Origin of the sequence: Pseudomonas lactucae (assembly GCF_036688725.1) — a bacterium.
GTDB lineage: Bacteria > Pseudomonadota > Gammaproteobacteria > Pseudomonadales > Pseudomonadaceae > Aquipseudomonas > Aquipseudomonas lactucae.
Window position 1 is genome coordinate 1 of sequence record NZ_JAQQPT010000014.1, and the last position, 115,343, is coordinate 115,343.

101 protein-coding genes, 1 tRNA gene and 3 pseudogenes (1 of these 105 running past the window's edge) are annotated in these 115,343 nt (G+C 57.9%); 62 read left to right on the forward strand and 43 right to left on the reverse strand.

From position 1 onward, the window contains the following. From V6M90_RS17005 to V6M90_RS17015, 3 genes are all read left to right on the forward strand, one after another. A partial coding sequence (locus V6M90_RS17005; protein ID WP_332846816.1) for an ATP-binding cassette domain-containing protein occupies positions 1 to 657 on the forward strand: 657 nt, incomplete at its 5' end. 19 nt (positions 658 to 676) lie between these two features. After that, the gene (gene araH / locus V6M90_RS17010; RefSeq protein WP_003175584.1) at positions 677 to 1,642 is read left to right on the forward strand and encodes an L-arabinose ABC transporter permease AraH; all 966 of its coding nucleotides are present in this window, start codon (positions 677 to 679) and stop codon (positions 1,640 to 1,642) included. A 139-nt stretch (positions 1,643 to 1,781) separates the two neighbouring features. Then, the gene (locus V6M90_RS17015; protein WP_042945151.1) at positions 1,782 to 2,585 is read left to right on the forward strand and encodes an IclR family transcriptional regulator; all 804 of its coding nucleotides are present in this window, start codon (positions 1,782 to 1,784) and stop codon (positions 2,583 to 2,585) included. On the opposite strand, the gene V6M90_RS17020 is transcribed toward V6M90_RS17015, so the two are convergent. Further along, positions 2,586 to 3,638 carry an NAD(P)-dependent alcohol dehydrogenase gene (locus V6M90_RS17020; RefSeq protein WP_305427669.1) on the reverse strand — a complete coding sequence of 351 codons (1,053 nt, stop codon included), beginning with the start codon at positions 3,636 to 3,638 and terminating at the stop codon, positions 2,586 to 2,588. Positions 3,639 to 3,862: 224 nt separating this feature from the next. Between V6M90_RS17020 and V6M90_RS17025 the strand changes: the two genes are divergently transcribed. Beyond that, positions 3,863 to 4,756 carry an AraC family transcriptional regulator gene (locus tag V6M90_RS17025; protein WP_003175581.1) on the forward strand — a complete coding sequence of 298 codons (894 nt, stop codon included), beginning with the start codon at positions 3,863 to 3,865 and terminating at the stop codon, positions 4,754 to 4,756. Here V6M90_RS17025 and V6M90_RS17030 read toward each other — a convergent pair. After that, positions 4,753 to 6,141 carry an aminotransferase-like domain-containing protein gene (locus tag V6M90_RS17030; protein WP_332846817.1) on the reverse strand — a complete coding sequence of 463 codons (1,389 nt, stop codon included), beginning with the start codon at positions 6,139 to 6,141 and terminating at the stop codon, positions 4,753 to 4,755. The genes V6M90_RS17025 and V6M90_RS17030 overlap by 4 nt on opposite strands. A 345-nt stretch (positions 6,142 to 6,486) precedes the next feature. On the opposite strand from V6M90_RS17030, the gene V6M90_RS17035 reads away from it, so the two are divergent. After that, on the forward strand, positions 6,487 to 7,692 hold the full coding sequence (locus tag V6M90_RS17035) for a benzoate/H(+) symporter BenE family transporter (protein WP_003175579.1): 1,206 nt from the start codon (positions 6,487 to 6,489) through the stop codon (positions 7,690 to 7,692). Between the two features lie 92 nt (positions 7,693 to 7,784). Here the strand turns inward: V6M90_RS17035 and V6M90_RS17040 are convergent, their stop codons facing one another. Beyond that, a complete protein-coding gene (locus tag V6M90_RS17040) occupies positions 7,785 to 9,449 on the reverse strand; it encodes an electron transfer flavoprotein-ubiquinone oxidoreductase (RefSeq protein ID WP_332846818.1) in 1,665 nt (554 codons plus the stop codon). Positions 9,450 to 9,955: 506 nt separating this feature from the next. Between V6M90_RS17040 and V6M90_RS17045 the strand changes: the two genes are divergently transcribed. The 14 genes from V6M90_RS17045 (at position 9,956) to V6M90_RS17110 (ending at position 21,449) form a co-directional block, all read left to right on the forward strand. Then, positions 9,956 to 10,705: an electron transfer flavoprotein subunit beta/FixA family protein gene (locus V6M90_RS17045; protein ID WP_003175577.1), complete on the forward strand. Its 750-nt coding sequence runs from the start codon at positions 9,956 to 9,958 to the stop codon at positions 10,703 to 10,705. A gap of 16 nt (positions 10,706 to 10,721) precedes the next feature. Beyond that, complete coding sequence (locus tag V6M90_RS17050; RefSeq protein WP_141063507.1) at positions 10,722 to 11,651, forward strand: electron transfer flavoprotein subunit alpha/FixB family protein; 930 nt, start codon at positions 10,722 to 10,724, stop codon at positions 11,649 to 11,651. Positions 11,652 to 11,735: 84 nt separating this feature from the next. Further along, a complete protein-coding gene (locus V6M90_RS17055) occupies positions 11,736 to 12,551 on the forward strand; it encodes a substrate-binding periplasmic protein (protein WP_003175575.1) in 816 nt (271 codons plus the stop codon). 9 nt (positions 12,552 to 12,560) lie between these two features. Beyond that, complete coding sequence (locus tag V6M90_RS17060; RefSeq protein WP_003175574.1) at positions 12,561 to 12,923, forward strand: DUF4398 domain-containing protein; 363 nt, start codon at positions 12,561 to 12,563, stop codon at positions 12,921 to 12,923. Then, positions 12,920 to 13,735: an OmpA family protein gene (locus V6M90_RS17065; protein ID WP_003175573.1), complete on the forward strand. Its 816-nt coding sequence runs from the start codon at positions 12,920 to 12,922 to the stop codon at positions 13,733 to 13,735. Before V6M90_RS17060 ends, V6M90_RS17065 begins: the two co-directional genes overlap by 4 nt. Before the next feature lie 202 nt (positions 13,736 to 13,937). Further along, positions 13,938 to 15,377 carry an aminotransferase-like domain-containing protein gene (locus V6M90_RS17070; RefSeq protein ID WP_003175571.1) on the forward strand — a complete coding sequence of 480 codons (1,440 nt, stop codon included), beginning with the start codon at positions 13,938 to 13,940 and terminating at the stop codon, positions 15,375 to 15,377. Between the two features lie 103 nt (positions 15,378 to 15,480). After that, entirely contained in the window at positions 15,481 to 15,966 is a 486-nt protein-coding gene (locus tag V6M90_RS17075; RefSeq protein ID WP_003175570.1) for a hypothetical protein, read from the forward strand. 161 nt (positions 15,967 to 16,127) lie between these two features. After that, positions 16,128 to 16,382 (forward strand): YkgJ family cysteine cluster protein, encoded by a 255-nt coding sequence (locus V6M90_RS17080; protein ID WP_003175569.1) that lies wholly within the window; start codon positions 16,128 to 16,130, stop codon positions 16,380 to 16,382. Between the two features lie 41 nt (positions 16,383 to 16,423). Continuing rightward, positions 16,424 to 17,029, forward strand: a complete 606-nt coding sequence (locus V6M90_RS17085) for an START domain-containing protein (RefSeq protein ID WP_003175568.1) — start codon at positions 16,424 to 16,426, stop codon at positions 17,027 to 17,029. Positions 17,030 to 17,133: 104 nt separating this feature from the next. Continuing rightward, positions 17,134 to 17,370, forward strand: a complete 237-nt coding sequence (locus V6M90_RS17090; protein WP_042945146.1) for a hypothetical protein — start codon at positions 17,134 to 17,136, stop codon at positions 17,368 to 17,370. A 210-nt stretch (positions 17,371 to 17,580) separates the two neighbouring features. Continuing rightward, a complete protein-coding gene (locus tag V6M90_RS17095) occupies positions 17,581 to 17,922 on the forward strand; it encodes a ribonuclease E inhibitor RraB (RefSeq protein WP_003175566.1) in 342 nt (113 codons plus the stop codon). Positions 17,923 to 18,284: 362 nt separating this feature from the next. Beyond that, the gene (locus V6M90_RS17100; protein WP_003175565.1) at positions 18,285 to 19,694 is read left to right on the forward strand and encodes a circularly permuted type 2 ATP-grasp protein; all 1,410 of its coding nucleotides are present in this window, start codon (positions 18,285 to 18,287) and stop codon (positions 19,692 to 19,694) included. A 4-nt stretch (positions 19,695 to 19,698) separates the two neighbouring features. Then, positions 19,699 to 20,649, forward strand: coding sequence for an alpha-E domain-containing protein (locus tag V6M90_RS17105; protein WP_332846819.1), 951 nt, complete (start codon positions 19,699 to 19,701; stop codon positions 20,647 to 20,649). Beyond that, a complete protein-coding gene (locus V6M90_RS17110; protein ID WP_003175563.1) occupies positions 20,646 to 21,449 on the forward strand; it encodes a transglutaminase family protein in 804 nt (267 codons plus the stop codon). Before V6M90_RS17105 ends, V6M90_RS17110 begins: the two co-directional genes overlap by 4 nt. Before the next feature lie 45 nt (positions 21,450 to 21,494). On the opposite strand, the gene V6M90_RS17115 is transcribed toward V6M90_RS17110, so the two are convergent. Next, the gene (locus V6M90_RS17115) at positions 21,495 to 22,301 is read right to left on the reverse strand and encodes a c-type cytochrome (RefSeq protein ID WP_332846820.1); all 807 of its coding nucleotides are present in this window, start codon (positions 22,299 to 22,301) and stop codon (positions 21,495 to 21,497) included. 641 nt (positions 22,302 to 22,942) lie between these two features. Here V6M90_RS17115 and V6M90_RS17120 point away from each other — a divergent pair. The 3 genes from V6M90_RS17120 (at position 22,943) to V6M90_RS17130 (ending at position 27,172) form a co-directional block, all read left to right on the forward strand. Beyond that, positions 22,943 to 24,148, forward strand: a complete 1,206-nt coding sequence (locus V6M90_RS17120; RefSeq protein WP_332846821.1) for an acetyl-CoA C-acetyltransferase — start codon at positions 22,943 to 22,945, stop codon at positions 24,146 to 24,148. 16 nt (positions 24,149 to 24,164) lie between these two features. After that, positions 24,165 to 26,312: a 3-hydroxyacyl-CoA dehydrogenase NAD-binding domain-containing protein gene (locus V6M90_RS17125; protein WP_332846822.1), complete on the forward strand. Its 2,148-nt coding sequence runs from the start codon at positions 24,165 to 24,167 to the stop codon at positions 26,310 to 26,312. A gap of 116 nt (positions 26,313 to 26,428) precedes the next feature. After that, the gene (locus V6M90_RS17130) at positions 26,429 to 27,172 is read left to right on the forward strand and encodes an amidotransferase (protein ID WP_042945144.1); all 744 of its coding nucleotides are present in this window, start codon (positions 26,429 to 26,431) and stop codon (positions 27,170 to 27,172) included. Here the strand turns inward: V6M90_RS17130 and V6M90_RS17135 are convergent. The 3 genes from V6M90_RS17135 to V6M90_RS17145 form a co-directional block, all read right to left on the reverse strand. Continuing rightward, positions 27,150 to 28,121 carry a magnesium and cobalt transport protein CorA gene (locus V6M90_RS17135; RefSeq protein ID WP_003175558.1) on the reverse strand — a complete coding sequence of 324 codons (972 nt, stop codon included), beginning with the start codon at positions 28,119 to 28,121 and terminating at the stop codon, positions 27,150 to 27,152. The two genes, V6M90_RS17130 and V6M90_RS17135, sit on opposite strands and share 23 nt — an antisense overlap. 42 nt (positions 28,122 to 28,163) lie before the next feature. Beyond that, positions 28,164 to 28,910, reverse strand: coding sequence for a lysophospholipid acyltransferase family protein (locus tag V6M90_RS17140; RefSeq protein WP_332846823.1), 747 nt, complete (start codon positions 28,908 to 28,910; stop codon positions 28,164 to 28,166). A 211-nt stretch (positions 28,911 to 29,121) separates the two neighbouring features. Next, positions 29,122 to 29,814 carry a crotonase/enoyl-CoA hydratase family protein gene (locus V6M90_RS17145; protein ID WP_332846824.1) on the reverse strand — a complete coding sequence of 231 codons (693 nt, stop codon included), beginning with the start codon at positions 29,812 to 29,814 and terminating at the stop codon, positions 29,122 to 29,124. A 319-nt stretch (positions 29,815 to 30,133) separates the two neighbouring features. On the opposite strand from V6M90_RS17145, the gene V6M90_RS17150 reads away from it, so the two are divergent. Beyond that, positions 30,134 to 30,223: transfer RNA gene (locus V6M90_RS17150), tRNA-Ser, on the forward strand. Between the two features lie 127 nt (positions 30,224 to 30,350). Here V6M90_RS17150 and V6M90_RS17155 read toward each other — a convergent pair. Continuing rightward, positions 30,351 to 31,205 carry a hypothetical protein gene (locus tag V6M90_RS17155; protein WP_332846825.1) on the reverse strand — a complete coding sequence of 285 codons (855 nt, stop codon included), beginning with the start codon at positions 31,203 to 31,205 and terminating at the stop codon, positions 30,351 to 30,353. A 404-nt stretch (positions 31,206 to 31,609) separates the two neighbouring features. Here V6M90_RS17155 and V6M90_RS17160 point away from each other — a divergent pair, with 404 nt between their 5' ends. From V6M90_RS17160 to V6M90_RS17205, 10 genes and pseudogenes are all read left to right on the forward strand, one after another. Next, complete coding sequence (locus V6M90_RS17160; protein WP_332846826.1) at positions 31,610 to 31,798, forward strand: AlpA family transcriptional regulator; 189 nt, start codon at positions 31,610 to 31,612, stop codon at positions 31,796 to 31,798. Positions 31,799 to 32,233: 435 nt separating this feature from the next. Continuing rightward, complete coding sequence (locus tag V6M90_RS17165) at positions 32,234 to 32,908, forward strand: inovirus Gp2 family protein (RefSeq protein WP_060691149.1); 675 nt, start codon at positions 32,234 to 32,236, stop codon at positions 32,906 to 32,908. Positions 32,909 to 33,286: 378 nt separating this feature from the next. Next, positions 33,287 to 39,535, forward strand: a complete 6,249-nt coding sequence (locus tag V6M90_RS17170) for an NACHT domain-containing protein (protein WP_332846827.1) — start codon at positions 33,287 to 33,289, stop codon at positions 39,533 to 39,535. After that, the gene (locus V6M90_RS17175; protein WP_060691153.1) at positions 39,513 to 40,217 is read left to right on the forward strand and encodes a hypothetical protein; all 705 of its coding nucleotides are present in this window, start codon (positions 39,513 to 39,515) and stop codon (positions 40,215 to 40,217) included. Before V6M90_RS17170 ends, V6M90_RS17175 begins: the two co-directional genes overlap by 23 nt. 94 nt (positions 40,218 to 40,311) lie before the next feature. Beyond that, a pseudogene (locus tag V6M90_RS17180) lies at positions 40,312 to 40,443 on the forward strand (transposase domain-containing protein); the annotation flags it as partial. Positions 40,444 to 40,596: 153 nt separating this feature from the next. Further along, positions 40,597 to 42,369 carry an SIR2 family protein gene (locus V6M90_RS17185; protein WP_332846828.1) on the forward strand — a complete coding sequence of 591 codons (1,773 nt, stop codon included), beginning with the start codon at positions 40,597 to 40,599 and terminating at the stop codon, positions 42,367 to 42,369. Positions 42,370 to 42,869: 500 nt separating this feature from the next. Next, entirely contained in the window at positions 42,870 to 43,184 is a 315-nt protein-coding gene (locus tag V6M90_RS17190; protein ID WP_005740720.1) for a hypothetical protein, read from the forward strand. Positions 43,185 to 43,254: 70 nt separating this feature from the next. Beyond that, positions 43,255 to 44,340 carry an HNH endonuclease gene (locus tag V6M90_RS17195; protein WP_332846829.1) on the forward strand — a complete coding sequence of 362 codons (1,086 nt, stop codon included), beginning with the start codon at positions 43,255 to 43,257 and terminating at the stop codon, positions 44,338 to 44,340. A 580-nt stretch (positions 44,341 to 44,920) separates the two neighbouring features. After that, positions 44,921 to 46,357 (forward strand): RNA-directed DNA polymerase, encoded by a 1,437-nt coding sequence (locus V6M90_RS17200; protein WP_332846830.1) that lies wholly within the window; start codon positions 44,921 to 44,923, stop codon positions 46,355 to 46,357. A gap of 215 nt (positions 46,358 to 46,572) precedes the next feature. Beyond that, entirely contained in the window at positions 46,573 to 47,241 is a 669-nt protein-coding gene (locus tag V6M90_RS17205; protein ID WP_332846831.1) for an SLATT domain-containing protein, read from the forward strand. 240 nt (positions 47,242 to 47,481) lie between these two features. Here the strand turns inward: V6M90_RS17205 and V6M90_RS17210 are convergent, their stop codons facing one another. The 6 genes from V6M90_RS17210 to V6M90_RS17235 all read right to left on the reverse strand — a co-directional run bounded on the left by V6M90_RS17210 (position 47,482) and on the right by V6M90_RS17235 (position 52,127). Continuing rightward, positions 47,482 to 48,051, reverse strand: a complete 570-nt coding sequence (locus V6M90_RS17210) for a hypothetical protein (RefSeq protein ID WP_332846832.1) — start codon at positions 48,049 to 48,051, stop codon at positions 47,482 to 47,484. A 139-nt stretch (positions 48,052 to 48,190) separates the two neighbouring features. After that, positions 48,191 to 48,568: a hypothetical protein gene (locus V6M90_RS17215; RefSeq protein ID WP_332846833.1), complete on the reverse strand. Its 378-nt coding sequence runs from the start codon at positions 48,566 to 48,568 to the stop codon at positions 48,191 to 48,193. 13 nt (positions 48,569 to 48,581) lie between these two features. Further along, positions 48,582 to 49,037: a hypothetical protein gene (locus V6M90_RS17220; protein WP_332846834.1), complete on the reverse strand. Its 456-nt coding sequence runs from the start codon at positions 49,035 to 49,037 to the stop codon at positions 48,582 to 48,584. Between the two features lie 541 nt (positions 49,038 to 49,578). Then, positions 49,579 to 50,382: a hypothetical protein gene (locus V6M90_RS17225; RefSeq protein WP_332846835.1), complete on the reverse strand. Its 804-nt coding sequence runs from the start codon at positions 50,380 to 50,382 to the stop codon at positions 49,579 to 49,581. 720 nt (positions 50,383 to 51,102) lie between these two features. Beyond that, positions 51,103 to 51,435 carry a hypothetical protein gene (locus V6M90_RS17230; RefSeq protein ID WP_332846836.1) on the reverse strand — a complete coding sequence of 111 codons (333 nt, stop codon included), beginning with the start codon at positions 51,433 to 51,435 and terminating at the stop codon, positions 51,103 to 51,105. A 32-nt stretch (positions 51,436 to 51,467) separates the two neighbouring features. Then, a complete protein-coding gene (locus tag V6M90_RS17235; protein ID WP_332846837.1) occupies positions 51,468 to 52,127 on the reverse strand; it encodes a hypothetical protein in 660 nt (219 codons plus the stop codon). A 285-nt stretch (positions 52,128 to 52,412) separates the two neighbouring features. On the opposite strand from V6M90_RS17235, the gene V6M90_RS17240 reads away from it, so the two are divergent. Further along, a complete protein-coding gene (locus V6M90_RS17240; RefSeq protein WP_034120722.1) occupies positions 52,413 to 52,760 on the forward strand; it encodes a helix-turn-helix domain-containing protein in 348 nt (115 codons plus the stop codon). 11 nt (positions 52,761 to 52,771) lie between these two features. Here V6M90_RS17240 and V6M90_RS17245 read toward each other — a convergent pair whose 3' ends face one another. The 3 genes from V6M90_RS17245 to V6M90_RS17255 all read right to left on the reverse strand — a co-directional run bounded on the left by V6M90_RS17245 (position 52,772) and on the right by V6M90_RS17255 (position 54,423). Next, complete coding sequence (locus V6M90_RS17245; protein WP_060691165.1) at positions 52,772 to 52,966, reverse strand: hypothetical protein; 195 nt, start codon at positions 52,964 to 52,966, stop codon at positions 52,772 to 52,774. A gap of 67 nt (positions 52,967 to 53,033) precedes the next feature. After that, entirely contained in the window at positions 53,034 to 54,002 is a 969-nt protein-coding gene (locus V6M90_RS17250; RefSeq protein WP_332846838.1) for a DUF932 domain-containing protein, read from the reverse strand. A gap of 91 nt (positions 54,003 to 54,093) precedes the next feature. Next, positions 54,094 to 54,423 (reverse strand): hypothetical protein, encoded by a 330-nt coding sequence (locus V6M90_RS17255; protein ID WP_332846839.1) that lies wholly within the window; start codon positions 54,421 to 54,423, stop codon positions 54,094 to 54,096. A 352-nt stretch (positions 54,424 to 54,775) separates the two neighbouring features. Between V6M90_RS17255 and V6M90_RS17260 the strand changes: the two genes are divergently transcribed. From V6M90_RS17260 to V6M90_RS17285, 6 genes are all read left to right on the forward strand, one after another. Further along, complete coding sequence (locus V6M90_RS17260; protein ID WP_332846840.1) at positions 54,776 to 55,684, forward strand: helix-turn-helix transcriptional regulator; 909 nt, start codon at positions 54,776 to 54,778, stop codon at positions 55,682 to 55,684. Next, a complete protein-coding gene (locus tag V6M90_RS17265; RefSeq protein WP_332846841.1) occupies positions 55,681 to 57,261 on the forward strand; it encodes a hypothetical protein in 1,581 nt (526 codons plus the stop codon). Before V6M90_RS17260 ends, V6M90_RS17265 begins: the two co-directional genes overlap by 4 nt. Then, on the forward strand, positions 57,258 to 60,005 hold the full coding sequence (locus V6M90_RS17270; protein ID WP_332846842.1) for an AAA family ATPase: 2,748 nt from the start codon (positions 57,258 to 57,260) through the stop codon (positions 60,003 to 60,005). Before V6M90_RS17265 ends, V6M90_RS17270 begins: the two co-directional genes overlap by 4 nt. Positions 60,006 to 60,544: 539 nt before the next feature. Then, positions 60,545 to 60,943, forward strand: a complete 399-nt coding sequence (locus V6M90_RS17275; RefSeq protein WP_332846843.1) for a hypothetical protein — start codon at positions 60,545 to 60,547, stop codon at positions 60,941 to 60,943. A 591-nt stretch (positions 60,944 to 61,534) separates the two neighbouring features. After that, the gene (locus V6M90_RS17280) at positions 61,535 to 61,837 is read left to right on the forward strand and encodes a hypothetical protein (RefSeq protein WP_332846844.1); all 303 of its coding nucleotides are present in this window, start codon (positions 61,535 to 61,537) and stop codon (positions 61,835 to 61,837) included. Between the two features lie 445 nt (positions 61,838 to 62,282). Continuing rightward, positions 62,283 to 62,630, forward strand: coding sequence for a hypothetical protein (locus tag V6M90_RS17285; RefSeq protein ID WP_332846845.1), 348 nt, complete (start codon positions 62,283 to 62,285; stop codon positions 62,628 to 62,630). 398 nt (positions 62,631 to 63,028) lie between these two features. Here V6M90_RS17285 and V6M90_RS17290 read toward each other — a convergent pair whose 3' ends face one another. Together V6M90_RS17290 and V6M90_RS17295 are read right to left on the reverse strand one after the other, a co-directional pair. Continuing rightward, positions 63,029 to 64,282 (reverse strand): tyrosine-type recombinase/integrase, encoded by a 1,254-nt coding sequence (locus V6M90_RS17290; RefSeq protein ID WP_332846846.1) that lies wholly within the window; start codon positions 64,280 to 64,282, stop codon positions 63,029 to 63,031. 367 nt (positions 64,283 to 64,649) lie between these two features. Next, positions 64,650 to 66,146 carry a trypsin-like serine peptidase gene (locus V6M90_RS17295; RefSeq protein ID WP_332846847.1) on the reverse strand — a complete coding sequence of 499 codons (1,497 nt, stop codon included), beginning with the start codon at positions 66,144 to 66,146 and terminating at the stop codon, positions 64,650 to 64,652. 175 nt (positions 66,147 to 66,321) lie between these two features. Here V6M90_RS17295 and V6M90_RS17300 point away from each other — a divergent pair, with 175 nt between their 5' ends. After that, on the forward strand, positions 66,322 to 67,881 hold the full coding sequence (locus V6M90_RS17300; RefSeq protein WP_332846848.1) for a diguanylate cyclase: 1,560 nt from the start codon (positions 66,322 to 66,324) through the stop codon (positions 67,879 to 67,881). Positions 67,882 to 67,915: 34 nt separating this feature from the next. Here the strand turns inward: V6M90_RS17300 and V6M90_RS17305 are convergent, their stop codons facing one another. The 3 genes from V6M90_RS17305 to V6M90_RS17315 form a co-directional block, all read right to left on the reverse strand. Beyond that, positions 67,916 to 68,956 (reverse strand): DMT family transporter, encoded by a 1,041-nt coding sequence (locus V6M90_RS17305; protein ID WP_305427661.1) that lies wholly within the window; start codon positions 68,954 to 68,956, stop codon positions 67,916 to 67,918. Positions 68,957 to 69,068: 112 nt separating this feature from the next. After that, on the reverse strand, positions 69,069 to 69,647 hold the full coding sequence (locus V6M90_RS17310; protein ID WP_003175552.1) for a DUF4337 domain-containing protein: 579 nt from the start codon (positions 69,645 to 69,647) through the stop codon (positions 69,069 to 69,071). A gap of 54 nt (positions 69,648 to 69,701) precedes the next feature. Next, positions 69,702 to 70,067: a DUF2784 domain-containing protein gene (locus tag V6M90_RS17315; protein ID WP_042945142.1), complete on the reverse strand. Its 366-nt coding sequence runs from the start codon at positions 70,065 to 70,067 to the stop codon at positions 69,702 to 69,704. A 107-nt stretch (positions 70,068 to 70,174) separates the two neighbouring features. Here V6M90_RS17315 and V6M90_RS17320 point away from each other — a divergent pair, with 107 nt between their 5' ends. Further along, positions 70,175 to 70,861: an HAD-IA family hydrolase gene (locus tag V6M90_RS17320; RefSeq protein ID WP_003175550.1), complete on the forward strand. Its 687-nt coding sequence runs from the start codon at positions 70,175 to 70,177 to the stop codon at positions 70,859 to 70,861. Positions 70,862 to 70,933: 72 nt separating this feature from the next. Here V6M90_RS17320 and V6M90_RS17325 read toward each other — a convergent pair whose 3' ends face one another. Then, positions 70,934 to 71,680, reverse strand: coding sequence for a 3-oxoacyl-ACP reductase family protein (locus V6M90_RS17325; RefSeq protein ID WP_003175549.1), 747 nt, complete (start codon positions 71,678 to 71,680; stop codon positions 70,934 to 70,936). A gap of 125 nt (positions 71,681 to 71,805) precedes the next feature. Between V6M90_RS17325 and V6M90_RS17330 the strand changes: the two genes are divergently transcribed. Then, positions 71,806 to 72,729: a LysR family transcriptional regulator gene (locus V6M90_RS17330; RefSeq protein WP_003175548.1), complete on the forward strand. Its 924-nt coding sequence runs from the start codon at positions 71,806 to 71,808 to the stop codon at positions 72,727 to 72,729. 19 nt (positions 72,730 to 72,748) lie between these two features. On the opposite strand, the gene V6M90_RS17335 is transcribed toward V6M90_RS17330, so the two are convergent. The 3 genes from V6M90_RS17335 to V6M90_RS17345 all read right to left on the reverse strand — a co-directional run bounded on the left by V6M90_RS17335 (position 72,749) and on the right by V6M90_RS17345 (position 76,175). Beyond that, entirely contained in the window at positions 72,749 to 73,477 is a 729-nt protein-coding gene (locus V6M90_RS17335) for an aspartate/glutamate racemase family protein (RefSeq protein ID WP_003175547.1), read from the reverse strand. Between the two features lie 13 nt (positions 73,478 to 73,490). Further along, a complete protein-coding gene (locus V6M90_RS17340) occupies positions 73,491 to 75,020 on the reverse strand; it encodes an NCS1 family nucleobase:cation symporter-1 (protein WP_003175546.1) in 1,530 nt (509 codons plus the stop codon). Positions 75,021 to 75,440: 420 nt separating this feature from the next. Beyond that, positions 75,441 to 76,175, reverse strand: a complete 735-nt coding sequence (locus tag V6M90_RS17345; protein ID WP_078825724.1) for a phosphoadenylyl-sulfate reductase — start codon at positions 76,173 to 76,175, stop codon at positions 75,441 to 75,443. A 152-nt stretch (positions 76,176 to 76,327) separates the two neighbouring features. Here V6M90_RS17345 and thrH point away from each other — a divergent pair, with 152 nt between their 5' ends. Next, positions 76,328 to 76,945: a bifunctional phosphoserine phosphatase/homoserine phosphotransferase ThrH gene (gene thrH, locus V6M90_RS17350; RefSeq protein ID WP_003175544.1), complete on the forward strand. Its 618-nt coding sequence runs from the start codon at positions 76,328 to 76,330 to the stop codon at positions 76,943 to 76,945. Positions 76,946 to 77,047: 102 nt separating this feature from the next. Here thrH and V6M90_RS17355 read toward each other — a convergent pair whose 3' ends face one another. From V6M90_RS17355 to rloA, 6 genes and pseudogenes are all read right to left on the reverse strand, one after another. Then, complete coding sequence (locus tag V6M90_RS17355) at positions 77,048 to 77,404, reverse strand: helix-turn-helix domain-containing protein (RefSeq protein WP_003175543.1); 357 nt, start codon at positions 77,402 to 77,404, stop codon at positions 77,048 to 77,050. Beyond that, positions 77,404 to 77,705 (reverse strand): annotated as a pseudogene (locus V6M90_RS17360) (type II toxin-antitoxin system HigB family toxin). Before V6M90_RS17360 ends, V6M90_RS17355 begins: the two are co-directional and overlap by 1 nt. A 221-nt stretch (positions 77,706 to 77,926) precedes the next feature. Continuing rightward, entirely contained in the window at positions 77,927 to 79,270 is a 1,344-nt protein-coding gene (gene pabB, locus V6M90_RS17365) for an aminodeoxychorismate synthase component I (RefSeq protein ID WP_003175542.1), read from the reverse strand. A gap of 97 nt (positions 79,271 to 79,367) precedes the next feature. Beyond that, positions 79,368 to 80,354 carry an alpha-L-glutamate ligase-like protein gene (locus V6M90_RS17370; RefSeq protein WP_003175541.1) on the reverse strand — a complete coding sequence of 329 codons (987 nt, stop codon included), beginning with the start codon at positions 80,352 to 80,354 and terminating at the stop codon, positions 79,368 to 79,370. After that, entirely contained in the window at positions 80,354 to 81,886 is a 1,533-nt protein-coding gene (gene rloB, locus V6M90_RS17375; protein WP_003175540.1) for an osmotic stress tolerance membrane protein RloB, read from the reverse strand. The genes V6M90_RS17370 and rloB overlap by 1 nt, the downstream gene beginning before the upstream one ends. Before the next feature lie 5 nt (positions 81,887 to 81,891). Next, a complete protein-coding gene (gene rloA / locus V6M90_RS17380; RefSeq protein ID WP_003175539.1) occupies positions 81,892 to 82,425 on the reverse strand; it encodes a retropepsin-like aspartic peptidase RloA in 534 nt (177 codons plus the stop codon). 273 nt (positions 82,426 to 82,698) lie between these two features. On the opposite strand from rloA, the gene V6M90_RS17385 reads away from it, so the two are divergent. The 6 genes from V6M90_RS17385 to prpD all read left to right on the forward strand — a co-directional run bounded on the left by V6M90_RS17385 (position 82,699) and on the right by prpD (position 91,015). Further along, entirely contained in the window at positions 82,699 to 83,397 is a 699-nt protein-coding gene (locus V6M90_RS17385; RefSeq protein ID WP_332846849.1) for a GntR family transcriptional regulator, read from the forward strand. A 13-nt stretch (positions 83,398 to 83,410) separates the two neighbouring features. Next, positions 83,411 to 84,304, forward strand: coding sequence for a methylisocitrate lyase (prpB, locus tag V6M90_RS17390; protein WP_003175537.1), 894 nt, complete (start codon positions 83,411 to 83,413; stop codon positions 84,302 to 84,304). Positions 84,305 to 84,343: 39 nt separating this feature from the next. Further along, the gene (gene prpC, locus V6M90_RS17395; RefSeq protein ID WP_003175536.1) at positions 84,344 to 85,471 is read left to right on the forward strand and encodes a bifunctional 2-methylcitrate synthase/citrate synthase; all 1,128 of its coding nucleotides are present in this window, start codon (positions 84,344 to 84,346) and stop codon (positions 85,469 to 85,471) included. Positions 85,472 to 85,598: 127 nt separating this feature from the next. Further along, the gene (gene acnD / locus V6M90_RS17400; RefSeq protein WP_332846850.1) at positions 85,599 to 88,193 is read left to right on the forward strand and encodes a Fe/S-dependent 2-methylisocitrate dehydratase AcnD; all 2,595 of its coding nucleotides are present in this window, start codon (positions 85,599 to 85,601) and stop codon (positions 88,191 to 88,193) included. Positions 88,194 to 88,204: 11 nt separating this feature from the next. Next, positions 88,205 to 89,395 (forward strand): 2-methylaconitate cis-trans isomerase PrpF, encoded by a 1,191-nt coding sequence (gene prpF, locus V6M90_RS17405; protein WP_141063519.1) that lies wholly within the window; start codon positions 88,205 to 88,207, stop codon positions 89,393 to 89,395. A gap of 135 nt (positions 89,396 to 89,530) precedes the next feature. Next, entirely contained in the window at positions 89,531 to 91,015 is a 1,485-nt protein-coding gene (prpD, locus tag V6M90_RS17410) for a 2-methylcitrate dehydratase (RefSeq protein ID WP_141063520.1), read from the forward strand. Between the two features lie 57 nt (positions 91,016 to 91,072). Here the strand turns inward: prpD and V6M90_RS17415 are convergent, their stop codons facing one another. The 5 genes from V6M90_RS17415 to V6M90_RS17435 are packed head-to-tail and all read right to left on the reverse strand — an operon-like array spanning position 91,073 to position 96,561. Then, a complete protein-coding gene (locus V6M90_RS17415; protein WP_332846851.1) occupies positions 91,073 to 91,801 on the reverse strand; it encodes an alanyl-tRNA editing protein in 729 nt (242 codons plus the stop codon). A 2-nt stretch (positions 91,802 to 91,803) separates the two neighbouring features. Continuing rightward, positions 91,804 to 92,796: a serine O-acetyltransferase gene (locus V6M90_RS17420; protein ID WP_078734246.1), complete on the reverse strand. Its 993-nt coding sequence runs from the start codon at positions 92,794 to 92,796 to the stop codon at positions 91,804 to 91,806. Positions 92,797 to 92,833: 37 nt separating this feature from the next. Continuing rightward, positions 92,834 to 93,748: a PLP-dependent cysteine synthase family protein gene (locus V6M90_RS17425; RefSeq protein WP_003175529.1), complete on the reverse strand. Its 915-nt coding sequence runs from the start codon at positions 93,746 to 93,748 to the stop codon at positions 92,834 to 92,836. A 15-nt stretch (positions 93,749 to 93,763) separates the two neighbouring features. Next, a complete protein-coding gene (moeB, locus tag V6M90_RS17430) occupies positions 93,764 to 95,644 on the reverse strand; it encodes a molybdopterin-synthase adenylyltransferase MoeB (protein ID WP_141063521.1) in 1,881 nt (626 codons plus the stop codon). A gap of 23 nt (positions 95,645 to 95,667) precedes the next feature. After that, complete coding sequence (locus V6M90_RS17435) at positions 95,668 to 96,561, reverse strand: DMT family transporter (RefSeq protein ID WP_176156662.1); 894 nt, start codon at positions 96,559 to 96,561, stop codon at positions 95,668 to 95,670. 160 nt (positions 96,562 to 96,721) lie between these two features. On the opposite strand from V6M90_RS17435, the gene V6M90_RS17440 reads away from it, so the two are divergent. Beyond that, positions 96,722 to 98,146 carry an aminotransferase-like domain-containing protein gene (locus tag V6M90_RS17440; protein ID WP_003175526.1) on the forward strand — a complete coding sequence of 475 codons (1,425 nt, stop codon included), beginning with the start codon at positions 96,722 to 96,724 and terminating at the stop codon, positions 98,144 to 98,146. A 66-nt stretch (positions 98,147 to 98,212) separates the two neighbouring features. On the opposite strand, the gene ppsR is transcribed toward V6M90_RS17440, so the two are convergent. Next, positions 98,213 to 99,031 (reverse strand): posphoenolpyruvate synthetase regulatory kinase/phosphorylase PpsR, encoded by an 819-nt coding sequence (ppsR, locus tag V6M90_RS17445; RefSeq protein ID WP_003175525.1) that lies wholly within the window; start codon positions 99,029 to 99,031, stop codon positions 98,213 to 98,215. 178 nt (positions 99,032 to 99,209) lie between these two features. Here ppsR and ppsA point away from each other — a divergent pair, with 178 nt between their 5' ends. The 8 genes from ppsA (at position 99,210) to V6M90_RS17485 (ending at position 107,307) form a co-directional block, all read left to right on the forward strand. Continuing rightward, the gene (ppsA, locus tag V6M90_RS17450; RefSeq protein WP_003175524.1) at positions 99,210 to 101,585 is read left to right on the forward strand and encodes a phosphoenolpyruvate synthase; all 2,376 of its coding nucleotides are present in this window, start codon (positions 99,210 to 99,212) and stop codon (positions 101,583 to 101,585) included. A 107-nt stretch (positions 101,586 to 101,692) separates the two neighbouring features. Then, complete coding sequence (locus V6M90_RS17455; protein ID WP_332846852.1) at positions 101,693 to 102,682, forward strand: alpha/beta fold hydrolase; 990 nt, start codon at positions 101,693 to 101,695, stop codon at positions 102,680 to 102,682. Between the two features lie 187 nt (positions 102,683 to 102,869). Continuing rightward, positions 102,870 to 103,361, forward strand: coding sequence for a ribonuclease E activity regulator RraA (gene rraA / locus V6M90_RS17460; RefSeq protein WP_003175522.1), 492 nt, complete (start codon positions 102,870 to 102,872; stop codon positions 103,359 to 103,361). A 25-nt stretch (positions 103,362 to 103,386) separates the two neighbouring features. Next, a complete protein-coding gene (locus V6M90_RS17465) occupies positions 103,387 to 104,382 on the forward strand; it encodes a zinc transporter ZntB (RefSeq protein WP_003175521.1) in 996 nt (331 codons plus the stop codon). Between the two features lie 86 nt (positions 104,383 to 104,468). Next, entirely contained in the window at positions 104,469 to 104,714 is a 246-nt protein-coding gene (locus V6M90_RS17470; protein ID WP_003175520.1) for a hypothetical protein, read from the forward strand. 2 nt (positions 104,715 to 104,716) lie between these two features. Further along, positions 104,717 to 105,541: a mechanosensitive ion channel family protein gene (locus V6M90_RS17475; RefSeq protein ID WP_003175519.1), complete on the forward strand. Its 825-nt coding sequence runs from the start codon at positions 104,717 to 104,719 to the stop codon at positions 105,539 to 105,541. An 87-nt stretch (positions 105,542 to 105,628) separates the two neighbouring features. Next, positions 105,629 to 106,219, forward strand: coding sequence for an RNA polymerase sigma factor SigX (sigX, locus tag V6M90_RS17480; RefSeq protein ID WP_003175518.1), 591 nt, complete (start codon positions 105,629 to 105,631; stop codon positions 106,217 to 106,219). 107 nt (positions 106,220 to 106,326) lie between these two features. Further along, a complete protein-coding gene (locus V6M90_RS17485) occupies positions 106,327 to 107,307 on the forward strand; it encodes an OmpA family protein (protein WP_003175517.1) in 981 nt (326 codons plus the stop codon). A 60-nt stretch (positions 107,308 to 107,367) separates the two neighbouring features. Here the strand turns inward: V6M90_RS17485 and cobA are convergent, their stop codons facing one another. The 5 genes from cobA to V6M90_RS17510 form a co-directional block, all read right to left on the reverse strand. Beyond that, entirely contained in the window at positions 107,368 to 108,108 is a 741-nt protein-coding gene (cobA, locus tag V6M90_RS17490; protein ID WP_003175515.1) for a uroporphyrinogen-III C-methyltransferase, read from the reverse strand. A 26-nt stretch (positions 108,109 to 108,134) separates the two neighbouring features. Next, on the reverse strand, positions 108,135 to 109,805 hold the full coding sequence (locus V6M90_RS17495; RefSeq protein ID WP_332846853.1) for a bifunctional protein-serine/threonine kinase/phosphatase: 1,671 nt from the start codon (positions 109,803 to 109,805) through the stop codon (positions 108,135 to 108,137). After that, the gene (locus V6M90_RS17500; protein ID WP_003175512.1) at positions 109,805 to 111,016 is read right to left on the reverse strand and encodes a nitrate/nitrite transporter; all 1,212 of its coding nucleotides are present in this window, start codon (positions 111,014 to 111,016) and stop codon (positions 109,805 to 109,807) included. The genes V6M90_RS17495 and V6M90_RS17500 overlap by 1 nt, the downstream gene beginning before the upstream one ends. A gap of 210 nt (positions 111,017 to 111,226) precedes the next feature. Further along, positions 111,227 to 111,802: an ANTAR domain-containing response regulator gene (locus V6M90_RS17505; RefSeq protein WP_003175511.1), complete on the reverse strand. Its 576-nt coding sequence runs from the start codon at positions 111,800 to 111,802 to the stop codon at positions 111,227 to 111,229. A gap of 13 nt (positions 111,803 to 111,815) precedes the next feature. Further along, positions 111,816 to 113,042 carry a CmpA/NrtA family ABC transporter substrate-binding protein gene (locus V6M90_RS17510; protein WP_003175510.1) on the reverse strand — a complete coding sequence of 409 codons (1,227 nt, stop codon included), beginning with the start codon at positions 113,040 to 113,042 and terminating at the stop codon, positions 111,816 to 111,818. Between the two features lie 272 nt (positions 113,043 to 113,314). Between V6M90_RS17510 and sctC the strand changes: the two are divergent. The 3 genes and pseudogenes from sctC to V6M90_RS17525 form a co-directional block, all read left to right on the forward strand. After that, positions 113,315 to 114,751 (forward strand): annotated as a pseudogene (gene sctC, locus V6M90_RS17515) (type III secretion system outer membrane ring subunit SctC); the annotation flags it as partial. 18 nt (positions 114,752 to 114,769) lie between these two features. After that, entirely contained in the window at positions 114,770 to 114,988 is a 219-nt protein-coding gene (locus V6M90_RS17520; protein WP_042945925.1) for a FliM/FliN family flagellar motor switch protein, read from the forward strand. A 153-nt stretch (positions 114,989 to 115,141) separates the two neighbouring features. Continuing rightward, positions 115,142 to 115,343 carry the 5' portion of a winged helix-turn-helix domain-containing protein gene (locus V6M90_RS17525; protein ID WP_003175507.1) on the forward strand. 194 nt of this gene lie beyond the right edge of the window, so only the first 202 of its 396 coding nucleotides appear in the window; its start codon is at positions 115,142 to 115,144; its stop codon lies beyond the right edge, outside the window.

Here is a 115,343-nt window from a genome sequence, read left to right on the forward strand (position 1 = left end):
ATTCTTGGCCTGTTCGGGTTGGTCGGGGCAGGGCGCACGGAGTTGTTCCGCCTGCTCAGCGGCCTGGAACGCGCCAGCGCCGGCAGCCTGGAACTCTGTGGCGAGCCGTTGCAGTTGCGCTCGCCTCGCGACGCCATTGCCGCCGGTGTCTTGCTGTGCCCGGAGGACCGCAAGAAGGAAGGCATCATTCCGCTCTCCAGTGTGGCCGAGAACATCAACATCAGTGCGCGGGGAGCCCATTCGACCTTCGGCTGGCTGCTGCGCGACGGTTGGGAAAAGGGCAACGCCGAGCATCAAATCAAGGCGATGAAAGTCAAGACGCCGAACGCCGACCAGAAAATCATGTACCTCTCCGGCGGCAACCAGCAGAAGGCCATTCTCGGCCGCTGGCTGTCGATGCCGATGAAGGTGCTGCTGCTGGACGAACCAACCCGAGGCATCGATATCGGCGCCAAGTCGGAGATTTACCAGATCATCCACAACCTGGCGGCCAACGGCATCGCAGTGATCGTGGTGTCCAGCGACCTGATGGAAGTCATGGGTATTTCCGACCGCATCCTGGTGATGAGCGAAGGCGCCCTGACCGGTGAAGTGACCCGCGACCAGGCGGACGAAGCACGGCTGCTGCAATTGGCACTTCCGCGTACGCGGGCTTGAAGAATAAGAGGGTGTAGGCATGTCTCAGGTAAAAACCGCAAAAAGCTTCTGGCCAGGGTTCAACCAGCGCAAGTTTCTCGATGACTGGGTGATGTTGTTGGCTGCCCTGAGTATCTTTTTGCTCAGCGCGTTGTTCATCGACAACTTCCTTTCGCCCCTGAACATGCGCGGGTTGGGCCTGGCGATTTCCACTGTGGGTATCGCCGCGTGCACCATGCTGTTCTGCCTGGCGTCGGGGCACTTCGACTTGTCGGTGGGTTCGGTGATCGCCTGTGCCGGCGTGGTGGCGGGGATTGTGATTCGCGATACCGACAGCGTGGTGCTTGGCGTATCGGCAGCGTTGGCCATGGGCCTGGTGGTGGGGCTGATCAACGGCATCGTCATCGCCAAGTTACGCATCAACGCATTGATCGCGACATTGGCGACCATGCAGATCGTACGCGGCCTGGCCTATATCTTCTCCAACGGCAAAGCGGTTGGCGTCATGGATGAACGCTTCTTTGTGTTCGGCAACGGCCAACTGATGGGCGTGCCGGTGCCGATTATTATCACCGTGTTGTGCTTTGTGTTCTTTGGCTGGCTGTTGAACTACACCACCTACGGACGCAACACCATGGCGATTGGCGGTAACCAGGAAGCCGCGTTGCTCGCTGGGGTCAACGTTGATCGCACCAAGATCATCATCTTTGCCGTGCACGGCTTGATCGGTGCGTTGGCCGGGGTGATCCTCGCGTCGCGCATGACCTCGGGCCAGCCGATGATCGGCCAGGGTTTCGAGCTCACGGTGATCTCGGCGTGCGTGCTGGGCGGCGTGTCGCTGAGCGGCGGTATCGGCATGATTCGGCATGTGATTGCCGGGGTGCTGATCCTGGCGATCATTGAGAACGCGATGAACCTGAAGAACATCGACACGTTTTATCAGTATGTGATCCGTGGTTCGATCCTGCTGTTGGCGGTAATCATCGACCGCATGAAACAACGCTGATCAAAAGCCCTATGAGGGACAAATGTGGGAGGGAGCAAGTCGAATCGTCGCACCGCCCCTCCCACAATGGATCTCCTCTGTTCAGAAGGGCAGCATTTGCCATAATGGCGCCGTTTTCGTACTTCCCAATAGGCCCGATATGCAGGAAACCCCTCACACCCCCGTCAAAGACGCCGCCCCCACCGGCACCCAGACCCTGTTGCGTGGCCTGGGCGTGGTGCAAGCGGTAGCGGCCGGTGCGCGGGATCTGAAAGAGATCGCCAAGCGCATCGGCACCACCCGCAGCACCACCCACCGCCTGGCCAGTTGCCTGGTGGAAGAGCGTTACCTGCGCGTGGTGCCGCAAGTCGGTTATCTGCTGGGGCCGAAGTTGATCGAGCTGGGGTTCCAGGCCCGCGAAGAATTGCCCTTGGTGACGCTGGCGGTGCCGTACCTGGATGAATTGTCGGCACTGACCGGCGATACCATCCACTTGGCCATTCGCGAATACGACGACGTGCTGTACCTGCACAAGAACCCTGGCCGCAACGGCCCGGAAATGCGTTCGCGGGTCGGCCATCGCATGCCGTTGGCGCGCACGGGCGTGGGCAAGGCGATGCTGTTGGATGACTCGGTTCAGGAGTGGCAACGCCTGTACGAAACCAGCTTGCCGGCGGGTGGGAAAAACCTGCAATGGCCGCAGCACCCGGAACAGTCCTGGGCGCAGTTCGAGCAGCGCATGCACGAGTATGTGCTGGGTGGTTATGCGTTCGATCTGGAAGACAACGAACCGTCGATCCGTTGCGTCGCCGCACCGGTGCGCGATGCCAGCCGGCGAATCGTCGCCGGCATCAGCATCGCCAGTACCGTGCCCTACATGCCGCTGGAGAAAATGGCCGAGCTGATACCCGTGATCAAGCAGGTCGCAGCGCGGCTGTCGGCGGAGTTGGGCGCGAAGGCCTGATCAGGCCTTCAAGGTCGCCATGTCGATGACAAAACGATACTTCACATCACCGGCGATCATGCGCGCATAGGCCTCGTTGATCTGACGGATGTCGAGCATCTCGATGTCGCAGGTGATGCCATGCTCGGCGCAGAAATCCAGGACTTCCTGGGTTTCGGCAATGCCGCCGATCAGCGAGCCGGCCAGCACTTTACGGCCCAATACCAGTTTGGCGGCGTTGACCGGCGGGTCCACCGGCTCGATCAAACCGACCAGAATATGCACGCCATCAAAGCGCAGCACGTCGAGGTAGGGGTTCAGGTCGTGCTGCACCGGGATGGTGTCCAAGAGGAAGTCGAAGTGCCCGGCAGCGGCTTTCATCTGCTCGGCGTCGGTGGACACGATCACATGATCGGCGCCCTGGCGGCGGCCTTCTTCAGCCTTGCTCGCGGAGCGGGTGAACAAGGTGACTTCGGCGCCCATGGCCTTGGCGAACTTGATGCCCATGTGGCCCAGGCCACCCATACCGAGAATCCCCACCTTGTCGCCGGCCTTCACACCGTAGTGCTTGAGCGGCGAATAGGTCGTGATGCCGGCGCACAGGATCGGCGCGGCGCTGGCCAGGTCAAGCTTGGCCGGGATCTTCACCACGAAGTGTTCGCTGACCACGATGCTGTCGGAATAGCCGCCCATGGTGTTGCTGCCATCCACACGGTCCGGGGTGGCGTAGGTCATGGTCGGGCCTTCGAGGCAATATTGCTCAAGGTCCGCTTTGCAGGCGTCGCAGTGGCGGCATGAATCGACCATGCAGCCGACGCCGACCAGGTCGCCGACTTTATGGGCGGTGACGCTGGCGCCGACGGCGGTGACTTTGCCGACGATCTCGTGGCCCGGCATCAGTGGATACACGGCGATGCCCCACTCGTTGCGCGCCTGGTGAATGTCGGAGTGGCAGACGCCGCAGTATAGAATCTCGATGGCCACGTCATCGGCGCGTGGGCTGCGGCGTTCAAAGGACATCGGGGCGAGGGGAGTGGTGGCCGACTGGGCGGCGTAACCGATGGCGGTGTACATGGGGAAACCTCGCAAAAGCATTGAAAAGTGAGGCGGGCCATTCTCCCCACCGCGCCTGCGGGCGGCCATGGCGATTGCTCCGAGTCTCATGCCTAAAGCTCCGGGGGAGCAGTTGAAAGCGGCAAGCGCCAAGCTACACGCGATAAACTGCGAACTTTCTTGCAGCTTGTGGCTGAAAGCTTGCCGCCCTGCACCGAGTCGTGAATTTTCCGAGAACTGCTTTTATGCTGCTGACCCGCCATCTCGACGCCAACGCCACGCTGGTTTCCTTGATCGAAGGGCTTACGTCCCGCGACGGTTTTTCCCCCACCCACCTGCCTGGCGTCAAGGTATTGCGCGCCAGTTGCGACGTGGCGCGCGGGCCGCAGATCTATGAGCCGAGCCTGATGTTCGTGGCCCAGGGCAGCAAAGTCGCGTACCTGGGCCCGCGCACGCTGGAGTACGGCGCCGGGCATTACCTGATCCAGGCCATGCCGGTGCCGTTCGAATGCGAGACCTTCGCCATGGCGCCGGGTGCGCCGTTGTTGGGGGTGACGGTGGGTATCGACCGGGTGGTGCTGGGTGAATTGGTGATGGCCATGGGCATGCAGGCCGGGCCGCCGCCGACGGCGCAGACCCTGGCGTCGATGAGCTCGGTGGTGCTCGATGATGCGATGCGCGGCTGCGTCGAGCGGCTGTTGCAGTGCCTGCACGATCCGCTGGAAAGCCGGATCATCGGGCCGGCGCGGGTGCGCGAATTATTGTTCACCGCGTTGCGCGGGCCCCAGGCCGATGTATTGCGCGCGCTGGTGGAGCAACAGGGGCAATTTTCACGCATCGCCACTTCATTGAACCACCTGCATGCGCATTTCGCCGAGCCGCTGAATATCGAGACATTGGCCGGGTATGCGCACATGAGCGCGTCGACTTTTCACGAGCACTTCAAGCGCTGCACCTTGTTGTCGCCGGTGCAGTATCTGAAGCGCCTGCGCTTGCTCAAGGCCCAGCAGTTGCTACTGGTGGAGGGCGTAAGTGTGGCGCAGGCGGCGCACAGCGTGGGGTACCAGAGCACGTCGCAATTCAGCCGCGAATACAAGCGCTACTTCGAGCGTAACCCGGGCGAGGAACGTGCGGCCTAGTAGTAACGACGGGGGTCGGATTCAATCAGGCTGGCCAGTTTGGTCAGGGCGAAGCGCAGTTCGTCCTGGCTGGTGGGCGACATCAGCACCAGTCGCACACTGCGTGTCGTCCCGGAGCGTTCGGCCTGGAATTGCGTGCCACTGAGTACCAGCACGCCATTGGCCCGCGCCAGCATGCTGAACTCGTCGCTGGTCCATGGCTCCGGCAAGGTCAGCCAGGCATGGTAGGAGTAGGGCTGGGCCTTGAGTTCGAACCTGGCGAAAATCTCGCGGGCAATCGCTTGCCGCGCGGCCGCTTCGTTGCGGTGGATGCTGATCAGTTTTCTGTCCATGCCTTCGCTGATCACATTGCTGGCCAGTTGCGCGGTCAGCGGTGATGGCATCCAGACGCTGCTGCGCACCATCGAGCTTAGGCGCGACAGCCATTTTGGCGGGCTATGCAGATAGCCGATACGCAGCGCGGGCATCACCGACTTCGACAGGCTGGTGAGATACACCGAACGCTCCGGCGCAAACGCCGAAAGGGGTTTGATGGACGGGTCGGTGGCGAGAAAACCGTAGATGTCATCGTCAAGAATGATGAAGTCGAACTCTTCAGCCAGCGCTGCGATTTGCGCCCTGCGCTTTTGCGACATGATCGCCGCCGTCGGGTTCTGGCAAGTCGCCACGCACACCAGCATCGCCGGTTTTTCCCGCAGGCACAGTTCGCGCAGCGCCTCGGGAATGATGCCTTCGTCATCCATCGGTACGCCACGTAGGCGACGTTCAAGGCCGTGAGCCAGGGAAATGATGCCGGGATAGCACAGCGCTTCGCAGAGCACCAGGTCGCCGGCGTTGGTCAGGGCGCTCATCGCCACCATCAAGCCATGCTGGGCGCCAGCGGTGATGATCACTTGCTGCCATTGTGCATCGGGCAATGCATGCCGCAGCCACTGTGCCCCCGCCTCGCGATGCGCCGGGTGACCGCCGTCCGGGGCGTAATCCAGGGCGCCGGCGAAATCGGTGCTCCTGGCCAGGTTCACCAGCGCGTCGCGCAGCCAGTGCTCCAGGGTTTCGCTGCCAGGCTTGATGATCGACAGGTCGAGCAGTTCCGGCTGCCCCAGATTCAGCGACGCCGGGCTGTTGCTCGTCGCCGGTTCCGGTTGTTTCTGACTGAGCACGTACGTACCGCGGCCCACTTCCCCCTGCACCAGGCGACGGCGCTGCGCTTCGCTGTAAGCGCGGCTGATGGTGCCCGGCGTTACATCCAGGGCCGTGGCCAGCTCCCGCAGGGTCGGCAGGCGATCGCCTTTGTTCAACACGCCATTGCTGATGTCGCGCGCCAATGCGTCGGCAATCGCCAAATACATCGGCTGGTTGAACTCGCTTAGCTGGGGAACCCACATGAATGATCAATGCCCATCGTAGAAATGATGAAGGGGCGAGCATATCACAGGCGGTTTTCTGCTAATGACGCGACTTAATCCATTGATTGAGTCGATTGAGTCAATTTTTTGGAGTGATGCCTGTTTTTTGGTAAATATTTTCTATGAAATTATTGATACGAAAATCAATAGGTTAATTGGATATTGCGGAAAGATTTCAGCTGTGACCATAAGGAATTTTGGGTGATGGTTTTGTTATGTGTTGAATCCATTCAATTTGATCAAATACACTCGCATTGAATCGAGTCAATCGACTCAATCATCCCCTGGCCACTGCGCGACGCTATCGCGCCAAGTCGAGACATCATGAACACACTCAGAAAGGATCTATCCCTGTCAGCTGTGATTGCCGGTTTTATCGCCGTGATCATTTCGTATGCCGGTCCCTTGATCATCGTGTTTCAGGCGGCCAAGGAAGCGCACCTGCCCAATGACGAAGTGTCGTCGTGGATCTGGGCGATTTCCATCGGCAGCGGCATTACCGGCCTGTTCCTGAGCTGGCGCCTGCGGGTGCCGGTGATCACCGCGTGGTCGACACCGGGAGCGGCGTTGCTGGTCTCGATGCTGCCTACGGTGACCCTGGCGCAGGCCATCGGCGCTTACGTGGTTGCGTCAGTGATTATTGCGGTGGTGGGCTTGTCCGGCGCATTCGACAAACTGATGAGTCGCCTGCCCAAGGCCATTGCCGCCGCCATGCTCGCCGGCATCCTGTTCCGCTTCGGCGCCGAGCTGTTCACCTCGATCAAGCTGCAACCGGCGCTGGTGTTGGCGATGCTCGCGACTTACCTGGTGTTCAAGCGCTTTTCGCCGCGTTACGCGATTCTCTCGGTGCTGATCATCGGCTGTGCGGTCGCTGCCTCGTTTGGTGAATTGAACAGCGGTGCAATCACCATCGCCGTGGCCCAGCCGGTGTTTATCGCGCCGCAGTGGAGCTGGCACGCCATCATCAACATCGGCCTGCCGCTGGCGTTGGTGACCCTGACCGGTCAGTACGTGCCGGGCATGGCGGTGTTGCGCACCGCAGGCTACAACACGCCAGCGCGCTCGATCATTTCAGTGACGGCGATCGGCTCGATCCTGATGGCGCCGTTCGGCTCCCATGGTTTTAACCTGGCGGCGATTACCGCCGCCATCTGCACTGGCCGCGAAGCCCATGAAGACCGCGACAAGCGTTACATCGCCGGGATCGCCTGTGGGGTGTTCTACATTCTGATGGGCATCTTTGGCGCGACCCTGGCTTCGGTGTTCTCTGCCTTGCCCAAGGAACTGATTGCTTCCTTGGCGGGCCTGGCGCTGTTCGGTGCAATCAGCGCCGGGCTGACGGGCGCCATGGCCGACGAAAAACAACGCGAAGCGGCACTGATTACCTTCCTGGTCACCGCTTCGGGCATGAGCTTCCTGGGCCTGGCCGCTGCGTTCTGGGGCCTGATCTTTGGCCTCGTCGCGCACTTCGTGCTGAGCTACACCCGGCAAAGTAAAGCCACCGCCGTTGCCGAGGTCAGCCGGTCATGATCGCGTCGGTTTAGCCGCCGTGCGGATACAAAAAAGCCAACGCATGAAGCGTTGGCTTTGGTGTGTGGCGAAGGGCTTTGTGAGGAGCCGTCTTACATATTCGGGTAAGTCGGCCCACCTGCGCCTTCCGGCGTGACCCAGGTGATGTTCTGCGAAGGGTCCTTGATGTCACAGGTCTTGCAGTGCACGCAGTTCTGGGCGTTGATCTGGAAGCGCTTCTCGCCGTCTTCTTTTGTGATTACCTCATACACGCCGGCCGGGCAGTAGCGCTGTGCCGGTTCATCGTAGAGCGGCAGGTTGGTGCCGATCGGGATGCTCGGGTCTTTCAACTTCAAGTGGCACGGCTGTTCTTCTTCATGGTTGGTACCGGAGATGAACACCGAACTCAGCTTGTCGAAGCTCAGCTTGCCGTCAGGTTTGGGGTAGTCGATCTTCGTGCTGTCCTTGGCCAGCTTCAGGCAGGCATAGTCCGGCTTGGTGTCGTGCAAGGTAAACGGCATTTTGCCGCCGAGGATGTTCTGGTCGAACCAGTTGAAGCCGGCACCGATGATCGGGCCGAACTTGTGCATCGCCGGGCCGAAGTTGCGGGTGGCGAACAGTTCTTCGTAGAGCCAGCTGGCTTTGAAGCTGTCGACGTAGTTGGTCAGTTCATCACCGCCTTCGGATTCGGCGAACAGGCGCTCGGCGACGGCGTCGGCGGCGAGCATGCCGGACTTCATCGCGGTGTGGCTGCCTTTGATCTTGGCCACGTTCATGGTGCCCAGGTCGCAGCCGATCAGGGCGCCGCCCTTGAAAACCATCTTCGGCAACGAGTTGATGCCGCCCTTGGCCAGGGCGCGGGCGCCGTAGCTGATGCGCTTGCCGCCTTCGAGGTACTGGGCCAGCACCGGGTGATGCTTGAGGCGCTGGAACTCGTCGAATGGCGACAGGAAGGCGTTGCTGTAGGACAGGTCGACGATCAGGCCGACCACCACCTGGTTGTTTTCCAGGTGATAGAGGAACGAGCCACCGGTGTTCTCGTTGCTCATGATGTCCAGCGGCCAACCGGCGGTGTGCACCACCAGGCCAGGTTGGTGCTTGGCGGGGTCGACTTCCCAGATTTCCTTGAGACCGATGCCGTAGTGCTGGGCGTCGGCGTCGCTGTCCAGGTTGAAGCGCTTGATCAGTTGCTTGCCGATGTGGCCACGGCAACCTTCGGCGAACAGCGTATATTTGCCGCGCAGCTCCATGCCTGGGGTGTAGACGCCTTCTTTGGGGTGGCCTTCGCGGTCGACACCGAGGTCGCCGGTGATGATCCCGCGGACCACGCCGTTTTCGTCGAACAACGCTTCCTGGGCGGCGAAGCCTGGGTAGACTTCCACGCCCAGGTTCTCGGCCTGCTGGGCCAGCCAGCGGCACAGGTTGCCCAGGGAGATGATGTAGTTGCCTTCGTTGTGCATGGTCTTGGGCACAAAGAAGTCAGGTACCTTGGTGGAGGCATCGCTGCTGCGCAGTACATAGATGTCATCGCGCACCACAGGGGTGTTGAGCGGGGCGCCGAGGGCTTTCCAGTCCGGGAACAGTTCGTTCAGGGCGCGTGGTTCAAACACGGCGCCGGAGAGGATGTGCGCACCGACTTCGGAGCCTTTCTCGACCACGCAAACGCTGATTTCCTTACCGGCTTCGGCGGCCTTCTGCTTCAGTCGGCAGGCGGCGGACAGGCCCGCCGGGCCAGCGCCGACGATGACCACGTCGAATTCCATGTATTCGCGTTCCACAGGCTATCTCCTACTCAAGGCTCAACAGGCTTTTTTTCTAATGGGTGGAGGTTCGGTGTCGTCCTGCGGCAACGGCAAGACCCACCTTTCTCTCTAGGTGGCGCATTATATATAGACCACTGTCAGCGTCCAATACAAACGTTTGTTTGAATTGCCCGCAGGCTAGGTAAATCAAAGCAACGCGGCTTATGACTGGCCATTTTGCCGTATTGACCAGAATAGGCGTTCCGGTCAATATACGGTCGGTTTTGCGCTTACCGTAGGCAGACAGCAGGTTTCAAGAGCACGTCCAAAAGCGAGACAGGTGACGCACGCTGAAACGATGGCGCGCAGTTTACACGCCGCGATAAAGAATGACCTCTCAGTCACCACTGACGAACGGTCATCATTTCCCGTGAGCAAGGTCACTTGCCCAGGTTTTTGGAGGTGCCCTTGTGTGCCGATGAGCATCAACCGCCAGGTTCGCCTAGGCGACTTTCTTTTCACCGGAGAGTAACGAGGAATCCATGAAGGTTCTTGTAGCTGTCAAACGCGTTGTCGATTACAACGTGAAAGTTCGCGTCAAGGCGGACAATTCCGGCGTCGACCTTGCTAACGTCAAGATGTCGATGAACCCATTCTGTGAAATCGCCGTGGAAGAAGCCGTACGCCTGAAAGAAAAAGGCGTCGCGACTGAAATCGTGGTGGTGTCCATCGGCCCGACCACTGCTCAAGAGCAGCTGCGTACCGCCCTGGCGCTGGGTGCCGACCGTGCCATCCTCGTCGAATCCGCTGAAGAACTGACCTCCCTGGCGGTTGCCAAGCTGCTCAAGGCGGTTGTCGACAAGGAACAGCCTTCGCTGGTGATCCTCGGCAAACAGGCCATCGACAGCGATAACAACCAGACCGGCCAGATGCTGGCGGCGCTGACCGGTTACGGCCAGGGCACCTTCGCTTCCAAAGTGGAAGTGAGCGGCGACAGCGTTGCCGTGACCCGCGAAATCGACGGCGGCGCACAGACGGTTTCGCTGAAACTGCCGGCCATCGTCACCACCGACCTGCGTTTGAACGAGCCGCGCTATGCGTCGCTGCCAAACATCATGAAAGCCAAGAAGAAGCCTCTCGAAGTGCTGACTCCGGACGCTTTGGGCGTTTCCACCGCCTCCACCAACAAGACCGTCAAAGTCGAAGCGCCGGCTGCACGCAGCGCGGGCATCAAGGTCAAGTCGGTGGCTGAACTGGTCGAGAAACTGAAAAACGAAGCGAAGGTGCTTTGAATTGGAGAGCCGGATCATGACTATCCTCGTAATCGCCGAACACGACAACAAAGTGCTGGCCCCGGCCACGCTGAACACCGTGGCTGCTGCTGCCAAAATCGGCGGCGACATCCACGTTCTGGTTGCAGGCCAAGGCGCTGGCGCCGTGGCTGAAGCCGCTGCGAAGATTGCTGGTGTGAGCAAAGTCCTGAACGCTGACAACGCCGCTTACGCGCATCAGCTGCCGGAGAATGTTGCGCCATTGGTTGCAGAGCTCGGCGCCGGCTACAGCCACATCCTGGCCGCCGCCACCTCCAACGGCAAAAACATCCTGCCACGCGTTGCCGCGCAGCTGGACGTTGACCAGATCTCCGAGATCATCTCGGTCGAAAGCGCCGACACCTTCAAGCGCCCGATCTACGCCGGTAACGCCATTGCCACCGTGCAATCGACCGCTGCCATCAAAGTCATCACCGTGCGCGCTACCGGTTTCGACCCGGTTGCCGCCGAAGGTGGTTCGGCTGCCGTTGAAGCGGTTGCTGCTGCCCACGACGCCGGTACTTCGAGCTTCGTTGGCGAAGAGCTGGCCAAGTCGGATCGTCCTGAGCTGACCGCTGCCAAGATCGTCGTTTCCGGCGGGCGTGGCATGCAGAACGGTGACAACTTCAAGCACCTGTACGCCCTGGCCGACAAGCTGGGCGCGGCCGTCGGCGCTTCCCGCGCGGCTGTCGACGCAGGCTTCGTGCCCAACGACATGCAGGTCGGCCAGACCGGCAAGATCGTCGCGCCACAGCTGTACATCGCGGTCGGTATCTCCGGCGCGATCCAGCACCTGGCCGGTATGAAAGACTCCAAAGTGATCGTTGCGATCAACAAGGACGAAGAAGCGCCGATCTTCCAGGTAGCCGATTACGGCCTGGTGGCTGACTTGTTCGAAGCCGTACCCGAGTTGGAGAAGCTGGTCTAATCCAGCCGCTTCACTTATAAAGAGCCCGGTCTTGTGACCGGGTTTTTTTTATCCGGCCTTTTGTGAATATCGGAGAAAACCGCCATGGAACTGCGCCCCTGGGTCGTCTTGCTGGGCCTTTCGCTGCTGCCAAGCCTGGCGCTGGCCGCCGGCAGATGTGAGCGCCTGGTGATCACCGGCAGCCCGGACGCACCGCCCTTGCTCTGGCGTGACCCCCAGGACCCCACTCACCTGATCGGTGCCACTGCCGATGTGTTGCAGCAGGTAGCGAAAGACCTGGGTGTGAAAATTGACCTGCTCTACGGTGGCAAGCGTTCAATGGCCCTGGACGAAGTACGCAGTGGGCGCATGGACATTTTTGCCGATGCACCGCTCAATCATGCCGAGCTGGACAACTTCGACTACATCCACCCGGCTCTGGTGCAGAGCGACTATCTGGTGTGGACGCGCAAGGATTCGGCGCTTGCCTATGCCACGGCGACCGATCTGCAGGGCTTCAAGGGCGCGGTATCGGAGCGTGCCCGTTTGAGCCGCGAATTCGACACCCTCGCCGAGCGGCACCTCACCCTGCAACGATTCCCGACCTTGACCCCGGCATTCCAGAAACTGCTGTTGGGCGAGGTGGACTATGTGCTCGCCGGGCGCTATTCCGGCATGGCCATGGCCCAGACGCTGGGCATGAGCAATGACTTGATTGCCCGCGATATGCCCATCGATCAACCCGGCCTGTACCTGGCGATTTCCCACAACTCGGTCTGCAATGATCCGTGGTTGCGCGGACAGCTCGCCAAAAAGATGACAGAATTGCCCGGGTCTGGTGTGACGGAAGCCGCGTTGCAGCGCAATCTGGAGCGTTGGAAAGCACAATTGCAACAACCCGTCGGCACCCCAACACAGTAGGGATTTTCAGTGACTCTTCGACCTTTTTTCGCGGCCCTCGCCGTTGTTGCCCTGGCGGGATGTGCAGCCGATCCTGCGCCGAATGAACAGATTCGCCTCACCCGGCAGGCCTTGGAACAAGCCAATGCGGTTGGCGCCAGCGCCGATGAATCACCCGAATTGAAACTGGCCGAGGACAAATTCGCCCAGGCCAAGGCCGACATGGCCGACCAATCCTATAAGGACGCGCGCATGCAGGCCGAACAGGCCGAGCTGGACGCACGCCTCGCAGAAGCGCGGGTACTGACCGGCAAAAGCCAGGAACAACTCAACGTGCTCAATACCCGCATCACGCGCCTGCGCAAGCAATTGCAGTTGGGAGAAGCCCAATGAGCCCGATGATGCGTGGTGTGAGCTGTGCCGTGCTGCTGGGCAGTGCGGTGTTGGGTGGTTGCGCGAGCCACCCCAATGGCGAGCAGGCGTTGCAACAGGCCGGCAGTGATTTCCAGAAGGTCAAGGAAGACGCGAATGTGCTGCGCATCGCGCCCAAGGACGTGATTCGCGCCGGTGAATCGCTGGCACGCGCCGATCGCTTGTCCAGCTACTGGGGCAGCGGCGCGGACGTGGTGCACTATGCCTACTTGAGCCAGCGCTACAGCGCCATCGCCCGCGAACACACCGAGCAGGCGCTTAACGAAGAACGCGCCGCCAAGCTCGAACTGGAACGCCAGCGCCTGCAGTTGGCCTTGCGTGAAAGCAAGCTGATCAGCGTGCAGCAACAGGGCAAATGGCTTGAGGAGCAGATCGCCAGCCTGACCACCACCCAGACCGACCGTGGCCTGGTGATGACCCTGGGCGATGTGCTGTTCGACACGGGCGAAGCGGAGCTGAAAAACTCGGCCAACCGCACCGTGTTGAAGATCGTGCAGTTCCTGCAACTGAACCCCAAGCGCGTGGTGCGCATCGAGGGTTACGCCGACAATACCGGTGGCCAGCAGGAAAACCTCAAACTGTCCCGCGACCGCGCGCAATCGGTGGCTGATGTGCTGGTGGATTTGGGGATCGACGAAAAGCGCATCCAGGTCGAAGGCTACGGCGACCAGTACCCGGTGGAGGCCAACGCGTCCGAACGGGGCAGGGCGCAGAATCGTCGGGTGGAGATTGTGTTCTCCGACGAGAAGGGCCAGCTCGGCGCCGCCCGCTGAAGTCAGGTGTGGATCAATGTGGGAGGGAGCAAGTCCCCTCCCACATTGTTCGATGTACCTCCGAGAATCCATGTGTCCCCATAGTTTTTACTGTCACTGCCGCCCGCGCTCGACTATTGTGGCAACTGTGCCCGTACACTTCTAAACTGTGCCGGTATGTTTCACACAAAAATAAAATACCCGTGAAATCGAGTGCTGCGTCATGACCAATCTGTTGCTTTATCAACGTATCGCCCAGCAACTGGCCGAGGACATCCGGCGCGGAGTCTATCAACCGGGCGAACGTGTGCCTTCGGTGCGCAAGATGAGCTCCCAGCTCAACGTGAGCCATGCCACGGTATTGCAGGCCTACGCCAACCTGGAAGACCAGGGCCTGATCCGGGCGCGGCCGCAGTCCGGCTATTACGTGCACCAGACGCCGGCGCTGACCGCGCCGACACCGGATATCGCACGGGTCGAACGTCCTGGGTTGGTCACCCGCAGCAGCATCATTCAGCAGGTATTGGGCGAGTCGCGCCGCGAAGGCGTATTTCCGCTGGGCGCGGCCGTGCCGAGTGTCGATTACTTGCCGGTCCGCGCATTGCACCAGCAACTGGCCAAGGTTACGCGGTTCCAGAGCCCACGGGCGTTCAGCTACATGTTCAGCCCCGGTTTCGAGCCGCTGCGTCGCCAGGTGGCGATCCGGATGCGCGATGCCGGTGTGGTAGTGGACCCCTCCGAAGTGGTGATCACCCACGGCTGTGTCGAAGCGTTGCAGATGTCGCTGCGGGTGCTGACGCGCCCTGGCGACCTGATCGCAGCGGAGTCGCCGACTTACTATGGCTTGCTGCAACTGGCCGATTTGCTCGGCCTCAAGGTCATTGAGATTCCCTGCGATCCCTCCACTGGCATGAGCCTGGAGGCCCTGCAATTGGCGGCCAACCAATGGTCGATCAAGGCGCTGGTGCTGACCACGCGCCTGAGCAATCCACTGGGCGGCACCATGCCCGAGGAGCGGCAGAAGCAGTTGCTGCGCCTGGCGTCGGATTTCGATATCCAGATCGTCGAAGATGATATCTACGGCGAACTGATGTTCGAACTGGGCCGCACCAAGGCCCTCAAGGCCTATGATCGCCTGGATCGGGTGATCTACTGCTCGAGCTTCTCCAAGACCTTGTCGCCGGGGGTGCGCATCGGCTGGATGATCGCCGGCAAGTATCAGCAGGAAATCCAGCGTCTGCAGATGTTCAGCACCCATTCGGCGTGCAGCGTGACCCAGATGGGGGTTGCGGCGTACCTGGAGAACGGTGGCTACGACCGGCACCTGCGTTACATCCGTCAGGAATACCGCAAGAACCTCAGCGCGTTTCAACTGGCGGTGCAGCAGTATTTCCCGGAGGGCACGCAGATGACCCGACCGACCGGCGGCTTTATCCTGTGGGTCAGTTTGCCGGGGCGGGTCAATACCCAGGAACTGCATGTGCGCGCCCTGCAACAGGGCATCAGCATTGCGCCGGGGTTGATTTTCAGTAACACCGAGCAGTTCAATCACTGTATTCGCCTTAACTGCGGCACGCCGTGGAACCGCGAGGCAGAGCGGGCGTTGATGACCCTGGGCATGCTGGCCAGCCAGTTATGCCAGGAAACGGCAGCGGGTTTTTGAGGCGCACACAGGGACAACTCCGATAGCAGGCGCATCACCGCGCTTGTCATGCCACGCACAACAAGCGAGCATATGGCCCTCTGCCGTTAATGCTGTAGGCGATATGACCTGTATTTTTCGCGCTGCTTTGGTGCTTGGCCTGTTAAGCCTGTGTAACGTCAGTCCGGTGCTGGCGGCAGCGCCCGTGACTGAAAACAAGCCCGCTGCCAGCAGCGAAAAGCCCACCGCAAAAAAATCCACGGCAACCCAGCAAGCCCCCGCCGCGAAGAAAAAAGCCGCTACGGCTAAAAAACGCGCCTCGGCGAAAAGGTCCAAATCATCCCAGGAAGTGGCAAAGACCCAACTGCCACCGGCACAGTTGGACCTCACCTTGCCGTCCGACATGGTCCGGCACCTGCAGCCACTTGGCACCATGCCCAAGCCCAAGAGCGTGCCGTTGCTGCCGCCGATGTTCGGCGAGAAACCCACGGATAACAGTGCCTTCCAGATCAACGGCCGCTTGCTCAGCAATGAGATGAAGCTGCAACTGCGTAATGAAGAGCGTCGGGAAGTCGAAGGCGCCGCGTTGGAATTCGAGTTCAAGCAGTAACTTTTCCCCTGAGCGTGACGCGGGCCATTGACCATCTGTCGCAGACTGGTCAGTCATATTTGTTTTATGCGAAAAACCCCTGTTAACCCATTTTAAAACGGCTGTTTAGGGGCGTACCCTAGCTGCGCCATCCCTGTTGAGCCGTTGAGGACCTGCCGTTCATGAATTGCCGCGAAGGCTGTGGCGCCTGCTGCATCGCCCCCTCCATCAGTTCGCCGTTGCCCGGAATGCCCAATGGCAAGCCGGCGGGCGAACGCTGTCTGCACCTGTCGGTCGAACAGTTATGCCAACTGTTCGGCCAGCCGGAACGGCCGGCGGTGTGCAGTGATTTCAAGGCGGATATCGAGGTGTGCGGCACCGACCAGGCCGATGCGATCCGGTTGATCGGCTGGTGGGAGCAGATGACGGCGGCTTGATGGGCTTTACTCTCGCAACTTCAACAATAAGGAATATAACAATGGGTTCGCTGAAACGACTGGCTGTGCTGTGCGGCTTTACGGTGTTGTTCGCTGCCACTGCGCAGGCTGAGGATTGGCAGGTCGCCAAGGACGAAGACGGTATCAAGGTGTCCCTGAGCGAAGTCGCCGGTTCCAAGTACAAAGCGTATCGCGGTGTCACGGTGATCAAGGCGCCAGTGGCCAAGATCGTTGCGTTGCAGGAAGACGTGGCGGGTGCCTGTAAGTGGATTCATGAATGCAAGCTGCAAAAGTTGCTGAAGCATGAGGGTGACGTCAGCTACACCTACACGCAATTTAACGCGCCGTTTCCGGTGAGTAATCGTGATTCAATCTTGAAAATCACCACCACCAAAGGGGCTGACGGCAGCGTGACGCGCAACTTGCTGGAGGTTCCGACCTATCAGCCCGAGGAAAAAGGCTTTGTTCGTGTCGCCCAGGTCGAGGGCTTCTGGAAACTGGTGCCAAAAGGCGATAACCAGACCGAAGTGACCTACCAGGTGCACACCGAACCAGGCGGTAGCGTGCCGTCGTGGCTGGCCAACAAGTTCGTGGTGGACGCGCCGTTCAACACACTGAAAGCCTTGAAAGACCACGCTGAAAAATAAGCGCGATTGATCCGGTGCCTCCGGCCTTTGAGTGGAACGTTTGCCACGCCCTCAAGGTCCAGATACCTGTGAGCCCACACGCGGGCTTTATCGAGGAGGCACCGATGCAAACGTGGCAAATTACCTTCGTTGATGATCACGGCGAGCAGTCCGTGGAGCAGTTCACCTGCGAACAAAAGCCCAGCCTTGAAGATGCTGCGCACATGATTCGCAGCAAGCTGGTGCCGGTAGCCGCCGAACTCGACCTCAACGACCTTGAAGGTCGCCAATCCGAGCCGACGGTCAAGATCCTCAAAGACCAGAACAGTATCCAGATCCTCGACATTTCTCTCGCTGCCTGAATATTCCCTTTATGCCTATCAAGCGCCTCTGGTGGAGGTGAAAGCTTCGCGCTACTCTGCAAGTGAGATCAGCGAATGAATCGCTAAGGTCTGGTCTTGTCAGCTACATGCTTGTTTTCCAGCGGTGATGTCATTGCCGTCCCCGCGCCAGCAGGGCGCGGGCTTCGGGAAGCACGGAAAGTCTATCCATCGGTTTGAGGAGGACGTTTCATGAGCACAGCCTATCAAGAAGACATCAGTACCCACGTTCTGCGCCGCATGAAAGAGGGCGGTTTCGACTTTTCACGTTTTCACCCCATCGAGTTCTACGCCATTTTTCCGGACGAGGAACGGGCGCGCAGGGCTGCGGGTGAGTTTCGCGGAGAGTCGCTGAACGCTCAGGTCAGTGCGCGCGACGATGGCGCCTGGTACCTGGAGTTGAGCAAAGTCATGTTTGCAACCTACGACGGCATAGGAGACTTCGAGCAGGACTTTGAAGCAGTGGTGGAACCCCTTGGCGGGATTATAGAAGGGTGGGGCGTCAAGCACCCGGTTCGCCCGTTACCCATGTAGTGGGTTGTCACGCGCAACACCGTGTATCGGCTGACCTCAGGGTCGGCCGATTTTGTTTGTGCAATAAAAAAAAGGCCACCCGACGAGGGTGGCCCAAAGGGAAGAGCGGAGCGCCAAAGGATATTCAGCAGATGGCGCGATTATCCGCAGACTTGGCCGGGCAGTGAAATCAACTCTGGCTATGCTGTTGATAGTCAAAGCCTGCATTGCGATGAGGCGCACGACAACACACCGGGCATTCTGCGCACCAGGAAGGTGCGACAAGGTGCTCGTATTTATTTAACACACTGATTTTTAAGTGTTTATGCCGATGGCACGGGCCTTGCGATGGTTCTTGCGTCCCGAGTGACAAGGAGTACGGCATGATCCGCACTTATTACGATGAAATGTACGATGGGGCAGGGCAGGTGCGTCCTCACTATCGCGAGTTCGCCCGCTGGTTGGCCGAAACCCCGGCAGAGCTGCTGGCCCAGCGTCGGCGTGAAGCCGATTTGCTGTTCCACCGCGCCGGCATCACGTTCACGCTTTACGGGGACGAGCAGGGCACCGAGCGCCTGATACCTTTCGATACCATCCCGCGCAGTATTCCGGCCCGTGAATGGCAGATCGTCGAGCGTGGCTGCATCCAACGGGTCAAGGCGCTGAACATGTTTCTCGCCGACCTCTACCACGAGCAACGCATCATTAAGGCGGGCATCATCCCGGCTGAACAAGTGCTGGCCAACGAGCAATACCAGCTGGCCATGCAGGGCCTGAACTTGCATCGCGATCTGTATTCCCACATATCCGGGGTCGATCTCGTACGCGATGGCGATGGCACCTACTACGTGCTGGAGGACAACCTGCGTACACCCAGCGGTGTCAGCTACATGCTCGAAGACCGCAAGATGATGATGCGCCTGTTTCCGGAGCTGTTCGCCGCCCAGCGCATTGCGCCCATCGACCATTACCCCAACTTGCTGCTCGATACCCTGAAAAGCGCCAGCCCGCTGGATAACCCCAGCGTGGTGGTACTGACGCCGGGGCGCTTCAACAGCGCATTCTTTGAACACGCGTTCCTGGCTCGGGAAATGGGCGTGGAACTGGTGGAAGGCGCCGACCTGTTCGTGCGCGATGACCGCGTGTTCATGCGCACCACCGACGGCCCCAAGGCGGTGGACGTGATCTACCGTCGCCTCGACGATGCGTTTCTCGACCCGCTGGCGTTCAACCCGGACTCGATGCTCGGCGTGCCCGGCCTGCTCGCGGCCTACCGTTCGGGCAACGTGGTGCTGGCCAATGCGATTGGCACCGGGGTGGCGGATGACAAGTCGGTGTACCCCTTCGTCACCGAGATGATCCGTTTTTACCTGGATGAAGAACCGATTCTGAAGAATGTGCCGACCTTCCAGTGCCGCAAGCCCGATGAACTGTCCCACGTACTGGCTAACCTGCCGGACCTGGTGGTCAAGGAAACCCAGGGCTCCGGCGGCTACGGCATGTTGGTGGGGCCCGCGTCCACCGCGGCGGAAATCGAAGCCTTCCGCGCGCGCATCAAGGCCAAGCCCCACGCCTATATCGCTCAACCCACCCTGTGCTTATCCACCTGCCCGACGTTTGTCGAAAACGGTATTGCTCCACGGCATATCGACCTGCGCCCGTTTGTGCTGTCCGGCAAGGAAACCCGTGTGGTGCCCGGCGGCTTGACCCGTGTGGCGCTGCGCGAAGGCTCGCTGGTGGTCAACTCGTCCCAGGGCGGCGGCACCAAAGACACCTGGGTGGTGGAGGACTGATGCCATGCTGAGTCGAACCGCCTCGGATTTGTATTGGATGTCGCGCTATCTGGAACGCGCGGAAAACCTCGCGCGCATGCTCGATGTGAGCTATTCGCTGTCACTGATGCCCCAGGACGGGCGCGGTGACGGTCTGCACGAACTGGCCATGCCATTGTTGATCACCGGCACCCTGGAAGATTACCGCGAGCGCCACGGGGAACTGCATGCCGAAAACTTGTTGCACTTCTTTGCCCTGGACGCGGCCAACCCTGCCAGCATCTACAGCTGCCTCGGCGCGGCGCGGGCCAGTGCCCATGCGGTGCGTGGGCGAATTACCGCCGACCTGTGGGAAAACATCAATGCCACCTGGTTGGATATTCGCGACATCGCCCAGCAAGGGCTGAGCCGCTACGGCATGAGCCGGTTCTGTGAGTGGGTCAAGGAGCGCTCCCATCTGTTCCGGGGCGCCACCTACGGCACCATCATGCGCAACGATGCGTTCCGTTTCATTCGTCTGGGCACTTTTATCGAGCGTGCCGACAACACCCTGCGTTTGCTGGACGCGCGCTATGAAATGGCCGGCGACCGCGCCGACGCCGTCACCGACGGTACGGCTCACGCCTACTATCAATGGAGCGCCTTGTTGCGCGCGCTGTCGTCGTTCGAGGCCTATACCGAGATTTACCGCGACGCCCCCGGCGCCCGCCAAGTGGCGCAACTGCTGCTATTGCGCGCCGACGTACCGCGCTCGCTACGGGCCTGCAGCGAAGAAATCGACCAGATCCTCGCCAGTCTGCCAGGCATCAACGGGCGACCGGCGCAACGCCTGGCCGCCGAGATGGACGCGCGCCTGCGCTTTACCGCCATCGATGAAATCCTTGAGGAAGGCCTGCACGCCTGGCTGACCGACTTTATCCCTTTGGTTCGCCAGTTGGGCGACGCCATCTACAGTTCCTACCTGGAGGCGGCATGAGACTTTCCATCAGCCACGAAACCACCTACCACTACGAAGACCAAGTGCGCGCCAGCATCCAATACTTGCGTGTGACCCCCCACGACAGCGAGCGCCAGCAGGTACTCAGTTGGCAACTGGACCTGCCGCGCCCGGTGCGCGCCCAGGTCGACCCCTTCGGCAATATCCTGCATGTGCTGACCCTGGATGAACCGCATGACACCATCATCATCGGCGCCCGTGGCCAGGTGGACATCGACGAATTGCGCGAGGCCGAACACGAGAGCCAATCGGCGCTGCCGTTCCTGCGCTGCACGCGTCTGACCGAGCCCGACGAGGCCTTGCGCCGTTTTGCCGAGCAGCATTGCCATCAACGTCGCGACCGCACCGCCTTGATCGACCTGATGCACGCGCTCAACCAGGTGATGGTCTATACGCCAGGGGCCACCGCCGTCGACACCTGCGCCGCTCAGGCCTTTGCCGGCGGGGCAGGTGTGTGTCAGGACCACACCCACGCGTTCCTGGCCTGCGCGCGCAGCCTGGGAATTGCGGCGCGCTATGTGTCAGGGTATTTGTACACCGAAGACAGCGCGCACCTGGCCAGCCATGCGTGGGCCGAAGCCTGGTTGGATGACGCCTGGTACAGCTTTGACGTGACCAACCAGTTGGCGCGGCCGGAGCGGCACCTGAAACTGGCCGTGGGCCTGGATTACCTGGACGCCTGCCCGGTGCGCGGCATGCGCCGTGGCGGTGGGCATGAGCAGATGCACGCCAAGGTGTTCGTGGCGCCGACGCCGGTGATCTCAGTGCAGCAGCAATGATGTTCAGGGCGCAGCAGATTAAATGGGGGAGGGGGCTTGCCAGTCTCAAGGTTGTTGTTTGCGGCCGGCCATATGCTTCAAATACCCCACCAGCAAATCCAGCTCGCTGTCAGGCAATACGCTGACAGCGAACGCTGGCATCTTCGCCTGGGGCCAATGCCGCAGGCTTTGCGGATCGCGGATATAGCGTTTGAGAAACGCCTCGCCGAAATATTCGGTGGGGCTGTAGGGGATATTCAAGTCCGGTCCCACCTGGGCATCGCCCGCGCCGTTTAGACGATGGCAGGCCAGGCAATTCTTCTGGAACAACGCAAAGCCTTTATTGATCGGGTCACTTGCAGCCAGTGCCGGGTCAGGCAACAGCGCCGGAAAACGCTCCGCCACCGTCCGCAGTTGCTTGATTCTGGAGACTTGGAACGGCCACTGCTCAGGGCTGATATGCCCGGCTTGCGGGTCGGTCCACACCAGGTAGAACGGCCCGGCACTCGGTTTGCCATCGCCCAATGCAGGCCATGGCTTGGCCGGGTCTTCCACCGCCAGCCAGGCACGGGCGCCATGGTTTTGCAGCAGTGGGGCGGCGGTGAGTTCGGCGGCGAAACCGTCGAGGGCCACGGCTTGCAGGTGAGTCCCAGGCTTGAGGCCCGCGAGAAGCACCGCCAATGGCACTGCGCGATAGGTCATGTTGCGTTTGTAGGAAACGTCATCGACGATCTGCACCGTCTGCGCATCCGGGTGCTTGAGCAGGTCGGCGGTTTGCCAGGTCCTGCTGCTGTGGTCCAACTCGATGGTCAATTGCGCCGCATGCGCGGGCAGGGCAAGCAGTAGAGCGATAAATGCGAAAATCGGTTTCAAGGCGCAGGCCCCATGTTAAGTGGCAATGGGACTCACGATAGCGGAAAAACGCGCGTAAAAAGGCAGCGCCTGCAACAGGATCGCTATACACGAAGTCCCGGCAGGAGCTGCCAAAAAGCGGTAGTCCTGATGCAGCGAATGCGGCGGACGTGGGATCACCCAATGACCTTGGTCAAATTGGGCAAGATCAGAATCAGTGTGGTGGCGAAGAGAATAAGTCCCGCCTGACGTACTTTTGTATGCTTGAACATGGCTGGCTGCCTTTTGTTGTTATTCCTGAGCGTCAAATGCGTGCCGTTTTATTTCAGTATGCCGCGATGACGTGTCACTTTTCTTACGGCTGCTCCAGCAAAACCCGGCAGCAACTTCCTACTGATAGAACCTTAGAGCCCTCGTTCTACGAGGCTTAGATCCATTTCGTATCAGCTAATAAGAATTTCAGCCTAAAAAGGCATGAGGCATAACGCCATCTTGGCGCCAATGCCTTGGCTAGACAGCTAAAACGATTAACCTGGCGATTCACTTAGGAGCCTACCGTTCGTCCGAGCGTGAGGGTCAAAAGCACTGAGCGCATCCGTCATTGAAACCGTGTCAATCGGGCCTAAGGTAGAGGCACTACGGCGCAATGGTTCGAGGATGTCATGATCCAGGCTTTGATCTTTGATGCGATACGCACCCCCCGAGGCAAGGGCAAGGCGGACGGCGCCCTGCACAGTGTCAAACCGGTCAACCTGGTGGCGGGCCTGCTCCGCGCGCTGGCGCAGCGCAGCGACCTCGACACACACCAGGTGGATGATATCGTGCTCGGCTGCGTGACCCCGGTGGGCGACCAGGGGGCCGACATCGCCAAGACCGCCGCCCTGGTGGCGGATTGGGCCATCAGCGTCGCCGGGCTACAGATCAACCGTTTCTGCGCCTCAGGCCTGGAAGCGGTGAACCTGGGCGCGATGAAAGTGCGTTCCGGCTTTGAAGACCTGGTGGTGGTCGGTGGTGTCGAGTCGATGTCCCGCGTGCCCATGGGCGTTGATGGCGGCGCCTGGGTGCTCGACCCGCAGACCAATATGCACAGCCACTTCACGCCCCAGGGCATCGGCGCGGACCTGATCGCCACCCTCGAAGGCTTCACGCGTGAAGACGTCGACACCTTTGCCCTACAGTCCCAGCAGAAAGCGGCCAGGGCCAGCGCCGACGGTTCCTTCAAGAAATCCCTGGTCCCGGTGCAGGACCAGAACGGCATTGTGCTTCTGGACCATGACGAATTTATCCGTGGCGACTCCACCCTCGACGGCCTGGGCAAGCTCAAGCCCAGCTTCGAGATGATGGGGCAGATGGGCTTCGATGCCACCGCGTTGCGGGTCTACAGCCATGTGGAACGTATCCACCATGTGCACACGCCGGGCAACAGTTCGGGCATTGTCGATGGCGCGGCGCTGATGCTGATCGGCTCGCAGACCAAGGGCCGCGAGCTGGGCCTGCTGCCGCGGGCGCGCATTGTCGCCACGGCGGTGACCAGCACCGATCCCACCATCATGCTCACCGGCCCCGCGCCGGCCACCCGCAAAGCCCTGGCCAAGGCCGGCTTACGCGTGGAAGACATCGACCTGTTCGAAGTCAACGAAGCCTTTGCCTCGGTGGTACTCAAATTTATCAAGGACATGCGCATCGACGCTGCACGGGTCAACGTCAACGGCGGTTCCATTGCTATGGGCCATCCGCTGGGCGCCACCGGTTGCGCGATTCTCGGCACCTTGCTCGACGAACTCGAAGTGCGCCAGCAGCGCTATGGCCTGGCCACCCTGTGTGTCGGTGGTGGCATGGGGATCGCCACCATTATCGAACGCCTCTGAGCCCAAGGAATTTCTGATGAGCGATGCCATTCGTTACGAAAAAGGCCAGGACCGGATCGTGGTGCTGACCCTCGACATGCCCGGCCAGAGCGCCAACACCATGAACAGTGTGTACCGCGAGGCGATGGCGGCCACTGTTCTGCGGCTTGAAGCGGAAAAGGACCACATTGCCGGTGTGATCATCACCTCGGCGAAGAGGACCTTTTTCGCCGGCGGCGACCTCAATGAACTGATCAAGGTCGACAAGGCCCACGCCAGAGACTTCTACGACGGCGTGCTGTTATTGAAGGCGCAGTTGCGTCGCCTGGAGACCCTCGGCAAACCGGTGGTGGCCGCGATCAATGGCGCGGCTCTGGGCGGTGGCTGGGAGATTTGCCTGGCGTGCCATTACCGCATCGCGCTGGATGACCCGTCGGTGCAACTGGGGTTGCCGGAGGTGACCCTGGGCTTGCTGCCGGGCGGCGGTGGCGTGGTGCGCATGGTGCGCATGCTCGGCCTGGAAAAAGCCCTGCCGTATTTGCTGGAAGGTAAAAAAGTGCGTCCGCAACAGGCGCTGCAAGCCGGTTTGATCAATGAGCTGGCGGTGGACCGCGACGCGCTGCTGGCCAAATCCCGCGCTTGGATTCTGGCCAATCCCGAGGCCAGACAAGCGTGGGACAACAAGGCGTATTCGATCCCCGGCGGCACGCCGTCGAGCCCGAAAGTCGCGCAGATGCTGGCGATTGCGCCGTCGATCCTGCGCAGCAAAACCAACGGGTGTTTCCCGGCTCCGGAGAACATTCTCTGCGCCGCCGTCGAAGGCGCCCAGGTGGATTTCGACACCGCGCATCTGATCGAAGCCCGCTACTTCACCGAACTGGTCACCGGACAGGTGGCAAAAAACATGATCGGCACCTTCTGGTTCCAGCTCAATGAGATCAACGCCGGTCGCTCGCGGCCCCAGGGCTTTGCGCCGTATGTGACGCGCAAGGTCGGCGTGCTCGGCGCCGGCATGATGGGCGCGGGCATTGCGTATGTCAGCGCCTGCGCGGGGATCGACGTGGTGCTCAAGGACGTCACCCAGGCCGCCGCCGAGAAGGGCAAGGCGCACTCGGCGGCGTTGCTGGACAAGAAAGTCGGCCGTGGGCAATTGAGCGCCGAGCAGCGGGAAAGCACCTTGGCGCGGATTCATCCTACGGACTCGGATACAGATCTGACCGGCTGCGACCTGATCATCGAAGCGGTGTTCGAAGACCGTGAGCTCAAGGCCAAGGTCTCGGCCGCCGCGCAGCATATAGTCGGCGCCGATGCGGTGATAGCTTCCAATACCTCCACTTTGCCCATCAGCGGCCTGGCCAAGGCAGTGCCGGACCCAGGCAAATTCATCGGCCTGCATTTTTTCAGCCCGGTGGACAAGATGCCCCTGGTGGAAATCATCAAGGGCGCACATACCTCGGACGAAACGCTGGCGAGAGGTTTCGATTTCGTTCTGCAAATCAAGAAAACTCCGATCGTGGTCAACGACAGTCGCGGCTTCTTCACCTCGCGGGTGTTCGGCACCTTCACCAACGAAGGCATCGCCATGCTCGGCGAGGGCGTGGCGGCGCCGATGATCGAGACCGAAGCGCGCAAGGCTGGCATGCCGGTGGGGCCGTTGGCGGTGTCCGATGAGGTGTCCCTGAGCCTGATGAGTCATATCCGACAGCAGGCGACCAAAGATCTGCAGGCCGAAGGCAAGAGCGTACCGGAGCATCCGGCGACGGCGGTCATCGATCTGTTGGTTAACGAATGCAAACGCCTGGGCAAGGCGGCAGGCGCCGGGTTTTATGAATACCCCAGCGGCGGGCAAAAGTACTTGTGGCCCGAACTCAAACGCCGCTTTGAACAACCGGCCCGACAGATCTCGGCGCAGGATGTGCGCGACCGCTTGCTGTTTATCCAGGCCATCGAAACCGTGCGCTGCGTGGAGGAGGGCGTATTGACGTCGACCGCCGATGCGAACCTGGGGTCGATTTTCGGCATTGGTTTTGCGGCGTGGAGCGGTGGGGCGTTGCAGTTTATCAACCAGTACGGCTTGAACGACTTCGTCGCCCGCGCGCGCTATTTGGCGGGGCAGTATGGCGAGCGGTTCTCGCCGCCGGCGTTGTTGCTCGATAAAGCCGCACGAGATGAACTGTTTCGGTGATCAACGTGTGGGAGGGGGCTTCCCCACAAAGAGCCCCTGCGGGGCTTGCCTTGGAGGGGTGTTTCAAGGCAGGCTCTGGGTGTTCGATATTCCCATCGCCGTGTCAGGTATTTTTTATGTCGCTACGCGTCTGCATCCTGGAAACCGATATCCTGCGTCCAGGCTTGATCGATCAGTACCAAGGTTACGGGCAGATGTTCAAGCGCCTGTTCGCCAAGCAACCGATTGCCGCCGAATTTGTGGTCTACAACGTGGTGCAGGGTCAATACCCTTCGGACGACGAGGTGTTTGATGCGTACCTGGTGACCGGCAGCAAGGCCGATTCCTTCGGCAGCGACCCCTGGATCCAGACCCTCAAGACCTACCTGCTCCAGCGCTATGAGCGTGGCGACAAATTGCTGGGTATCTGCTTCGGTCACCAGCTATTGGCGTTGCTGCTCGGCGGCAAGGCTGAGCGCGCGAGCAAAGGCTGGGGCATGGGCATCCATGATTACAAGCTCGATACCCAGGCACCCTGGATGAGCCCTGAGGTACCGGAGCTGACGCTTTTGATCAGCCATCAGGACCAAGTCACCACCTTGCCCGACAATGCCACGGTCATTGCCTCCAGCGATTTTTGCCCGTTTGCCGCGTACCACATCGGCGACCAGGTGCTGTGCTTCCAGGGGCACCCGGAGTTCATCCATGACTATTCCCGCGAGTTGCTGGAGATTCTTCAGACAACGCTGGGGGAAAAGGTCTACACCAATGGTGTTGCAAGCCTGGAGCGTGACCACCACGGAGCCACGGTGGCGGAATGGATGATGCGCTTTGTAGCGCATAAACCCGAGACGGGCGCTAAAGCCAACCAGAGCGCTTGAAGCTGGCCCACAAGCCGGTGCAACCTGTCGCAATCAACCCGAGCACCGCAAAATAGCCGTAGTGCCATTGCAGCTCGGGCATATTCTGAAAGTTCATCCCATAAATCCCTGCCACTGCGGTGGGGAATGCCAGGATCGCCGCCCAGGCGGCGAACTTGCGTTGTACCACGCTCTGGCGTGACGCCTCGAGCAACACACCGATCTCAATGGTCTGGCTGGCGATATCGCGCAGGGTGGTGAGGTCTTCCATCTGCCGTGTCACATGGATCTGCACGTCACGGAAATACGGGCGCATGTTCTTGTCGATAAACGGGAAGCTCAGCTTCTGCAGTTCCTGGCTGATCTCCACCATCGGCGCGACATAACGCTTGAGCCGCAGCACGTCGCGGCGCAGGCCGTGGATCTTCTGAATATCGCGCTCGCTGAGAGAACTGCACAGCACGTTGCGTTCCAGCTCATCGATCTCGGCGTGGATGGCCTCGCTCACTGGCTGGTAATTTTCGGTGACGAAATCCAGCAGCGCATACAGTACGAAATCTTCCCCGTGCTCCAGCAACAGTGGTCTTGCCTCACAGCGTTGGCGCACAAAGCCGTAGGACGCTGAGTGACCATTGCGTGCCGTGATGATATAGCCCTTGCCGGCGAAGATATGGGTCTCGATAAACTCCAGCTTGCCGTTCTCGCGCACCGGTGAGTAGGTGACGATGAACAGCGCATCGCCGAAGGTTTCCAGCTTGGGGCGGCTGTGTTTTTCCAGCGCGTCCTCGATGGCCAGCTCGTGCAGGTTGAACTGGCGTTGCAGGTTGCTGAGCTCCTGGGCGTTGGGCTCTTCCAGGCCGATCCACACAAAGTGCCCCGGTTTGGCGGCCCAGGCCGCGCCTTCATCAAGGGTGATATCCGTAACTTTCTTACCGGCGCTGTAGACGGCGGCCGCAACGACTCTACCCATGGTGCTGATCACTTCTTATCAGGGGGACTGGTGTTGGGCAGCTTAGCTGGACGGGAGTTCTATTGTCGGGGCACTTTGCAGTTCGCGGTCGATTGCGGCGATACATTCATCCATCTGCGCCTGGCAGGCCTGCATCAATGCCGGTACGTCTTCCGTCGTCAGCCCGGCGGTAGGAATCGGCGCCAACGAGCGTATGAGCACCTCACCGCTGTTCCAGCGATTGAGCTTCATATGCGTGACGTAATTGCTCACGCACACCTGCACGATCGGCACGCCCGCCGCGATTGCCATATGAAAGGCGCCTTTCTTGAATGGCAGCAGGCCTTTGCCGAAGTTGCGCGTGCCTTCCGGGAACACCCAGATCGACGTGTCCTCATGCTGCAGCGTGCGTGTGGTGGTGAGCATCGCGCGGCGCGCCTTGTGCGCATTGCCGCGATCGATCAGTACATTGCCCGCCAGCCAGAACAACTGGCCGAACAAGGGCACCCATTTCAGGCTCTTCTTGGCGATGCACACCGTACGGTGGGGCACCACGTTGCCCAACACAAACAAGTCATAGTTGGACTGGTGGTTGGCAATGACCACGCAGGTGCCGGGCTTGTCGCGCAGCGAATCGACATCGCTCGTCACCTTCAGCCCCAGAATCTTCATGGCGGGCCGCGCATACAGGCGAGCGCACAGACGGCTGTTATCCGGATTGAACGGCCGGCAAATACCGATCAACACGCCCAGCACACCGGCGAACATAAAATGCAGGCCCATCAACAGCATACGCAACAGAAAAAGCATCGACGCGGCCTATCGGAACAAAAGGTGGCGCAGTGTACGGATGTGCACTGTATTCGGCAATTGCCCCTTAATAGGTAGGAGATGGACGATGTTTAAGCGCATGTTTCAACATCCAGCGACAGGTCAGGCTAGAGCGGTTAAAGATGTTTCGGAGTCATCTGTAAGAAAAAGCCCGACGTGAAATCGGGCTTTGGTGTTTAGCTTGTAAGGATCAGCTCAGAATATGACCCTGATCCTGAATGATCGCCTCGTCCAGGGCTTCCAGCAGCGCCTTGCGCACTTTCAACTTGGTGTGCTTGTGCGCGTTCATATTGAGCTTCTTCAACTGGCGCGCCGCTTCCAGCGCCGCAGCGTGCAGTTCCTCCGGCGCCACCACCTTATCGAGAAAGCCCGCTTGCAACGCACCCTGCGGGTCGAACATCTCGGCATTGATCACTGAGCGATGAAACGCCGACTTGCGCAGACGATCCCGCGCCAGCTCGATCCCCGCATGGTGCATGGTCATGCCGATGGCCACTTCGTTCAGGCCGATGCTGAACGGGCCTTCCACACCAATCCGATAGTCCGCCGACAACAGCAGGAACGCGCCTTTGGCCACTGCATGCCCAGGGCACGCCACAATGACCGGGAACGGGTGCGACAACAACCGGCGCGCCAGGGTCGAACCCGAGGTCACCAGGCTGATGGCTTCTTTCGGGCCGGCCGTCATTACCTTCAGGTCATAACCCCCTGACAGAATCCCCGGCGTCCCGGTGATCACCACCACTGCCCGATCTTTCTCGGCCTGGTCCAGCGCTTCATTAAACGCACTCACCACCGCCGGAGAAATGGCATTCACCTTGCCGTTGCTCAAGGTCAGGGTCGCGATACCGTCTTCGAGTTTGTAGGCAATCAGCTCACTCATGACGCGGTTCCTTGTAGGACTTGTTATAGAAGAATGCAGCAGACGTTACCCACCACGCCCGTCCCGGTAAAGCGCTGTGACTGACTGGCCAGTCAGACATTTCCCGCTTCCATGCCCGCAAATGGCCTGCGGCAGGCTGCAGTGCCTCGCCTGGACCCTCATGAACCCTGCTCGAGATTGGCACAATCACCCCCAACGCCAGGCAGGTTCCGGCATAACGGTCTAACCGCATGAAAATTCTCAAAAAAACCTTTGCCATCAGAACCGCTTTCGACTACATTAGCGCGCCTCGACAGACTGAACTGGTTTGACGAGATACGGTGAAGTGTCCGAGTGGCTTAAGGAGCACGCCTGGAAAGTGTGTATACAAGAAATTGTATCGAGAGTTCGAATCTCTCCTTCACCGCCACATTGTTATGAAAAGGCCCCGTTTTACGGGGCTTTTTCTTGTCCGATGATTTTGTCCCCCCATTTGTTCCCCCACTTAGCTTTCGCACGGTCTGGTCCGAGAGCCCTTAAGCCTGCCATCGTACGAACTATCCTTTTTTAATCGTGGTCTGGTTGGCCTCCTTTGTGATTAGGAGCTCGATTACTTGGGCTCGTTTCAGCTCATGCTTCGTTGCGAGCTGATCAAGCTGCTTTATCACGCTGTTCGAGAGCATGACGTTAACCTGTTTCTTGTCTGCTGAGCGCTCGTCAAATTGCTTGCGGCTCCATTTCCTCTTGATCTGTTGAATGATCGTCTTCTGCATGTAGGGAGCAAGATTTTCTTTGTCGAAGAAAATCAGCAGATCCTCATAGCTGCTTATTGGAAGTTGGTTCGTCTCTAAGGGGGTATGGTTTTTTACTAGCCACTCCCAGGCGCATTGGCAGCGTTGGGCGCTTGTTTTTTCATCTTCAAACCAGGCGAACTTGCTGTCGCTCGCCTTGTGCCTGATCCACTCCTGGCGCAGTTGTTCTACTTCAACTGCTTTTTTTGCAATGTCTATATCCCAGATGTCGAGCATGGCAATGAGATAGTTTTTGTCCGTGAGATGCACTAATCCCCGAGCCAGGCTGGGGGTGGGCCATGAGTCTATGAGCACTTCGAGTCGATTGAGAAGCCACTCACGTTGGCGCTCACCGCCCTTAATCCACTTTAGGGTGTTTGTCGGTAACAAGGATTTTGCTTTCGCCGCATTTATGAGCTCAAGAATGTACTTCTGGCTTCTCAGAAAATCGGCAATGGTTTCTCTCATGGTGCTGCTGTTACAGCTAGCGGAGTCAAAATGGGCGTTGTGATGGCGGTACAGCCATAGCCATAACCAGATGTCACGACGGTTATCGCGACGAGGGTCGTTGAGTAATCGGCTTAGCTCATCCTTCTTGTCGTTGTCAAAGCTGAAGGGCATGGAGGCATCCTTTCGCAGGTGGTTTGTCAATTTTTTCTATGAAAAATATATAGTGATTCTATAGCAGACCTATAAGAATTCTATAGGCATTCTAGGGTAATTCTATAAAAATTCCATGGTTATTCTATGTTGGCTCTATGGTGATTCTATGAATAAAATATTGGGTATAATCTAAGTGTCTATTGGGTTTAACACGGGTTTATATAGTTTTAATGATGAAGTTATGCTTTCGCACATACGCTGGGATGACGTTTGAAAGCTCTTGGGCGGAGGACGGTTGTCTGCGAGTGCACGACTATCGACTCTTTTGTGGGGTTTAGGTGTAGGTGACAGGTAAGAAGACGCGTCGCTGTAGTTTTTTACCCGTCCTGCCAATCCTCTGAACGAACAAAGGAGCCCCGTTCATGAGGATCATTCGCCTGAAAGACGTCATCGACTCAACCGGTCTGGGTCGCTCTACTATCTATAAGTACATCGCCGAAGGAGCCTTCCCCAAGCCGGTTTCACTGGGAGAGCGCAGCGTTGGTTGGGTGGAGGAGGAGGTACGCGAGTGGATTCTGGCTCGAATCGAAGAGCGCGACACGGCCGAATAATTTGTTGCGTGAAGGGTGTGGACTAACCGGCATAAGCGCCATGGTCGGATCAACTCCGACCATGGCGCTTATGCCGGAGGCCTTGCGGGTCATTGCGGTCGCTTCAATGAGTCATGGCCTATGTCGCAGTTGAGTTGATCACGATTGCTGATAGCGTGATCCGCGACAGTGTGAGGAGGCGCATGCATGGGGGGCTTTTTTTCCAGAGTGAAGGGATTATCAAAAACTCAAAGTATCGTTGGGATTTCAGCGATCTGCCTTCGCAGCTCTCGGAGACGACTTTCTCGGTGCGGGTAATATGCTTTATAGATCCGTACAGATACCCATCCGCTAGGAGCATCCCCTGAAAGCGAATGCATCTGGGGCAGGAAGGAGGCAGGGTTAAAAACTACTCAGGATGCAGAGGTTATGACCTCCACTCCAAGAGTAGTAATCATGCTTCGTCATCCCGATAACCGAAACCTTCACTTCCACTACGACGACACCTTCGAAGGGCTGCCAGTGATGGTGGAGAAAGGCCCATTCATCCGCGAATACCTTGCTGATCTAAAACGCACCATTGATCTGGCTCTTGATCAATATCCCAGGGTGCTGGCGTTCAGGGTGGATCTTCGGCTTCCCTGTGATATTGAACTTGACGGTTACGTGGATTCCAACGAGGTCATTAGCAGGTTCTTTGCCTCATTCAAATCAAAGGTCAAGCATCATCGCGAAATGGCTTCACGGCGATACAGGCACGCTCATAGCTGCAAAGTTCGGTATGCCTGGGCACGAGAGCAAGGGTGGCGTGGAAGGTCGCACTACCACCTGCTGATCTTGCTGAACCGAGATGCCTTTTACACAGTAGGCAAAATCGCCTCAGACCGAGCCAACATGTTCAGCCGCCTGAACGAGGCGTGGGCGAGCGCGCTGGGGATACCAGTCGATTTAGTTGTAGGGCTGGTAGAAATTCCAGATAACGCGACCTACCGAGTAGTCAGGGAAAAATCTGCGAAAGGATTTGGTGACGATGGGCTTGGTTCGCTATTCAGAAGGGCTAGCTACCTCTGTAAGTCGGCTACCAAGGTCTACGGAAGCAATCAGCATGGGTTTGGTTGCAGTAGAGGGTGACAATTTTGGGCTCAAGTTTGTGTAGTTCGCCCATTAGACCTGTACTAGGGGACGAATGTGAAGCGTTCGGCACCCTCCTGGCAGAGCAGGAGCTACCAAGGGGCGAGGGAAAAGTTTAGGTATGTGGAAGTGACATCGGTCATGTCGGTATGACAGTGACCTCACTTAAGCTCGTACCAGGACTTTGATGCTAGACCATACGCCGGGTCGGTCATGGCGAACTGAGCCTCCAAGGACAGGTTGCTATCGACCCAAAGAGGACATCGGGGGACTACCGTTTTGTGTCGCTCATCGTTGTTGCAGCCATAGTACGAGCAGGGATGAACTCTACTGGATTGAGGTAAGCTCCGCTCTATCGAAGGATTGTGAGAAATTGAAATGGCAGACAAGGACTTGGTGAGACCAAGCCGCGACGGGGATCAGTTCCACTATCACTGGGCGGCAAGGCAGTGCCTTGCCTTATTGCCAGGCTCGAGCGATCTGAAAGCGGTCACTGTCGAAGGACCTTCGTCTAATGAGAGTGAAGACATAATTGAGCAAGGAGTCGATCTCATCGACGTTGGCCTCTATTATGGCTCTGAGACGTTGATAGGAGCTCGATGCGTTCGCTACATCCAGTTAAAACACTCAACTCGGCAAATCGTTGAGCCTTGGCAGGCTGGCGGTTTGAGCAAGACACTGCGTGGTTTTACCAATCGGTATAAAAAACTTCTTGAGCAATTTCCCGTTGCAGAATTGAAGCAGAAATTCCGCTTCGAATTCACCACGAATCGCCCCATCGATCCCAGGCTGAAAGAAGCGCTCCACGACCTGGCCAATGCCGCTGATGCTCGCCATCCCACCATCGAAAAAACCCTGCTGAGCTACTCAGCGCTTTCCGATACGCAGAATGCTGACTTTTTCAGCCTATTTTCATTTGATGGGGATGAACCAAGCCTATGGGCTCAGCGAAACCTGCTTTCCCAGGATATCGCCAAGTATCTTGCGGATTCCGATTATGATGCTCCAGTTCAGTTGAAGGAGCTTGTCACGCGCAAGGCTGGCAGCGAATTTACAAAAGATCCCGCAATCCGGCGACATGATGTACTTCGATCGCTAAAAGTGAGTGAACTGGAGCTTTTTCCGGCACCTTGCCAAATTGTTCGCCCGCAGAATGTCTACGCGCGCGCTCAGGAAGACGAGATACTAGAGATCATCCTCCATTCAGCGCACCCAGTAATCGTGCACGCAGACGGCGGAGTAGGAAAGTCGATCCTCGCTCAACGGCTGGCTAGTTCAATGCCCAATGGCTCTGAGTCGGTGTTGTATGACTGCTTCGGCGATGGTCTTTACCGCAATGCGCTTCACTATAGGCATCGTCATCGTGATGCCCTGGTGCAGATTTCGAACGAGCTTGCTGCGCGAGGATTTTGCCATCCGCTTCTTCCCTCCAGCCTTGCTGACTCCAAGCAGTACATGCAGGCGTTTTGTAGCCGACTGACCCAAGCAATCGAAATATTGCGAGCAGAAAACGCGGGGGCAAGTCTCTGTCTGATCATCGACGCTGCCGACAACTCGGATATGGCTGCCGAGGAGCTCAGCGAGCATGCTTTTGTCAGAGATCTGATACGAACCTCGATGCCCAATGGCGTGCATCTGATTTTTACCTGCCGAACTCATCGACGACATCGCCTGAACGCTCCGCCTGATAGCACCGAGATTGAGCTCAGCCCTTTCAATGAGTTTGAGACCGCGCAACATTTACGAACTCACTATCCTGAGGCGACCCTAGCCGAAGTTGCCGAATTCGCGTTTTTGAGCAGCTCAAATCCTCGCGTTCAGGCTCTGGCACTCGAGCAGCGATTACCTATTCTGGAGATGCTTAAGCAGTTGGGGCCGGAGCCTACAACGGTGGAGCGTGCGATCGGAGATTTGCTGCAACGCGCGGTCGATAAGTTGAAGGATCAAGCAGGGGTCGAATCCAATCAAATCGACCTAATTTGCCAAGGATTAGCAATCCTGCGTCCTCTCGTGCCGGTTGGGGTGCTTGCAAGGATTTCCGGAACTTCGGAAAGCGCCGTGCGATCCTTCGCACTCGACCTTGGCCGGCCACTCTTCATCAAAGGTGAAAGTCTCCATTTTCTCGATGAGCCCGCAGAAACCTGGTTTCACGAAACGTTCAGACCCGATGCGGATGGGTTAAACCAGTTCCTCAATCGCTTGCGTCCGCTTGCCAGCGAAAGCTCCTATGTCGCATCGACGCTTCCTCAGATTTTGTTGGCCGCAGGACGGATGGATGAGCTGATCGATCTTGCGCTTTCCGAAGAAGGACTACCCGAAGCTAAGCCCTTGGAACGCCGTGATGTCGAGCTACAGCGGTTGACGTTCGCTCTCAAGGCCTGCCTTGAACAGGGACGCCACCTGTCCGCAGCCAAACTCGCGCTAAAGGCTGCGGGAGAAAGCGCTGGAGAGACACGGCAGACAAAGCTGATTCAGGAAAACACAGAAATCGCTGCCCGACTGCTGCCGCCAGATCGAGTCAACGAGCTGGTTTCACGACGCACTTTCGAATCCACCTGGATGGGGTCGCACCATGCCTATGATGCGTGTCTGTTGTCTGGGACTAAGGAGTTCACTGCTGAGGCCGCGAGCCGGCTTCGGATGGCGATGGACTGGTTACATGCATGGGCGAGAAGTATTCCGGATGACGGTCCGCGTGAAAACGTCACGAACGCCGATAGAGCCGAGATTGCATTAGCGACGCTTCGAATCCAAAGCCCCGAAGCCTCCGCGCAATTTCTGAGGCGCTGGAAGTCCCGGCACCTCGCGCTCATGAGTGGTAAGCACATCGCCCAGAAACTGATAGATCTGGGCGAGTACGCGGAGCTTAACGCCTTGGCGCATGCTGCAGGGAATGATGTATGGCTTCTTCTCGGCCTCGCCAGTGAAGCCGCACAAGCCGGTGTAAACTTTCCTGTCCAACCGCTGGCGCGCCTTATCCGTCTCCTGGCTGATCGACGTGTGAAATTGTCAGAGTCCTCGGGCTGGGACGAACGATGGGAGGTATTGTACGCGGTGCAATCGGCGCTCTTACTCGCGATGCGAACCCTCCCGACCGATAACGACACTTGGGTCGCGATTATTCAACGCTATCTTCCGCAGTCGCCTCCCACTCTACTATCTGATTCATACGGATCTGAGCGTGCTCCAATGATCCGCGCTTACGCGCTCGAAGCCGAGTTGCGCGGAAATGAGTTGACGCTCATCGAGTTGGCTCCTGCTGATGTACGCCAACAGCTCACTAAAACTGAGTCTTACGGACAAAGCCGCGAAACACAGGTGTTCAAGCGTGACGTTGGCGGATTGCTTCCATGGATAATACTCTCAGTGAAGATCAGCTGTGGTCGTTGCCCTTCTGATCTGGGAGCGCATATTAAGACTGCGATTCAGGCCACCAAAAATGCTGAGTCAAGCGACTATCAACGCCACTCCACGATTCGTCAGTCAGCTGCGATTGAATGGATTCAAATTTTGCGCGACTCACCGGCTGTAAGTCCGCAATACATCACAGAGTTTCAGGCCTGGGTCAGCAACCGAGAACGGCCTCTGTGGCCTGACACCCTGACAACGCTATGCCGTCTCGCTGCTAGAACAAAAGCGCTGACTCAACTCTCATTCGATTTTGCGTTCGCCGCCTACGAAGCTCTGGAGCAGCTTCGTGACGACGCGGAAACCCGAACGGATGCGTACGTGCGTCTGGCTCGTGCCATTTTGCCGATAAGCCTATCGGAGGCGAGTGCTTACTTCAGTCGAGCCGTCGAAATCGCTAGTCGAATCGGTGATGAGAATTTATCTCGCTGGTCTGCAATGCTTGATTTGGCCAACGCAGCTTCATCAGTAGAATCACGGTCCCAGACAGCCTATCGCTTATCAAGGGTAGCCGAGCTGACGTACGAGTATGTTGCTCGCGATAAGCACTTTGACTGGAACAGAACTGTAGAAGCGCTCGTCGACCTCTGTCCCTCATCAGCACTTGCTATTTTGAGCCGTTGGCGGGATCGACGATTTGGCGATGAGGCTCGATTATTGCCAGCGGCCATCAACCACTGTGTATGCAGAGGCCATCTTCCGACAGTCACCCCGGTAGCTCTCGCAGGGATCGATGCTCACTGGAGCAGATTGAAGAACCTACAGAGCACGCTTGACGATCCAAAATCACCATTCGATGCCCGCACGGTTACGCAAATCGCCTATCGGTACCTTCGTATACAGTCTCACGGTGCAGATACTTGGCAGGAATTAATCAAGAGAGGTCGCGATGTTGATCTCGAATTACCGGATGCTCAGCGTTTGTGGGTGGATAGTCGAGCCGCATCAGTAGCCGATCATACAAAAATGCCTGCGGCAGGGAGCCAATCACACGATTCCATCGTCAGAAGCACACCAGATTGGTTACATTTTTTCGACGAAACTGACATGGCTGATTCTTCGGCATTGAGGACTGCGTACGCTGATCTCAAGAAATACGATACGCCGTACCAATTCAACGAATTTTTCCGTGAGGGAATTCGTCGTGTCGGGTTAGGGGAGATGCCCGCGTTCATCCAGGCGATTTCGGAATGGGTCGAATTTGGCGTATTTGAATTACGTTATCTACTCGATGCCATTCCTGATACAGCATTGCGAATGATGTCTCTAAGGTCCGCTGTGCGAGAAGCAGTGCGCTGCGTGTGTAAGCGTGAACCTGAGCGCGCTGGGCACCGTGGATGGGCAAGCTTTCTACCGTTTGACCGATTAGTCTCGTCCGGGATATTGACGGATCGCGACATCGCATCGGCCACCCTTGAAGGCTTTGCCGTGCATGCTGATAAGTTAAGCGCTAGCGGACTATTTCAGCTGATTGAGCCCTTGGCATCATTTCTGAGCGCCGTTGAGGCGGATGAGGCCTTGAACTACGGGCTCGACTTGCTTGAGGACGTATTACGCCCGGAAGATGGTGATGGGCCTTGGGCTGAAACGCTTCGCGCGCCCGTAAACTGTGTCGACGCACTTGCAGGTTATATCTGGACAGGGCTGGGATCGCCAGTTGCTGCCACTCGTTGGGAGTTCGCGCATGTCGTACGAGCGTGTTCCGAACTGTCATGGCTCGAACTGTTGGTCGCACTTGAGCATTGCGCGCTAGAGGGGATCGCTCCATCATTTGTTGATCAGGGTCTGGAGTTCTACGAATGGCATGCTCGGCAATGGATGCTGATCGGGCTGGTTCGGGGCGGGCGTGAAAATCCCCAGAGCCTTGCACCGTTCCTCCCGTTTCTGCATATCTGCCTGAAAGAAGAGCATGTCATGTTGCGTGCTTTTTCTGCTCAAGCGCTGCGTCTCGTGCATGATGCGAAGTTAGCAGCAGTGGCGGCCGAGCAGGGCCTCGATTCCATTAATGCACCTCACCTTCCGCCAAAAATTTCCAGCGGCTGGGACGAACTCGATGCAGATGACGACAACTTGACAGCCACCGTTATCGGAGATGGCGAGCGCTACTATTTCGGTGTCGATATAGGCCCTTACTGGCTAGCTCCTCTCGGGCGAGTGTTTGGGGTCGGTGAGAACGCGATGGAAATCAGAGCCCGCAAGGTCATCCATGACCGGTTCGGGGGGGCTACAGGGTGGTCAAGAGACGATGCGCGCTATACCAGAAAGATTTTTGTAGATGGTGAAACCAGCCACTCCCACGGCAGCATGCCTCAGACAGATGACCTCTGCGCTTATTATGCGTACCACTCAATGATGATCATCGCGTCCAATCTTTTGGAACAGCGAGCGGTTCGGCACGCGAGTGAGGAAACAGAAAATGAATTTGACCAGTGGCTGGATGAGCATTTGCTGACCCGCACGGATGGTGGCTGGCTTGCCGATCGCCGAGATCCACCGCTGGTGTCGCGTCCCTTACCGAAGGAAAGTTATTCCGACAACGATTGGTGCTGGCGTGTAACCCCTGATTACCTTGACCAGCAGCTGCTCACTGACGACGGGCTACATGTATTTTGGGGCCATTGGAGCACTGGAGACAAAGAGAACAGAGAAGAGGTGTCCGTTCGAAGCGCACGAGTCTCACGCAATGGCGCCCATGCGCTAATTGCAGCGCTTCAAACCGCACCACAACTAGATAACTTTTCTCTGCCCTCCGCCGATTATCAGGACCTGCACGCAATCGGCGATTTTTCTCTGAAAGGTTGGATCGTACACGACGGAAACTCACGTGGCCTGGACGAGTACGATCCTTGGGCTGCGGAGATTGGTTATCCTGCGATTTCGCCTGGCTTCCAAGCGATTGAAGATCTTGGACTGCGCATGTCCGTGGATGGTCGGTGGTGGAACTCCGAATCCGGGGGGCAGCTGCGTAGTGAGTCCTGGACTCAGGCTGTAGGATATGGACGCGAGACCGAGCAGATAAAAGGTGCGCGTCTGAGTGGTAACACTGCATTTATCCAATCATTGTTTCAGAGCTACCCACGGGACTGCTTGGTGCTCAGCGTTTCGGTTAGACGAAGGCCATCTCGTAATCGTCCAAAAGACGACGAGTTTGAACCCTATCCTGCTCCCTATGTGCGTTATTACTTAATGGATCGCGATGCAATCAAGCACCCACTCTAAAGCAGTATTGGAACTCGGCAAGCTCTTGGTCGCTAAGCTTGGGCTCGCCGATGACCTTCTCGGTCAATGGGTGGCGCATGACGTCGCGGCTCGTATCAATGCGGTCGAGAATAATCCCGAGCACGCTACCACAGCGATGCGAGACGAATGTGTAAAAGCCATCCTCACCCTTTGGGAGCACCGTAATACTTTGCCAAGCCATCTGAGGCCGCTCCAGGAAATCGAGCCAATAACCAGAACACTGGCGGCCCTGGATGTGGAGCGCGGAGACGACTATCGCTATTTTCGACCTATTTTAAAAGATGCGGTGCTGGATACCGTTGATGAGCCTATGAGGCATTGGTTGGAGCTCGCTTTCAGCCTCGACTATTCCGCACGTGTGCTTATCCAACATGCCCTGCAGTCCGCAGGTACAGCCGCAGCTTCCCAAGCACAGCCGTGGGTGGAGGCTGCGCTGAAGGCTGGTGTAGAGGCCGAACCTGATCGACAGACCATTGAGTTTCTGCTGGAGCGCTTGTACCCAGACGATGCTGACCGCGAAGAAAAAACAGAAATGGCTAGAAAGAAAACTTTACGCGACAAGATCCTAAGGCTCGAGAGTTTTGCCGAGCTGGCGGGGGGAGTTGCAGCTGAGCTTCGTGAGAAGCTAGACACCAATCTGAGTACTCAAAAGGAACCATGATCTGCATGGTCGCTGACGCAGGATCAAATCAGCGCTCACATCGTTTATGTGAGCCGGTTTCATAGACTGGAAATGTCTACGGTGTCGGGGGCAGTCCATGATCCAGGCGGCCAAGCTCAACGGGCATGATGGGTATACCTATTTGAAGGATGTGCTCACGCGCCTGCCGACGCAGCGGGCAAGTGGAATTGGGGAGTCGTTGCCGCATCGGTGGCCACCCGTTTAGTTGCGCAAGCAAGAAGGGATGCCCGGACGCTTATTCGAACTCGAGAGGTACGATCACTGCACAAGTGATGGCCTTTGGCTAGAATGCCCCCACCCAGAACAGGGCTGGCGACTTCGTGACACATGTTGCTACCCCGAATACAAGGAAGACTCTATGCCCATGATCGCCAATGACCCCACTACCCAGCTTGCATTCTCTGTATATGAGAACAAGGGAGTCTACGCGTTACTCCTAGGCTCAGGAGTATCCCGCGCCGCCGGTATTCCGACCGGCTGGGAGATCACCATGGAGCTAGTCAAACGTGCCGGTATTGCCTCAGGTGTCGGCGAGCAAGAGGATTGGTATGCTTGGTATCGAGGTCAGACAGGAGAGCAGCCTAACTATTCCACGCTGCTGGAGACCTTAGCGGGCACGCAGAGCGAACGCAGAGCCATTGTGCAGAGCTTCCTGGAGCCTACAGCCCAAGAGCTGGAGGACGGTTTAAAAGTACCCACCAGGGCTCATCGAGCTATCGCAGAAATGGTGCGTGCTGGACACGTGCGGGTCATCGTGACCACCAACTTCGACAGGCTGATGGAAAACGCACTGCGTGATGCAGGCATCGAGCCCACGATCGTGAGTTCGGTCGATACCCTGGCAGGAGCAGAACCGCTCACCCATTCCCAGTGCTTCATCCTCAAAATCCATGGCGATTACAAGGACGCCCGGATTCTAAATACGGATGTTGAACTGGGCGACTACCCCACTGAATTCAACGCTCTGCTCGACAGGATAATCGATGAGTTCGGGTTGATCGTCGCCGGCTGGTCAGGAGAATGGGATCACGCCCTGAGGGCTGCGTTTCTACGCGCCCCTTCCCGACGCTACCCAACCTACTGGCTCGCCCGAGGAGGTGTATCTGAGCGCGCCCAAGAATTGGTCGCACGACGCCGCGCTTCGGTGGTTAGTGGGACTGATGCGGATACGTTCTTCGATGCTCTTAACCTGAAGCTTGAGACCATTCAAAAATCCCGCCAGCCCAATCCGGCGAGCGTCGAGCTGATGATCGCCATGGCAAAACGCTTCATGGACCGGCCTGAACACAGAATCCAGCTCGACGACCTGGTCACGGCTCAAACTCGACAGAGTATTGCTGATTTTTCACCTCTATTTGCAGGACAGGGTGACGTGAGAGCCCAGGCGTTCAGTGATTGGGTTCCAGAGTACGAGGCTATCGCAGAACCAATCGCACGCCTTGCTTCAGTGCTAGGCCGATGGGGCACAGGTGATGAGCTGAGTCTCGTACTGGATGCCGTTAAAGGGCTATATGCCGAAGCTCATAGGGAGCAGGCTGGCTATACCCACTGGCTCGCCCTGAAGAACTACCCAGCTACGTTGGTCGTTCTTGGCTATTCACTGGGCCTGACCCGTGCAAATCGCCTTGACGTTCTATATAGCCTGCTCAATTCAACCGTCATTAACCGCCGTGAGCAACCAGGATTGATTGGTTATGAGTTGTCACCGTTCTATTTAGAGGCCGGCAACGGACTGCTGGCGCACTGGAAAACCTTAGAGGATCAGAGCGACGCTCGTACACCGCTATCCAATCGCCTGGCCAGCCTCATTACCTGTAAATGGGCTCCCTCGTTCGCCGGAGTGCAGGATCCCGAGCTGCTGTACGAGCGTTTCGAGTTTCTGAACCTGCTGTTCTTCGCTCAAGCGAACGGCGTCAATGAAGAAGAGCTCAATAATCGAATACAGCAGAGTCAATTTCGAAACATCGCGATGGGCCGTCTGTCGTGGCACTCGGAGACAATCTCGCGCTTTGCTCAGGAATACTCTACAGCGGAGTTCAACGCACCCTTGCTTGCTGCCGGCTTTGCTTATGGCAGTGAGAGCTACCTCCAGCGATTCTTAGAAGGATTAGGCCGAATGAGCAGGTGGTAAAGGCGCTCCAAGGCTTCCCTAAATCCAGATCATGGATCACTGATCTCAGCGACCCGCAACCGTCAGGGTAAGCGTCTGCCGAACACATCTTGCGTGATTAAGCGGATGCCCACCTAATCGTGAGGTAGGAGTGTTCACCGTTCGCTTACACCTAAACTGCTTCCAATACGTCCCTGGTAGCACTCCGATCATCTTGCTGAATGCCTGTGTAAAGGCGGCCTCCACTAGTGGCCGCAGGCATCGGCTGCACGACAGGTTGGCCTTGCTGCATACGTCAGGCTTGGCGCATGATCAAGATCACGTGGCCGAGCGAGATAACAGTCAGTTCTTGGAGGCGCTTGGAGAAGGCCGAGCGCGATAGGCCGGTCACGGAATACATGACTGGGCGGACTGCTGTGGGGGGAGCGGAAAAGAGGAAGTGCAGGGAGAGGGTTATATTGGCCAAGGGTGAGATCAGCCAATCCGTATAGTTTAGGACTGCTCAAAAGCCAGGGGGCAACATGATCAAGATCTTCGAAGACGATGATCCCGCATGGAAAATCCTCGTTCATGTTCTGGAACATGGGATTGCCGGTATTGCGGGCGGCAGAATGAGCACCCGCGACAAGTTGGAAGAAGTGAAGGAGAAGGGCCGGTCAGATCGGCACGACAATGTCGTTGCCCTTTCTACGGTTCATCATTTCTGGGGTGAGCTGGCATTCATCTATGATGAGCAAATCTATCGATTTCAAGAGGCCAAACAACTGGTGGTCGAGGCCTACGACAAGCAGCTTGCCGCCAAGGGCATTTTCCATGATACCTATCCTGGCAGTTAACTAGGGCAGCTTTGCGCCTTGTGCGTGCGTTACCATCAGACGCTTGAAACTTTAGGGAACAGCGGCAGACATGGCGCGTTTATTTCAGATTATTTCTGACGATGGTAATCCAATCGACGCGCACTTCGGGATCGAGTCGGACGAGGTTGTATTCCACAGTCGTGGCGGTACCAAAGGTAAGGGCGCGATCAACTCCGAATATGCTCTGGGGCTTTCTGTTTTACTGGCCAGGCTGAAGCGGGCTTCGTTTGCAGTAGAACGCGTCTGGGTTGATAGCAGCCGCGTTCAAGGCATTCCCATTTCTCAGCGAACGATACTGACCTCGGAGGAGGGCCAGGTGCCTGTTGATCAGGTTGTGAAAGTCCTTTCCAGTCGAATGAAGGCCATTGGCCGATCGTCCTCTGAGTCCTCGGGAGGCAACTCCACTCGACGCATTCGGATGACGATATCTGGGGGCGATGCTCAGGCATTAAGTCTCGCGCTTGGTGGTATTCCTGTAGATAAAAATCTACGAAGCCTCGATCGGCTTCCGGTTGAAGTGCTTCGTGGAGTCACCGCCGAGCATATATGGCGTGCTGTTCAGGACCTGATCAGAGGAATTGATTCACCTGGCTTTGCTGAGTCAACCGATTACGACCTGATCGTTGATGAAAATCTCCGTTTGCCACCGAAGGCGGTATTTGGCTTAGCTGCTACACGCGCTTTGGGATTTCAGATACTGCCAAAACATTTCATCGCTGGCGTTAGCAGCGTCTGTTTTCAAATCCTGGAAGGTGCTGGCTTCCGTATAGTGCCCAAAGGTGCCTTGATAGCTGATCCCGCACTGCCAACACTGCATGAAGATCGAGTATGGACTGAGGGGCAGCCCAGGCTCGTAGCTCATCTACGGAAGGAGCGCGCCCCAGGTTTGTCGATTGCCAAGAAAGCTGAATTCAAGAAGAACCACGGACGACTCTATTGCGAGCGCTGCAAAATTGATCCGGTTGAAGCTTACGGCGCCGAAAACGGAGAGGCCTGCATTGAGGTACACCATCGGACCGTGCAGGTTGCGCAAATGGCGGCAGGGCATCTGACAAGCCTGGAGGATTTACAATGCCTCTGCGCGAATTGCCACCGGGTTGTACATCGTGAACTGAGTGTTGGAAAGGAGAATTAAATTTTCTGGGTTGGGAAGCTGCTTGTGGTCAGGGGCTGATAACCGGTCCCTGCCGGCACTTAGAGAGCTACTACGGGTTGGCAGAGATAACGGGAAAAGGTCCGCTCTCCGCCGAGGCTGTGTAAAAACGTTTTCGAACGCGACAGGTACTCAAAATCGGACTAAAAATCGCGCATCTGAGCGAAATCCACATCTGCTGACGTGCCGATAAATTTCAGATTTAACGTAGACGCGCGCACTTCAATTTTGACGAAGCGTTTTACACACTCTGGGCCAAAAACGGACGTTCGCCTCAGAATGTTTTTGGCGACCACTGATCAACATCCAATTGGTTTGATCACAAATTCTCTTGAGGCTCCTTGGTCGTGTCCTGCGCAGTCCGGTAGGTCGGTCTGCACTGGCTAACGCTCAGACTGAGATTGACCCAATGCGCGACGTGACCACTCGATCAAATATTGTCCCTGCGTGCCTCCATTTTGGTAAAGGTATACGGAACGTGTTAACCGAGAATAAAATGCGCCAATAGAACATGGATTTTAGACCTGTAGGTCCACATTGAGTTGCCATTCAGGACAAAGGGATGATTATTGATATAGATTCAGTGCTGTATACTCAAGGGTTCATTAAGGAGGATGAATTATTTCGCAGGATGTTTACAGCGAACGCTTTAATATTCGCGTATCGGGAAAAATTTAAGAGCTCCCCTGCAAAAGGGGTAGATCGCATTAATGGCTTCCAATATTCAACTCGTTCCGAAAAGGAATTAGAACTAGTCTCGGAGAAATGTCTTAATGAGACATTCCGATTTTCTCCTTTTCTGGAAAAGCTCAAGCTCAAAGGTCGTGATAAAGCGCCTCGAATAATAGGAATACCTACTATCAGGGACCGCGTGATTCTTCACCAGCTTCACAGGTTCTTAGCTCTGGTATTTCCTAAGACCGTCCAGAGGGATGTTGCAAGCACTTATGTTCGATCAGTCGCGAAGGAGATGATCGAGCTAGAAGGTAGCGATACATGGATATGCTGCACCGACATTGAAAAATTCTACGATTCAATTCAACACGATAGATTGATAAAATTACTAAAAAAACAAATAAACTGTAAAAAAGCAATTTCTCTAATTGCACATGCCTTGCATACTCCAACTGTACCGCAGAATGCTCGGAGAATTAATTATTCAGACTTCAAGCAAGAGAAAGGTGTTCCTCAAGGTCTTGCGATATCTAATATTTTAGCTGCAATTTATATGGTGGATGTTGACACGCATATGAGGTCGATAGCTGGATTGACCTATTACCGCTACGTCGACGACGTATTGATGTATGGTGATCCAAAAGTAATAGAAAGTGCTTATGAGTCAGTCCGTAGAAGGCTTTCCCGTAGAGGTTTGACTTTGCATGGGCGCACCTCGCCGAAAACTTATATAGGCCCTATCGATAGGCGATTCTCTTATCTGGGGTATGATTTCAAACTGCCGAAAATTACAGTACGCGATGAGACCTTTGAGCGTTTTCTGCGGGCGATCGCTGCCAAGGTCAGTGATTTCAAGCATAATTACGCGAAGCGCTTGGAAAAGCATAAATATCTAAATCAAGAACGTTTAGTTGATATTTTTTTTCTAGAGCTTAATGAGAAAATTACTGGCGCTATCAGCGGAAACAAGCGATATGGCTGGATGGCCTATTTCAACCAAATCACAGACGAAAAATTGCTTCACCAAATGGATCGAGCGGTTGCGAGTATGATCGCGCGCGTGCCATTGCTGACGGCGAAAGGTGAACCCCCCTTAAAAACGCTTGCTCGTTCGCATTACGAACTGAAGTTTAACCCGCGAGGTGGCTATATTCGTGACTATGACCTGAACATATCAGTCGCTCAGAAGCTGCGTTTTTTGGACGCTCGGGGCCGAGTAGACCCTGATGTGCCCCTTACTGACGCACAAATCATTGAACGATATGAGCGCTATGTGAAATTTGTGTTGGCAAAAATGCACGCGGACGAGGGAGAAATTTATTGAATTTCAGGTATACTCAAATCTGGGTGGCGCCTACCGCTGAAAGAATTACTTGATGACAGCGGTACCTTTGGCCACAAGCCAAAGCGGAAGTGCTCCGGGCTCAGTAAAATGGGCGTGACACCAATGTGTTATACCTTCCCAAGGGCTAGTTTTAGTCGCTTGAGAAGAGGATCTAACTGATAATTTTAGGCGCCGCCCTTTTTTAAAGCAGAATTATGAAAAACTATCTCGCGTCTCTGAGAACTGATATTTGGCGTACATCGAGCGCGCGCTATAATGCAGCTCGTCGTCTAAAACGTAAAGAGCTCTTCTCCACGATAAGCTTGGCTTTGTTTTCGGTTCAGACAATTGCGTTGGCCGTAATACAGAAAATTTACGCCAAAGAGTTTAATGCGACAGGTGGGCTAGATGATTATGCTACCTCGCTTTCTATTTTGGCTGGCATCTTAATTATTGCCATATCGCTGATGGAATGGGGATCAAGAAATGGTTCCAATGCTGATGCTTTATATAAAAATGCCGAAGAGTTAAATGCGCTTCAACGAAGTATTAATTTAGAAATAAATAAGGCCGAAGCTGATCCCGTGGAAGGTTGGAAAGTTGCTGAGGATATGCTTGCCACTTATGAGCAGATTCAAAGTCGCTGCGATATTAATCACTCGCCCCTGGATGACCTTTTTTTTATTACCTCGCATCGGAAGTCCGCAGAATTTGCTTACAAGAAAATCCAAGGATATGAAGCGTGTTGGGTTTCCTTTCTGTGGTTTCTGTCGAGTATATGGTACTACTTGATTTTTTGGGTGATTTCAGCAGCGGCGATGATTCCGGTGTTGAGTAAAATTAGTTTAGTAGCACCTACGTTCTGCACGCTAGGTTTTGGTTGATGCTATATGGTCTCAGTAAATGAAAAGTTTTTAACCTTTAACTATAGCGGCTTTGTCAAAGCTTTAAGCTATATCCGGGATCTGTGGCTAAGTATGTGCGCTCCCGCAGATCCTTTACCGCAAGACTTTCGATAACAGATCCAGTTGCCGGTTGAGTATATACAAGCTTCATATACCTCTCCTTTAGTATCTATCCTCGAGCTAACAAACCTAACGCAGCGAGTGTTACTGAGCTAACCGTTAGGCTCTGTCAATAAATCTAACATGATTATCGCCCATATTTATTAAAAAAGCCTTCGGGATAAATAACCGACTTAAAGGCGTGAGTCGGTGGACTTCTTTTCTGTAGTAAAGGATGAGTAGAACTAACAATCCGCCCATGGCGTCGAGCAGGTTCTCTAGAGTGGCTTGATGGAAATGGCTCTCGCGGTGATGTTTTACTTTGTTTGTAGCTGACCACCACTTTGGCGCTGTTCTGGGCGCAACCCACTCAGACCATGGATATAGCTCTATTCCATGCCTAGGAATGCTTGCAAGCGCTTTGGGTATTGTCGGGAAGGAAGTCGATATTTCTTGTTGATATTTTCCAATACTATCAGCTTTAGAGTCTGGATTAAGGCTTTTGCATAGTAGCCTTGCTACTACATCAACCTCAGCTGATACACTCATTAAGAGTCGGGCTATCTCGATTGAATAGCAATCAAGGTTTCTTTGAGAAAATTCTACCCACCGTGAAAGCGTTATCACGTCGTCTTCTAAACAGAGAAAATAGTTCCAATGAGGGAAAATGAATGGTTCTTTGACTATCACGGAGCCTCCTCCAAGAGTAAAGCCGGGATCAGAACACCAATATTTCAGATGTGGTTTGACCCGATTTTTACACTTGATCATTACCTCAGTTGCTCGGCGTTAGTTTCCTATTCAGTACGTCCTGCCGAGAACCCTTCGTTTAATTGGCATTATCAGCCGCTACAGCAGCCAAATCATTGCGAAGCTCGGATAACTGAATGGCTGTGAGAACTGAGTTGTCCTCCAAAGCCTTCAGGTATCCATTAAAGAACTCAACCCCAATAGGGCTCCCGAAGGTTCGCGCTGCCAGAGTATGAGAGTGAAACATATTCAAAGTTTTCCAGTACGCCATCGAGTTCTTTTTTCCCCGCCTGGCAAGATTGACTAGCTTATCCAGTTCAGCTCGGCTCAAAAACTTCGCTTTAAAGGCGACGAAACCGGTGGCCAAGACAGCTCCATGCTTGCCATGGCCATCCTCTGGCAAACCAATCCTAATGCTTTCTTCCTCACATCCTGCCTTAATGCTTTTGTAGAACATGGGTTTTTCCTATTTAATCCGGCTTAAAAATCAGACCTACTTTCTTGGCCTCTTCGCGGGCAGCCTTATAGCCATCCAACGGGTATGCCGGCCATCCGGACGGCATGCAAAACCCCTGACGGCGCTCCTGGGATCGGAACTGCCCATGCCAGCCATCGTTACGGTCGAAAACCCAGCCGAATAGTCCAGTAACTTGAAACTGGTCGTATGTGATATCGATGATAAAATCACCGACCTCAAACCATGCGTGGGTCGTTCCGTCTTTCAGCTTTGGGTGACGTGTACCGCAGACGTACTCCCCTTTATACTGAAGCGTTTCCCAAACTAATCGCCCCAAAATGTCGGAAGCGACCCCGCACGCGCCTGAGGGAAATCCGTTAAAGGTTGAGCCCTTTGCATCAACGAGGCTAATGAGTCCAACCCTACACGCAAGGGCCACCTTCTCAAGCTCTGTCCTGATTGCATTCATGGTCTAATCCGTGTTCGGGCCCTTTGGCTTACTTTCGCAACCCGAACAGCATGCTCCAGCTGATAATCTTCGATAACAATTGCCTTCGGCATATTTAACTCTGCATGCTTATTTGTCATCAACCCTAACATAGTAGGTCATTAAAAAAGCCGGAAATGGTCCCGGCTTTACGGTGTTTCAAGTGTTCATGGGAAGTTCAGTGAAAGGGCAGTGGTGGTGCTGAAGGAAGGTGGGGTCAGGTGTGTAGTCGTCAACTTCGGATGTTTGCTGTCCAGCCGCTAGCAACTCGAGGCTGAGCGACCGCTTACGGCCGGTTCCGGTCTTTCGCGACCGGCTACAATCGACCCAGAGTGTGTAAAAACGCTTCGCCAAAATTGAAGTGCGCGCGTCTACGTTAAATCTGAAATTTATCGGCACGTCAGCAGATGTGGATTTCGCGTAGAAGCGCGATTTCCAGTCCGGTTTTGAGTACCTGTCGCGCTGAAAAACGTTTTCACACAGCCTCGCCCCATAGCTGCCTCTCGCCTACGGCTATAGAGGCTTAGCCACCATCCTTCTTGTATTGGTGTATTTCAATCCAGTCATGCTTGCATGTTGTACAGCAGTAAGCTGAACGATTTTCCATGTCGCTGACAGTTACCCGAGCCCATTCGGCTTGACGAGTGTTCAAATTGGTCACGCTGCGTTGCTCACTACGCACACCCATTAGCGTATCGGTTGAGCTTATGCAGCGAACGGTATGCTTACCACAGCTCACGCATTGTTTTGGTACGAACATCCCCCACACATACCAGGCAGCAAGCCCGGCGGCTCCGAGTCCCAATGGCCAAAGTGCCGCGAAGCTATTTGGGCGAAAGTAAATAGAAGCAACGCCGGTTGCAACGCCAGCGAGCGACAGCCAGAAAAGGTGAGTGCGGCTGCTCTTTTGTCGCAGTATGTCTGATTCACGCAATGAGCCGGCTTGGGCCTGCCCCTCTTTGGCTACGTCAGCCACTGGCATTGCAGTGGAGTTGGAAAGGTCCACGGCTTCTGCATTTACCAGCGCTTCAAAATGAGCATCGATAGCGCACTTGAGCTCCCGAATCAGACCTTTTCCCTCGCCCCAGTCATACGCTTGACCGCAAATTGTATTGATGGTCAATAGAGCCCCGGGGTTGTCAGTGGCTATTGTCAGGTTAATTTGTTGACCAAAGCTCTTCATGCTCCACTTTGAATCACAACTGATAACGCCACCTGCACGGTCTGTGAATTTCAGTTTCATACCTTGGTCGGCTACCGCTTTCAGCGCGGTCGAATACAGTGAGCCAAAATCCTTGTCGACGTAATGAAATGAATCCTTTGCCATGGTTCTACTTCCTAACGGCCACGAGAGTGTGAAGGGTAGCGGCATTATGCCATCTCCTTCAGTGATATGTGAGAGATGGGGTTTCCCATAGATTTGCAAAACCGTACAGGGAATAGCTCACCTGACAGTTTTAGCGAAGACGTGCTCCCACGGATGTGACCGACCACCAAGCATGCTCTTCGGCTTCTCTAGCAGGGGGATGATTCATGTCCACAGCAATTGTCTCAGCATCCTGCGGAATGCATGGGGCCGATCCGCTAAAGCTGTCTTCCATGGCTAGATCACACCCGTGCAGAAGGTAAGGTTCCATGATCGAGCCCTGTAAAAGGTTTCGCATACGAGAACTTTTACAGGGCGATTAAGTGTTAGATGCTCTACAAGCCCTAGATTGATGCGCGGACGCCAATTGCTGCGCTTCCAACGCAAGCAAGCAAATCTTTGAGTCGGGTTTCTTCATTTTATCGCTGGCTTTTCTTTTAATGATCCCTAGCTCTCATGGAAGCGTCGAAGGATGCTTCTCGCGGCTAATAGTGATCATTATTCGAAATGCTCTTGAAATATTAGTTACTAATAAGTACTGCTCTGTTATTTAATGCAAATTAGAAGAGCCACGAGCGGAGTCATGATCCAGTTGCTATCCAAAAATAAAAATTTTGAGCCTTATGCCTTCCTTAGCTTTGCTAAGGAAGGCATAAGGCTGATTTATACTGGGGAGAGTTTCTATTTCTTGTAGGTGATGGCTAGCGTTGTCGGATAGAATTTAGCTATTTCGTAGTCTGGATTGTAGGTTGCAATGTTGTGAGCTGCAATTGTAAGTCCGGCTGCTACCCCACCAACGATAGTAATTGCACCGACTCCAAGGGCTGCTATGCGTCCTGCGGTATACACTCGACATGTGAGTCCTTGGGACTCAATTAGCTTTTCTATAGTTTTCACGGTGTCACCAAAAAAATCAGATTCGATTTCTTTTATTTTGAAAGACTTTTTTTCTACGATCATTGAGGAAATCTCCTCGTTAGATATTTCGCTGGCTGAATAAACACTGATGTCCATTTTATTTCCAATTGTTAGCGATATTCATAAGTTTAAAATAGGTCTTTGTTGAGACCCAAGAGCATCATGTTTTTATCGTAGCAAAGTGGTACTGAATCGCAGTTGCCACCTTTTTTATTTACATCCTTTTTATCCACCAGTGGAAGATATTTAGGTAGATCTTGATCTTCGATGTCTTGCCCACCGATCGAACAGTTAAAAACCGCTGTTGCCATGCATACAACCTCCATTTTGTTTATTTCTGCCGAGCGCGATGATGTCTCCTTCTCAGGCTGCGGTTGGAACTGCTTTCCTCCATATCCAGGACCAGTACCCTCTTTATAAGCCACGACACCGCCTGAAGTATCTGTGCCCAAGTACCATCCAGTAGTAACGCCGTAGAGTCCGGCGGGTGCATTCCCCATAAACTCGCCTTGATGTGCGCATGTTCCCGCGCTATCGCAACTGGTAAGTCGAAATCCGGGAACCGCTTTAATGAAGCGATTTCCATTTTGATCTACGTAAGGCCGGTTCACCGATTGATATACGGAGTTTGGAAGAGAACAGTTGAAATGTTTGATCGACAATATAGGAGCGGGGGTCGGTGTCTTATCGCATACGCGAACGTCCACATCAGCAGCGGCTGTGATGGCTACACCTGCCTGTAAAACTACTATTAGCATTGCGTTAATTAGTGAGGTTTTAATATTCATCTTAGTGCTCGGTTTTCTGATTGTGGGTTGGGTTTGCATGGCGCCCAAAAACTACGCTTTAGTGCAGTGTTCAGAGCGGTATTGCCGACGATTTGCTGTTCGGTGGTGCAGCGTGGGGGCTGTGGAACAGGGTTTTCTTCTGCGAGGCTGGGCTGTCATGCACGGCGGGCTCCTTGTTTCGGCATAAATAGCTTGATGCTGGCATATTGTGTCGAGTATCGACATATTTAGCTATTCCTGTCCAGGGGGCAATGCCCAACCATTCCGCTCCAATTGGAGGGCGGTATGTCGGGCACTGAAGAAAGACAACTGGCAGTGGTCGTGGGACGGGCCATTGCCAAGCAACGCAAACGCTGCGGCTTAACTCAAAATGAGGTCGCGGAAAAATTGGGGGTTAGCTTTGACGTTGTGTCGCGTACTGAACGCGGTATCGTCATGCCTGGCATCTCACGACTGATGCAGCTCGCCGCGATTTTTGACTGCGAGACAGCGGAGTTACTAACCGAAACCAGTACCCGCTCTACGGATCAGGCCAGTCGCATGGCTGATCTGATCAGTGATCTCAACCACGCTGAACGGTTGCTTATCATGAGCATGGTTGAGCAGTTGGTTGCGTACATGAAGCAGAAGTAGCTTGATTGAGATCAGGATTGGGCAGTTGCAGTTAATTCGATCCCTGCTTCTGTCGTGATTAGCTCGAATAGCAAACCCGCCAGCAGCACTGCAATCAGGATTGGCCAGGAGCGAGCCATGAGAACTGCTAGTGCTACTGCCAATAGGCAGCTGGCCAGAATGCCGAAAAACATGAAAAGCAGACCGACAAAGCGTATGAAATTCATCGTATTTTCCTTCAGGCGGACAAATGCCTGAGCGTTGATCGCTCAGGCATGTTGGTCGAAAACAATTTTAGGCAACTAGTCGAAGAGCCGAGTCGAGTGCGCGTTGCTTGATTTGCGCTCCCTGCCCGAACCAAGCTGAGTCCATCCGGTACTCTGAACTCCTGGCACGACGCTCGTGATCGACATACTCAGTTACTGCGTTTAGCAGGCCCCATGCGGTGCCGCGAGCGGACTCCATGTTTGATCCGCGACCTTTGCCCTCGTACAAGTTTTGAACCTTCTCCAGCGCTCGTTTGTTGGGTAGTACGTCGGGAATGGGATCATGGGCATGGGTCTCGCATAGCACCTCCATAAAAAAGCTCATCGCCTCAGGCCACTGAACTTTGCGTTCGGAGAGCACGCGCATCCGGTACATGAATTCGTCCCATTGAGAGACGGCAATACCGAGTTGCTTTTTCACAGTCTGCGGATTGAATCGCGTGTTATGTGGGACCTTGATTGCATGGGGGATACCATCCAAAGCAATGCTCAACGTGTTGTTGCAAACTACGCGAACGGTGGTCGGCGTGGCTGTGGTCGCGAGGGTGCCGTCACACGAGGTCGCCAGCAACAAGTAGCCATTAACCTGATCGTTACCCTTCAAGGTGGCGTTTTGCCCGGTTCGCGCTAATGCCCAGAACTTACGCCCTCCCTTCAGAACGCCTGCCGTTTCCAGCTCATAGCCGGACACTTCAGTCAGGTCTCGATAGAACTCCATCACCTCACGCGGCTGAACAATTTGATAGCGGTTGGAAACTACCGACAGCGGTGCTTTGGTATCGGAGCGGTACAGCACCTTTTGTTCCGGGAATGAGTGAATGCTGCCCATATGGCCGATAGCATCGGCCTTAAAGTGAACCGGGCTTTCCTGGATTTGCCAGTCCATACCGGCTTCACGCTGCCAGATTTCAATAGGTTGTTTTTGCGTCAGTTGACTGCCGAGGCCATGCCACGGAGTCGCACCAACGTAAGCCATTTGTTCGATTTGATGAGCCATGATTACGATTCCTTAGGGTGCGAGCCGGCATAAAGGCCACGCATCGCGTGGCCTTGTCCGGACGTATTAAAAGAGAGAAGTGGGAAATGGTTTAAGCAGGGAGGTTGAAGCGATGCCCACAGTTCAGACAGAGGTTGTGGGCGAGTACATGGCGGTCAAGCTTGTCGCCGAGTTGAGCGCCTAATGCACAGCCGCCAGCGCCGCCAACAAGGCCGCCGAGGATGGCGCCAGAAACGACTCCGAGGGTAACTCCCAGCGGGCCGGTAATAGCGCCGACGAGCGCCCCTGCCTGACTGCCAGCAAGTGCGGCGCTGGCGCCACGAGCAGCGCCGCCTAGGGTGCCAATGGCCGCGCCGATTTTCATTGCGTGATGGAAAGAAGCGACTTTAAGGGAATGACAGCGAGGGCACTGCAATGACATGGTTCGAAGCTCCATGGTGGGATGTCAAAGTAGTGATGTGTGATTGAGAATTTTTAGAATCGAATGGGCATTCTTACGTTGCTGTTCGCTCTGATAGACCGCAATCGGCCAAAAGGAGCCGGTAAAGCGCCCTGTAACTGATGAGATTTATCTGCCTGATTCCCCTGTGACTAAAAACGCATCAAAAGGCATATGACGCTCACACCCGCTCACTTGCATAGAGCTCCGTAAAAAAGGCTTGATTGAATCCCATTTAATGGCACATTGACACCTTCAATCGACCCACTGACGTCACCTGTCAGTGATGGACTTTATAGTCGGTGAATCTTCCAACGGATTTGGGCAGTCAATCATGGCCTTACCTCTGCACGACACCCTGGCTGTTCGGCTGGCGGGAATTCTTTTGCAGCTCAATCAAGGTGGGTCGCTGTGCCGTTACGATCTAGCAGATAAGTTCGGGGTTAGTGAACGAACCATCTACCGCGACTTGAGCCGGCTCGCCGATGTAGTCGTACGCCTGCCAGATGGACGTTACCAACTCGCCCCGGAGCACCAGGGCAAACTGCAGCCTCGAGACCTTGAAATCTTCGCGAAGCTCACCGGCGTCAACCGACTGTTTCCCAACGGTGGACATCGTTTTTTTCACTCGCTGCTAAATCCTGATGAACATCGCAACTTTCTGGTTAAGGCTCATCACCACGAAAACGGCTCCCCCACGGATCTGCAATTCCAGCAGTTGAACAATGCCATTCGCCAACACCTGCAATGCCGGCTGGCCTATGCAGAAAAGCCGCGCACTCTGTTTCCATACCGTCTGGTAAACAGCAAAGGCATCTGGTACCTGGCCGCTACCGAGAATGGCCAGTTAAAGGCATTTACGCTGAGCCGCATTAGCTTGCTGCACATCACCGACCAGACCTTCGTTCCTCAACCACAAGTACATCGCCAAATCGAAGAAGACGACGACATCTGGTTCAGCAAGACAAAGACCCTAGTACGACTATCCGTTGCGCCGGCGATTTCTTACTACTTCCTGCGTCGCCCGGTGGTGCCTGGACAACAGATTGTCCAGACCATGGAAAGCGGCGAGTTAATAGTCAGCAGCGCGATCAGTCATGCCAATCAGATCTTGCCCACCATCCGATTCTGGATTCCTCACGTGCGAATCCTCGAACCGATATGGCTTGAGGCCCAGTTGAACAACGACCTAAAACACTACCTGCAATCCGAAACTCAACCCATGACAGGAGCCGAGCAATGAACCCAGTGGTTAACGCGAGTGAGTCCAACGATCAAACCCCGCTGGACGGCGTAGTACTTGGTAGCGATGCGTACCAAGAACAACAGGCATTGGTTATCGAAGAACAGGTACTAGGTGGCGAGGAAAACGCTGCTGCGACGGCTCAATTACTGTCCGAATTCGTGCACTCCAGCGAACAGCATGCCGATCTGCCCATGGACGTATGGCTGGGTGAAGAGTTTCGCAAACACCCAGGCATCTGGCAAAGCGATGAGGAACGCCTTACGGCCGCCAAAGAGGTGGTCGCGTCAGTCATGCGTTTCAATGCCTCTGCCGATTCCTTACAGACACATCTACAACGTGGTCAGAGCGAGGCTAGCTGGATCGCTCGCGAAATGGAGAAAGGCGCAGCGGTCAGCGGATCCTTGGGGGTTGGCCATTATGCCGCGAGCATCGACGCGGCACTTGCTGAAGCAACATCCGGCGCCCGGGTGATGATCACCAACAACAATGGCGACATCAGTTTCTCCCCCAACCTTGATGGATTCATTGCCGAGCAGCATCACGTCGATACCTTCAACATCGACGCGGTAACCAAAGGCAGCGAGTATCGAGCAAAAGTCGTCAACTCCAATGGACTGAATTCAGTCGACATTGTGATCGTCGACGGTCAAGGCAACGTAGTTCATGAATACCAGTCCAAATATGGCGGTGATGCAAAGGCCACCGAGCAACTTTTTAAGCGAGGGGAATACGGAGAGCAAAAACGGCTGGTTCCCGAAGGGCAGAGCAAGGACATCGTCAACAGCACTGAAGTCGTCGAAATCGACGGCGTACGTTCCGAGCCGCTCAGCAAGGAACAGGCTCTGGAATGGCAGCGCAAGGCGCGGGAGGAGGCCGAAGCTCGCCAGTATGAATGGAATGACACTAACCGCATAAACGTTGCAAAACAGATCGGTAAACAGGCGTTGATCGGAGCTGGCATCGCGGCAGGTCTGCAGGGCTTACGCATTTTGGCGCGCCGAACCTGGAATAGCTTCCAGGGGCGGAAAAATCCACCGGCCAGCGTTGATCTCAAAGAATTCCTCACCAGTTCCCTGAACAGCACGGCACAGGTATTCACTCAAGTCGCTGTCAGCGGCGCGATGGTTGTCGCGGCAAAGAACGGTCTACTCGGTACGATACTGAAAAGAACCCCAGCTGGTCAGATCGCGAACATTGCTTGCATCGCTCTCTCCAACACGAAAACCCTCTACCAACTCGCCACAGGCCAGTTGTCCAAAGAAGAAGCACTCGACCGCATGGGGCAAACCACCACCTCAGCCGTTTGCGCTATCGCAGCGGGCTCGCAGGGTAGCGCTTTAGGTATGGCGATAGGCACCGTATTCGGGCCACCAGGCATCGTCGCTGGTGGCTTCATCGGCGGCATGATTGGCGGTATGGCTGGCGGCATAATCGGCGAGCAACTTTTCGAGACAGGAAAAAGCCTGGTCAAAACTTCCGTCGCCTTGGTTAATCGTGTGGCTTCAAGTGTTGTAGAAGGCACGAAGAATCTTCTTAGCGGACTAGGTGATTTCGCCAAAGGGTTGTTCGCATGAGCACCATTAATAATGCGTTATCGCTGAATGACAAACTCCATGCCCATTTGAGCGCCGGCTACCCTGGGTTTTACATACAGTCTAGCGAAGAAGCGCGAGTCGATCGAATTCTCACGCTGGCCGCCACCAATCTGCAGTTGCATCTCATGGAGTGGAACCTAGCCTATGGCTGGGTCGACTTTCGCACCAAACAACCGCGTACCGAGGCCACCCAGACCGAGCTGGCCTACTGTCTACCGGCGCTGGCAGATGAGGATCTCAGCCGCAAGCTGATCGTGATCAAGGATGCCAAGGCAGCGCTGGAAAACCAGCCGTTGGCGATCGCTCGCCTAAAGCAATTGCTCAACCGTATCCAGCGCCATCATCGCGGCGAATGCGCAGTGGTGTTAGTGGCAGAGAGCCTATTCATTGCGCCGCAGATTGAGGCGCAAATTACTCTGCTGCCACTGCCATTGCCGGGGCGCGAGGAAATTATCGGGCAAATCGAATCCTTTGCCGATGAGCAGAACCTGATCATCCCCCAGGCATTGTTGCCACGCCTGGCAGCTACTTGCAGCGGGTTGAGTGAAGAAGAAATACGCCAGGTACTGTCCATGGTGCAACAGCCGCACCCGGAGTTAAATGAGGCCGCACTCGGCCTGATTCACTACGAAAAAGAACAGATCATCGCCAAGAGTGGCGTGCTGGAGATGGTCAAGGTCGGCGAGACGGCCAGCGATATCGGCGGCCTGGAAAATCTCAAACAGTGGCTCAAACGCCGTGCTGAAATTTTCCGTCGGCTGGACGAAGCCGAAGGCGCCGGGGTGACTGCGCCAAAGGGAGTACTGATCGCGGGTATGCCCGGTTGTGGTAAATCCCTGACCGCCAAAGCCGCCGCACACCTTTTCCAATTGCCACTGCTGCGGCTGGACATCGGGTCGCTGCTGGGCAAGTACGTCGGTGAAAGCGAGCACAATATGCGCCGCGCACTGACCATGGCCGAAAGCGTCAGCCCGTGCATTCTGTGGATCGATGAACTGGAAAAGGCCTTTGTGGGCATGGGCAGCAGCGAAGGTTCCGAAGTCTCATCCCGGCTTTTCGGTTACTTCCTGACCTGGATGCAGGAGAAAACCGGTGCTGTGTTTGTTATTGCCACCGCCAACAATATTAGCGCCTTGCCGGCGGAGTTGCTTCGCAAAGGTCGTTTCGATGAAGTGTTTTACGTGGGGTTCCCCAACGCCAAGGAACGCTCGGCCATTCTCGGCATTCACCTCAGGCAAGACTGGGGACAACTCACCGAGCAGCAGCAACAGACACTGACGGCGCTCTGTCGCGACTATTCCGGTGCCGATATCCAAAACGCTGTCGGTGAGGCACGAGAAAGCGCATTTCTCGATGGTCAACCTCTGACTCATGAAGAAATCGAGCGCGCCATCCGCGCGACAGTACCTCTGCGCGAGACACTGCGCGAGCAAGTTGGCAAATATGAAGTGTTATTTGAAAAGCTAAAGCTCAAACCAGCCTCCAGAGTCGACGGACTGAGTATCGCGCAGATGATTCAACTGGCTGACAGTCCCAATCCGGTACGTCGAAAGGAGGTCGCTTGTCACCTGGAATGCCCGGATGATCTGCTGGAAAAACTCAGCACGGATACAGACTTGGAAGTGCGTCTGAGCGTTTACCGAAATCCCAATTGCACAGAGCGGTTGCTGGCGAGCAGTTTGAGTAAAGACAAGAACGCAACGGACTTCGATATGTCGATATATCGGCTCAGTTGCCTGCACCCAAGAGCGCCTATGGATCTGCTGGCTAGCGAACTGGGTAAATGGGATGGCAGCGACTATATTCAGGAGGACGCGCTGTTAGCATGTTCGCACCTCACTGATGAGGTCAAACTGACACTGTTCAATAAGAGCAAAAGTCATCAAACACGCATGGATATCTGCCGACAGTCGACTTTGTCCGTCGAGTTGCAAGGGCAGCTTATCGACGCCCTATGGGACACAAGACTCTCCCAAACCTGCGTGCAATTCATCCTGCTCATCGCCAACCCTGTCCTTGACCCCTCGCATCACAAAAAAATCGCCAGTCACAAGACAGTTCAGATCATCGACGCGCTGATCTGCCTGGAGAACCTGACAAATGAGGCGCAGATGGTAATACTGGCCGAAGGCCTCCACTTCCTCAAGCTGGCCAAAAACCCAAACATCAATCAACACGTGCAGCTATCGCTTTTGTTACAAGCGCTACCTGAATCGGACGCGCAATCCGTTCTGGATGCGATTAAACCCGGTTCGACCTCGGTTTTTTTCTACAACATCATCTATTCACATCCGTTCCAAGACAGCCACTTCGAAGAGGTTTATCTCGAGCTTTCACAAAATCCCAACCTTAGTGCGGACGCCGTGAGAGTGTTGGTAGCGTTTGAGCGAAACGACGAAAACTCGTCAATAATGCTGAACCTTGCCAGCAACCCCGGCCTGCCCAAACATTGGCAACTTGAATTCGCCAACAGCAACAATCATTGGCTCAAAACTCGCCTTGCGTCCAATCCAAAACTCCAAGACGCGGCAAGGGCCCGACTAAAAGAACAGGGCATCGAATCAACTGATTCCTCATCGGATACAGCTGGGACAACCCAATTTTCCGGAGTGTTTGAATCTATCGCTCGTGCGGCTGCTACAGCATCGGTTGGGAGTGTTTTTGGTGCAACCAAGTTTCAAGAAGGTCTTTTTCCATCGTGGTTCAAGGGAGACAAATCATAAAGAATATGCGGTTTTTGAGGTTGTTTGATGATGGCGACACCGACGCTATGCTTCGTGACTGGCCAGATGCACCGAAAGCGATTTTCATAGACGCCGATCCGCTGCACAAACCGTCGAAGTAAGCAGGAAAAGTCGTTCAGTTGCACCCCAGCCCTGGCCTAAAAACCGGGGCCGAGGGCGTAGAAAGGCGTGGAGTCCGCGTCTGTGAGCGGAAGGAATGATCAATGGTAAGCACAGTAACGATCTATAAGAATGCGGGGATCATTAAGATCGACGAAGTATCGTTCTGCCCTAAAAGTTTTTCGGATATAAAAATTGAGGGCGGACATCCTGATGGACCAGTGTTCAGTTGTGACGCAGCTCGAGCAGTTATAAGCGTCACTGACGCAAACCTACTGGTGGCATCAGGTGTAACCGACAATAGGTAGGAACATCGCGCAGCTGCGCCTCCAGCCCTGGCCTCAGAAACCGGGGCGAGGACGTAGAAGGACGCACATTGTCGCTTCCTCAAAAACGGATAACGCAAGAGGCAATTGGTTATGAGTGAGCAACAAAGGATCGAGGAAGGCGATGTTGTCGACCACAAGGTTTTCGGTTTGGGGAAGGTTAAATCGGTCGGACCTAGCGGCTATGTTAGTGCCGGCTCAAGCGAAGTGAATGGTTATCCAGTGACTGTAGTTTGGGATGATCCGTCCCGCCGCGAAAACACTGTCATGCACTGGGCATTGAGCAAGGTTTCTTCGCCAGATGAACGGCCTTACATTTTTTGGGATAAAAAATGGCAGCCATTGAGGGACGAGTGGCTCAAGTCCAGGCGGCTTGTTGAGCAGCTTTGCAAATCATTTGAACCTGAGTGGCAAAAGCTTGATGAGGCGATAGATGCAGAAGACCAAGCGTGGGTAAAGATGAGAGATTTCATAAATACTCCGCGCAGGTAGGAAAACCCGCTGCACCATCAGCCCGCCACCGTTGCGGGCTTTGGCAATATGCGCATTAGTCAACTTAGAGCTGGGCTATCTGACATTGTTTTTCGGTAGCTGGTGGATCAGCCTGATTTTGATGTTGGTCGGCTTGGGGATCGTCCTTCGCAGTCAGCGCGGGGACCCTGCCAACAACACAAGCGTGAAAACCATAAATTAAGGGAGAATCATGAAGAACATAGTCTCTGCCCTGGCTCCATTAGTGATTTGGACACTATGTGTCGGAGCACTTTTGATTTCGTACTGGAACTATTCACGGTACGTTGAGGCGAAGCAGGACCAGGAACAATCTAGGCGTAATCTGCGAATCGCCTTGCATGCGAGAGACGATGCTGGCATTGGAGACGCCGAGTTTAAACGGATCGAAAGCTCACATTACCGTCCATACCTGAAGCGTTTTAGAGTTTCGCTCCTCGTATGCATAAGCTTTGGGATTGCGGGTTTAGCTCTGCTACTCGCTTAGCCATGAATAATCGCGGTACCGCCCAAGCTCAGCGCATGTTGGGCAGAGACAGTAAAACCCACCCCTAAACTAAAGGATCAACCGTAATGCTGATGCAAACTCGTGAATACCGCCCCGTGGCCTCTTTCGATCAAGCCTCGCCGGTCAAATTCCAAGTCTCGCCCAAACACCTGCATGTCGACATTGGCCAGCCTTATACCAAGCTGGCTTCGCCATTGAGCCACCTCCGGTTTGACGCCACGACAATGACGTTCGACAAGACTCCAGTGGTCAACGTGTACGGGGGAGCGGGCAGCGACCTGTTCTGGCAGATCACTCTCAAGCCAGAGGATGCTGCCGACCTGCAGGCGGCGATTGCCGAGGTGCTGGAGGCGGCCAAGAAGCTGTAAACACCCTCACCCTTCAATGACGGCGGCGTAACGCTGAGTACTAATCCCCGATTATCGGAAATTCACGCTCAGGTACGAACGCTACACACCTCCGCGTTCGTGGGCCTCCTCTGGTACTAGGATGCGGGTTCGCACCCGTAAACAAAGGATAGTTTATGACTGCACAATGCTCTGACCGGATACCCAAATTTGCCTTTCTGCTTCTAAGGCCTCGGTGGTTTCCTCATGAAGGTTTTTGGTGATTGATTCAGGTATTTCGACTGGGCTGAACCGCTGCGCTCATTGCTTTATCAGCGATGGCGTTCACCTTTGGTGGGGATCTTGCTCCGGCGTTCGCAGCAGCTGCGATAGCTTGTTTGATAGTGCCAATTCTCGCTCTTCGTCTTCTAATGTGGGTAATTCGGGGCTTTAAGCAGAAATCTTAGATACTGAGAGGAAAAAAGCCGTGAAAATTATTAAGCAAGTCTGGGTTGGTTTAACGCTAGCTCTTGTGCTCGTAGGCTGCTCTGACCCCGATGCAACCGTCAGTAGCGCCAGTAAGTACGTCGGAGTCTGGAGCAATGAGCGCAGCGGTGGCGGATTGAAGCTTGTCATCGATCAAGACGGCAAGCATTTTACCGTCAAGGAGCTTTATGCAAAAAACAACGCGGTGCTTGGACTTAGTGTCGGTGAGGTCGAAGACGGCTTCTTAAAAGCGAAGACAGGGATTGGCCCAAAAATCTTCTATTCAGCAAAGGATGACGCACTGATCATCGAGCCTTCAACCACGCTGTTCAACCGTCTGCCCCAGTAACGAAAAAGACCGCCATTACCCACGCCGAGCTTTGTGTAGTCGCCAAAAAAATGGCTGGTTCGCCCGAACAGTCAGCGCGGGCATGGTTGCCACGTTGCTTTGTCGGAATGCAGATCCGGCTATGGTGATGAAATGCCAGACGCTAATAGCTTTGGTGCCGCCAAGTGCGACCTCTATCAATTCAGGATTCAAGCCCTGCTCGTTGAATATAGAACTCGCCATTTAGCGCATACCTTGCCTAATTGGACGCGCACCAGCGTCATTTCAGCGAAGAATGGCTGCAGGTACTCAAATCGGTTAAGGCGGTGGGGCAGCCTTCTTTAATTCCGATCAAAAGGGGCAGTTAAAGAGCGTGGCCAATTTCGGAAAATTGGCCGGCTATCTGAGCTACATTTTATTTAGGATTGCTTGCCCTCATTGAGGGTTACAAAGTCGGCCCAGTCAGCCATCAGTACACGGCGCTTTTCTAGCAAGTCACTTCGCCAGTAGGCCGCCTCAGCACCGCTGGCGACAACGTGAGCCAAAGCCATCTCGCAGACTTCGCGTGCATGGGGTGTACATTCAGCAGCCCAGTCCCTGAATGTGCTGCGAAACCCGTGAGCAGTAATGACTTTGTCATTGCTATCACGCCAGCCCTTGCCACCATCTTCCTGGTCCTTTTGGTCCATGCGACGCAAAGTCATTAACATGGCCATATTACTAATGGGGCGACCTTTACGAGCCCCTGGAAACAGCAACGAACTACCTTTGATTCGTGGGAGGGCTTCGAGCAGTGCGATGAGCGCATCCGATAACGGCACGGTATGAATTTTTCCCGCTTTCATTCGCACCGCTGGAATCGTCCATAGCTTGGTTTTCAAATCAACCTCACTCCAGTCGGCTTCAAGAACCTCGCTGGTTCGGCACGCAGTGAGGATCGTCATTTTGAGTGCGTAGGCGGATTGACCTTCGACACTTTCGAGTGCCGGCATGAAACGAGCCAATTCCGAGTAGGGTAATGCAGGGTGGTTTTGGGTACGTTTAGCCTTGGAACTCGGTGGCAGCAGCTTGTCGAGGTGTCCACGCCAGCGTGCTGGATTTTCACCGTCTCGCAGCCCACGTGCTTTGGCGGCGTCAAGGACTAGTTCGATCCTGTTACGAACCCGGCTAGCTGTTTCGGCTTTGCTGCTCCAGATGGGTTTTAGAATATCGAGGACGTGCTCGGTGGTGATCTGGTTGGTGGCGAGTTCGCCGATGACGGGTGCGGCGTAAGTAGCCAGTGTGTTCGTCCATTGCTGGGCGTGTTTGACGTTTTTCCAGCCAGCACGATGAGCCTCTATGTAATCGGCTGACACGTCCCGGAACGTGATGGCTTTGTTTTTACGTTGCAGCTCAGCGGTCACCTGTGCCGCTCGTTCATCGTCACGAGCCTGTAAGGGGTCAATACCATCGCGCAGTAAGCGGCGCTTATCACTACTGTTTTGCCGAGCTTCCTTAAGGCCGATTGCGGGATAGGTGCCTAGCCCCATCTCCCTCCGCTTTCCGGAGAGCTGAAAGCGCAGTATCCAATACTTCTTCCCATTGGGCTTGATCAGGAGGCGTAGACCATCTCCGTCCTCGTAGGTGCCTGGGGTAGTCAGATTTTCAATTTGCTTAGCGGTCAGCTTTCCCATGGGAATATCCTTTATCTGTTTTGTTCCCCCATTTGTTCCCCCACAAAGGCTAGGAAGGTGACGAATGTTGGTGGACGTCTTGAGACGATGATAGGCTTATAAGTGCCGTATTATAAAGGCTTGTAGGATTTATTGAGTTTCTGATGGATTGTCATTTGGCGGACTCCTTCACCGCCACATTCTTGAAGAAATCCCGCGAGTTAAACGCTCTGCGGGATTTTTTTTGCGTGCGATTTGAAAATGTACCCCCGTTCCTGTTACTGCGGCAATACGGGGCATGTCCCAGGCATGTCGATACGCCATTGGCCCCTCGCCCTAATTGAACGGTTGCACCTTCATCAACAGTTGCTTGAAATCGCCGGCTGCCTCACCTGGCATGACGCTGCGAGCGAACCGTTGCACCTTTGATCACGTCGGCGCGAATGGCCGACGGTTGTCCAGCGCTGTTGCGTGCATAGCTGCATAACGTGATCGGCAGCTCTGCTATTTCAAGAAAAATGCCATCCAAGGCCAGGGTGTAGCGATCGTCGTCAATATCGCCGCAGGTGTTGCTGATCGCCGAGTTCACGCTGTAGTAGTAATGCTGACTGAAACCGTTGTGCTGGTTTTCCCAGGCGATGTGATAGCGGTGTTTGAGCTGCGGTGCCGGTGCCGGGTTGGTCAGGAATACCGAATGGGTGAACACATTGCGCAGCAGCGCTTCGGTCAACGGCTGGTCCGCTTGTTGCACCCCGAGTATGCACAGCACATGCGGCCCCAGCACGGGTCCAATGGCCTGGTTGATGTAGGCTTCGTCTGAGGTGATCGCCGCCTGATAGCCGAGCGTGCTTGAGCAATCGCTGACGTTATTCACGGCTTTGAATCGGTAGAACGGTTCCTGGATCGAGAACCTCAGGTTCCAGGTCGGCCGGGTAATCTGGTCGGTGGCGTCACGTTGTAAATGCACATAGGGTTTCAGGTTCCACGGCTCGTCCAGCGTGATTTCAACCGCCTTGAGCTGGCAGGTCGGGGTGTCGTTACGGAAAACACCGTCTACAAAGCAGTAGTACAAGTCGTTAACGGGATAGCTGTAGTTGAATTTGGCCGCTTCGCACGCCGAGTTGTTCTGGCAGCTGTTGAGAATGTCTTTCTGAATGGCAAACGCGACCTTGCTGATGATGCTGGTGATTTCATTGGTGTTCCGGTCCAGCATCGGACTGCCGGAGCTGCCTGGGCGCAGGCCGTTGCAGCGGTTTCGCAAGGCGCTGGGGAACACGCCGGGGTGTTCGGCAAAACTGTTGATGGTCGATTCCACGCAGACACTCATGCGTAGGCCCTTTTTCAGAAAGCCGGTCGGGGCTCCCACGTTGATCACGCCTCGATCCGTTAACTGACGATGAGAGGCCAGCTTGAGTGGCATGATCGCGCTGGCCATCAGCACGGCCAGCGACGTATCCAGTTCGAGTACGGCCAGGTCGGTGCCTGCCATGCTGCTCCAATGTGCTGTCTTGACGGCATAGGTGACACGCCGTTCGGGGGTGTCATGAAAGTAATTGAAGGTGACATCGGCGGTGAACGCCTGGCGGATGCGCGCCGTACCGTAGCTGTAGAACACACAATGCCCGCTGGTCAGCACATAAGCCGGGCCGACGGCCTTACGCTGGCGATTGCGCGTGTCGAGCAAAACCGCATTGCAGGTCTGGCCTAAAGCGTTTTTCAGTGAACCGATGCCGGTCCATTGCGGGTAACGGTAGTTTTTATTTTCGAGTGCCACGGACGGTGACTGCTCGGTAAGGCCCTCGGTCAGGTCTCTGGCGTGGCTGGGCCAGGCGGTGCTGAGCAATAGGACATACAGAAAGACGCAAGCGGTGTGAGTCAGTGCCATAAGGGCCTCGGCAAGGAAGTCATTGATTGGCTGAAACTACCCAATCAGGTCGAGGCAGAAGACATACATGGCTATTGCGTAACCCTTGGCGGGTTGACGTTGAAGGTGTGAGTGACCTCGCATTGACTTTGCAGCGCCCGTTACCCATTTTGTATTTTTGATGTGGACTGCGTAGATGACCACCCGACCCAAGCCCAAGCTCAACCTTCGCATTCTGATTCTGATTTTTGTACTGCTCTCTGCGGTCGCGACCCTGGCCAACAGTTTCTGGGTAATGTTCAAGATTCGTAAGCAGGAACTGATCGAGAATGCGCTGCAAGTCAACAAAGCCTACGCTTTTCGGATCGCCACGAGTGTCGAGCAGGTGCTGCACTCCGACCTCGACAAATTGAAGTACGCTTCAGCCGTGGTTGGCAAAGCGTTTGACGACAGGCGCCATCTGGCCGAAGAAACCCAGCGTCTGCTTGGGCAGGACGCCAGTTTCAACTCGGTGATTGTCGCCGATGCCACCGGAACCATTATTGCGTCCGCCCCCGAGAGCCTTGCGCTCAATGGCCGCATCCTGCAGCACAAAGAACCGCTCAGTCTGCGCGCGCCGATAATCAGTAATGCGTTCGAGTCCATTGCCGGCAATCTGGTGGTGTTTATCTCCCAGCCCGTATTCGACGTGAGTGGAAAGTACCTGGGCGTTATAGGCGGCAGTGTGCGGCTTGAGCAGAGCAATACACTCCAGGCGCTGATGGACACGAATGTGCGCAAGGATGGCGCACATGTGTATTTAATCGACAGCGCCCGTCGCGTGCTTTATCACAACGATCCCGAGCAAATCGGCAATATCGTCGCAAAGTCTTCAATCGCCGACGCCGCACTCAGCCAGGACGCGGGCACTTTGCAGGCGGCGGATGAACATGGCGTGGAAATGCTCGCGGGGTTCGCCAAGGTGCCCATCAGCGGTTGGGGGGTGATCTCGCAGCAGCCGTTCGACAACGTACACGCCCTCCTGCGGCAGACCATGGCCAAGGTTGCGCAAGGAATCGCGCCCCTTGCGCTGTTCGGAATTCTCTTGATCTGGTGGCTGGGGGCAAGGATCTCGGCGCCCCTGTCCAGGCTCGCCGACTGCGCCAAACGCCTCGACACGCCTGACAGCTACGAGCGGATCAGTGCAGTTCCTGCGCACTATTTCGAAAGCTGGCAGATTCGCAGGGCGCTGCTATTGGGTGCCACGTTGCTGCAGGAAAAAATCGGCAAGTTGAATCAGCAAGCGCAAACTGATGCGCTGACCGGGCTGGCCAACCGTCGAGCGATGCAGGACATCCTGTCGCGCTGGCAGGCCGCCGACAAAATGTTCGCGGTCGTTTCCTTGGACATCGATCACTTCAAGCGTGTGAATGACACGTTCGGCCATGCCGTGGGGGATGAAACACTGAGGGCCATCGCAGCATTGATACAGCAGAATTCACGGTCCAATGACCTGGCCTGCCGGGTGGGAGGAGAGGAGTTTGTGGTGTTATTGCCCAATAGTTCACTTCAGGCCGCCGCCGACGTTGCAGAGCGCCTGCGCCATTCGATTGCGGCGGCGACTATTGACACCGTCGGGCACGTCACCGTCTCGCTTGGCGTGGCGCTATGGCGCCCCGGCGGTGACTCGATTTCTGCCGTACTTGAGCGGGCTGATCAGTTGTTGTACCGGGCCAAGCAGGACGGTCGTAATCGTGTCGTGGTCGAGCAGGCCTGAAGGGGCTGTCCGGTGAGATCCACGCGCGCCAGCTTCAATGCCTATGGCGATGATGCACATCCGGAAAATGCGCATGACTATGCCGCATCGGACTGTGCACATGCACATGACTATGCGGCACCGCCGGGTCCCACTCAAAGTCGTGTGCGTGCTGATGATGTTCATCATGTACATGCCTGTGCCCGTGTTCCGTCGGTTCATGTTGATGTTCATGGGCATGCCGCTCCGTCAGGTGCAGCCACACGCCCACGGCCATCAGTGCCGAGGCAATCCAGAACGCCACGGTGACCGACTCGTCCAACATCATCAGCGCAATCGCGGCCCCCAGGAATGGTGCCGTCGAGAAGTAGGCGCCGGTGCGTGCACTGCCCAGTCCGCGCAGCGCGAGCACGAACATCACCAGGCTGATGCCATAGCCGAGGAACCCCACCAGCAGGATGGGCGCCAGTTGCGCCAGGTCAGGCAGCCGCGCCCCGAGGTACAGCGCCAGGCTGCAATTCACGACACCTGCAATCAGCCCCTTGGCCCCCGCGATGAACAGCGCGTCAGATGCCGACACCTTGCGTGTCAGGTTGTTGTCGATCCCCCAGCACACACAGGCGAGCGCAACCCCAAGTGGCCCCGTCCAATCAGCGTTCGCGCGGCCGCCTTCGGGCCATGACAGCGCCACGCCGCCCAGCACGATCGCGAGCATGCCGAGGACGATGCGGCGGTCGGCGTTTTCCCGGAAGACGAGCCAGGCGATCACGGCGGTCAGCACCGATTCCAGGTTCAGCATCAGCGAAGCGGTTGCGCCGGTGGTGCGGGTGAGGCCGAACATCAGCGCCACGGGGCCGAGGATGCCACCGAAGGCGATGGCCCCGAGCAGCCAGGGCCATTCAGTTCTGGTGAGCCCGGAAGGTCGCCAGCCGCGGTCGCGGATCAGGCGTACGCCGGCGAGGCCGACGCCACTGCCCAGGTAGAGCAGGCCGGCGAGCAGCACGGGCGAGAGGCCCAGGCCGAGGCTTTTGGCGAGTGGGGTGCTGGCGCCGAACAAGGCGGCAGCGGCGAGTGCGTATACGATGCTGAGGTTCATGGGCCATCCTCGAAAGTTGGGCCCATGATAAGTCTCTCGCTGGGCTCAGGCCCCAGGCATTTTTAACGTATTCACCTTGGCTGGGCGGTTTTTCACCCGCTCGGCCTCATGACTAAAGTTGCAACCACGCCAGGCTGCCCAGCACCACGGCAACCCCCGCCGCCGTATACGCCAGGCGTTTCAACCATTCCTTCCTGGTCAGCAAGGTAATGGCCGCCAGTGAAATCGCGATCTGAATCGCGGTCATCGCCTGGGCCCAGCGGTGATGCCGGTGCAGTGCCTGTTCCGACTTTTCATCCCATTCCCGGGAGGTCGCCTCCAGTTTTTCCGCCTGTTTGCGCACGTCTTCCTTCTGGTTTTTGTAACGCTCGATCTCGTCCTTGTAATGCGCCGCGTCCACGCCAGGAATGTGCGTGGCCAGTTCCGCGAGGTTTTGCCGGCTGGATTTGGCCTGGTAGTAGTTCCACTGGTTGGCGGCGTCGGTCTTGAAGATGGCGGCGTTGTTCTTGTCCATCGCCGCTTCGCTCTCGGTGGAGCCGGCCTGGTAGCTGAGCATGGCGCCGAGGGTGGCCATCAATGCGGTCATCACCGCGATGCGGCTGGCGAAATTATCCCCACGGGCGTGGGCATGCTCGGTGGTGTGTTCGATGTGTTTTTCGTGGGGGCTGGGGACTTCAAAGGCTTCGGACATGGGGGCGTCTATGAAGGGACTGAGGGACTCTGATTCTTTACCACGGCACCTGTCTCAAGCCTGTCTGGAACGCCGGATCAGCCGGGTGTACACCGCGATATTGATCAACAGCACCACCGCGCCCAGCACCCACTGGATCTGTGGCGTCAGCCCGGCCGGATAGATCAGCGTGAGAATGTAGTGCTCGATAAACCCGCCGCCGTAGCCGTCCTGACCCGCCAGATGGCGAAACAGGTTTTCCCAGCGTGTCAGCGGGCAGGGCAGGTGGAAGACCTCGACCGCCACCCCCCATGCGGCGGCGGGCAGGTGCAGCCAGATAAGCGGTCGCCACTTCAGGGCCAGCAGTCCGCCGAATAATACAAACAGGATGAAGCACAGGTGAAACAGCACCAGGCTGTCGGCAGCGAGACGGTAGAGCATGGCATGCACTTCAAAAAAAGAGACGCACAGTCTAAAGGGTTGCCCGCACGTCAGCGCGGCCGCTATTGTGCTGAATCCTTTTAGTCCTCCCCCAAGAGTCTGTTGTGATGAACGCACCGCGTAACGCTGCTCCGATCAAGGCTGTGATTTTCGATATGGACGGGTTGTTGCTGGACACTGAAGGCATCTACACCGAAGTCACGCAGATGATCGCTGAACGCTATGGCCGTACCTATGACTGGGGGATCAAGCAACACATCATCGGGCGCGGGGCGCAGGACTTGGCGGATTACGTGGTCAAGGCGCTGGACTTGCCGATCACACCGGCCCAATTCCTGGAAATTCGTGAGCCGCTGATGAGCGAGCGGTTCCCCAAGGCCCTGGGCATGCCCGGTGCCGAGGCACTGGTGCGGCACTTGAAGGCGCACAATATTCCGATTGCGGTGGGTACCAGTTCGTCGCGCCATTCGTTTGGTCACAAGACGACCTTGCACCGCGAGTGGTTTAGCCTGTTCGACACCATTGTCACCGCGGACGACCCCGAAGTCGGCGCCGCCAAACCCGCGCCGGACATCTTCCTGACCGCCGCTCGCCGCCTCGGCGTGGCGCCGCGGGATTGCCTGGTGTTCGAAGATTCACCGTTCGGCGTCACCGCCGCCAAGGCCGCCCATATGACCGCCATCGCCGTGCCTGATGAGGCCATGGCCGACAGCAAATACCAGCATGCCGACCAGATCATCCGCAAACTCGCGGACTTCGACCTGGCTGCCTACGGCCTTCCGCCTCTTCCCTGAATAAACACGGTAAAAAAATGTGGGAGGGGGCTTGCTCCCTCCCACATTGATTTTGCATTGAGCTTTAGAAAATCAGGCGCTGAACCCGCCATCAATGGTCAGGCTGGCCCCCGTGATGTACCCGGCTTCCGGTCCTGCAAGGTAAGCCACAAAACTGGCGATCTCCTCCACGTGCCCATACCGTCCCACCGCCATCAACCCAATCAAACTGTCAGCAAAATCACTGTTCGCCGGGTTCATGTCGGTGTCCACCGGCCCAGGCTGCACATTGTTGACGGTGATGCCCCGTGGCCCCAGGTCTCGCGCCAAGCCTTTGGTCAGGCCCACCAGCGCCGACTTGCTCATTGCATAGGTCGCCCCGCCGGCGAACGGCATGCGTTCGGCGTTGGTACTGCCGATATTGATCACCCGGCCACCTTCACCCATATGCCGTGCCGCTTCCTGGGTAGCGATAAACACGCTGCGCACGTTGATTGCCAGGGTCTGGTCGAAGTCTTCCAGCTTGAAGTCTTCCAGCGGGGCGATGGCCAGCACGCCGGCGTTGTTCACCAGGATGTCCAGGCGTCCGAAGGCTTCGACGGTGGCGTTGACCGCGTTGCGAATGGCCGTGGCGTCGGCACTGTCGGCGTGAATCGCCAGGGCTTTGCCGCCGGCGCTGATCACGCTGTCCTGCAGTGCTTGAGCCTTGGCGGCCGAGCTGACGTAGGTAAAGGCGACGGCCGCACCCTGCGCGGCGAGACGTTGGACGATGGCGGCGCCGATGCCGCGGGAACCGCCCTGAATCAAGGCGACTTTGCCGCTGAGGTTTGTTGTGGTCATGTCGATCTCCTGAAGGTTCAAGGCGGGAAGCCTTGGTGTGGAGCCGAGTATCGACCTCGCTCATCCGTACCGGTAGACCGTGATTGCTATAGTCTGTGTAAACCAAAAGTTTAGAGTGAGGCCAGATGGAGAGCTTTGGCAGTATCGAATGCTTTGTGCGCAGCGCCGAAGGCGGCAGCTTTGCCGAAGCCGCCCGTCACCTGAGCCTGACGCCTGCGGCGGTGGGTAAAAGCGTGGCCAAGCTGGAAGCGCGGCTGGGTGTGCGGTTGTTCCAACGCAGTACCCGCCGCCTCACACTGACTGAGGCCGGCAAGCTGTTCCTCGAAGAGGTCGGCGGCAGCCTTATCACCATCCAGAATGCCGTGGCCAACCTGGCCAGCGCCGAGGGTCGACCGGTGGGCACGCTCAAGGTCAGCATGGGCACGGTGTTTGGCAACCGCTATGTGGTACCTCTGCTGGGGGCGTTCATGGCACGTTTTCCGGATATCAGCCCGGACTGGCATTTCGATAACCGACAGGTCGATCTGATCGGCCAGGGCTTCGATGCCGCCATCGGCGGTGGTTTTGAACTGCCTCAGGGCGTGGTGGCACGCAAGCTGACGCCGGCGCATCGGGTGCTGGTGGCCTCGCCGGATTACCTGGCGAAGCGTCCGCCCGTGTTGGCGCCAGAGGGTTTGGCGCGCTGCAATGGCATCCTCATCCGTTCTCCGCAAACCGGCCGCGTACGCACCTGGCAATTGACCAGCATTGAGCGTGACCACAGCCCGCTGTCGCTCAAGCCTGGCATGACCATGAGCGACTCCGAAGCCGCCTGCTGCGCCAGCGCGCAGGGCCTGGGCATTGCGTTGGTCAGCATGCCCATGGCCGTGCCGTTTCTCGACAGCGGTGCGGTGGTGCGGGTGTTGCCCGACTGGTATGTCGACGACGGCAATATTTCCATCTACTACGCCGAGCACAAACTGCTGCCCGGCAAGACCCGGGCGTTTGTGGATTTCATCATCGAGCAGTTTGCCGAACGGCAACTGGCTCAACGATTCAGCGCAATTTAAAGCCAGGCACATTTGGTTTTCAGTGGCCGAACTTAATCGGCCAACCCAAAACCTTTTTCGCCCTGGGTGTCGCGTAAGTCCGAATCTTCGACGTCGACAACCCCAACCGTACCAACGATTCGGCAATCGTCACCGCCGCCGTCACCCCATCCACCACCGGCACGCCGGTGCGCTGGCGAATCTGTTCATCCAGCCCGGCCATGCCGCCGCAGCCCAGGCAGATCACTTCGGCCTTGTCTTCTCGAATGGCCAACTCCGCCTGGCGCACGATGGCTTCCATGGCGGCCAGCGGGTCTTCTTCCAGCTCCAGCACCGCCATGCCACTGGCCCTTACCGAGGCGCAGCGCTGGTACAGACCGGCCAGTTTCAGGCGGTCTTCGATCAACGGCACGGTGCGGTCCAGGGTGGTGACCACCGAATAGGCGTGGCCAAGGAACATTGCCGTGCTGGCGGCGGCTTCGGTGATGTCCACCACGGGCACGTTGAGCAGTTCCTGCAAGCCTTCGCGGCCGTGTTCGCCGTAACCGGCCTGGATCACCGCGTCGAAGGGCTGGTCGTAGGCCATCACCCGGTCCATCACCGCGATGGCCGCCAGGTAGCTTTCAAAATTGCCCTCCACCGATTCGGCGCCGAAGTACGGGGTGAGCCCGACGATTTCGGTGCCCGGGGCAGCCACCGCCCGCGCTTGCTCGGCGATGGTTTCGGTAATGGATTCAGTGGTGTTGACGTTGACCACGAGGATACGCATGGAGTGTCCTTGATTAATGACTGACGTTATCGACTGCAATGCTTTCGCCGCTGACATCGGCGTAGAACGCCTGGCGCTTGGCGATCAGCAGGTACAGCAACCCTGCAATACCGGCGCCAAACAGCCAGGAAAACGGCGCGACACCGGCAAACCCCGGCAACAGTGCCAGCAGGATGGCGATCACCGCCGCCGGAACAAAAGCCGCCACCGCGCGCAGATTGACCCCGCGGCTGTAGTAATAAACGCCTTTGGGGTCTTCGCTGTACAACTGCGGCACATCCACCTGGCTTTTACGGATCAGCCAGTAGTCGACCATGATCACTCCATAGAGCGGCCCCAGCAGCGCGCCCAGGCCGGAGAGGAAGTACACAATCACCAGCGGGCTGTTGTAGAGGTTCCACGGCAGGATCAACACCGCCACAGTGGCGCTGATCAAGCCGGCCCGGCGGAAGTTCAGGTACCTGGGCGCGAGGTTGCTCAGCACAAAGGCCGGCGCGACGAAGTTGGCCATGATGTTCACCGCCACGGTGACAATCAGGAACGCCAGGCAGCCGAGCACCAGGAAGAAGGTGTTGGGGATCGCGGCGATGATTTCAGTGGGGCTTTCGATCACCCGGCCATTGAGTTGGAATTGCCCGCCGCACAGCAGCACGGTGATGGCGGCGAACACCAGAATGTTCACCGGCAAACCCCAGAAGTTGCCGACCTGGATGGTTCTGCGGCATGGCGAGGAACGGGCGAAGTCACAGAAGTTGAGGATCAGCGTGCCGTAGATCGCCAACCACAATGCGCCACCGGCAAAGATATTGCGCCACATCTCGCCACCGCTGAGCGGTTCGCGAATCGACCAGGCAATATTGCCGCCTGCCTGGAAGTACATCCAGCCGGCCAGCGCAGCCATCGTCGCCAGAATCACCGGCCCGGCGAAGCCTTCATAGCGCCGCACCATCTCCATGCCGTAGGCCAGGATTACCAGTTGCACGAACCAGATCACGACAAAACAGGCCCAGCCCAGGGTGGATAAACCCAGGATCGCGTTGTGGTCATAGTCGGCAAACCCTGGATGAATCGCCGTCAGCAGCACGCGCAAGACCACCGAGGCCAGGTAGGTCTGGATACCAAACCAGGCAATTGCAATCACCGCGCGGATCAACGCCGGAATCTGCGCACCGTGAATGCCGAAGCTGATACGGCTGATCACCGGAAACGGCACCCCCGTCTTCTGGCCCATATACCCCGACAGGTTCATGAAGAAGTACACCAGCGCGGCGCCGATCCCCAATGACAGCACGATCTGCCAACCGCCCAGGCCCAGCGCATACAGGCCGATGGCGAACGAGTAATTGGCGATGTTGTGCACATCGTTGGTCCACAGCGCGAAGATGCTGTAGCGCCCCCAGCGCCGCCCTTCGGCCTTGGTCGGAGCCAGGTCCTTGTTGTGCAGGCGTGGACTGAGCACCAGCGGGCCGGGGCTGGCGGCTTCGGGGGTCAGGGTGGAGGAGGGCAGATCCAGTGCGAGGTCATTCGACAGGCTTGTACGCATTCCGGCAGGCTCCAGCACATCTGCTGGGAAACTGCAGATGGCAAAGTGTATGTAGGTTTTGTATTTATTGTATACAAAGCGTATTCCACCTTAAGCCACATGCGTGCCAGTTTTGGATCTATGAAAATCGCGGGTAATTTCGTTTTAATAGGTAGGTTAAATAACTGGCTGAATTTAAAGATTTATAAATTGACCGATTGAACAGGTATTTATTTTTCTGTTGAAAGCGGTGGATTCAGCAGCACAAACGACCATTGGGGTAGGTGTTACGTTATGGTGCGGCTGAATAAAAATTGCACACATAAATGGCACGAATGGTTACATGTGTGTGTACATCTCTAGCGTACAACACAAAAAAATGTGGGAGGGAGCAAGTCGTATCGTCGCACCGCCCCTCCCACATCTTTCCTGCGTCGGTCCTCAAGCCTTGCTGATGATGTTCCCGGCATGCAGCCCGCATTCCTTCTGCGTGGCCTCTTCCCACCACCAACGGCCTTCACGCTCATGCTGGTTCGGCAGCACCGGCCGGGTGCAGGGCTCGCAGCCAATGCTGATAAACCCGCGTTCATGCAGGCTGTTGTACGGCAGCTCCAGCATGCGGATATAACCCCAGACTTCTTCGCTGGTCATTTGCGACAACGGGTTGAACTTGTACAGGGTGCGCTCCGGGGTGGAGAAGGCTGTATCGATCTCCAGCGCCGCCACCTGACTACGGGTGCCGGGGCTCTGGTCGCGGCGCTGGCCGGTGGCCCAGGCGCTCACGCCGGCAAGCTTGCGGCGCAGCGGTTCGATCTTGCGCACGCCGCAGCATTCGCCATGACCGTCCTTGTAGAAACTGAACAGGCCCTTTTCTTTGACGAATGGCTCCAGCTTGCTCTGGTCCGGTGAGATCAGTTCGATGTCGATCTTGTAGAAGTCGCGTACCTGCTCGATAAACCGATAGGTCTCCGGGTGCAGGCGACCGGTGTCGAGGCTGAACACCTTGACGTTCTTGTTCAGCTTCCAGGCCATGTCCACCAGCACCACGTCCTCGGCGCCGCTGAAGGAGATCCACAGGTCATCGCCGAACTGGCTGAACGCCAGCTTGAGAATGTCCTGGGCGGATTTGTTGGCATAGGTCGCGGCGAGTTCAACGACGTCGAAGGCTTGGTTCATCAGGACGGTTCCTACAGGTCAGTGGCGCTGAGCGCTCTATAGGGGAGCGATGGTATCAAAATCCGCTCTGCGTTGCGGCGGCGAGCTTGAATCGCTAGAGTTCGGCAGTCCTTTTGCCCGCTCAACCAACAACAGATAAATGGGAGTGTCTTGTGGAAATTGCCTGTCTTGACCTGGAAGGGGTGCTGGTTCCGGAAATCTGGATCGCCTTCGCCGAAAAAACCGGGATTGAATCCCTGCGGGCCACCACCCGGGACATTCCCGACTACGACGTGCTGATGCAGCAACGCCTGCGTATCCTCGACGAACACGGACTCAAGCTCGCCGATATCCAGGCCGTGATCGCCACGCTCAAGCCGCTGGACGGCGCCGTCGAGTTCGTCAACTGGCTGCGCGAGCGCTTCCAGGTGGTGATCCTGTCCGACACGTTCTACGAATTCTCCCAACCGCTGATGCGCCAACTGGGCTTTCCGACCCTGCTGTGCCATCGCCTGATCACCGATGAAAACGACCGGGTGGTGAGCTACCAACTGCGCCAGAAAGACCCCAAGCGCCAGTCGGTGCTGGCGTTCAAGAGCCTGTACTACCGCGTGATCGCCGCTGGCGATTCCTACAATGACACCACCATGCTGGGCGAAGCCGACCGTGGGATTCTGTTTCACGCGCCAGAGAATGTGGTGCGTGAATTCCCGCAATTTCCGGCGGTGCATACGTTTGAGGATTTGAAGAACGAATTCATCAAGGCGTCGAATCGGACGTTGAGTCTTTAAGTCATCTACACAACTTCCGCTGAGCGAAAAATCCAGGGAGGATTTTCAGCTTTTAAAATTTGTGTGGCTACTAGCCCCCGATAGGGCCGGCCCTGCCATTGCTTATCCCTCTGTCAGCAACCGCTCATAAGGAATACTCAAACCTTCATGCAGGCGCTTGATCATTGACAGGCTCAGCTTGCGCTTGTGGTTCAGGACTTCGGAAACGCGACCACTGGTGCCGATAAAGGGCTCCAGGTCGCGGGCCGTCATGCCCAGTTGTTCCATGCGAAATCGAATGGCTTCCACGGGGTCGGAAGGTGGCATTGGATAATGTGCCGCCTCGTACTTTTCAATGAGTACAGCAAGGATTTCCAGTTCGTCGCCCTCGGGCGAGCCCTTCTGCGCGCCCCAAAGTTGCTCCACCCGCGCCAGCGCAGCGGTCAGGTCTTCCTGGGAATGTATAGGTTTGATGTCCATCACACGGTCTCCGCGTTGATCTGGTCGTACTGCGCGTGGGTCCCCCGAAACGTATGAACCCAAGCTGTCGTTGATAATCGATCGCCATGATCACTCGATATTTGTTGCCGCCCACATTGAAAACAACCCTGCCACTTTTGAGAACGCTCGCCGTTCTGAGCTCGGCCTTGAGCGCCTGCGGCGACGGGTATGAGGCCTGCTACAGATGGCGGTACAGCTCGACCAACGGCGTTTTTGCATCAATGTACGCAGGGTGGCTGTCCCAAAATATTCTTAAGGTAGAGCGCGCGATTATCCGCATCGCCGACGCCTCCCATTTTGGGAGATGTTAGGGGTGGTTGGTTGGAAGTGCAATCCCTGAAATAAATTCTGACGAGTAGGCGGTCGCTTCATGTGATCCTTCACAGATGGCGGATGGAGAGTCGGAGTGGGACGCTATCTCCCGGCTCGCGCCTCGTCCATAGCGGTTCTGATTCAGATTTTTTCGGTTTCCAGAGCCGGTGCCCGGAAGAGGGTCATGCGTTACAAACTTTCCAACGTTTGTAACAACACCTGCACCTTGGTCAGCGACTCCTGGTACTCCGCCTCCCACTGCGAGTCCGCGACAATCCCGCCGCCGCCCCAGCAGCACACCTGGCCATCCTTGACCAGCAAGCTGCGGATGGCGATGGAGCTGTCCATCTCGCCGCGCACGTCCAGGTACACCAGCGAGCCGCAGTACAGGCCGCGACGGGTCGGCTCCAGCTCGTCGATGATCTGCATCGCGCGAATCTTCGGTGCGCCGGTGATGGAGCCGCCGGGGAAGCTGCCGGCGATCAGGTCGAGGGCGTCCTTGCCGTCGGCCAGCTCGCCGATAACGCTGCTGACCAGGTGATGCACGTTGGGGTAGCTTTCCAGGCTGAACAGCTCCGGCACGCTCACCGAACCGGTACGACAGGTGCGGCCCAGGTCGTTGCGCAGCAGGTCGACGATCATCAGGTTCTCGGCGCGGTCCTTGGCGCTGGCCAGCAGTTCGGCGGCGTGCGCAGCGTCTTCTTCAGGCGTTACACCGCGTGGACGGGTGCCTTTGATCGGCCGGGTTTCAACATGACCTTCGCTGATCCTGACGAAACGCTCCGGTGACAGGCTCAATACCGCGCCTTCATCCGGCAGGCTCTGGAAGCCGGAAAAGGGCGTCGGGCAGGCTTCGCGCAGTGCGCGGTAAGCGGCCCATGGATCACCGAGGCACGGTGCGCGAAAACGCTGGGCAAAGTTGACCTGATAGCAGTCGCCCGCCTGAATGTAATCCTGGATGCGCACGATGGCCTGGCGGTACGCTTCAGCCGTGAGGTCCGGTGCCATGGGCCCTTGCAGCGTGAACGTGGCGGTGCTGTCTGCCGTCGGTTGGCTGAATAACGCGACCAATCGTTGCCGTTCGCTGTCGGCCAGCGCCGGGTGGAACACCAATTGACTGGTCTGCGCCTGGTGATCACTGACCAGTGCCCAGGCGTACAGCCCGAAGCGCGCATCCGGCAGGTGCAAATCATCCACTGCCAAGTGCGGCATCTGCTCCAGGTGCCGGCCAAAGTCATAACTCAGGTAGCCGATCAAACCGCCGGCAAACGGCAATGTGTAGCCGTCGGGCAGGGTGGCGTTACCCAGCTGTGTCAGGTTTTTGCGCAAACGCTGCAGGAAATCGCTGCCGCTTTCATCAGGCGCTACCGTCAGGGTCGCCTCAGGCCAGGCGCTGAGCAGGTCATAACGCCCGCGTTCGGCCACCGGGCGGCCACTGTCGAGCAGCACCGCGCCCGGGGCATGGCGAATCGCCGCAAAATACTCGGTGGGGTTGGCCCGGTAGGGCAGCGGGTGTACGGAACAGGTCGACATGCGGGGTGGATCAGCCAAGGCGGGGGGAGGCGATTGTAGTCCCCTGTAGGATTTGCTCCTAGAGGGGATGTCGGGGATAGACAGTTCGACGACCGGATCAGCCCTCGACGGGCGGAATATGCCCAAACATTGCCTGTACGAACTTCACCCGTTCTTCCACGGTTTCGGTCACGCCGGCGGCTTTCAGCTCTTCCAGCCGGGCCTCCACCGCATGGGTGCGCAAGGTCAGCCCGCAGTCGTTGGCGATCTGGATATTCAGTCCTGGCCGCGCGTTCAGTTCCAGGATCAGCGGGCCTTTTTCCTGGTCCAGCACCATGTCCACGCCGATGTAGCCCAGCCCGCACAGCTCGTAGCAACCCGCGGCGAGCTTCATGAAACCGTCCCAGTTGGGCAACTGCACACCATCCACCGCGTTGGTGGTGTCGGGGTGTTTGGTGATGATATTGTTCAGCCAGGTGCCACGCAGGGTCAGGCCGGTAGCCAGGTCGACGCCCACGCCAATCGCACCCTGGTGCAGGTTGGCCTTACCGCCGGACTGGCGCGTGGGCAAGCGCAGCATGGCCATCACCGGGTAGCCCATCAGCACGATGATGCGGATATCCGGCACGCCTTCGTAGCTGATGCTCTTGAAGATCTGGTCGGGCACCACACGGTACTCAATCAACGCACGGTCACGGTGGCCGCCCAGGGAATACAGGCCGGTGAGGATGCTGGAGATCTGATGCTCGATCTCTTCATGGCTGATGATCTTGCCGGACACCGTGCGGTAGCGCCCTTCAAAGCGGTCCGCCACGACCAGGATGCCGTCGCCGCCAGCGCCCTGGGCCGGTTTGATCACGAAGTCGCTGCGCCCGGCGATGATTTCGTCGAGCTTGTCGATTTCCTTCTCGGTGGAGATCACCCCGTACATTTGCGGCACGTGGATACCGGCCGCAATCGCCCGTTCCTTGGTGATGATCTTGTCATCCACGATCGGGTACAGGCTGCGCTTGTTGTACTTGAGCACGTAGTCGGCGTTACGCCGGTTGATGCCCATGATCCCCCGCGCTTCGAGGGCCTTCCAGGTCTTCCAGAAGCCGAACATTACGAGTCAGCCTTGAGGAAGGCCTTGAAACGCACCAGCTCGGTCAGGCGGTAACCGCGATAACGCCCCATGGCCAGCATGAAGCCCACCAGGATCAGCAGGATCGCCGGGAAGGTGAACACGAAGTAGATCAACTCCGGCACGCTCATGATGATGTGCGCCAGGGAGGCGGCGAACAGCGTGCCGATCGCCACTTTCATGGCGTGGCCACCGCCGCGCTCTTCCCAGGTAATGGACAGGCGTTCGATGGTCATGGTCAGGATCACCATCGGGAACAGTGCCACCGACAGGCCGCGTTCCAGCCCGAGTTTGTGGCTGAACAGGCTGATGGCCGCGATCAGCACCACCACGAACGTCAGCACCACCGACAGCCTCGGCAGCATTTGCAGTTTCAAGTGTTCCAGGTACGACCTCAGGGACAGCCCGAGCGCAGTGATCACCGTAAACAGCATGATGCCGAAGCCCAACTGCGTTTCGCGAAACGCCAGGGCTATCAGCACCGGCGTGAACGTGCCCAGGGTCTGCAGGCCGATCAGGTTGCGCAGGATCAGGATCACCAGCACGCCGATCGGGATCATCACCATGATCATGAAGGTTTGCTGGGTTTGCAGCGGCAGGCCATACAGCGAGTATTCGAGGAAGTTGGCGTCGGTGTTCTCGTCGGTCAGCTTGGCCAGGCGAATCGCGTTCATTTCGCTGTTGTTCAGGCTGAAGGTGACCATGGCTTTCTTGCCGCCATCGACGGTGATCAGGTTTTCATCGCCGGTCCACCACAGCAGCCGGTCGGCGGGCAGGCCCGGTTCGCCGGTTTCCGGGTTGAAATACAGCCAGTCATTGCCATTGAAGCTGCGCAGCCATAGTTCCGGGGTTTGCGGCTGGTCGGCGACCAGGCGGATGGTGTGGACCTTTTCCACCGGCACATGGGCGATGGACAGCAGCAGCTCGACGATCTTGGCCTTGTGCGGTGTCGACGGGTCGCCCGCCAGCAGCAGCTTCACATTGTCGTCATTGAGGTTGTTGGTGCGTTTGATCGCTTCGGTAATGAAGGTCTCGACGTCGGCCGAATGCTGGCGGATCGGCGCCAGCAGGGCTTCGGCTGCGATTTTTTCCGGGCCTTCCACGGCGATGCTGTCGCGGAAGGTCGGACCCTTGATCTTGGCTTTCTCGCCACTGTAACGCTTGGTCAGCACCAGTCGGTAATACAGGGTCTGGTTACCCTTGGCGCGGCGCGCCGACCAGGTGACTTTGCGGTTACCGTCGATGCGGTTGACGCTGACCCCGTAGTTGTTCGAGATAAAACTTTCGTTGAGGCTGACGAAGTCGCGGCTCAAGGGCGGCACGAACATCTGGATCTTGACCGGGTCTTTCGGGTTGGCGACGAACTCGACCTTGGCATCGATGTTCCACAAGTCGTCGGTGGCGTCCTCGGTGACGGGGATACCCAGCACGAAAATCTGATAGGCAGTGACCGAAATACCCAGCACCACCAGGATGGCGATCAGGATTTTCAGGTGCAGGGTAAGAGAGCGCATTCGGTTTACTCGGCGGTATGAGCGTCGGCGGCGCAGGCGGGTTTGCCTGCTGCGTATTTAAGACTGGGATCGACCAGCGCATCAAAGCGTTTCAGCGCTTCGGAGCCGATCAGCAGCGGGTATTGGAAAGCGCTGCGGTCAGTCAAGTTCACTTCGATGCTGCGCAGTGCGGTACCCATGCAGATATCCAGGGCAATCACTGGGCGCGCGGTGTAATTCTTGTCCTCATCGGGGTCGTAGTCGCCGGCGCGACGCTTGATCTTGCTGACGCGGGCCAGGGGACGTTCGATGGGGTGGGAATGGGCGGTGTCGATGGCCAGGTAGAAGCGCACCCAGGATTCGCCGTTGCGCTTGAAGCGCTTGATGTCACGGGCGCTGAGGGAGGCGGTCTTGGCACCGGTGTCCAGTTTGGCGGCCACCTCCAGGTCGATACCGGCGAGTTGGGCGTATTCGTTGAGGCCGTACACGGTCTTCTCGGCGGCAACGCCAAGGCTCGGTAGGCACACTAGGCAAAACAGGGGGAAGGGCTTGAGTCTCATAAATCCTGAGGCGGTGCAGTGCGATGTTCAATTCAAGGCGACTGGCATTGCTGCGCAAACTCCCTCGTGCGCCGTTTCATCCAGTGATGTCAGGCAAAAGCGGCGGGCATTCTAACATGATGCTTTTTTGGCGCCAGCGCTGGCAGGCGGCCATGCCTTGTGGGAATACACCAGGGCGCTATTAGACGATTGTCGACAATATGCATTTATTCTTTGACTGCATGGGCGTTATTGGCTAGTTTTTGCCTCATTGCTTTTAAAGGTGTCGACAATATGCTGGATCAACTGGAAAACCCAGTGATGACGCAAGACGATTCGCAGACCATGTCCGAGAACGTCTTCCGACGCATCCAGGCCGCCATCGTTAAAGGCGAGATCGCCCCCGGCAGCAAGATTTCCGAGCCGGAGCTGGCGCGCACCTATGGCATCAGCCGCGGGCCGCTGCGCGAGGCCATCCACCGTTTGGAAGGCCAGCGCCTGCTGGTACGCGTGCCCCACGTCGGCGCACGGGTGGTGTCCTTGAGCCATGCCGAACTGGTCGAGCTGTATGAAATCCGCGAATCCCTGGAAGGCATGGCCTGTCGCCTGGCGGCCGAGCGCATGACCGACGCGGAAATCGAAGAGTTGCGCCAGGTGTTGCACACCCATGAACGCGACGAAGCGTTCCAGGCCGGCCTGGGCTACTACCAGCAGGAAGGCGACTTCGATTTTCATTACCGGATAATTCAAGGCGCCGGCAACCGCACCTTGACCCAAATGCTTTGTGGCGAGCTGTACCAGTTGGTGCGCATGTACCGCATCCAGTTCTCCGCGACCCCGAATCGTCCACGCCAGGCTTTTGCCGAGCATCACCGCATCCTTGACGCGATTGCCGATCGCGACGGTGAATTGGCCGAGTTGTTGATGCGCCGCCACATCGGCGCTTCCAAACGCAATATTGCCCGTCACTTCCCGGACGGCACTCCCCAATAAATAGAGGTGAGTCATGAGCTCCAGCAACAACAGCACCCCAGGCCAGCGTTTCCGTGACGCGGTCGCCAGTGAACAGCCGTTGCAGGTGGTCGGCGCGATCAATGCCAACCACGCACTGTTGGCCAAGCGCGCCGGCTTCAAGGCGATTTATCTGTCGGGCGGCGGCGTGGCGGCCGGCTCCCTGGGCGTGCCGGACCTGGGTATCACCGGCCTCGACGACGTACTCACCGATGTGCGCCGCATCACCGATGTATGCGACCTGCCGCTGCTGGTGGACGTGGACACCGGTTTCGGCTCCTCGGCATTCAACGTGGCGCGCACCGTCAAGTCGATGATCAAGTTCGGCGCCGCGGCCATCCACATCGAAGACCAGGTCGGCGCCAAGCGCTGCGGCCATCGTCCGAACAAAGAAATCGTGTCCCAGCAGGAAATGGTCGACCGTATCAAGGCCGCCGTGGATGCGCGCACCGATGACAGCTTCGTGATCATGGCGCGCACCGACGCCCTGGCGGTCGAAGGCCTGGAGTCCGCCCTGGAACGCGCCGCGGCCTGCATCGAAGCCGGCGCCGACATGGTGTTCCCGGAAGCCATCACTGAGCTTGAGATGTACAAGCTGTTCGCCGCCCGGGTCAAAGCGCCGATTCTGGCCAATATCACCGAGTTCGGTGCGACCCCGCTGTACACCACCGAACAGTTGAAATCTGCCGATGTTTCCCTGGTGCTGTACCCGCTCTCGGCTTTCCGCGCCATGAACAAGGCCGCCGAGAACGTCTACACCGCGATCCGTCGCGACGGCACCCAGCAGAACGTGATCGACACCATGCAAACCCGCATGGAGCTTTACGATCGCATCGACTACCACACCTTCGAGCAGAAGCTCGACGCGCTGTTCGCCGCGAAAAAGTAACGAACGCGCCTCCCATAACTACAAAATTGGAGAACGAACATGGCTGAAGCAAAAGTATTGAGTGGTGCCGGCCTGCGTGGCCAGGTCGCCGGGCAGACCGCGCTGTCCACCGTGGGCCAGGCGGGTGCCGGCCTGACCTACCGCGGCTACGATGTACGCGAACTGGCCGCCGACGCGCAGTTTGAAGAAGTCGCCTACCTGCTGTTGTACGGCGAATTGCCTACCCAGGCCGAACTGACGGACTACCGCAACAAACTGAGCAAGCTACGCGACCTGCCGCAGGCACTCAAAGAAGTGCTGGAACGCATTCCCGCCGACGCCCACCCGATGGACGTGATGCGCACCGGTTGCTCGTTCCTGGGCAATATCGAGCCCGAGCAAGACTTCAGCGTGCAGCGCGACGTGACCGACCGCCTGCTCGCCGCGTTCCCGGCGATCATGTGCTACTGGTACCGCTTCAGCCATGACGGCAAGCGCATCGACTGCGTGACCGACGAGCCCAGCATCGGCGCCCACTTCCTGCACCTGTTGCACGGCAAGAAGCCGAGCGAGTTGCATGAGAAGGTCATGAACGTGTCGCTGATTCTCTACGCCGAACACGAATTCAACGCGTCGACCTTCACCGCGCGCGTCTGTGCCTCGACCCTGTCGGACCTGTATTCCTGCGTCACCGCCGCCATCGGCTCCCTGCGCGGCCCGCTGCACGGCGGCGCCAACGAAGCGGCGATGGAGATGATCGAGCGTTTCTCCTCGGCCGAAGACGCGGTGCAAGGCACCCTCGGCATGCTGGCGCGCAAAGACAAGATCATGGGCTTTGGCCACGCGATCTACAAAGACAACGACCCGCGCAATGAAGTGATCAAGGGCTGGTCGAAAAAACTCGCCGACGAAGTGGGTGACACGGTGCTGTTCCCGGTCTCCGAAGCCATCGACAAGACCATGTGGGAACAGAAAAAACTCTTCCCCAACGCCGATTTCTACCATGCCTCGGCGTACCACTTCATGGGCATCCCGACCAAGCTGTTCACACCGATCTTCGTCTGCTCGCGCCTGACCGGCTGGGCCGCGCATGTGTTTGAGCAGCGTGCCAACAACCGCATCATCCGTCCAAGCGCCGAGTACACCGGCGTCGAACAGCGCAAGTTCGTGCCAATCGAACGTCGCTGAAGACCGGCGATCCTGAAGTGGAAATCGAATCAAAGGTGGGAGGGGCTTGCCCCCTCCCACCTTTGAATCGCACTCCAGCCCCGGATCAGCCGGCTCCGTTTGCAACCACCGTGACCGAGTCCTGACGATGAACACTGAATTTCGCAAACCGCTCCCCGGCAGCCGCCTGGATTACTTCGACGCCCGCGCGGCCGTCGAAGCCATCACTCCCGGCGCCTACGCCACCTTGCCCTACACCTCCCGAGTGCTTGCCGAGAACCTGGTTCGCCGTTGCGACCCGGCCACGCTCAATGCGTCCTTGAGCCAACTGATCGAGCGCAAGCGCGACCTCGATTTCCCGTGGTTTCCGGCCCGTGTGGTGTGCCATGACATCCTCGGCCAGACCGCGCTGGTCGACCTCGCCGGCCTGCGCGATGCCATCGCCCTGCAAGGCGGCGACCCGGCGCAGGTCAACCCGGTAGTGCCGACCCAGTTGATTGTCGACCACTCCCTGGCCGTCGAAGCCGGTGGGTCCGACCCGGACGCGTTCGAGAAGAACCGCGCCATTGAAGACCGCCGCAACGAAGACCGTTTTCACTTTATCGAGTGGACCAAAAAAGCCTTCAAGAACGTCGACGTGATCCCGCCCGGCAACGGCATCATGCACCAGATCAACCTGGAAAAAATGTCTCCGGTGATCCAGGTGCGTGACGGTGTGGCGTTTCCCGACACTTGCGTCGGCACCGACAGCCACACCCCGCATGTCGACGCGCTGGGCGTGATCGCCATCGGCGTCGGCGGCCTGGAAGCCGAGAGTGTGATGTTGGGTCGCGCTTCGTGGATGCGCCTGCCGGAAAGCGTTGGCGTCGAGCTGACCGGTAAATTGCTGCCAGGGATCACGGCCACCGACATGGTGCTGGCCCTTACCGAATTCCTGCGTCAGCAGAAAGTCGTGGGTGCCTGGCTCGAGTTCTTCGGCGAAGGGGCCTCGGCACTGACGTTGGGCGACCGTGCCACCATCTCCAACATGGCCCCGGAGTACGGCGCCACGGCGGCGATGTTCTACATCGACCAGCAAACCATTGCCTACCTGAAACTCACCGGTCGCGAAGACGAACAAGTCGCTTTGGTCGAGCAATACGCGCGTCACACCGGGCTGTGGGCGGATGACCTCAAAGGCGCGCAATACGAGCGCGGCCTGACCTTCGACCTGTCCAGTGTAGTGCGCAACATGGCCGGCCCGAGCAACCCGCATGCCCGTGTCGCTACCCGCGATCTGGCCTCCAAAGGTATCTCGGGCCCGTGGGACGACGTGCCGGGGCAAATGCCTGACGGCGCGGTGATCATCGCCGCCATCACCAGTTGCACCAACACCAGCAACCCGCGCAACGTGATCGCCGCCGGCCTGCTGGCGCGCAACGCCAACAGGCTGGGGCTGACGCGCAAACCGTGGGTCAAGTCATCCCTGGCGCCCGGTTCGAAAACCGTGGCCATGTACCTGGAAGAGGCCGGCCTGGGCCATGAGCTGGAAAAGCTCGGTTTTGGCGTAGTGGCCTTCGCCTGCACCACCTGCAACGGCATGTCCGGCGCACTCGACCCGGTGATTCAGCAGGAGATCATCGACCGCGACCTGTATGCCACCGCCGTGCTCTCGGGCAACCGCAACTTCGACGGGCGGATTCACCCGTACGCCAAGCAAGCGTTCCTGGCGTCGCCGCCGCTGGTCGTGGCGTATGCGATTGCCGGCACCATCCGTTTCGACATCGAAAAGGACGTGCTTGGCCTTGATGCCGATGGCAAAGAAATCCGCCTGCTGGACATCTGGCCGAGCGACGAAGAGATCGACGCAGTGGTCAAGGCCTCGGTCAAGCCCGAGCAATTCCGCGCGGTGTACATTCCGATGTTCGCGATCCATGAAGACACCGGCCCCAAAGTCACGCCGCTGTACGACTGGCGCCCGCAAAGCACCTATATCCGCCGTCCGCCCTACTGGGAAGGCGCATTGGCCGGTGCGCGCCCGCTCAAGGGTATGCGCCCGCTGGCGGTGCTGCCGGACAACATCACGACCGACCACCTGTCGCCGTCCAACGCGATCATGCTGGACAGTGCCGCCGGCGAATACCTGGCGAAAATGGGCCTGCCGGAAGTCGACTTCAACTCCTACGCGACCCACCGTGGCGACCATCTGACCGCGCAACGCGCTACCTTCGCCAACCCGAAACTGTTCAACGAAATGGTGCAGGAAAACGGCAAGGTCAAGCAGGGTTCCCTGGCGCGCATCGAGCCCGACGGCAAGGTTACGCGCATGTGGGAAGCCATCGAGACCTACATGGAACGCAAGCAACCGCTGATCATCATCGCCGGTGCCGACTACGGCCAAGGTTCGTCCCGCGACTGGGCCGCCAAGGGCGTACGCCTGGCCGGTGTGGAAGCGATTGCCGCCGAAGGGTTCGAGCGCATCCACCGCACCAACCTGGTGGGCATGGGCGTGTTGCCGCTGGAGTTCTTGCCGGGCACCGACCGTCACACCTTGCACATCGACGGCAGTGAAACCTATGACGTGGTCGGCGAACGCACCCCGCGTGCGCAGTTGACCCTGGTGATCAACCGCAAGAACGGCGAACGTGTCGAGGTGCCGGTGACCTGCCGCCTGGACACTGCCGAAGAAGTGTCGATCTACGAGGCGGGCGGCGTGTTGCAACGCTTTGCCCAGGACTTCCTGGAATCGGCGGCGACCGCCTGAAGAGGTTAACCATGGCACATGTAGCGCAAATCAAGATCCCCGCCACTTATATGCGTGGCGGCACCAGTAAGGGCGTGTTCTTCAGCCTCCGGGACCTGCCCGCGTCGGCGCAGGTCCCGGGCGCCGCGCGCGATGCCTTGCTGCTGCGGGTGATCGGTAGCCCCGATCCCTATGACAAGCAAATCGACGGCATGGGCGGCGCCACGTCGAGCACCAGCAAAACCGTGATCCTCGCCAAAAGCACCCGCGCCGATCACGACGTGGACTACCTGTTTGGCCAGGTCTCCATCGACAAGCCCTTTGTCGACTGGAGCGGTAACTGCGGCAACCTGTCGGCGGCGGTGGGTTCGTTCGCCATCAGCGCCGGCCTGGTCGACCCGGCCCGCGTGCCCCGCAACGGCGTGGCCGTGGTGCGGGTGTGGCAGGCCAATATCGGCAAGACCATCATCGCCCACGTGCCGATCACCGATGGCGCGGTACAGGAAACCGGCGATTTCGAACTCGATGGCGTGACCTTCCCGGCCGCCGAAGTGCAGCTGGAATTCATGGACCCGGCGGCGGAAGAAGAGGGCGGCGGTGGCTCGATGTTCCCTACCGGTAACCTGGTCGACGACCTGGAAGTGCCCGGTGTCGGCACCTTCAAGGCCACACTGATCAATGCCGGTATCCCGACAATTTTCATCAACGCCGAAGACTTGGGTTATACCGGCACCGAGCTGCAAGGCGCGATCAACAGCGACCCCAAGGCCCTGGCGATGTTCGAGACCGTGCGTGCCCACGGTGCGTTGCGCATGGGCTTGATCAAGCACCTGGACGAAGCGGCCCAGCGCCAGCACACGCCGAAGGTCGCGTTTGTGGCCAAGCCTGCCGATTACGTGGCCTCCAGCGGCAAGGCGATCAAGGCCGGTGATGTGGACCTGCTGGTGCGCGCGCTGTCCATGGGCAAGCTGCACCACGCGATGATGGGCACGGCGGCGGTGGCGATTGGCACGGCGGCGGCGATTTCCGGCACGTTGGTCAACCTCGCGGCCGGCGGCGTGGAACGTAATGCGGTGCGCTTCGGGCATCCGTCCGGCACCTTGCGCGTGGGGGCTGAAGCCACCCAGGTGAACGGCGAATGGGTCGTGAAAAAAGCCATCATGAGCCGCAGTGCGCGGGTGTTGATGGAAGGCTTCGTGCGCGTTCCCGGCGACTCTTTCTAAAGCCCAACACCAATCTCTGTGGGAAGGGGTTTGCCCCCTCCCACATTGGAATTCTATTCCAAGGCAGGCACCCAAGACCTGCTTTCAGTAACCGTGAGCCCGAGGATTAACCCACCGCATTTTTGGAGCACTGCCATGAGCACCAACGTCGACCAGAACAATCGTCCCGACTACGACCAGGTCCTGCAGGACATCGCCGACTACGTCCTCAGCTACCGAATCGACTCCCCGCTCGCGCTGGACACCGCACGCAATTGCCTGATGGACACCCTCGGCTGCGGCCTGCTGGCCCTGCGTTTTCCCGAGTGCACCAAACACTTGGGGCCGCTGGTCGAAGGCACTGTGGTGCCGTTTGGCGCGCGGGTGCCGGGCACGTCGTTTCGGTTGGACCCGGTCAAGGCGGCCTGGGACATTGGCTGCCTCGTGCGTTGGCTCGACTACAACGACACCTGGCTCGCCGCCGAGTGGGGGCACCCGTCGGACAACCTGGGCGGCATCCTCGCGGTGGCGGATCACCTGTCGCAAAAACGCGTAGCCAATGGCGACACTCCGCTGACCGTGCGCGCGGTGCTGGAAGCAATGATCATGGCCCATGAAATCCAGGGCGTGATTGCGCTGGAAAACTCATTCAACCGCGTCGGCCTCGATCATGTGCTGCTGGTGAAAGTCGCCTCTACCGCCGTCACCGCCAAGCTGATGGGCGCCGACCGTGAACAAATGCTTGCGGCCTTGTCCCACGCGTTTGTCGATGGGCAGGCGCTGCGCACTTACCGGCATGCGCCGAACGCCGGTTCGCGCAAATCCTGGGCGGCGGGGGATGCATCCAGCCGTGGCGTACGCCTGGCGGATATCGCATTGCGTGGCGAGATGGGCATCCCCGGTGTATTGAGTGCGCCGCAGTGGGGGTTCTATGACGTGCTGTTCAGCCACACCAACAAGGATTTGGCCCTCAAGCCCGAAGACAAGCGCAGGTTCAGCCTGTCCCAGACCTATGGCACCTATGTGATGGAAAACGTGCTGTTCAAGATCAGCTTCCCCGCCGAGTTCCATGCACAAACGGCTTGTGAAGCGGCAGTGACCTTGCACCCGCAAGTCAAACATCGCCTGCACGAAATCGAACGTATCGTGATCACCACCCATGAGTCGGCGATCCGCATCATCTCCAAGGTCGGCCCACTGGCCAATGCCGCCGACCGCGACCACTGCCTGCAGTACATGACTGCTGTGCCCCTGGCGTTCGGCAATCTGGTGGCCGAGCAATACGAGGATGAATTCCACGCCGCGCACCCGATCATCGACGAACTGCGCGACAAAATGGTCATCGTCGAAGAGCCGCGCTACAGCCGTGAATACCTGGAAGCCGATAAACGTTCCATCGCCAATGCGGTACAGGTGTTCTTCAAGGACGGCTCCAGCACCGAGCAAGTGGCGGTGGAATACCCGATCGGCCATCGCCGTCGTCGGGCGGACGGTATTCCTTTGCTGGAAGACAAGTTCAAGGCCAACCTGGCCACACGGTTTACTGCGCAGCGCAGCGCCGAGATTTTTGCGTTGTGCAAGGACCAGGCACGGCTTGAGGCCACGCCAGTGAATCGCTTCATGGACCTGTTCGTGATCTAAAAACCTGTGCAGGACTAAAGTGTGGGAGGGAGCCCCCTCCCACATTTATGATCACATTTACTCAAATCGCAGTATCACCCTGCGGTTGTGCTTGCTCTTCTTCTCGATCTTTTCGCAGAACACTCGGCCGATTTCCTCGGTGTTGATCACATGCGTGCCACCGCACGGCTGGATATCAATGTCGGCAATTTCAATCACCCGTACCGAACCCTGGATCACCGGCGGCGCCACCGCCTGAGTGCGGGTGATCTGCAGCAGGGTGGAATACTCCGTGGCGGCCATCGACAGGGTTTTTACCGGGTGAGCCTGTTCGATCAGCGCGTTGAGGTCGCGGGTGATGCTGTCTTTGTCGAGGGTCATTTCCGGCAGGTCGAAATCCAGGCGTCCCTTGTCGGCGCTGATGCTGCAACCGGTGACCGGTGCATCGATGATCGAGCACAACAGGTGCAGGCATGTGTGCATTTTCATGTGCTGGTAGCGCCGTTCCCAATCCAGGCCGGCGTCCACCTGCACACCGGCAATCAGCTGCTCGGGACACTGTTCCACCTGGTGCCAGATGATCGAACGCAACACCGGGTCGCGCACCGTTCCGGTCACGTCGAGCCGCGTACCGTCAGGCAGGGTCAAGTGGCCGGTGTCGCCCGGCTGTCCGCCGCCCGTGGGATAGAACAGCGTGTGTTCCAGGGCAATACCCTGTTCGCTGACGGCAATCACCCGTGCGCTGAAGGCGTTTTGATAGGGCGCGCTGTCGAACAGCGCCAGGGTTTCCATGGTATGCACGGACATGTTCAACCTCCGACGATCAGTGGGCTGGCTTGTAACAGGTGACGCACCATTGCACTCAAACCAGGGGGAGAGAGCAGGGTGATTTCAAATTCGGGGCCGCAGACTTTAAGGTTCAGCGGCAGGCGTGGCAGGTGTTCGCCAGACGCCACGCGGTGCAGGCGAAATTGCAGGTGGTGGCGTTCCTTGACCGTGGGTTCGAGCATTAACCCCGGCAAGGGATGGAAGTCGGCGTCCAGCACGGTGACCTTGTGGCTGGCATTGATCTCGCCGACCACATGCAGGCGCTCATCAAGGGCAAAGGCGCCGAGGTACTTGCTGTGGTCCGATTCATCATTTTTTTGCAGTTGGATCTGGTTGACCACCTTGACCTTGGTGCCGGCCGGCACATCCTGGGTGATCACGCAGGACGGGCTGATGAACACGTTGTCGCCGATCTGCACATAACCCAGCACCCGGGCGCCGGAACCGACTTCGACATTGTTGCCCAGGCGCGGGTGACGCTTGCCGTCGGGGTTGTTGGCGATACCGCGGGCACCCAGGGTCACGCCGCAGAGGATGTAGCAGTCATTGCCGATCTCGCAGGTTTCGCCGATCACCGTGCCGTAGCCGTGGTCCAGCACAAAGCGCCGGCCGATGCGCGCTGCCGGGTGAATCTCGGCCCCCGACAGAACCTTGCCCTGATTGCTCAGCTTGAGGGCGATGCGCGAGAACACGCCGTTGGTCTGGTCGGGGAAATTCCACACCAGATGCGCGAGCCGGTAATACAGCACGGCCTTGAACGAGGCGTAGGACTCCAGGATCAGCTCACCCCGCCCACGGGACGCCGGGTCGCGATAGGCATAGGCGATCAGGTCCTCGGCCACCGCCTGGGCTGCGTTCTGGACCAGCGGCGCCAGGTGCGGTTCCAGCTGTTTCATCTGCACGGGTGTAAGGGTCTTGATGAGGTGGGTGAGCAACTCATCGTGCAGTTGTTGCATGTCGATAAAGCCGCCCATGAAGGCACCCCCGCAATCTGGATGGTAAGAAACCCGGTTATTCGAAGTGGGGCAGGTAGCTGTCGGCATTGTCGTAGACCATGGTCAACACCACTGTTTCGGGTGCAAGTTCCGGGGCGAGCCTGGCGATGGCCACCATGTTGGCGGCGGAGGACAGGCCCAGGCTGATGGCGTCGGTGCGCATGATGCGTTTGATCATGTCGAGGCAGTCCTGGTGCGAGACTTTGAGCATGCCGTCGATCACATCGAGGTTGAGGATGCTCGGGATCAGGCCGATCGACAGGCCCTGGATATGGTGCGGCGCGTGCTGGTTTTTCAGCAGGTCGCACTCCTCGGGTTCCACGCCCATTATCCGAAGTCCGGGCCAGGCGGCTTTGAGGGTTTCGCCGATACCGGTGATATGGCCGCCGGTGCCGATGCCGCTGACGAAGTAGTCCACGCGACGGTCGCCGAAGGCGCGCAGGATCTCCGGTGCGGTGGTGTCGCGGTGGGTCTGCGGGTTGGCGCCGTTGCGTTGTTGGTTGAGCATCACGTAGCTGGGGTTTTCCAACTGCAGCTCCATGCATTTTTCGCCGTGGGAATTGTTGCCCAGGCGGCTGTCCGACAGCACCACCTTGGCGCCGTACAGGCGCAGTAGCTTCTGCTTTTCGGGGCTGTAGTTGTCGGGAATCACCAGCACCACCTTGTAGCCGAGCACGTTGCCGGCCATGACCAGGCCAATGCCGGTGTTGCCGCCGCTGGGTTCGATGATGGTTTGCCCTGCATCGCGGATCAGCACGCCCCGGCGTTCGGCGTCGAGGATCATGCCCAGGGCAATGCGCGCCTTGTGGCTGCCGCCGGGGTTGAGGGATTCGAGCTTGGCATAGACCTCGATGCCGAGGTCTTCGGAAAACTGCGCCAGACGTACGATCGGCGTGTGGCCGATGACGTCGAGGATTGAGTGATGCAACATCGGTCAGTCCTCCGCTCAGTACAACGGCATGTCGGGTTCGACGTCGCGAACCCAGTGTTTCATGCCGCCTTGCAGGACCTTGGTGTTGGCAAAACCGGCGGCCAGCAGTGTGCTGGCGGCTTGCTCGGCGCGGGTGCCGGCGTAGCAGATCAGGTAGTGGGTGTTGTCGCGGCTGAGGCGGTCGAGTTGGCCGTCCAGCTCGGCCAGGGGGATATGCACCACGCCCGGCAACTTGCACACCTCCAGTTCGCTGGCGTCACGTACGTCCAGCAGCACGTCGGCGCTGCGTGGGTGTTCGAGCAGTTGCTTGAGTACCCGTGGCTTGATGTAGCGCTCTTCGGCCAGTGACGGTGCGCTGGGTACGGCGTCGGCGCATACGGCTGGGGCCATGTTTTCGCTATGACGCAGTGCCGAGCAGCAAGGGCAGTCGGCGCGACGTTTGAAGCGGATCTCGCTGAATTTCATCGCCAGCGCGTCAAAGCGCATCAGGCGCCCGGACAGAGGTTCGCCTATGCCGATCAGCAATTTGATTGCTTCTGTGGCCTGGATCATCCCGACCACGCCGGGCAGCACGCCGATCACGCCGCCGGCGCTGCAATTGGGTGCCAGTTCCGCCGGCGGGGCCTGGGGGAACAGGCAGCGATAGCACGGCCCGCCTTTGTAGTTGAGCACGCTGATCTGCCCGTCGAAACGGTAGATGGCGCCGTACACCAATGGCTTGCCCAATTGCACGCAAGCGTCGTTGACCAGGTAGCGCGTGTCGAAATTATCGGTGCCGTCGATCACCAGGTCGTAGGCGCCCACCAGTTCCAGGGCGTTGTCGGCATTCAGGGCGGTGTTATGCGCGTTGATCCGGATATGCCGGTTGAGGTCCTGCAAACGCTGTTTGGCGGACTCGACCTTGGGCATGCCCAGGGTGCTGTTGCCGTGGACGATCTGGCGTTGCAGGTTGCTGCTCTCCACCACGTCGAAATCCACCAGGCCCAGGGTGCCGATGCCGGCTGCCGCCAGGTACAAGCTGATGGGCGAGCCCAGGCCGCCGGTGCCGATGATCAGCACCTTGGCTTTTTTGAGGTTCAACTGGCCTTCGCGACCGACGCCCGGCAGGGTGATGTGGCGTACATAGCGCTGTACCTCTTCATTGCTCAGGGCTGCTTCATTGCTCGGGGCGTCGACGTCGATGCCGCCGGACGTCGCGAGCAACACTTCGATCCTGGCTTTTTCCGGCAGTGGTTCATCGGCTTCAATCAGCGCTTCCTCGGCGGTGAACAGGAAGTGCTCCTTGAGCTGGTTGTTCTTGTCGTGAAACAGGTGCTGGCGCAACTGCGGGTGGTGGGTGCAGAGGTTTTCAATGACTTCGCGCAATGTCGATCCGGAACCCTCAAGGGTCGATTCCGGCAGCTTGGCCACGCGAACCAGAATGTCGGGGAAAGAGACAGCGTTCATGGACAACTCCGTGTTCAGGTCGTTGAAAGGTTTAAGGGCGAACTGCTTGCCATCCCAGGCAAACAGCTTGGAACCCAGGGCCTGGCCCCGGCGAACGTCGACTACCAGGTAGCTCACGGGGTAGATCGGTTCGCCCATGAACAGGGCCTTGTCCTGGTCTTCATCGCTGAAATAGGCGCCGACGTCCGGGTGGGAGTGGTAGATCACCACCACCGGGTTGTCGCTGCGAAACGCCTTGTTCATCAACAGCGTGTCGGCCACCGAAAAGGTGTAGCCGTTGGCCGCGCTGCGCGGGTACATCTCGGGGTTCTTGCGGTGCAGCTCATTCTGGATATTGCTGCCCAGGTACACGCTGCCGTCGGCGAAGACGAAGCCACAGCATTCCTCGGGGTAGCTGCGGCTGGCGTGGGCGTAGATCTGTTCCAGGGCGGTGGGGCGGAGGACTTCCATGTTTCTCTCGCGTTGATGAAGGGTCAATTTTTCTTGGCCAGGAGTTTTTCAACGGGCAACTTGGTGATCGCAAAGCCGGCCAGCAGGATGGCCGAGTACAGCATCAGGTCGCGGGAAATCGCCACGCCTTCGTACCAGGCGCCGATGATCACCGCGAACACCGGGAAGATGATGAACACGAACGACAGGATGATCGGGCTCAAGCGCTTGAGCAGCATGAAGTACACGATAAACCCGCCCACCGAGGCCACCAGCCCCAGGTAGAACAGTGCGCTCCAGGAGCGCAGGGTGATGTTTTCGAAGGTGGGCGTCTCAAACCACAGGCCGGCCACGAACAGCATCAACCCGGCAATGCCGATGGGCAGGGTGTTGTAGGTGATGACGCTGATCGCACTGCCTTTTTGCTTGGTAATGACGTAGCACAAGGCGTGCATGATCGCGGCGCTCAGAATCGCCAATACCCCCAGGAACTCGGCGTGGTCCAGGTGCAGGCCCTGGCTCCTGATGATCATGTAGAGGCTGCCGAAGCCGATGCCGATGCCGACCACCTGGGAAAAGTAGATACGCTCGCGCAGGAACAGCGCGGAAAAGATCAGGATGAAGACGGGCATGCAGCTGAACAGCAGGGCGGTGAGGCCGGACGATACGTGCATTTCGCCGTAGTTGAGCAGGTAGTAGGGAACGCTGAAGTAGGACAGGGTCACGAATACGAAGAACCAGCGGCTTTCCCGGGGAAACAGGATCGGCTCGCGGCGCACCATGGCAAAACACAGGAACAGCGGGAAGGCGATGAGGAAGCGCAGGCCGGCGGATGTCAGGGGCGGCACGCTTTCCACGGCAATCTTGATGCCCAGCCAGGTGGTGCCCCAACTCAGGCAAACGACCAGGAACATCACACTGGTTACCAGCCCGGCCAACCACTGTTTTTGCGTTTTGGTTTTGGCGGTGTTTTCGAGAACGGCGGACATTGGCATCGTTTATTGCTTCCCTGAGCCGGAATTGAACTCTATATTGAGCTTGTAATGAGTTGTAAAAATCGGCGATTGAACCCGTAAAAGCACACTATTAGGGCTAAAGATGGCTGTCAAAACAAATATTGACATGGTGTCAATTATGCGTGAGGGCTTGTCCAGCGGGCAGGGCGTGAAATACAAACGCCTGTCCGATGTCATGGAACGGGGCATCCTCGAAGGCTTGATTGAACCGGGAAGAAAGTTGCCGCCCCATCGAGTGCTTTCCGATAACCTGGGCGTGACCATCGGCACCATCAGCCGGGCCTACGGCGAGCTGGAGCGCCTTGGGTTGGTGGTGGCGCGAGTAGGTGACGGTACTTTCGTACGCAAGCGTGGGATGGAGCGCCAGCGTGATGAAGGTTTTCGCAACGTCAGCGAAGAGCCACGCCAGTACTTCGACATGAGTCGCAACATGCATATTCCGGGTCAGGAAACGGCCTTCCTGGCGCAGAGCCTGCAAAACCTGTCGACCAACGCCAAGTTTCTCCAGGACATCAGCGCCTACACCCCCGATGCCGGCCTGCCACGCTATCGCGAGGCGGGAGCACAGTGGCTGGTGCAGCGTGATTTCCATCCGATTCCCGAGCAGGTCATCTGCGTCAACGGCGGCCAGCACGGCCTGCTCTGCACGATGATGGCGCTGCTGCGGGCCGGTGATACGGTGGTCACCGAGCAACTCACTTACCCAGGCTTGATCACGGCGGCGCGGATGCTCGGCATACGCCTGATCGGCCTGGAGATGGATGAAGAAGGCCTGCTGCCAGGCGCGTTGGAGGAAGTCTGTCGCAACCACCGGATTTCGGCGTTGTACTGCACACCGACGATCCAGAACCCCACCACCGCAGTGCTTTCGGTGGCGCGCCGCGAAGCGTTGGCCAAGGTCTGCCGCGAACACAATCTGCTGATTCTTGAGGATGAAGCCCACGGTGTGCTGGTGGAAGACCGTCCGCCACCCCTCAGCTATTTCGCGCCTGAACGTACGATTTTGATCAGCAGCCTGAGCAAGGCGGTGTCCGCCGGGTTGCGCGTGGGTTACGTGCATGCGCCACCGGCGCTGGTCAGCCGTATTTCGGCAGCCCTGCGCTCAACCTGTTGGATGGCCACGCCGGTGACCCTGGAGCTGGCCACGCAGTGGATCGAGAACGGCACGGCGCAGTACCTGCTGCGCCAGCAGATCAACGAGATCAGCCGGCGCAAAGCGTTGGTGCGTGACCTGCTGGGCGGGCTGGCATACCGCACCCACCTCAATAGTCCGCACTTCTGGATTGAAGTACCGGAGCCCTGGCGCGCCTCGGAAATCGAGGCGGAGCTCAAGCAGCACAATTACCTGATCGCCACCGCCGAGGCGTTTGCTGTCGGGCAGACGGCAGTGCCGCAATTTATTCGGGCGAGTATTTGCAATACATCGGGCGATGATCAGTTGTTGCGGGCCGGGTTCGATGCGCTGGCGACGGCGCTGGGGCAGGGAGGCGGACGGTTCCATCTGTAGGTCTGAATGTACACCGACCCACATGTGGGAGGGGCAAGTCAATCGTCGCACCGCCCCTCCCACAGGTTATTTGAACCGCCGCTCGACACCCTTCTCCACCAGAATCTTCGCCGAAATTTCTTCCACCGAAAAATGCGTGGAATTGATGTGCGCAATATTCTCGCGCCGGAACAGATTTTCTACTTCGCGCACTTCGAACTCGCACTGGGCGTAGCTGGAATAGCGGCTATTGGGCTTGCGCTCGTTACGAATGGCCGTGAGGCGGTCCGGGTCGATAGTCAGGCCGAACAGCTTGTGCGAATGCGCACGCAGGGCGGCCGGTAGGGTCAGGTGCTCCATGTCGTCTTCGGTCAGCGGGTAGTTGGCCGCGCGAATGCCGAATTGCATGGCCATGTACAGACAAGTGGGCGTTTTGCCGCAGCGCGACACGCCGACCAGGATCAGGTCGGCCTTGTCGTAGTAGTGGGTGCGGGCGCCATCGTCGTTATCGAGGGCGAAGTTCACCGCCTCGATACGCTCCATATAATTGGAGTTGTGCCCAATGGAATGGGACTTTCCGACGGAGTAGGAGGAATGTTCGCTCAACTCCTGCTCAAGCGGCGCCAGGAAGGTGGAGAAGATGTCGATCATGAAACCATTCGACGTTGCGAGAATCTCACGGATGTCCTGGTTGACGATGGTGTCGAAAATGATCGGGCGAAAGCCGTCTTTTTCAGCCGCCAGATTGATTTGTTGTACCATGGCCCGCGCTTTATCCACGCTGTCGATGTAAGGCCGTGTGAATTTGGCGAAGGTAACGTTTTCGAACTGCGCCAGCAGGCTTTGGCCCAATGTTTCGGCTGTGATGCCGGTGCCGTCGGAAATAAAGAAAGCAGATCGTTTCATTTGAGCCCTGGGCCTTAAGCTGATGACGAATCTTGGATATGATAGGCGCGATTTTGCCGTCCCATGGTGGGCCGCATTCTCACTTATTTTCCAGGTCCAGGCCACAAACGGCGGTATTCGCTCCTACTGAGCAGCCGGCGTCCTGAGCTTTTCCAACACAGTTAGTGGAGAGATCACCTTGGTAGAGTACGTAGTTTCCCTCGATAAGCTCGGCGTCCATGATGTAGAGCATGTGGGGGGCAAGAACGCATCCCTCGGCGAGATGATCAGTAATCTTGCAGGCGCAGGTGTGTCGGTGCCCGGTGGTTTCGCCACCACGGCCCAGGCCTACCGTGATTTCCTCGAGCTGAGCGGCCTCAACGCTCAGATCCACGCCGCGCTGGATGCCCTGGACGTCGATGACGTCAACGCCCTGGCCCGGACCGGTGCCCAGATCCGTCAATGGATCATGGAAGCCGAGTTCCCCGAGAAGCTCAACGAAGAAATCCGTACCGCCTTCGCCGTACTGTCGGCCGGTAACCCGGACATGGCCGTTGCCGTGCGCTCCTCGGCCACCGCCGAAGACTTGCCGGACGCGTCCTTCGCCGGCCAGCAAGAGACCTTCCTGAACATCCGCGGCGTGGAAAACGTGATCCGTGCGGCCAAGGAAGTGTTTGCCTCCCTCTTTAACGACCGCGCCATTTCCTACCGCGTGCACCAGGGTTTCGACCACAAGCTGGTCGCCCTGTCTGCCGGCGTGCAGCGTATGGTGCGTTCGGAAACCGGCACCGCCGGCGTAATGTTCACCCTCGATACCGAATCGGGCTTCCGTGACGTGGTGTTTATCACCGGTGCCTACGGCCTGGGCGAAACCGTCGTACAAGGCGCGGTCAACCCGGACGAATTCTACGTTCACAAGCACACCCTTGAGGCCGGCCGCCCGGCCATCCTGCGCCGCAACCTGGGCAGCAAGGCCATCAAGATGATCTACGGCGACGAGGCCAAGGCCGGTCGTTCGGTAAAAACCGTTGAAGTCGACAAGGCCGAGCGCGCACGTTTCTGCCTGACCGACGCTGAGGTCAGCGAACTGGCCAAGCAAGCGATGATCATCGAAAAGCACTACAAGTGCCCGATGGACATCGAGTGGGCCAAGGACGGTGACGACGGCAAGCTGTACATCGTGCAGGCCCGTCCGGAAACCGTGAAGAGCCGCACTTCGGCCAACGTCATGGAACGCTACCTGTTGAAAGAAACCGGCACCGTGCTGGTGGAAGGCCGTGCCATCGGCCAGCGCATCGGCGCCGGCAAGGTGCGGATCATCAAGGACGTGTCCGAGATGGACAAGGTCCAGCCCGGCGACGTACTGGTTTCCGACATGACCGACCCGGACTGGGAACCGGTCATGAAGCGCGCCAGCGCCATCGTTACCAACCGTGGCGGGCGTACCTGCCATGCGGCGATCATTGCTCGTGAACTCGGGATCCCGGCGGTAGTGGGCTGCGGCAACGCCACCCAACTGCTCAAGGATGGCCAGGGCGTAACCGTTTCCTGCGCCGAAGGCGACACCGGCTTCATCTTCGAAGGTGAGCTGGGCTTCGACATCAAGCAGAACTCCATCGACGCGATGCCGGACCTGCCGTTCAAGATCATGATGAACGTCGGCAACCCCGACCGTGCCTTCGATTTCGCGCAGTTGCCGAACGCCGGTGTGGGCCTGGCCCGCCTGGAGTTCATCATCAACCGCATGATCGGGGTGCACCCCAAGGCCCTGTTGAACTACGACGGCCTGCCGCTGGATATCAAGGACAGCGTCGACAAGCGCATCGCCGGCTACAACGACCCGGTGGGCTTCTACGTCGAGAAGCTGGTGGAAGGCATCAGCACCCTGGCTGCTGCGTTCTATCCGAAAAAGGTCATCGTGCGTCTGTCGGACTTCAAGTCCAACGAATACGCCAACCTGATCGGCGGCAAGCTCTACGAGCCGGAAGAAGAAAACCCGATGCTGGGCTTCCGTGGCGCCTCGCGTTACATCAGCGAAGCGTTCCGTGACTGTTTCGAGCTCGAATGCCGTGCCCTCAAGCGCGTGCGCAACGAGATGGGCCTGACCAACGTCGAGATCATGGTGCCGTTCGTGCGCACTCTGGGCGAAGCGAGCCAGGTGGTGGACCTGTTGGCTGAAAACGGCCTGTCCCGTGGTGAAAACGGCCTGCGCGTGATCATGATGTGCGAACTGCCATCCAACGCCATCCTGGCCGAAGAGTTCCTGGAGTTCTTCGACGGCTTCTCCATCGGCTCCAACGACCTGACCCAGCTGACCCTGGGCCTGGACCGCGACTCGGGGATCATCGCCCACCTGTTCGACGAGCGAAATCCTGCGGTCAAGAAGCTGCTGGCCAACGCCATCCAGGCCTGTAACAAGGCCGGCAAGTACATCGGCATCTGCGGCCAGGGCCCATCCGACCACCCTGACCTGGCCAAATGGCTGATGGAACAGGGCATCGAAAGCGTCTCGCTGAACCCCGATTCCGTGCTGGAAACCTGGTTCTTCCTGGCTGAAGGCCAAGCGTCCGCCTAAGGCCGCTACGTCAAAAAGTGCCGGTCACTCGTCGAGGGTGACCGGCATTCTTATCTGTACAGGGCGGGAATCCTTGTGGACGCCGCCCTTTTTTGTGCAAGAGCATTATGCAAAGCAGCAGCAACCTGTTTCCTGTCGCCCTGATCAGCGCTGAACGTCGTGGCGACCTGAGTGAAGATGTGTACCGCCTCAAGCCCGGCAACAGCCCCGACGGTACCGTCGAGCTGGCGGTGACGCGTTTGGGCCTGGCCGATGTTCCGGAAAACCGCGGCATTCCGGTTATTTTGTTGCATGGCAGTTTTTCCAATCGGCGCTTCTGGTATTCCCCCAAGGGCATCGGCCTGGGCGCCTATCTGGCACGCCAGGGCTTTGATGTGTGGATTCCGGAAATGCGCGGCCATGGCCTGTCCAAACGCAATCACGATTATGTGAGAAATCGGGTCGCCGACTATGCGCGCTACGACTTGCCGGCCATCGGTGCGTTTGTGCGCGAGCAAAGCACGCAGATCCCGCACTGGATCGGTCATTCCCTCGGCGGGATAACCCTGGCTGCCGCCTTGGGCGGGCAATACCTGGGGCCGCCGGCGGTGGCGTCGGTGGCGTTGTTTGGCAGCCAGGTGAGTCGCACGCATTGGCCGTTGAAAATCCCGCCAGTGGAGTGGGGCAGCCGCTTGGTGCTCAAACGCCTTGCCCAGTTGTCCGGGCCGCGATTCAAGCGCGGCCCCGAGGATGAGCCGGCCGGAGTGCTGATTGAGGCGATGCGCTGGAATGGCCTGTTCGGGCGGTTCGGCGAGCGCGAGCGTGATTGGTGGAAGGGCTTGGCGGACGTCGATGTGCCGCTGCTGGCTGTCAGCGCCGCGGGCGACCAGCAAGACCCGGACTGGGCCTGCCGCAAGTTGTTCGAACAAGTCGGCGCCGAGCATCGCCAGTACCTGTGCCTGGGCCGCCGGCAAGGTTTTATCGAAGATTTCGGACATGTACAGATGCTGGTCAGCAAGGCGGCCCAGGTGGAAGTGTGGCCGCTGGTGGTGCAATGGTTGAAAGACCCGCTTACACCGTTGCTTGGCGCACCGGCCGAGGCGCTGGCCACGGTATGACGCAGAGCGCTGCCAAGGGCGTTTCGCTCCTGCGAGGTTGCGGCTAAGATATGACGCGTTAAACGCTTCTGGTCATATTCAGTCGCTTCGTCGCTATTGCGTTGCGACGAAGCGAGTGGGATGTTGCGCACCGGCCTCGCTGGCGCTTCTTTCGAAAGACACTTCTTTGGCAGAAAGGAATTTTTCAATGAACCATTACGTGACCCCAGACCTGTGCGACGCCTACCCGGAGCTGGTGCAGGTGGTCGAGCCGATGTTCAGCAATTTCGGCGGCCGAGATTCCTTTGGTGGCGAAATCGTCACCATCAAGTGCTTCGAAGATAACTCGCTGGTCAAGGAACAAGCCGACCAGCCGGGAGCTGGCAAGGTGCTGGTGGTCGACGGTGGTGGTTCGCTGCGCCGCGCGTTGCTGGGCGACATCATTGCCGAAAAAGCCGCGAAAAACGGTTGGGAAGGGCTGGTGATCTACGGTTGCATCCGTGATGTCGATGTCATTGCCCAAACCGACCTGGGCGTTCAGGCCCTGGCCAGCCATCCGATGAAGACCGACAAGCGCGGCATCGGCGACCTGAACGTGGTGGTCACGTTTGCCGGTGTGACGTTCCGCCCGGGTGAGTACATCTACGCCGACAACAACGGTGTGATCGTCTCGCCCAGCCCGCTGCAAATGCCTGAATAAACCGCAATAGCCGATAGGGGGGAGGATGTTCGAGGAAGAAAACGCGCAATGGGGGCTGGTGCATGCCCTGGTGCTGGACGGTAAAGGCGGTGCGCGTTCGATTGCCCGGACTGAGCTCGACGAGTTGCAGTTGCAACCCCAGGAAAGCCTGTGGCTGCACTGGGATCGCAGCCATCCGCAAACCCAGACGTGGCTGCGCAAGTCCAGTGGGCTGAGCGAGTTCGCCTGTGACCTGCTTCTGGAGGAGAACACCCGTCCACGTCTGTTGCCGTTGCCGGATGCCGAACTGCTGCTGTTCCTGCGCGGGGTCAATCTCAACCCAGGAGCCGAGCCGGAAGACATGGTCTCGGTGCGTATTTTTGCCGCCGCCAGCCGGGTGATTTCCCTGCGCTTGCGTCCTTTGCGGGCCACTGACGAGCTGTTGGTGCAACTGTCGGAAGGCAAAGGGCCGAAAACGGCGTCGGAACTCATCCTTTATATGGCGCAGTACTTGACCAATAAAGTGCAGGATCTGGTCACCGACCTGTCCGAAATCGTCGATACCGAGGAAGAAAAGCTCGATACCGACGAACGGTATACCCCCGAGCACGGCAGCATTTTGCAAATTCGTCGACGAGCCGCTGGGCTCAAGCGATTCCTGGCGCCGCAGCGGGATATTTTTGCCCAACTGACGCGGATCAAATTGCCCTGGTTCTGTGACGACGATGCCGATTACTGGAACGAATTGAACAACAGCCTGACCCGTTACCTGGAAGAGCTCGAATTGACCCGGGAGCGCGTGGGGCTTGTACTTGAGGCCGAAGACCGCCGCCTGAGCGTACGCATGAACCGCACCATGTACCGCTTCGGGATCATCACCGGGATCTTCCTGCCGATGAGCTTTTTGACCGGCTTGCTGGGCATCAATGTGGGGGGCATACCCTTCTCGGCGAGCCCTTACGGATTCATGATCGCGTGCCTGTTGATGGTGTCGGTGGCACTCGGACAATGGTGGCTATTTCGACGATTGCGCTGGGTTTGAGCTGAATATGACCTGAACGTAGGAAGGGTCCCATGTGACCCAACGAATTTTACCCTCGTCTTTTAAAACACTTGCGAGAGGTCTTTATGCACGATCCGTTCGAACAGTCTTTGCGTGACATGCTCAATGCCTCGCCGTCCAACCGCGACGACGACGCCTGCCTGGGCCGCGTGTTGAAAACCGCCAACCGTCAGGTTGGGGCGGGTGATCTGTTCAGTCTGCTCGGTCGTTGGTTGCCGGCGTTGATGATGGCCCTGAACAATGGTTCGGCGCACGTCTCACCGGTTTCCCGTCGTAAACCTCTTGCTCGCACTGCTGATAAGGCTGATTGAATATGGAACTTGATCTCTGGACCCAGAGCCTGGTCACCGCGATGACCGCATTGTGGACCAAGGTGGCGAACTTCATTCCCAACCTGTTTGGTGCCCTGGTCCTGGTGTTGCTGGGCTTTGTCGTGGCCAAGCTGCTCGACACCTTGCTGTCCAAGCTGCTCGCAAAACTGGGCCTTGACCGCCTGATGGCGGGTACCGGCCTGACCAAATTGCTGGGACGTGCAGGGCTGCAGGTGCCGATCTCCACGTTGATCGGCAAGATCGTCTATTGGTTTGTCCTGCTGATTTTCCTGGTTTCTGCGGCTCAGTCCCTTGGACTTGAGCGAGTTTCAGCTACGCTCGACATGCTGGCGCTGTATTTGCCTAAGGTTTTCGGCGGCGCGCTGGTATTGCTGGTGGGCGTTCTGCTGGCGCAACTGGCCAATGGGCTGGTGCGTGGCGCCGCGGAAGGCGTGGGGCTGGACTACGCGGCCGGCCTTGGGCGAATTGCCCAAGGCCTGGTGATCATCATCAGTATTTCGGTCGCGATCAGCCAGTTGGAGGTCAAGACTGACCTGCTCAACCACGTGATCGTGATTGTTTTGATTACCGTTGGTCTGGCCGTTGCGCTGGCCATGGGCTTGGGAAGCCGGGAAATTGCCGGCCAGATTCTTGCGGGAATCTATGTGCGTGAGTTGTATCAGGTGGGCCAACAGGTACGTGTGGGCGAGGTCGAAGGGCAAATCGAGGAGATCGGCACAGTCAAGACGACCGTGCTGACCGATGACGGCGACCTGGTGTCGTTGTCCAATCGGATTCTCCTGGAACAGCAGGTCAGTAGCCGCTAACCCGGCAAACCCTGCTAATGTACGCCGCCGCGAACCCGGCTGACCGGGCTGTGGCGGACATTGACCTGACTGTCGGCACGACTTGTTTTGAATAAAGCCCAAACGCTGTCCACGCGCTATGACCCCCGTGAGCTCTCTGATGAGGAGTTGGTCGCGCGCGCGCACACGGAGCTGTTTCACGTCACACGCGCGTACGAAGAATTGATGCGCAGATATCAACGCACTTTGTTCAACGTTTGTTCAAGGTATTTAGGGAACGATAGAGATGCGGATGATGTCTGTCAGGAAGTGATGCTCAAGGTGCTGTACGGCCTCAAGAACTTCGAGGGCAAATCGAAGTTCAAGACCTGGCTCTACAGCATCACGTACAACGAGTGCATCACGCAGTATCGTAAGGAACGGCGAAAGCGTCGCTTGATGGACGCTCTGAGTCTCGACCCCCTTGAGGAGGCGTCCGAAGAAAAGGCGCCGGCACCCGAGGAAAAGGGCGGACTTGATCGCTGGCTGGTGTATGTGAACCCGATTGACCGGGAAATTCTGGTGCTACGTTTTGTCGCAGAGCTGGAATTTCAGGAAATCGCCGACATCATGCACATGGGTTTGAGTGCTACAAAAATGCGTTACAAACGTGCTCTAGATAAATTACGTGAGAAATTTGCGGGCGAGACTGAAACTTAGTGCTTGGCAAATATCTCTTACGTGTAGGCAAGTTCTGTTAGACTTGTCGCCGAGTTGTCCCCCGGTTTGTGGGACTGCTTTACAATCACCAGATGGGGATTTAACGGATGAAACTGAAAAACACCTTGGGCTTGGCCATTGGTTCTCTTATTGCCGCTACTTCTTTCGGCGTTCTGGCACAAGGCCAAGGCGCAGTTGAAGGCGAGCTGTTCTACAAGAAGCAGTACAACGATAGCGTCAAGCACATCGAAGACGGCTTCAATCCTGGCGCTCGCATCGGTTACTTCCTGACCGACGACCTGTCCTTGAACCTGTCCTACGACAAGACCAACCACACCCGTTCGAACGACGGTACTGGCAACCAGAAGATCAAAGGTGATACCGGCAGCCTCGTTGCCCAATACCACTTCGGTCAAGCTGGCGTAGACAGCCTGCGTCCATACGTAGAAGGCGGTTTCGGCCACCAGAGCCGTACCAACGTTCAAGCTGACGGCCACAGCGGTCGCGACCAGACTACCTTCGCTACCGTTGGTACTGGCGTGAAGTACTACTTCACCAACAACCTGTACGCTCGTGCCGGTGTTGAAGCTGACTACGGTCTGGACAACGGCAAGTGGGACTACTCCGCACTGGTCGGCCTGGGCGTGAACTTCGGCGGTAACGCTGGCGCAGCAGCTCCAGCTCCTACCCCAGCACCAGCTCCAGAGCCAACTCCAGAGCCAGAAGCTCCAGTTGCTCAGGTTGTTCGTGTTGAGCTGGACGTGAAGTTCGACTTCGACAAGGCCGTTGTTAAGCCTAACAGCTACGGCGACGTGAAAAACCTGGCCGACTTCATGGCTCAGTACCCAGCTACCAACGTAGAAGTTGCTGGTCACACTGACTCCGTAGGTCCAGACGCTTACAACCAGAAGCTGTCCCAGCGTCGTGCTGACGCTGTTAAGCAAGTCCTGGTTAAAGACGGCGTGGCTCCTAGCCGTGTAACTGCTGTAGGTTACGGCGAATCCCGCCCAGTTGCTGACAACGCAACTGAAGCTGGTCGTGCTGTTAACCGTCGCGTAGAAGCGTCGGTTGAAGCTCAAGCTCAGTAATTACTGAGTGGTAGAAAAAAGCCCGGCTTAGGCCGGGCTTTTTTTCGCCTGAAATTTGCCTCAGGCACTGGCTGCTGCGAGGTATGCGGCCTGTTCGCTGCCGGCGACACGGCCGATCACCAGGATCGCCGGGCTCTTCAAGGCAAATGCCTGCGCGTCCTCATGCATGCGGGACAGCTCGCTGCGACACTCACGCTGCTGAGGCAGCGATGCGTTTTCGATCATCGCCACCGGCATATCCGCCGCCATCCCGCCGTCGAGCAATTGCCGACGAATCTCTTCCAGCTTCGCCACGCCCATGTACACCACCAGCGTCGTCCCGCCTTCGGCCAGCGCGCGCCAATTGAGGCTGCTGTCGTCTTGCGTGTGCGCCGTGACCAGGGTCACACCTCGGCTCACACCCCGCAAGGTCAAAGGAATCGCGCAATGGGTGGCACCCGCCAAGCCGGCGGTAATTCCGTTGACCAACTCTACCTCGACGCCGCGTTCGCGCAGCCACACAGCCTCTTCGCCACCGCGTCCGAAAATGCATGGATCACCGCCCTTGAGCCGCACCACACACTTGCCCTGGCGCGCGTAACGCAGCATCAGGCGGTGGATAAAGTCCTGCGGGGTCGAGCGGCAGCCACCGCGTTTACCCACGGTGATCACTCGCGCCTCGGCGCAGTGCTCCAGTACCGCCGGGTTGACCAGGTCATCGATCAACACCACATCGGCTTCGTGCATGGCGCGTACCGCCTTGAGGGTCAACAACTCCGGGTCGCCGGGGCCTGCGCCCACCAGCCAGACTTTTGCATTCATGGGGGTTCCCTCGTGTAGAGATGACATCAGCCGTGAAAAAGTGAATACAGCAGCACCAGGTTGATCAGCAGAGACAGCAGTGCCAGGGTTCGCCAGACCTTCAAGGGTTCACGCTCCAGCAACGGCCTGGGACGAATGCTCAGCTCTTGGCGGTCTGCGTGTTCCAGGACCAGCAACCATTCTTCTGCGGTTTCGTAGCGTTGTGCCGGTTGTGCGGCCACCGCCCGTTCCAGGCTCAGTGGCAGCCAATCCGGCAGGTCGGGGCGATAACGACTCGCGTTGACCGGTTGGGCGAATTTGGGGCGTTGGAAGGCTTCGATTTCGCCGTAGGGGTAGTGCCCGGTGAGCAGGTAATACAGCGTGACGCCCACGCTGTATAAATCCTGCCGGGCCGTAGGCCGCTCGCCATTGAAAGCCTCGGGCGCGATAAAGCTTGGGGTGCCGGGCAGCATATGGGCGCGGTCTTCTGAAAGGCCTGGGCAATAGGCCAGGCCAAAATCCAGCACACGCAGTTCACCGTCGTCCCCCAGCAGCAGGTTTTCCGGCTTGATATCGCGGTGCAGGATCTGCCGCCGGTGCAGCATGCCCACGGCCCGCAGCAAACGCTCGGCCACGGCCTGCCATTGCGCCAGGGGCAATGGGCCCTGGCGCTGGAACAGTTCGGCCAGGGTTTGCCCGGAATATTCGCGCATGACGTAGTACAAATGCTGGCGTGCACTGGCCGCATGCACTTCAGGAAACGCTCGCCCGGCCACCCGCCGCAAAAACCATTCCTCCGACAGCAGTGCCTGGCCGGCGTCGTTGTCGTCGTCACGGGTCAGGGGCAGTGTTTTCAGGAGCCAGGATTGTTGTTGGGCATCGCGCACCCGGTACAGCAACGACTGTCGGCTGTGGGCCAGCACCGCATCTACCTGCCAACCTTCAAAGTGTTGGCCGGGTTTCAACGGCGGTGGCAGAGGCCATTGTTGTAATTGCACCAGGGCATCGCCCAGGGTGGCTTCGCCGAGGGTATCGATACGTACCAGCAAGGCGCTGGCATTGTCTTGGCTGCCGGCCAGGTGCGCAGCGTTGACCAGGGTGTTGACTGCCTGGTCCAGGTCAGCTTGTTCGCGCAGGATCGCACGGATGCTGTGATCGCCCAGGGTGGCCCACACGCCATCGCTGAGCAGCAGGAAACACTCGCCTTCGCGCAACTGGCCATCGAGAAAATCCACCACCAGGTGCTGATCCAGGCCAAGGGCGCGCTTGAGCACATGCTGCATGCCCGGCTGCTCCCATACGTGATCTTCGCTGATGCGCTGCAACTCGCCGTCCAGCCAGCGATAGGCCCGGCAGTCACCCACATGCGTCAGGGTAAAGCGCTGGCCGCGAAACACCAGGGCACTGAGGGTGGTCAGCAAGGGCTGCCCACCGCCATTGGCCTGCAGCCAGCGATTCTGTGCAAGCAGCAAGCGCTCCAGCGCCTGGGCCACGCCCCAGGTTTGCGGCGTGGCGTAGTAATCCAGGGCCAGGGCCTGCAAGGTTGAGCGTGCGGCCAGGCCGCCGTCGGCGCACTGGCTGACACCGTCGGCCATGGCACACAGGTAACCTTTGCTCGCGGCCAGTTCCGCCACGGGTGTCACCACCCGCAGCGCATCCTGGTTTTCGGCCCGTGGGCCGATGGCGCTGGCCTGGGCAACGCTCAGTTGCAGGCTCATCAGACGCGCGCGGCGGTCACGGCGGCCGAACCCCAGGTGGTTCTCCAGCGACGCTTGACGCCATGCAGGCCAAACCAGGCCAGCACGCCCAGGCTGGCGAACAGCCACAGGGCCAATTGATAGCTGCCGGTGCTCTGCTTGATCGCACCCATGCCCGCCGCGAGGGCGAAACCACCGATGCCGCCGGCCATGCCGATCAGGCCGGTCATTACGCCGATCTCACGACGAAAGCGCTGCGGTACCAGTTGGAATACCGCGCCATTGCCCGCGCCCAGGCCGAGCATGGTGCAGACGAACAGTGCCAGCGCCGCGTAGGAGCTGGGCAGGTTGAAACCCACCGCCGCGATGCAGATCGCCGCCACGCTGTACATGCCCAGCAGCGTACGAATCCCGCCGAAGCGATCGGCCAGGGCGCCGCCCAGGGGACGCATCAGGCTGCCACCGAACACGCAGGCAGCGGTGTAGTAGCCGGCGGTCACCGGGCTCAGGCCGTACTGGTCGTTGAAGTAGCCGGGCAGGGCACTGGCCAGGCCGATAAAGCCGCCGAAGGTCACGCTGTAGAAGAACATGAACCACCAGCTGTCGCGGTCGCCCAGGGCCTTGAAGTAGTCAGCCATGGATTTGGCTTTCGGGCGCTCAGGGGCATTTTGCGCGAGCCAGGCAAAGACGATCAGGGTCAGGATCAGCGGAATCAGCGCGAAACCGAACACGTTGCTCCAGCCAAATGCCGCCGCCAGTACCGGCGCCAGCAGGGCGGCGAATACAGTGCCCGAGTTACCGGCACCGGCGATGCCCATGGCCTTGCCTTGATGCTCGGCCGGGTACCACTGCGATGCCAGCGGCAGGGCCACGGCGAACGAGGCCCCGGCCATGCCGAGGAACAGCCCCAGCAGCAAGGCTTGCTCGTAGCTGTGGATCCCCAGTTTCCAGGCGCCGAACAAGGCAACGATCACAATCACCTGGCCGATCATCCCGGCGGTCTTGGGCGACAGCCTGTCCGCCAGCATGCCCATCAGGAAGCGCAGCACCGCGCCGGCCAGGATCGGCGTAGCCACCATCAGGCCGCGTTGCTGGGTGGTCAACTGCAAGTCCGCGGCGATCTGCACCGCCAGGGGGCCCAACAAATACCAGACCATGAAGCTCAGGTCGAAATACAGGAACGCGGCAAACAGGGTCGGGGTGTGCCCGGATTTCCAGAAGCTTGATTTCATCACGCACCTCAACGGTTGGGAGTCTTGTAAGAAGGCCTGTGATGGAGTCGCCGACGAAGGCCACCCCACCGGCCCCGTGCTGCCGGGGCCAAAACGAAAAAACGCCGCCACCGGGTTCGCGAGGGCAAACCGGATGTGCGACGTCTTTGTCGTGGAGGGGCAACCGCCGTTGGTTACCTGTGATGTTTGTTTAGCAAGAGATGAGCCAAATCAGCCGAGCAACTCACTCATGGCGATAATCTGCTCCGCCACCTGGATCAGTTTCTGCTGGCGGCTCATGGCCTGGCGGCGCATCAGGGTGTATGCCTGCTCCTCATTGCAGTCCTTCATTTTCATCAGCATGCCCTTGGCCAGCTCGATGCGCTTGCGCTCGGCCAGTTGCTGGTCACGGGCCTGCAACTGGGCGCGCAAGGCCTGGTCGCTTTCGAAGCGGGCCATGGCCACGTCAAGGATCGGTTGCAGGCGCTGGGCCTGGATGCCTTCGACGATGTAGGCGCTGACGCCGGACTTGATCGCCTGGCGCATCACGTTCGGGTCGTGTTCGTCGGTAAACATCACAATCGGTCGCGGCTGGTCGCGGCTGACCAGCACCACTTGCTCCATCACATCACGGCCTGGTGACTCGGTATCGATCAGGATCACATCCGGGCGCACCGTTTCGACGCGCGCCGGCAAATCGATAATCAGGCCGGACTCATCGATCACCTCAAAACCGGCCTCGATCAGTGCGGTTCTGAGGCGCCCGACTTTGCGTGGGGTGTCATTGATCAACAGGATTCGCAGCATGGACGTGCTCCTGTCAGCGCGAGGCTTGGCGGTTGGCGGGTTCGGCCAGCGCGTGCAGGCGAAAGCTGCGGGCGTAGGCGGCCGGGTCGGAGCCGTCCCAGACCTTGCCGTCGATCAATTGGCTGCTGCGCATGTCCTGGTCCGCAGCGGTGATGCCCAGCGCCTCGGCGGCCTGGCGATACAGCGCCAGTTGCTGCACCTGGCGGGCAACGCCGAGGTAGTCGGGGTCGTCGCGCAGCAGGCCCCAGCGACGAAACTGGGTCATGAACCACATGCCGTCGCAGAGGTACGGCAGGTTTACCTCGCCACCGGCAAAAAAGCGCAGGGCGTGGGGGTCCTGCCATTGGTTGCCCAGGCCGTCGTCATAGGCGCCCAGCAGGCGCGGTTCGATGCAGTTGAGCGGGGTGTCGAGGTAATCGCGGCCGCTGAGCAACTGCGCGGTGGAGCGACGGTTTTCGCGGCTCTCTTCAATAAAACGGCTGGCTTCGAGGATGGCCATCACCAGCACGCGGGCGGTATTGGGGTATTGATCGACGAAAGCCTGGGTGCAGCCGAGGACCTTTTCCGGATGATTGGGCCAGATCGCTTGGCTGGTGGCCAGGGTAAAGCCCTGTTTTTGCACGACGGCGCTGGCGCTCCAGGGTTCGCCGACGCAGAAACCATCAATACGTCCGGCTTGCAGGTGCGCGACCATTTGCGGCGGCGGGACCACGACGCTGTCCACGTCCTGCAACGGATGAATACCCTGGCTCGCCAGCCAGTAATACAGCCACATGGCGTGGGTGCCTGTGGGAAAGGTCTGAGCGAAGGTCAGTTTTGTTCGGCTTTGGTGCACATGGCGGTCCAGTGCCTCAGGAGTGACCACTCCTTGCTGCTGCAATTCGTGGGACAGGTTGATGCTTTGACCGTTCTGGTTCAGGCCCATCAACACGGCCATGTCGGTGGGCACGACGCCGCCGATGCCCAGGTGTACGGCGTAGATCAGCCCGTACAGGCTGTGGGCCGCGTCCAGTTCGCCGCTGACCAGCTTGTCCCGCAGGTTGGCCCATGAGGACTGGCGCTTGAGGTTCAGGGTCAGGCCATAGGGTTGAGCGAAGCCCTGGGTGGCCGCGACCACCAGGGACGCACAATCGCTCAAGGCCATGAAGCCCAGGTCGAGGCTGCTCTTTTCCGGGGCATCACTGCCGTTGACCCATGCCAGCGGATCGTTCATCGGGCTGTTGCCAACCGAATCGTTCATCAACACCTACCTTTTCTTTCAAAAAAAAACGTCGCTCCCTCGGATGGCGCTGCAAGCCATTGCGGGTAACGACGCCTTTGTCCGTAAGCCCGTTCCGCCGTTGGCGCGTGCTTTGATACAGAGTGCAAAGCAAGGCACATGCCACGGATCGATAGGTCAGCCGGCCGTCAACTTTCCATCAAGATTGAAACCGGGCGGCCTCGCAGTATGGCCGCTTCCCACTCCCGGTCCGCTTCAGGAAACCCAAGGTGTACGCTGACTTCACTGCATTGATGCTTCGCCTCGGGCTTTGCCGCTGGCTGCTGTTTGTCGCGCTGATGTTGGGAAACAGGCTGGTCGGTGGCGCGACCTATGAGGCACGGGACGAGAGTCTGCACAGTGTCTTCAGCGCCTTGTCGGTGCCCTTGGGCGTGCCGGTGGTCGTAAGCCGGGAGGTTGCGCGCAAGCGCTTCACCGGGGTGCTGGAACTCGACGCGCCGCAGCAGGCCCTGGAGTCGCTGGCGCTGCAATATGGCTTGATCTGGTACGGCGACGGGCAAGCGCTTTACCTCTATGACGCCAGCGAGGCGAAAAGCTCGGCGGTGGCGTTGCGGCATCTTTCCATAGACCGTTTTCGCAACCTCATGCGGCGTTCGGGGCTCGATGAGACGCGCTATCCCTTGCGCGGGAGCGAGGGGCGGACATTCTATGTGTCCGGTCCGCCCAACTATGTCGACCAGGTGTTGCGCCTGGCTCAATTGATGGACCGCCAACGCGCCGACCTGCGCATAGGCAGCCAGGCCTTTGGTGTGGTTCAAGTGCTCAACACCCATGTGGACGACCGCGAGTACGTCTTGGGCGACCAAAAGGTCAGGGTGCCGGGCATGGCATCGACGATTGAAGCCCTGCTGGTCAGTGAGCACAAGGGCCCATTGGCAGACTCAAGCCTAGGGGTGATTGCCTATACCGACACCAATAGCCTGCTGATCAAGGGCAAACCTGCGCAGGTGAAGTTTATCGAGCAACTGGTGGCGCAGTTGGATACGCCCAAACGGGCCATCGAGGTCTCGTTGTGGCTGGTGGATGTGAGCCGTGACGACATGAAGAAGCTGGACCTGGCCCGGAAGAAAAAAACCAGTGCTTCGAACGCACACATTCTGGAGCCGCTGGAGGACAAGCAATTGATGGAGCAGATCACCGCCCTGGAGCGCCGGCGCCGAGCCAGGGTGGTCACATTGCCGGTGATTCTCACCCAGGAGAATGTACCGGCCGTGTTCGAGGACAACCACACCTTCTACCTGCCGGCCTCGGATAACGACCCCGCCGACTGGAAACCTGTGCCTTATGGCGCGCAGGTGAGTGTGCTGCCGCGCATTGCCGAGGCGAATCAGATCGAAATGCTGATCAAGGTCGAGGATGGCCGCCAGGTCCGTGAAGTCGGACGACGCGGTAAACCCACCGCCGTCGGGCGCGTGAGTGTGAGCACCGTGGTGCGGGTACCTCAAGGCCGACGCCTGTGGCTCGGAGCGTTCAGGCGGGATGTGCGTGAGCAGGGGGAGGGTACGGCACGCAACGGCCTTGCCGAGGTTCGTCTGTTCGTGCTTCAGGCCCGGGTCGTCAGCAGCGAATGACAGGAGATGCCTGCAGGCTCGGCGCCAAGGCCGTTGACCGTGGCGCGCTACGACCGCGAGCAACCTGCGTGTGTGCGACCGGCTCGTGATCTCTCTCCATCAATAAGGCCTTCATCCATGCACCTGGAAATTCTTCTGCAGGAACAACTGGTAAGCCGCAAGCGCTTGGCCGCCTTTGCGCCTGGGAAAGTATTGCCGTTGGCTCCGACGGTCATCCACGGCGTCGAGGTACGGGTCAATGGCCAACTGTTTGCCCTGGGTGAACTGGTGCAGTTGGAAGATCGGCTGGGGGTTGAGTTGCACGAGGTTTATCAAGAGTGGGCGCCGGATGGATAAGGAAAGGTCCTACAGGGGCATTCCTGAAATCGCTGAATGTATGGCTTTTCTCTTAGCGTGGCTTGTGAGGCGGGTTCTTATAGTCGTGACGTGGGCGCTAGCCAGTGCTGAAACTAAGGATTTCAATGTCAGTAGTCGGATGCCGAGGTCGTTATGGCCGTCGTGAATGAAGGGGGGACGACTTCCCTGGTCTTCGCCCAGTGGACGCTGCACAGCGATGGGCGACTGACCGGCGAGAGTCTGGATGTTCAACTGCCGCCCAAAGAGGGTCAGGTGCTGCGGTTGCTGCTGACGTCCGGCGGTGTGCTGATGACCAAGGATCACTTGCTGGAGCAGGGGTGGCCCCAGGGCGAGG

Bases quoted from the DNA above. Each gene is read 5' to 3' on its own strand.
- V6M90_RS17470 (WP_003175520.1), top strand. From the start codon at position 104,469: ATGCACGATCCGTTCGAACAGTCTTTGCGTGACATGCTCAATGCCTCG.
- araH (WP_003175584.1), top strand. From the start codon at position 677: ATGTCTCAGGTAAAAACCGCAAAAAGCTTCTGGCCAGGGTTCAACCAG.
- V6M90_RS17275 (WP_332846843.1), top strand. From the start codon at position 60,545: ATGAGTGAGCAACAAAGGATCGAGGAAGGCGATGTTGTCGACCACAAG.
- V6M90_RS17265 (WP_332846841.1), top strand. From the start codon at position 55,681: ATGAACCCAGTGGTTAACGCGAGTGAGTCCAACGATCAAACCCCGCTG.
- V6M90_RS17230 (WP_332846836.1), bottom strand. From the start codon at position 51,435: ATGGACATCAGTGTTTATTCAGCCAGCGAAATATCTAACGAGGAGATT.
- V6M90_RS17205 (WP_332846831.1), top strand. From the start codon at position 46,573: ATGAAAAACTATCTCGCGTCTCTGAGAACTGATATTTGGCGTACATCG.
- V6M90_RS17135 (WP_003175558.1), bottom strand. From the start codon at position 28,121: ATGGGTAGAGTCGTTGCGGCCGCCGTCTACAGCGCCGGTAAGAAAGTT.
- V6M90_RS17260 (WP_332846840.1), top strand. From the start codon at position 54,776: ATGGCCTTACCTCTGCACGACACCCTGGCTGTTCGGCTGGCGGGAATT.
- V6M90_RS17065 (WP_003175573.1), top strand. From the start codon at position 12,920: ATGAGCCCGATGATGCGTGGTGTGAGCTGTGCCGTGCTGCTGGGCAGT.
- V6M90_RS17175 (WP_060691153.1), top strand. From the start codon at position 39,513: ATGCAATCAAGCACCCACTCTAAAGCAGTATTGGAACTCGGCAAGCTC.
- V6M90_RS17035 (WP_003175579.1), top strand. From the start codon at position 6,487: ATGAACACACTCAGAAAGGATCTATCCCTGTCAGCTGTGATTGCCGGT.
- V6M90_RS17440 (WP_003175526.1), top strand. From the start codon at position 96,722: ATGGCTGTCAAAACAAATATTGACATGGTGTCAATTATGCGTGAGGGC.
- V6M90_RS17280 (WP_332846844.1), top strand. From the start codon at position 61,535: ATGCTGATGCAAACTCGTGAATACCGCCCCGTGGCCTCTTTCGATCAA.
- V6M90_RS17245 (WP_060691165.1), bottom strand. From the start codon at position 52,966: ATGAATTTCATACGCTTTGTCGGTCTGCTTTTCATGTTTTTCGGCATT.
- V6M90_RS17455 (WP_332846852.1), top strand. From the start codon at position 101,693: ATGCAAAGCAGCAGCAACCTGTTTCCTGTCGCCCTGATCAGCGCTGAA.
- V6M90_RS17215 (WP_332846833.1), bottom strand. From the start codon at position 48,568: ATGTTCTACAAAAGCATTAAGGCAGGATGTGAGGAAGAAAGCATTAGG.
- V6M90_RS17270 (WP_332846842.1), top strand. From the start codon at position 57,258: ATGAGCACCATTAATAATGCGTTATCGCTGAATGACAAACTCCATGCC.
- V6M90_RS17125 (WP_332846822.1), top strand. From the start codon at position 24,165: ATGAGCGATGCCATTCGTTACGAAAAAGGCCAGGACCGGATCGTGGTG.
- V6M90_RS17105 (WP_332846819.1), top strand. From the start codon at position 19,699: ATGCTGAGTCGAACCGCCTCGGATTTGTATTGGATGTCGCGCTATCTG.
- rloA (WP_003175539.1), bottom strand. From the start codon at position 82,425: ATGAGACTCAAGCCCTTCCCCCTGTTTTGCCTAGTGTGCCTACCGAGC.
- V6M90_RS17425 (WP_003175529.1), bottom strand. From the start codon at position 93,748: ATGTTGCATCACTCAATCCTCGACGTCATCGGCCACACGCCGATCGTA.
- rraA (WP_003175522.1), top strand. From the start codon at position 102,870: ATGAACCATTACGTGACCCCAGACCTGTGCGACGCCTACCCGGAGCTG.
- V6M90_RS17200 (WP_332846830.1), top strand. From the start codon at position 44,921: ATGATTATTGATATAGATTCAGTGCTGTATACTCAAGGGTTCATTAAG.
- V6M90_RS17090 (WP_042945146.1), top strand. From the start codon at position 17,134: ATGCAAACGTGGCAAATTACCTTCGTTGATGATCACGGCGAGCAGTCC.
- V6M90_RS17370 (WP_003175541.1), bottom strand. From the start codon at position 80,354: ATGTTCGGCTTCTGGAAGACCTGGAAGGCCCTCGAAGCGCGGGGGATC.
- pabB (WP_003175542.1), bottom strand. From the start codon at position 79,270: ATGTCGACCTGTTCCGTACACCCGCTGCCCTACCGGGCCAACCCCACC.
- V6M90_RS17110 (WP_003175563.1), top strand. From the start codon at position 20,646: ATGAGACTTTCCATCAGCCACGAAACCACCTACCACTACGAAGACCAA.
- moeB (WP_141063521.1), bottom strand. From the start codon at position 95,644: ATGGAAGTCCTCCGCCCCACCGCCCTGGAACAGATCTACGCCCACGCC.
- V6M90_RS17165 (WP_060691149.1), top strand. From the start codon at position 32,234: ATGCTTCGTCATCCCGATAACCGAAACCTTCACTTCCACTACGACGAC.
- prpD (WP_141063520.1), top strand. From the start codon at position 89,531: ATGAGCACCAACGTCGACCAGAACAATCGTCCCGACTACGACCAGGTC.
- V6M90_RS17505 (WP_003175511.1), bottom strand. From the start codon at position 111,802: ATGCTGCGAATCCTGTTGATCAATGACACCCCACGCAAAGTCGGGCGC.
- V6M90_RS17345 (WP_078825724.1), bottom strand. From the start codon at position 76,175: ATGAACCAAGCCTTCGACGTCGTTGAACTCGCCGCGACCTATGCCAAC.
- V6M90_RS17160 (WP_332846826.1), top strand. From the start codon at position 31,610: ATGAGGATCATTCGCCTGAAAGACGTCATCGACTCAACCGGTCTGGGT.
- V6M90_RS17140 (WP_332846823.1), bottom strand. From the start codon at position 28,910: ATGCTTTTTCTGTTGCGTATGCTGTTGATGGGCCTGCATTTTATGTTC.
- V6M90_RS17385 (WP_332846849.1), top strand. From the start codon at position 82,699: ATGCTGGATCAACTGGAAAACCCAGTGATGACGCAAGACGATTCGCAG.
- V6M90_RS17340 (WP_003175546.1), bottom strand. From the start codon at position 75,020: ATGCGTACAAGCCTGTCGAATGACCTCGCACTGGATCTGCCCTCCTCC.
- prpF (WP_141063519.1), top strand. From the start codon at position 88,205: ATGGCACATGTAGCGCAAATCAAGATCCCCGCCACTTATATGCGTGGC.
- V6M90_RS17465 (WP_003175521.1), top strand. From the start codon at position 103,387: ATGTTCGAGGAAGAAAACGCGCAATGGGGGCTGGTGCATGCCCTGGTG.
- V6M90_RS17310 (WP_003175552.1), bottom strand. From the start codon at position 69,647: ATGTCCGAAGCCTTTGAAGTCCCCAGCCCCCACGAAAAACACATCGAA.
- V6M90_RS17120 (WP_332846821.1), top strand. From the start codon at position 22,943: ATGATCCAGGCTTTGATCTTTGATGCGATACGCACCCCCCGAGGCAAG.
- V6M90_RS17235 (WP_332846837.1), bottom strand. From the start codon at position 52,127: ATGAATATTAAAACCTCACTAATTAACGCAATGCTAATAGTAGTTTTA.
- V6M90_RS17045 (WP_003175577.1), top strand. From the start codon at position 9,956: ATGAAGGTTCTTGTAGCTGTCAAACGCGTTGTCGATTACAACGTGAAA.
- V6M90_RS17485 (WP_003175517.1), top strand. From the start codon at position 106,327: ATGAAACTGAAAAACACCTTGGGCTTGGCCATTGGTTCTCTTATTGCC.
- V6M90_RS17030 (WP_332846817.1), bottom strand. From the start codon at position 6,141: ATGTGGGTTCCCCAGCTAAGCGAGTTCAACCAGCCGATGTATTTGGCG.
- V6M90_RS17190 (WP_005740720.1), top strand. From the start codon at position 42,870: ATGATCAAGATCTTCGAAGACGATGATCCCGCATGGAAAATCCTCGTT.
- V6M90_RS17320 (WP_003175550.1), top strand. From the start codon at position 70,175: ATGAACGCACCGCGTAACGCTGCTCCGATCAAGGCTGTGATTTTCGAT.
- V6M90_RS17155 (WP_332846825.1), bottom strand. From the start codon at position 31,205: ATGCCCTTCAGCTTTGACAACGACAAGAAGGATGAGCTAAGCCGATTA.
- V6M90_RS17020 (WP_305427669.1), bottom strand. From the start codon at position 3,638: ATGTACACCGCCATCGGTTACGCCGCCCAGTCGGCCACCACTCCCCTC.
- prpB (WP_003175537.1), top strand. From the start codon at position 83,411: ATGAGCTCCAGCAACAACAGCACCCCAGGCCAGCGTTTCCGTGACGCG.
- V6M90_RS17095 (WP_003175566.1), top strand. From the start codon at position 17,581: ATGAGCACAGCCTATCAAGAAGACATCAGTACCCACGTTCTGCGCCGC.
- V6M90_RS17295 (WP_332846847.1), bottom strand. From the start codon at position 66,146: ATGGCACTGACTCACACCGCTTGCGTCTTTCTGTATGTCCTATTGCTC.
- V6M90_RS17315 (WP_042945142.1), bottom strand. From the start codon at position 70,067: ATGCTCTACCGTCTCGCTGCCGACAGCCTGGTGCTGTTTCACCTGTGC.
- V6M90_RS17185 (WP_332846828.1), top strand. From the start codon at position 40,597: ATGCCCATGATCGCCAATGACCCCACTACCCAGCTTGCATTCTCTGTA.
- V6M90_RS17195 (WP_332846829.1), top strand. From the start codon at position 43,255: ATGGCGCGTTTATTTCAGATTATTTCTGACGATGGTAATCCAATCGAC.
- V6M90_RS17145 (WP_332846824.1), bottom strand. From the start codon at position 29,814: ATGAGTGAGCTGATTGCCTACAAACTCGAAGACGGTATCGCGACCCTG.
- V6M90_RS17520 (WP_042945925.1), top strand. From the start codon at position 114,770: ATGCACCTGGAAATTCTTCTGCAGGAACAACTGGTAAGCCGCAAGCGC.
- V6M90_RS17415 (WP_332846851.1), bottom strand. From the start codon at position 91,801: ATGTCCGTGCATACCATGGAAACCCTGGCGCTGTTCGACAGCGCGCCC.
- ppsR (WP_003175525.1), bottom strand. From the start codon at position 99,031: ATGAAACGATCTGCTTTCTTTATTTCCGACGGCACCGGCATCACAGCC.
- V6M90_RS17255 (WP_332846839.1), bottom strand. From the start codon at position 54,423: ATGTCATTGCAGTGCCCTCGCTGTCATTCCCTTAAAGTCGCTTCTTTC.
- V6M90_RS17495 (WP_332846853.1), bottom strand. From the start codon at position 109,805: ATGAGCCTGCAACTGAGCGTTGCCCAGGCCAGCGCCATCGGCCCACGG.
- V6M90_RS17300 (WP_332846848.1), top strand. From the start codon at position 66,322: ATGACCACCCGACCCAAGCCCAAGCTCAACCTTCGCATTCTGATTCTG.
- V6M90_RS17290 (WP_332846846.1), bottom strand. From the start codon at position 64,282: ATGGGAAAGCTGACCGCTAAGCAAATTGAAAATCTGACTACCCCAGGC.
- V6M90_RS17220 (WP_332846834.1), bottom strand. From the start codon at position 49,037: ATGAATGCAATCAGGACAGAGCTTGAGAAGGTGGCCCTTGCGTGTAGG.
- V6M90_RS17225 (WP_332846835.1), bottom strand. From the start codon at position 50,382: ATGGCAAAGGATTCATTTCATTACGTCGACAAGGATTTTGGCTCACTG.
- V6M90_RS17025 (WP_003175581.1), top strand. From the start codon at position 3,863: ATGCTGCTGACCCGCCATCTCGACGCCAACGCCACGCTGGTTTCCTTG.
- V6M90_RS17510 (WP_003175510.1), bottom strand. From the start codon at position 113,042: ATGAACGATTCGGTTGGCAACAGCCCGATGAACGATCCGCTGGCATGG.
- rloB (WP_003175540.1), bottom strand. From the start codon at position 81,886: ATGCGCTCTCTTACCCTGCACCTGAAAATCCTGATCGCCATCCTGGTG.
- V6M90_RS17075 (WP_003175570.1), top strand. From the start codon at position 15,481: ATGACCTGTATTTTTCGCGCTGCTTTGGTGCTTGGCCTGTTAAGCCTG.
- V6M90_RS17500 (WP_003175512.1), bottom strand. From the start codon at position 111,016: ATGAAATCAAGCTTCTGGAAATCCGGGCACACCCCGACCCTGTTTGCC.
- acnD (WP_332846850.1), top strand. From the start codon at position 85,599: ATGAACACTGAATTTCGCAAACCGCTCCCCGGCAGCCGCCTGGATTAC.
- V6M90_RS17325 (WP_003175549.1), bottom strand. From the start codon at position 71,680: ATGACCACAACAAACCTCAGCGGCAAAGTCGCCTTGATTCAGGGCGGT.
- V6M90_RS17085 (WP_003175568.1), top strand. From the start codon at position 16,424: ATGGGTTCGCTGAAACGACTGGCTGTGCTGTGCGGCTTTACGGTGTTG.
- cobA (WP_003175515.1), bottom strand. From the start codon at position 108,108: ATGAATGCAAAAGTCTGGCTGGTGGGCGCAGGCCCCGGCGACCCGGAG.
- V6M90_RS17420 (WP_078734246.1), bottom strand. From the start codon at position 92,796: ATGGGCGGCTTTATCGACATGCAACAACTGCACGATGAGTTGCTCACC.
- V6M90_RS17055 (WP_003175575.1), top strand. From the start codon at position 11,736: ATGGAACTGCGCCCCTGGGTCGTCTTGCTGGGCCTTTCGCTGCTGCCA.
- V6M90_RS17070 (WP_003175571.1), top strand. From the start codon at position 13,938: ATGACCAATCTGTTGCTTTATCAACGTATCGCCCAGCAACTGGCCGAG.
- V6M90_RS17015 (WP_042945151.1), top strand. From the start codon at position 1,782: ATGCAGGAAACCCCTCACACCCCCGTCAAAGACGCCGCCCCCACCGGC.
- V6M90_RS17170 (WP_332846827.1), top strand. From the start codon at position 33,287: ATGGCAGACAAGGACTTGGTGAGACCAAGCCGCGACGGGGATCAGTTC.
- V6M90_RS17100 (WP_003175565.1), top strand. From the start codon at position 18,285: ATGATCCGCACTTATTACGATGAAATGTACGATGGGGCAGGGCAGGTG.
- V6M90_RS17130 (WP_042945144.1), top strand. From the start codon at position 26,429: ATGTCGCTACGCGTCTGCATCCTGGAAACCGATATCCTGCGTCCAGGC.
- V6M90_RS17330 (WP_003175548.1), top strand. From the start codon at position 71,806: ATGGAGAGCTTTGGCAGTATCGAATGCTTTGTGCGCAGCGCCGAAGGC.
- V6M90_RS17355 (WP_003175543.1), bottom strand. From the start codon at position 77,404: ATGGACATCAAACCTATACATTCCCAGGAAGACCTGACCGCTGCGCTG.
- V6M90_RS17240 (WP_034120722.1), top strand. From the start codon at position 52,413: ATGTCGGGCACTGAAGAAAGACAACTGGCAGTGGTCGTGGGACGGGCC.
- V6M90_RS17050 (WP_141063507.1), top strand. From the start codon at position 10,722: ATGACTATCCTCGTAATCGCCGAACACGACAACAAAGTGCTGGCCCCG.
- prpC (WP_003175536.1), top strand. From the start codon at position 84,344: ATGGCTGAAGCAAAAGTATTGAGTGGTGCCGGCCTGCGTGGCCAGGTC.
- V6M90_RS17080 (WP_003175569.1), top strand. From the start codon at position 16,128: ATGAATTGCCGCGAAGGCTGTGGCGCCTGCTGCATCGCCCCCTCCATC.
- V6M90_RS17305 (WP_305427661.1), bottom strand. From the start codon at position 68,956: ATGAACCTCAGCATCGTATACGCACTCGCCGCTGCCGCCTTGTTCGGC.
- V6M90_RS17475 (WP_003175519.1), top strand. From the start codon at position 104,717: ATGGAACTTGATCTCTGGACCCAGAGCCTGGTCACCGCGATGACCGCA.
- V6M90_RS17250 (WP_332846838.1), bottom strand. From the start codon at position 54,002: ATGGCTCATCAAATCGAACAAATGGCTTACGTTGGTGCGACTCCGTGG.
- V6M90_RS17335 (WP_003175547.1), bottom strand. From the start codon at position 73,477: ATGCGTATCCTCGTGGTCAACGTCAACACCACTGAATCCATTACCGAA.